Below are 97924 nucleotides of genomic sequence, written 5' to 3'. Positions count from 1 at the left end.
GAGTAACTTGTGATGCTGATAATCTTTCTGACTGTCAGTCTGACTCCACAAGCACCCACACGAATTGCTTGATTCAGTTGTTAAAGAGCGGTTGGTCAATCCTTTCGTCTCGACCGAGGCGCGCATTCTACAGCAGCCTCATTTGCTGTCAAGCGGTTATTTTCAGAAGTTTTCAAAATTTCTTTTTCAACTTCAACCACTTGCGCTTTCGATCTCTCGTCAGCGGGAGGCGAATTCTACAGCGTTGCACGCTGCTGTCAACACCTCTTTTTCTCCGCTTTCGACCGGGAGGATCGAAACGCCGAAAGAGCCAAACATCACCACCCTCTTCGACTCCCTCCGGGCTTCGCTGAACTGAAGCGACCCGCTGCCGAAAACTTCATAACTCGTTGAATTTCAAGGAGTTTTCCGTTTCGACTGCGCCGGAAGTGGGGCGAATTATAGAGAACTGAAATCTACCGTCAACCGTTAATTTCACTTTTCTTGCAGAATCCGCTTTTTCCCCATCAACCGCGGGATCCGACGCGTCACAGGAGGGATCCGCAGCACCAATAGAGAGGCACCTATAAAGGCATAGACTGCCCACTCCTTGAGGTCCGCCCGTACGATCCAAAGCATATGCAGCAACCCAAGCCCGAGGATCGGATAAACCAACCGATGCAGCTTCTTCCAACGGACACCCAGCCGACGCTGACTGTAACGGTTGGAGGTGACGGCTAGCGCCAGCAATCCCAGGAATGCCAGCGCTCCGACGATGACGTACGGACGCTTGCGCAACTCAACCCCCAGCTGCGACCAGTCGAACCCCAGGATGAACGCCATATAGCTGAACAAATGCACAACCACATAGGCGAAGCACCAAAGGCCCAGCTGCCTGCGGACGGCAATCCATCCCGCCCACCCGGTCAGCTTCTGTGCCGGCGTCATGCTCAAGGTGACCAGCAGCAGCACCAGCGCGCCTAGCCCTAACCGATCGACCAGCACTTTGCCTGGATCCGGCCCGAGCAGATCCGAAAAGGCCTGGTAGAACCACAGCAGCGGCCAGATCGCCGCGGCGACAAAAACACCCATACGCCAAAAGGTATGCCGCATCAGTAGTTCTTCCGCAGATCGAGCCCGGCATAAAGAGAAGCAACCTCTTCCGCGTAGCCGTTGAACATCTGCGTATCACGCACGTTGGGCTTGAACAGGCTGTTCGGCAGACGCCGCTCCCGCGCCTGCGTCCACCTCGGGTGGTCGACCGTCGGGTTCACGTTCGCGTAAAAGCCGTATTCATTCGCTGCGATGCTTTGCCAGGTGGTCTTCGGCTGCTCACTCACCAGACTGATCCGCACGATCGACTTCACGCTCTTGAAGCCGTACTTCCAAGGCACCACCAGACGCAGGGGCGCACCATTCTGATTCGGCAGTTCTCGGCCATACATGCCGACCGCCAGAATCGCCAACGGATGCATTGCCTCATCCAGACGCAAACCCTCTACATAGGGCCAATCGATCAGGGCGAACCCGGATCGCTGCCCCGGCATGCTCTTGGGATCCTGCAGGGTTTCGAAACGGATGAATTTGGCGTTGGAGGTCGGCTCGACCTGCTTGAGCAACGCCGACAGAGGAAAGCCGATCCAGGGAATGACCATCGACCACGCCTCGACGCAGCGCAAACGATAGATCCGCTCCTCCAATCGGTAGGGCTTCATGAAGTCTTCCAGCGCATAACGCCCCGGCTTACCCACCTCGCCGTCCACCACCACGCTCCAGGGTTCGGTCTTCAGGGAGCCGGCGTTGGCTGCCGGGTCACCCTTGTCGGTGCCGAACTCATAGAAGTTGTTGTAATGGGTCGCGTCCTTGAACGGCGTGATGGCCTCGTCCTTGGCGCTGACCGCTCCCCATTGGGTGGAGGGCAGTTTTTCGGCAAACCAAGTAGGTGCCTTTCCGGGATCGACATCGGCGTAACGCGCAGTCTCTTCGGCACCGGCCCAGCGCGGCAGGCCGGTCATGGCCAGGCCGGCGGCCGTTGCGCCAAGCAGTTGCCGACGGGACAGGTAGATGGATTCGGGCGTGACGTCCGACTCAGTGCAACCGGACGCCTTGGGGACTTTGATCAGCATGACAACTCCGCAGTTTTGGAGGACAGATGCACCCGTAGACTGCGGAGTATGAGGGAAATTACATCACTCGGCGTTTTTGTGGCGACGAAGATGCAACAGGTACTGCACCGGGCCGGACGCCGCATAGGCAAGGAAAACCAGCAGCAGGATGCGCGGCGGATCGCTGAACACCACGGCAAAGACCAGCACCACCGCGAGGATCGCCACGAAAGGCACGCGGCCTTTGAGGTCCAGTTCCTTGAAGCTGTTGTACTTGATGTTGCTGACCATCAGCATGCCCGCAGCGGCGACCATCAGGGCAACCAGGAACGACATCTTCGAACCCTGGATCCCGTAATCGCTGAACGCCCAGACGATGCCCGCCACCACGCCGGCGGCAGCAGGGCTGGCCAAGCCGATGAAGTAACGCTTGTCCGCCGTGCCGACCTGAGTGTTGAAGCGCGCCAGACGCAGCGCCGCACCGGCCACATAAATGAAGGCGACCATCCAGCCGACCTTGCCCATGTCGCCCAGCGCCCAACCGAACGCCAGCAACGCCGGGGCCACGCCGAAGGCAACCATATCGGACAGCGAGTCGTACTCGGCGCCGAACGCGCTCTGGGTGTTGGTCATCCGCGCGACGCGGCCGTCGAGGCCGTCGAGCACCATGGCGACGAAGATCGCGATGGCGGCGAAGGCGAAGTACTTGCTCGCATTGGCCGCATCCCCCGCGCTCAATGCGGCCTGGGCGCTCATGGAGTTGATGATGGAATAGAACCCTGCGAACAGGTTCGCGGTGGTGAACAGGTTCGGCAGAAGATAGATACCACGATGCCGGACTTTACGGCCTTCGGCGTCATGGCCCTCTTCGACGTGCTCGTCGACGGGCAGCAGGCTTTCGGCGTCGGAAGCCTGGTTCGGCTCTTCAGGACGTTCGCTCATGGACATTACCTTGCAACGGATTGGACAGTTTCGACAGGTGTCTGGGACGACGGTTCGGCCGCAAACGATGCAGCTTTATACCAGAAGCGTCGGGCTCAAACGAAAAAACGCGGCCGAGGCCGCGTTTTTCGCACACGGGTCGAGGACTTAGTTCTTGGCTTTGTCGACGATCTTGTTGGCACCGATCCACGGCATCATCGAGCGCAGTTGCTCGCCGATGATTTCGATGCCGTGAGCGGCGTTGTTGCGACGCTTGGCGGTCATCGAAGGGTAGCCGGTCGCGCCTTCGCTGATGAACATTTTGGCGTACTCGCCGTCCTGAATGCGTTTCAGGGCATTGCGCATGGCCTGACGGGATTCGGCGTTGATCACTTCCGGGCCGGTCACGTACTCGCCGTACTCGGCGTTGTTGGAGATCGAGTAGTTCATGTTGGCGATGCCGCCTTCGTACATGAGGTCAACGATCAGCTTCAGTTCGTGCAGGCACTCGAAGTAGGCCATTTCAGGCGCGTAGCCTGCTTCGACCAGGGTTTCGAAACCGGCTTTCACCAGCTCGACGGTACCGCCGCACAGAACGGCTTGTTCGCCGAACAGGTCGGTTTCGGTCTCGTCCTTGAAGGTGGTTTCGATGATGCCGGTACGGCCGCCGCCGACGCCTGCCGCGTAGGACAGCGCAACGTTCTTGGCGTTGCCCGAAGCGTCCTGGTAGACGGCGATCAGGTCAGGGATGCCGCCGCCTTTGACGAACTCGGAACGCACGGTGTGGCCCGGCGCTTTCGGCGCGATCATGATCACGTCGAGGTCGGCACGCGGAACGACCTGGTTGTAGTGGATCGCGAAGCCGTGGGAGAAGGCCAGGGTGGCGCCCTTCTTGATGTTCGGCTCGATTTCGTTCTTGTACAGCTGGGACTGGAACTCGTCCGGGGTCAGGATCATGACCAGGTCGGCGCCGGCGACAGCGGTGGCCACGTCGGTGACTTTCAGGCCATGGGCCTCGGCCTTGGCGACGGTGGAGGAACCTTTGCGCAGGCCGACGGTGACGTCGACGCCCGAGTCCTTCAGGTTGCACGCCTGGGCGTGACCTTGGGAACCGTAACCGATGATGGCAACTTTCTTGCCCTGGATGATCGACAGGTCACAGTCTTTATCGTAGAAAACTTTCATGAAATTCCCCTATATATCCAGGCCGTTCAGGCCGTTCGCCAAATTGTTTTAGATGCTGAGCACTTTGTCGCCGCGGGCAATCCCGGTGACGCCGCTGCGTACGGTTTCCAGAATCGAGGCAGTGCCGATCGACTGGATGAAGCTGTCGAGCTTGTCGCTGGTACCGGTCAGTTGAACGGTATAGACGCTGGCGCTGACATCGACGATCTGCCCACGATAGATATCGGTGGTGCGTTTGATCTCGGCGCGCTGGGCGCCGGTGGCCTTGACCTTGACCAGCATCAGTTCGCGCTCGATGTGAGCGCTCTCCGACAGATCCACCAGCTTGACCACCTCGACCAGCTTGTTCAGGTTCTTGGTGATCTGCTCGATGATTTCATCGTGGCCGACGGTGGTCAGCGTCAGACGCGACAGGGTCGGGTCCTCGGTCGGCGCCACGGTCAGGCTTTCGATGTTGTAGTTGCGCTGCGAGAACAGGCCGACCACACGCGACAAGGCGCCGGGTTCGTTTTCCAGAAGCAAGGAAATGATGTGCCGCATGATTAGGTACGCTCCGTCTTGCTCAGCCACATATCGCGCATGGAGCCGTCTTTGATCTGCATCGGGTAGACGTGTTCGCTGGTGTCGACCTGGATATCGAGGAACACCAGGCGATCCTTCATGGCGAACGCCTCTTCCATCTTCGGCTTCAGGTCCTTCAGGTCGGTGATGCGGATGCCCACGTGACCATAGGCCTCGGCCAGCTTGACGAAGTCAGGCAGCGATTCCATGTAGGAGTGCGAGTGGCGGCTGCCGTAGCTCATGTCCTGCCACTGGCGAACCATACCCAGCACGCCGTTGTTCAGGTTGACGATCTTCACCGGCAGACCGTACTGCATGCAGGTCGACAGTTCCTGGATGTTCATCTGGATGCTGCCCTCGCCCGTCACGCACGCGACGTCCGAATCAGGGAAGCTCAGCTTCACGCCCATGGCCGCCGGGAAACCGAAGCCCATGGTGCCCAGGCCACCGGAGTTGATCCAACGGTTGGGCTTGTTGAACTTGTAGTACTGCGCAGCGAACATCTGGTGCTGGCCCACGTCGGAGGTCACAAAGGCATCGCCCTTGGTCACTTCGCACAGGGTCTCGATCACGGTCTGCGGCTTGATCTTGCTGCCGTCGCCCTTGTCGTAAGGGAACAGGCCGCGGTCACCGCGCCATTCGTCGATCTGCTTCCACCAGCTGGTCACGGCGTCCTTGTTCGGGGTCTCGCCGATTTCCTTGAGGATCGCGACCATTTCGGTCATGACGCTCTCGACGGGACCTACGATCGGTACGTCGGCCTTGATGGTCTTGGAGATCGACGCCGGGTCGATGTCGACGTGAATGATCTTGGCGTTCGGGCAGAACTTCGGCGCGCCGTTGATCACCCGGTCGTCGAAGCGAGCGCCGACGGCCAGGATCACATCGGCATGGTGCATCGCAAGGTTGGCGGTGTAGCTGCCGTGCATGCCGAGCATGCCGATGAACTGACGGTCGGTGCCGGGGAAACCGCCCAGGCCCATCAGGGTGTTGGTCACCGGCAGGTTGAGCATCTTGGCCAGTTCGGTCAGCGGCGCGGAGCCGTTGCCGAGGATCACGCCGCCGCCCGAATAGAGGACGGGACGCTTGGCCGCCAGGAGCATTTCCGCTGCCTTGCGGATCTGCCCGGAATGGCCGCGGACGGCCGGGCTGTAGGAACGCAGCTTGGCTTTTTTCGGGAAGACGTATTCGAACTTCTCGGCCGGGTTGGTCATGTCTTTCGGGACATCGACAACGACCGGGCCCGGACGACCGGATTGCGCCAGGTAGAAGGCCTTCTTCATGACTTCCGGGATTTCCGAAGCGTGCTTGATCATGAAGCTGTGCTTCACGATCGGCCGGGAGATGCCGATCATGTCGGTTTCCTGGAACGCATCGGTGCCGACCATGGTGCTCGGCACCTGACCGGAAATGATCACCATCGGAATGGAGTCCATATAGGCGGTCGCGATACCGGTGATGGCGTTTGTGGCGCCAGGACCGGACGTCACCAGCACCACGCCGGCCTTGCCGGTGGCACGGGCATAGCCGTCAGCCATATGGGTAGCCGCTTGTTCGTGACGAACCAGGATGTGAGTCACTTCCGGTTCTTTGAACAGGGCATCGTAGACATGAAGGAGAGCACCACCCGGGTACCCGTAGATATATTTGACGCCTTCGTCACGCAAGAAGCGGACGAGCATCTCACCGCCAGATAAAAGCTCCACGTTGTTCACCTCTAAAACGCCAGAATACCGTCCACGAAATAGCGGAACGGGTCTTAATAGGTTTACTTCTCGGCAGAGCATGAGCGACGGTGGTCGCCGACTACGTCAGCACTGACTGAGCAAGTATTGGGATCGTCCCAAGTGTTGCGGGCCTTTCCCACCCAGCGCGAGGTAACGCGTTGCGGGTGTAACAGGTCGACGCGGATAGGCGCCTCATGATCTGCCGAGCGGGTCTGCTTCTGGCAGTCCCTCTACAGCGGACTTTGGATTCTTCTGTTTCGCCCTCTGCAAGTCAAGCCGTCTATGGGCTTAATTGTGGGTAAATACATGAGAACGCAAGAAAAAACCTGTAAAGAGCTACTCTGTTAGCTCCGATTGCGCAGTTTTACCAAGGAATCAGCATGCGAACGCTTATCGCCAGTCTGCTGATCGGCCTCAGCCCGTGGTGCATGGCCGGTCAGATCTACACTTGGGTGGACGCCCAAGGGGTCACGCATTTCGACGCGCAACCGCCGCCGGGACAGCCCGCCATCACCGTGCAGCCCTCTGCCCCGCCCCTCCCCTCTGCGTCCAAGCCATCGGCAATGCCGGGCAGCGGCGCACTCGGCGACCAGAAAGCCATCGACGAAAAGGTCAAGCGGCAAGTCGCCGAACAGCAAGCGCAGCTGACGGCGTTTTGCGACCAGGCGCGCACCAATCTTGCGCAGCTGCAGAACAATCCGCGCCTGAGGGAAGAAGTGGAGGGAAAGGTGCGACGGCTCAACGAAGAGCAGCGTCAGGAGCGAATCGCCGAAACGCACAAGCAGATAAACGAAAACTGCCAGTAGCCACCGGCAGTTTCCGGCTCAACGCGATGCGGTGATCAGCAGGTCGAACTCTTTGAGCAGCACCTGCAGTTGACGGTCCTTGCCCTGCACGTTGCGCTGGGCGAAGACCATCTCGGCCATTTCCTGGATGCCCGACGCGTTGGGCAGCGGCAGATCCTGCTCAAGGATGGTCTTCATCTTCGGCAGGAAGATCCATTGCAGCCACTGCTCGAACTCGAGGGTATCGACGGCGAAGGGCTCGACGCTGTTCAGGGCCTCGGCGGACGGCGGCACGTCGTCCCACCAGCCCTGGGCGCGCAGTTCACGCTCGATCAGCAGCAACTGATCGGCGACTTTCGGAAAACGCACGTCCATCACAGCGAGACCCGGGCTTTCTGACGGGCCAGCGCGGCGCCGGAGGCATCGCCCTGCTTCTCGCGGGCCTGGGCGATCAGCTCCCACAGGCTGGCCTGCAGGTCCGGACGACCGTTGGCCATCGTCAGGGCACGGCGGGCGAACTGCTCGGCCTGCGGCGCATCGCCTTGGGCCATGCGCACCTGGGCCAGGCGGTACAGCACTTGCGGCTCACGCGGGGCCACACGCTGGGCACGCTCCAGGCTGGACGAGGCGCCGTTGAGGTCGCCGCCGGCCTGTTGCTGCTGGGCGGTGGTCAACAGCGCGAGCACCGGGCCGTCCAGTTGCTCGTCGGCGGACAGACCGCCGCCGCTGCCGCTGGCCGACGGGATGCCGCTCGGTGCCGAAGGCATGCTGTAGCTGCCGGAGCCGATCGGTGCGGATTCCACCGGCGCAGCGTTGTACGGCCCCGGGGTGATGCCGCCGGACGCCGGGCCCGGAACGATCGGCGAGGTGCTGATCGGCGTCGAGGTCGCCGCGCCGCCCGGCACCATTACCACCACGCCGGTGTCGCCTTGGGGAATGGCTTGGGCCTGGCTCTGCGCCGGCCGCTTCACGGTCGTCTGCCGGAACCCGCCATTGGCCGAAATGCGCTCGCTGTTGGACACGGCGGTGCCGGAATCCACAACCGGAATCGAACCACGCTGCACGGTAGAGCAGCCGCTGAGCAGCGCCACGGCGGTCACCGCCGGAATCAACCACTTGTTCACTTGAATCCCTCTTTGCTTAATTCATCCAGCCCTTGACCCAATCCATCACCGACTCGGCAGGTGTGGGGTTTTCGCCCGCACACGCAGCGCCGGGCGGAGGCTCGCTGCCGCGAATATACGGCATCTGCACCGCACCCGGGCAATTGGCGTCGGAACCCTGGCCGGTGCGCGCATCGACCCAGGCCTGCACCACGTTGTCCGGTTGCGGCATGTCCAGCGGCAGCGGATCGGCCTTGCGCATGAAACTGGTCCAGACCTGCAGCGCGCCGGTGGCGCCGGTGAACGGCGTCTTGCCGTTGTCGTCGCGGCCCAGCCACACCACCGCCAGCAGGTCCTGGCTGAACCCGGCGAACCAGCTGTCGCGCGAGTCGTTGCTGGTGCCGGTCTTGCCGGCCAGCGTCAGGGTCTTGGGCAACACGTTATAGACCGAACTGCCGGTGCCTTCACGCATGACTCGCTGCATGGCGTTCTGGATCAGGTAGATCGAGGCCGGATCGAAGCGCTGTTCGATCTGGAACGGATAGCGCTTGAGCGGTTCGCCCTCGGCGGTCAGCACGCTGCGGATCCCGCGCATCGGCGTGTTGAAGCCGCCGTTGGCCAGGGTCTGGTACATGGTCGCCACTTCCATCGGGGTCATGCCGCCTGCCCCCAGCAGCATCGATGGGAAGGCCGGGAAGTCGCGGGTAACGCCCAGGCGTCCCAAGGTCTTGAGCACGTTGGGCACACCGATGGCGAGCCCCAGACGGGCTGTGGACAAGTTGTAGGAATGCGCCAGTCCCTGATAAAGGAACACGGTGCCGTGGGAGCGGCGGTCATAGTTCTGCGGTTTCCAGACCTGCCCGTCCGCGCCCTTCACCGAGAAGGATTCGTCCGACAGCCAACTGGTCAGCGTGTACTGGCTCGGCTTCTCCAGCGCGGTCAGGTACACCGCCGGCTTGATCAGCGAGCCGATCGGCCGTACCGCATCCAGTGCCCGGTTGAAGCCGGCGAAGCTGGCCTGACGGCTGCCGATCATGGCCTGGACCTCGCCCGTTTCCGGGTTGGTCACGACCATTGCCGCTTCCACGTCGTCGGCGCCTTTGCGGCCGGACAGGCGCTTGAAGGTGTCGTTGACCGACGCTTCGGCCTTCATCTGCAGGATCGGATCGAAGCTGGTGAAAATCCGCAGGCCCTCTTCGGTCAAGTCTTCGTCGCGGTAGTCTTCACGCAACTGGCGCTTGACCAGATCGATGAAGCCGGGGAACGAGCTGTCGGCCAGCTTGCCGCGGGTGGTCACGCCCAGCGGCATCTTCTTCGCCGCCTCCACCTGTTCGGCGGTCGCGACGCCCTGCTGCTCAAGCACGTCGAGCACCAGGTTGCGTCGCTCCAGCGCCCGCTCCGGGTTGCGGCGCGGGTTGTAGTAGGACGGCCCCTTGACCATGCCCACCAGCAGCGCGACCTGATGCAGCTTCAGCTCGGACAGCGGCTGGCCGAAGAAGAACTGGCTGGCCAGACCGAAACCGTGCACCGCACGCTGACCGTCCTGGCCCACGAACACTTCGTTGAGGTACGCCTCAAGGATTTCCTTCTTGTCGTAATGCAGCTCCAGCAGCATCGCCATCATGGCTTCGGTGAGCTTGCGGGTCAGGCTGCGTTCGTTGGTCAGGTAGAAGTTCTTCACCAACTGCTGGGTCAGCGTACTGCCGCCCTGGGTCATCTTGCCGCCGGAGGTGTTCACCCACACCGCCCGGGCGATCGACTTCGGCGACACGCCCCAGTGGCTGTAGAAATCCCGGTCTTCCACGGCCACCAGGGTTTCCAGCAGGTACGGCGGCACCTGGTCGAGTTTGATCAGGATCCGGTCTTCGAGGTTTTTCGGGTAGATCCCGCCGATCAGCAGCGGCTCCAGGCGCACCACGGACAGTTTCGAGCCGTTGGTCGCCGAGAGCTCGGCCACGTAGTCGCCGGAGAACCGCACGCGCACCGGCTGCGGTTTTTCCAGCCCTTCATAGAACTGGAAGCCACGGGTGTTCAGGTCGACGGTGTTGCCGTTGACCGATGCCGCGCCGGGGCCGTTGCTGACGCTTTCGCGGCGGTAGCCGAGGGCATCGAGTTCGGTGAGGAAATCGTCCTTGCTCAGCTTTTGTCCGACGAACAGCTCAAGCGGCCGCGCGTACACCTTGGCCGGGATCGTCCAGCGCTTGCCGGAGAATTTCTCCTGCACCACGGCATCGAGGTACACGGCGAAGCCGGCCAGCACCACAAGGCCGACCAGGCTGAGTTTAAGGGCCCAGCCCAGCCATGGGCGCAGGCCCCGGGAGGGTGGTTTTTTCGGTGTGCGGGGGGATCGGGTACGTGTCATGGCGGCGGATTATACGCACTTTATTCATACTCAACAGGAGCGCTCCGAGGTTTGCGTCGGGCGGGCGAGCGGCCATAATGAGCGCCTCGAATCCCCCAGACACTGAAGGATCACCTGTGAGCCAGTCCCTGATCGCTGCCCTGCAAAACCCGGCCCTCTACCCGCACCCCGTCGAAGGGTTCCAGGTCATCGAAACCCACATCTCGTGGGTGCTGCTCACCGGTCAGTTCGCCTATAAAGTGAAGAAGCCGGTGAACTTCGGCTTCCTCGACTTCACCGGCCTCGAGTCCCGCGCGCATTTCTGCGGCGAAGAGCTGCGGCTGAACCAGCGCCTGACCGACGACCTTTACCTGGAGGTCCTGCCGGTCACCGGCACCGCCGAGAACCCGCAACTGGGCGGCGACGGCCCGGCCATCGAATACGTGCTGAAGATGCGCCAGTTCCCGCAGACCGGGCTGCTCAGCACCCTGCAGGCCAACGGCGAGCTGACCACTGCCCACATCGACGAGATGGCCGAGCAGATCGCCCGTTTCCACCTCAATGCGCCGAAGGTGCCGGCCGAACACGACGCCGGCACGCCGGACAGCGTGATGGCGCCGGTTCGCCAGAACTTCGAGCAGATCCGTCCGTTCCTCAGCGACAAGAACGACCTGCTGCAACTCGAAGCCCTCGAGGCCTGGGCCGAAGCCAGCTTCGATCGCCTCAAGCCGCTGTTCGCCCAACGCAAGGCCGAGGGCTTCACCCGCGAATGCCACGGTGACATCCACCTGGGCAACGCCACCGTGATCGACGGCAAGGTCGTGATCTTCGACTGCATCGAGTTCAACGAACCGTTCCGTTTCACCGACGTCTACGCCGACATCGGTTTCCTGGCGATGGACCTGGAAGACCGTGGCCTGAAATCCCTGGCCCGCCGCTTCATCAGCCAGTACCTGGAACTGACCGGCGACTACCAGGGCCTGGAAGTCCTGAACTTCTACAAGGCCTATCGCGCCCTGGTGCGCGCCAAGGTGTCGCTGTTCAGCATGCCGGCCGACGCCACGCCGGTGCAGCGCGCCACCACCCTGCGCCAGTACCGCAACTACGCCAACCTGGCGGAAAGCTACAGCACCATCCCTTCGCGCTTCATGGCGATCACCCACGGCGTATCGGCGGTGGGCAAGAGCCACGTGGCCATGCGCCTCGTGGAAGCGTTGGGCGCCGTCCGCCTGCGTTCCGACGTGGAGCGCAAGCGCCTGTTCGGCGAGCAGACCGTCGCCAATGACGTCCAGGCCGGCATCTACAGCCCTGAAGCCAGCGTCGCCACCTACGACCGTCTGCATGAAGTGGCGGCGGTGATCCTGCGTGCAGGCTTCCCGGTGGTGATCGATGCGACCTACCTCAAGCGCGGCCAGCGCGACAGCGCGGCGGCCGTCGCCGAGGCCACCGGCACGCCGTTCCTGATCCTGGACTGCAACGCGCCGCAAGCCGTGATCGAAAGCTGGTTGGCGATTCGTCAGGCGGACAAAAAAGATCCGTCCGACGCGACCCTGGCCGTCATCGAGGCGCAACAGGCCAACCGCGAAGCCCTGACCCCGGAAGAGATCCTGCGCAGCAAGCGCGTGCAGACCAATGAATCCGGCACGCTGGACACCGTCGTGGCACAGATCCGTCAGCGTCTGCCAGGCCTGTAAGGGACTATTTCGGCCGTGAAGCCCCCGCTTGCTTCACGGCCGTCAAATAGTGGCATTATACTGGCGTCATAAAACCAACAGGTGAATTGACATGAGCCAGCCGAAACTACTCGACACCCCGCTGTACGCCTTGCTGCACAAGGATGACATCGCAGGCTTCAACAAGGAGCGACCCAAGGACGGGCCGATCGATATGGTGGGCGGCGATTTCCGCGGCCTCGACCTGCGTGAACTGAACGCTGACGGCGTTGATTTCACCGACGCCTATTTCCGCTCCGCCGACCTTCGCGGCATCGACTTTCGCCAAGCCTCGCTGGAAGGCGCCAGCCTGGCCCACGCGCAGATCTCCGGCGCGTACTTTCCGCCTGAGCTGAGCGCCGACGAGATTCTGATGTCGATGAATTTCGGCACCCGGCTGCGCTACCGCACCCGCTGAAGCCGCCCGAGCCGTCCAGCGCCCCTGCGCTGGACGGCATGCCGCCCGTTCCTTCCCACGCCCCACCACTGCTGCTGAGCAATCGGCCGCCCCTTAGAAGCGTTTGCGTCCAATCCGACCAACGAACCACGCTTTTCCTGCTGATGGCTACACTCCTGAGAAGATCGCCCACGCACCATTCGGCCGTCGCAAGGAGGCTTGATGAATGATGAACTGCAACACCTGAAGAATCTCGGCAAGACGTCGGCGCAATGGCTGCATGCCGTGGGCATCCACAGCGCTTCGGATCTGCGCCGCCTGGGCGCGGTGGACGCTTACCGTGCCGTGCGGACCCGAGGGTTCCGGGCGTCGAAGGTGTTGCTGTACGCGATTGAAGGGGCGTTGATGGACGTGCACTGGAACGACATCCCCGCCGAGCGCAAGGACGCTCTGAACAAGCAGCTCGAAGCCATTTCCTCCCGCCACAAGAATTGAACGGGCACTCGCCGCCATGTACTTGCTCGGGGATCAGTCGGCCTATGCCGATGCGTTGACCAGTCGCCTGCAGGACCTGCCGATGCAATGCCTGGCGGGGCTTGCGCCTTGCGGGCCGCCGCTGGAGCTGGAGTCGGCGGACGACCTGATGGCGCAGTTGCCCGGCGACCGGCTGTTTGTGCTCAGCCAAGGCGTGGTCAACGGCAGCCTCGCCGCCCGGACCTTGTTCTATTGGCACGAGGGCGACCTGATCGGCCTGCAGCAAGGGCCGGAGTGGACGGATCTGCGGCTGTGCGCAGACGGCCCACTGAGCCTGTTGCCGTATCGGCGAAACGATGTGTTCCAGCATGTGTACTCGACGCCCGCGAACGGCGACCTGTTCCTGCGCTACCTGCTCGGCCAGACCGCCCTGCTCGCCCATGCCGTCGCCGAGCTTAAGCCCCGCGAGTTCCGCAGCACCAACGGGTTCAAACGGGTTCCTACAGGTGAAGTGCTGATTCAGCAGGGCGACACCTCCGACCATGTGTTCGTGATCATCGAAGGGCATGCCGAAGCGTTTGTCGACGGACACAAGGTGGGCGATGTGCCCAAGGACGAGATCTTCGGAGCCATGGCGGCGTTCACCGGCGAACCGCGCAACGCTACGGTGATCGCCAGCGAGCCGAGCACCGTGATGCTGATTCCCGGCGATCAGTTTCTCAGCATGACGCGCACCAACCCTAAAATCGCCCACAGCCTGATCGAAAGCATGGCGCGGCGCATCGACCAGCTCAACCGCCAGCTTGCCGCGTTTCACGCCCAGCATTGACGTCCCTTGTTTCCGGGGCTTTTTGGCCTTTTTCCAGACAAGGGAAAAGAAATCGGAAAGGGTTGTTGACTTGGTAATGAGAATCGCTATTATTATCACAACTGGTCGCGAGACCGGTCGATATTCTGAAAGGCCCTTGGTTCGGACTCTCAGATTATCTCCTCATCAGGCTAATCACGGTTATTTGACCCGGTTTTTACCGGGTCTTTTTTTGCCTGTGGAAAAGTCATTTGCCGAACTGCTTTCGCATCTCGGCACAGTAATCCTGCGGCGGTCGGGCAGGCGTGAACCAGACATAGTCGGCCATGCTCGCCGACACTTCACTGCCCTGTTCCGCCAGCAGCAGCACCGTCGGCGCTTCCTCTGCGCCAAGATCCAGCGCATGCAGCGGCACGCCGACATCCTTGCGCGCATGAAAGGCTCCGGCGAACAGCATCGCGGGCGCAGGCGCCGCCAACAAGCGCGAGGCCATGCGCCGATCCCGCTGTTGCTGAACCGCCAGCATCGCCGGCATTTGCGAGGCCGGCAGCAAGCCGCAGTGAGAATCGGCAATCTGCTCCAGCAATTGCTTCTTGACCGGTGCAGCGTTGCTGCGGGTTCCGCTCAACGCCGGAGACTCGCGGTAGAACGCCCGAACGTCGGCGCCATCGAGATTGGCCGCCAGCAGCGGATAAGGCTGAGCGAGGGCAAACCGGACGATCGGCCCGTACAGGCTCCAGTCCCATCCATCCTGCCAGGCCAAGGCTTGGGCAAGGTCTGCGGGAGGCGCAGCGGACCTGCGCACATCATCGACCCGCGCCTGTTGCTCGGGCACCAGCATTTCCAACAGCAGGCTGCCTTGGGGGCGTTCCTTTTCCAGGTTCTGCAGCAGCCACAGCTGCAGGCCATGGTGGTCGGCATTGTCGTGCTGCTCGCCGACGATCACCCGCTGCGGCTCGCCCAGGCGTGCCAGCAGTTGCCGGGGCGTCAGCGCCTCACCGCTACGCAGGTCCCGGATTTCGCCCGTGACCGGAGGCGGTGCCACAGCCTGACAGCCGCCGAGCAACAAGATCGCCAACAACAGGATTGCGCGCATGCCTGCACCTCGTAGAACCGTTCAGCGGGCGATGATCAGCGGGTGTCCGCGCTCCGGATGCGGTTGCACCAGCACCTCCAGGCCGAACACCGCCTTGAGCGAGTCCGGCCGCAACACCTGCTGCGGCGTGTCCAGCGCCACGGGCCGTCCGCTTTCGAGCAGCAGGATGCGATCACAATAGCGCGCCGCCAGATTCAGATCATGCAGGATCACCATCACCGCCGCGCCGCGGTCGGCAAACGCCCGCACGGCCTGCAGCGTGGTGTGCTGATGCAGCGGATCGAGCATCGACGTCGGCTCGTCCAGCAGCAGGGTCTGCCCGGCCTGCCCCGGCCACAACTGCGCCAGCACCCGCGCCAGGTGCACACGCTGGCGTTCGCCGCCGGACAGCGCCAGATAGCTGCGTCCGCTCAAGTGCGCTGCATCCGCCGCCTGTAACGCCTCGATGATGATTTCATCGTCGCGCACCCGTCCGGCCTGATGCGGCAAGCGCCCCATCCCGACCACTTCCTCGACGCGGAAAGCGAACTCCAGGGTGGACACCTGCGGCAGCACCGCCAGCCGCTGGGCGCGTCGGCTGCCGCGCCACTGCGCCAATGCCACGCCCTCAAGCAGGACGTCACCGTCGTCCGGCGCCAGCTCGCCGCACAAGGCGCCGAGCAACGTGCTCTTGCCCGCGCCGTTCGGGCCCAGCACCCCCAGCACCTCGCCCGGCGCAAGCTGCAGGCTGACCCCGGCCAGCACCGTCTTGCGGCCGCGGCGGATGTGCAGATTGTCTGCGCGCAACATCAGGCCCGCCCCCGCAGCAGCAGATAAAGGAAGAACGGCGCCCCGATGAACGCCGTCACGATGCCGATCGGCAGTTCCGCCGGCGCCAGCGCCAGCCGCGCCACCAGATCCGCCAGCAACAGCAGGCTCGCCCCGGCCAGCACCGACGCCGGCAACAGCACCCGGTGATCGGGCCCGGCCAGCAGCCGCACCAGATGCGGCACCACCAGGCCGACGAAACCGATCATTCCCGCCGCCGCCACGGCCGCGCCGACGCCGAGGGCCGTGCAGAACACCAGTTCGCGCTTGAGCCGTTCGACATCGATGCCAAGATGCCCGGCCTCGGACTCCCCCAGCAACAGCGCATTCAGCGCCCGTGCCCGGCGCGGCAGCCACAAGGCCACCCCGGCGCTGATGATCAGCAGCGGCCACAAGCGTGCGTAACTGGCGCCGTTGAGGCTGCCCAGGTTCCAGAACGTCAGGGTGCGCAGGGTCGCGTCATCCGCCAGGTAAGTGAACAGGCCGACGGCCGAGCTGGCCAGCGCGGTCAGGGCGATCCCCGCCAACAGCATGGTGGCGACATTGGTCTGCCCGTTGCGCCGGCCCAGCCGGTACACCAGCGCCGTCACCCCGAGGCCGCCGAGAAACGCGCACGCCGACAACAAATAGGGGCCGAACCACTCCGGCAGCCCACCGAACAGCGAACCGCCGACAATCGCCACCGCCGCCCCCAACGCCGCGCCGCTGGACACACCGACCAGCCCCGGGTCGGCCAACGGATTGCGGAACAACCCCTGCATCGCCACGCCGGACAGCGCCAGCACCCCGCCGACCGCCAGCCCGAGCAGCGTGCGCGGCAGACGGATCTGCCAAAGGATCAGTTCGGCCTGCTCCAGCCCGTCCGCCGCCAGCGGCACGCCGAGCATGCGCAAGGCCGTGCGCAGCGTATCCAGCAACGGCAGGCTGACCGGCCCCAGCGCCAACGACAGCCAGGTCGCCGACAGGCACAACAGGATCAGGCCGATGAACAGGCCCCGGGGTTTGACCACTGGATTCATTGCCCGCCCTTGGCCGGGTAGAAACCGTCGGACAGCGCCTTCAGCGCCGCCGGCAGACGCGGCCCGAGGCCGCCGACCAGCAGCGTCGGATCCAGCTCCAGCACCCGCCCGGCCTTGGCCGCACGGCTGGCGTTGAGGATCGGGTTTTCCTTGAACAGGGCCGCCTTCGCCGCCTCGCCGTTCATCGCCCGGTCGGCGAAGACCAGTACTTCAGGATCCAGGCCCGCCAGCGACTCCACGGAAAAAGGCTTGTAGCCGGATTGCGTCGCCAGGTTGCGCCCACCGGCCTGGCGGATCATCCAGTCCGCGGCGGTGTCGGTGCCGGCGATCAGCGGTTTGCCGCCGGCATGCCCCAGGATCAGCAGCACGCCCGGAGCCTTCTGCTTCGCCTGCGCTTGAGCCACGCGCTGCTTTTGCGTATCCAGCTGCTGTTGATAATTGTGCAGCTGCTGCGCGGCCTGCTCATCGGCCCCCAGCAGCGCCCCCAGACGGTTGACGTTCTTTTCCAGGGTCGGCAGGTCAGGCTGGGCCGAGAACAGCTCCACCTGCACGCCAGAGCTGCGCACCTGGGAAATCACCGGCGGCGGGCCCATTTCCTCGGTGCCGATCAAAATCTGCGGGCGCAGGCTCAGGATCCCCTCGGCCGAAAGGCTGCGCTGATAGCCGATGCTCGGCAGCGCCTTGAGCGATTCCGGATGCTGGCTGGTGGTGTCGACGCCCACCAATTTGGCCTCGCCGCCCAACGCGCTCACCCATTCCGACAAGGCCCCGCCGGCGCTGACCCAGCGTTGCGGCAAGTCCGCCGCCCCTGCCAGGTGGCTGACGAACAGTCCGGTGCACAGCACGGCGATGCGGGTACTCAGGCGCATGAACAGCTTCCTTGAACAGGTTTTTCCGGGCATCGCGACGCGAGGACAAGTATCCTCGGCATCGGGTCGCCAGGCGGCGGACGAAGGCGGCCATTTGATAATTGTTTGCATTTGAACGTCAAGCTCGGACACATCCGGACACGAGCCGACATTTGAGGATAGCCATGAAGTTTCTGTGCGCGGGCGCCGAGCTGGCCGAGGCCGGCAGCCGCGGTTTCGATATCGAAGGGAAAAGGCTGTTCGCGGTGCGCCGCAGCGGCCGGGCCTATGTCTACCTGAACCGCTGCCCGCACCGGGGCGTGGGGCTGGAATGGCACCCGGACCGTTTTCTCGACCCGAGCAACAGCCTGATCCAGTGCGCTACCCACGGCGCGCTGTTTCTGATCGAGGACGGCGAATGCGTCTCCGGCCCCTGCGCCGGACAGGCGCTGACCGCCATCCCCTGCCGCGAAGACGCCCAAGGGCTGTGGGTCGACCTCTAGCCGTCGAGCAAGACGTCCAACCGGCGGTCGATCACCATCTGCTGATGATCCAGCCGCACGCCATAGGCCAGCACCTCGACCCCGCAGGCCACCGCCTCGCGCAGGGCATCGGCGTAGCCCGGATCGATTTCACGGGCCGGGCGCACCGCGTCGATGCCGCTGAGATTGACGCAATACAGCTGCACCGCCCGGATGCCGTCCCGGGCCAGGTGCGCGAGCTCGCGCAGGTGCTTGGCGCCGCGCTCGGTCACCGCATCGGGAAACGCCGCCACCGCCGTGCCGTCGAAGCCCAGGGTGACGCTCTTCACTTCCACGTAGGCCGGCCCTTGCGGGTAGTCGAGACGAAAATCGATCCGGCTCTTTTCCTGACCGTAAGCGACTTCGCGCTTCAGCGCGGTAAACCCGTTCAGCTCGCGGATCACTCCGGCCTGCAACGCCTCCTCGACCAAGGCATTGGCCCGCCCGGTGTTCACGCAGAACCGCCGGCCCTGCGGGGTTTCGCCGATCTCCCAGGTGCCGGGCAGCTTGCGCTTGGGATCGTTGGAGCGACTGAACCAGACCTGCCCGCCCTCCACCAGGCAATTGAGCATCGAGCCGGTGTTCGGACAGTGGAGCGTCAACGACTCACCGCCGACCGTCTCGACATCGGCGAGAAACCGCTTGTAGCGCCGGATCAGCCGCGCCTCTTCGAGGGGAGGATGAAAGCGCATCAGCCTTGCCAGCTCTTCAGGCCGCGGGCGATCCGATCCACCGCTTCTTGCAGGCGCGCAAGGTTTTGCGTGTAGGCGAACCGCACGTGATGGCCGGCCTGATGACGGCCGAAGTCCAGCCCCGGCGTGAATGCCACATGCTCGGTCTCAAGGAAATGCCGGCAGAACGCGAAGGCATCGCCGCCGAACCGGCTGATGTCGGCGTACAGGTAGAACGCCCCTTCCGGCTCCACGGCGATGTTGAAGCCCAATTCGCGCAGTGCCGGCAGGAGGAAATCCCGACGGCGGCCGAACTCGGCGCGGCGTTCCTCGAGGATGGCGATGGTATTGGGCTCGAAGCACGCCAGCGCGGCTTGCTGGGCGATGCTCGGGGCACTGATGTAGAGGTTCTGCGCAAGCTTCTCCAGCTCGCCGACCGCCGCCTGCGGCGCCACCAGCCAGCCGAGGCGCCACCCGGTCATGCCGAAATACTTGGAAAAACTGTTCAGGACAAAAGCACTGTCATCCACTTCAAGGACGCTGGCAGCGTCGGTGCCGTAGGTCAGGCCATGATAGATCTCGTCCACCACCAGATGGCCGTGGCGCGCCTTGACCGCCGCGGACAGCGCCGCCAGCTCGTCGCGGCTCAGCACCGTGCCGGTGGGGTTGGCCGGCGAGGCGACCAGCGCGCCGACGCTGTCGTGGTCCCAATGACGGTCGACCAGGTCCGGCGTCAGCTGATAGCGCACCTCGGGGCCGACCGGCACCAATTGCGCCGCGCCTTCGACCAGCCGCAGGAAATGCCGGTTGCACGGGTAGCCGGGGTCGGCCAGCAGCCAATGCTTGCCCGGATCCACCAGCAAGGCGCTGGCCAGCAGCAGTGCGCCGGAACCGCCGGGCGTGATCAGAATGCGCTGCGGATCGATGTCCAGGCCATGGCGCTGGCGGTAGAAGCCGGCGATCGCCTCGCGCAGCTCGGGAATGCCCCTGGCGGCGGTGTAGCGGGTTTTCCCTGCCTCCAGCGCCGCCTGCCCGGCGCGGATGATCGGCTCGGCGGTGGTGAAGTCCGGCTCGCCGATCTCAAGGTGGATCACGTCGTGGCCGGCGGCCTGGAGCTCGTTGGCCCGCGCCAGCAGCGCCATGACATGAAACGGTTCGATCGCACGACTGCGCGCACTGTAGGACTGAGCCATCGGCCTTGCTTCCCAGGGAAAAGAAGCGATTCTACCCACGTCGCGGAACGGTCGAGAACCCGCAGCGGTCAGAACCTCTGAGACTCTGGACTGTAACGAGCCATACGTATGCTCCAGGATTGACTAAAATCAGTGATTGATCAGGTCTCCAGCACCACCGGACACGGCCTGGCAAACATTTGCAGGCGCCACCGGCCGCGGGCTCGACATCCGGGAGTGGCGCGGGCCGAATTGATCTGGTAAGTTCGCCCGCTTGCAGCCGCAGGGCCGGCAGGTGTCGGTGATGGAGCAATCCTGCGCAATGGATTACAAGAGTAGAGGCGGTCCATTCATGCCCACCCAAGCAAAGCAACAACCGACGATCAGCGGTTTCGAACCTTACGTTCCGGCCGAAGGCGAGGAGTACATGGGCGCCCCCATGCGCGCTCACTTCACCAAGCTTTTGATGAGCTGGAAAAAAGAGCTGATGGAAGGGGTCGACAAGACGGTAGACCACATGAAGGATGAGGCTGCCAACTTCCCGGACCCGGCCGACCGTGCCAGCCAGGAAGAAGAGTTCGCCCTCGAGCTGCGCGCCCGCGACCGCGAGCGCAAGTTGATCAAGAAGATCGACAAGACCCTCGAACTGATCCAGGACGAAGAGTACGGCTGGTGCGAGTCCTGCGGCATCGAGATCGGCGTCAAGCGCCTCGAGGCCCGTCCTACCGCCGACCTGTGCATCGACTGCAAGACCCTGGCGGAAATCAAGGAAAAGCAGGTCGGCAAGTAATCCCGGCCCGAGCAGAGAACGGAGCGTGCGAACGCTCCGTTTTCGTTTCCGCTCCTGAACCTGCGACAACGCAGCGTCAGCCCCGTCCTATGCTGAACGAAACATCGCATCCGCGGACAAGCCCGCTCCCGCAGCGAGTCGGCGCAAGCCTGGAACCCGTATCGCCATCCCCATGACCGCCATGACCTCCCCTGCCTACATCGGCCGCTTCGCCCCCACCCCCAGCGGACACCTGCACTTCGGCTCGCTGGTGGCCGCCCTCGCGTCCTATCTGGATGCGCGCTCGGTCGGCGGCCGCTGGCTGGTGCGCATGGAGGATCTCGATCCGCCCCGGGAAGAACCCGGCGCCCAGGCCGCGATCCTCGAGGCTTTGGAGCGCTACGGCTTCGAATGGGACGGCGAGATGGTGCGCCAGAGCGACCGCCACGACGCCTACGCCGAAGTGCTCAACCGCCTGTTCAATCAAGGCCTGGCCTACGCCTGCACCTGCTCGCGCAAGCAACTGGAGCCCTACGGCGGCATCTACCCGGGGCTGTGCCGCAATGCCGGCCATGGCCAGGAGGACGCGGCGATCCGCGTGCGCGTGCCGGAGCTGGAGTACCGCTTCACCGACCGCGTGCAGGGCGAGTTCCGCCAGCACCTGGGCCGCGACGTCGGCGACTTCGTGATCCGCCGCCGCGACGGTCTCTACGCCTACCAACTGGCCGTGGTGCTGGACGACGCCTGGCAGGGCATCACCGACATCGTGCGCGGCGCCGACCTGCTCGACTCCACACCGCGCCAGCTCTACCTGCAGGAACTGCTGGGCCTGCGCCAGCCGCGCTACCTGCACCTGCCGCTGATCACCCAGCCGGACGGCAACAAGCTCGGCAAGTCCTACCGCTCCCCGCCGCTGACCGCCGACCAGGCAACGCCCCTGCTGCTCAGGGCCCTGCGGGCGCTGGGCCAGGAACCCGGCCCGGAACTGGCCGACGCCACCCCGCAGGAACTGCTGGCCTGGGGCTGCGCCCACTGGGACGCCGCGAAAATCCCGCGCACACTGACATTGCCCGAAGCACAACTGCTGTGACGGCACTTGCAGTGGCGCGCCCATCCGTTACCATCGCCGCACGTTTTCGGGTACGCGCATAAAAAAGAGAGGCCGGGATGTACATCTATCGCTTGGTCCTGCTTCTGGTCGTGGGGATCTACCTGTTTTCGCCGGCCATCATGGATTGGTGGATCGACGCCACGGGCGCCTGGTATCGCCCTTATCTGCTGTGGCTGATCCTGATCGTCGTGACCTTCATCCTGCAGAGCCAAAAAGATGCCGATGAGCTTTAGCCTGACCCAGATGCTGCTGATCAGCGCCGCCTACCTGGCCGCCCTGTTCGGCGTGGCCTGGATCAGCGAACGGGGCATGATCCCGCGGGCGATCATTCGCCATCCGCTGACCTACACCCTGTCGCTGGGGGTCTATGCCAGCGCCTGGGCGTTCTACGGCACGGTCGGCCTGGCCTATCAGTACGGCTACGGGTTCCTGTCCAGTTACCTGGGGGTCTCCGGCGCGTTCCTGCTGGCGCCGGTGCTGCTGTACCCGATCCTCAAGATCACCCGCACCTATCAGCTGTCGTCGCTGGCGGACCTGTTCGCCTTCCGTTTCCGCAGCACCTGGGCCGGCGCGCTGACCACGATCTTCATGCTGATCGGCGTGCTGCCGCTGCTGGCGCTGCAGATCCAGGCCGTGGCCGACTCCATCGGCACCCTCACCGGCGAGCCGGTGCAGAACCGCGTGGCCCTGGCGTTCTGTGCGCTGATCATCCTGTTCACGATCTTCTTCGGTTCCCGGCACATCGCCACCCGCGAGAAGCACGAAGGCCTGGTGTTCGCGATCGCCTTCGAGTCGGTGATCAAGCTGGTGGCCCTGGGCGGCGTCGGCCTCTACGCGCTGTACGGCGTGTTCGACGGCCCGCAGCAGCTGGAACTGTGGCTGCTGCAGAACCAGACCGCCCTCGCCGCCCTGCACACGCCGCTGCAGGAAGGCCCGTGGCGCACCCTGCTGCTGGTGTTCTTCGCCTCGGCCATCGTGATGCCGCACATGTATCACATGACCTTCACCGAGAACCTCAACCCGCGCTCGCTGGTGAGCGCGAGCTGGGGCCTGCCGCTGTTCCTGCTGCTGATGAGCCTGGCGGTGCCGCTGATCCTCTGGGCCGGGCTCAAGCTGGGCGCCACCACCAACCCCGAATACTTCACCCTCGGCATCGGCATCGCCGCCGACAGCAAGGCGCTGGCGCTGCTGGCTTACGTCGGCGGCCTGTCGGCGGCCAGCGGGCTGATCATCGTCACCACCCTGGCCCTGTCCGGGATGGCGCTCAACCACCTGGTGCTGCCGCTCTACCAGCCGCCGGCCGAAGGCAACATCTACCGCTGGCTGAAATGGACGCGGCGGGCGCTGATCGTCGCGATCATCATGGCCGGCTTCTGCTTCTACCTGATGCTCGGCCCGGGCCAGGATCTAGCCAACCTCGGCATCGTGGCCTTCGTCGCCACCCTGCAGTTCCTGCCCGGCGTGCTGTCGGTGCTGTACTGGCCGACCGCCAACCGGCGCGGCTTCATCGCCGGCCTGCTGGCGGGGATCATGGTGTGGGTGGTGACCATGCTGCTGCCGCTGGTCGGCAACCTGCAAGGCTTCTACATCCCGCTGCTGAACATGATCTACGTGCTGGACGACACCAGTTGGCACATGGCGGCCATCGCCTCGCTGGCCGCCAACGTCCTGATGTTCACCCTGATTTCGCTGTTCACCAACGCCAGCCCCGAAGAGGCCAGCGCCGCCGAAGCCTGCGCGGTGGACAACGTGCGCCGTCCGCAGCGCCGGGAACTGCACGCCGCCTCGCCGCAGGAATTCGCCACGCAGCTGGCCAAGCCGCTGGGCGCCAAAGCCGCGCAGAAGGAAGTCGAACAGGCCCTGCGCGACCTCTACCTGCCGTTCGACGAGCGCCGCCCCTACGCCCTGCGCCGCCTGCGCGACCGCATCGAAGCGAACCTGTCCGGCCTGATGGGGCCGAGCGTGGCCCAGGACATGGTGGAAACCTTCCTGCCCTACAAGGCCGGCGGCGAAAACTACGTCACCGAAGACATCCACTTCATCGAAAGCCGCCTCGAGGACTACCACTCCCGCCTCACGGGGCTGGCCGCCGAACTCGACGCCCTGCGCCGCTACCACCGCCAGACCCTGCAGGAGCTGCCGATGGGCGTCTGCTCGCTGGCCAAGGATCAGGAGATCCTGATGTGGAACAAGGCGATGGAGGAACTGACCGGCATCGCGGCGCAACGGGTGGTCGGCTCGCGCCTGGGCACCATCGCCAACCCGTGGAAAGAACTGCTGCAAGGCTTCATCAACGTGCCGGACGAGCACCTGCACAAGCAGCACCTGGCCCTCGACGGCCAGACCCGCTGGCTGAACCTGCACAAGGCGGCGATCGACGAACCGCTGGCGCCGGGCAACAGCGGCCTGGTGCTGCTGGTCGAGGACCTGACCGAAACCCAGATGCTCGAAGACAAGCTGGTGCACTCCGAACGCCTGGCCAGCATCGGTCGGCTGGCGGCCGGCGTGGCCCACGAAATCGGCAACCCGATCACCGGCATCGCTTGCCTGGCGCAGAACCTGCGCGAGGAGCGCGAAGAGGACGGCGAACTGACGGAAATCAGCGGCCAGATCCTCGAACAGACCAAACGCGTGTCGCGCATCGTCCAGTCCCTGATGAGCTTCGCCCACGCCGGCAGCCATCAGCACAGCGACGAACCCGTCTGTCTGGCGGAAGTGGCGCAGGACGCCATCGGTCTTCTAGCCTTGAACCGGCGCAACTTCGAGGTTCAGTTCTTCAACCTGTGCGACCCGGACCATTGGGTCGAAGGCGACCCGCAGCGGCTCGCCCAGGTATTGATCAACCTGCTGTCCAACGCCCGTGACGCCTCGCCCGCCGGCAGTGCGGTGCGGGTGAGGAGCGAAGCCTACGAACACACGGTCGACCTGATCGTGGAAGACGAAGGCAGCGGCATCCCGTCGAGCATCATGGACCGATTGTTCGAACCTTTCTTCACCACCAAGGACCCTGGCGAAGGCACCGGCCTGGGCCTTGCACTGGTCTATTCCATCGTTGAAGAGCATTATGGACAAATCACCATCGACAGCCCGGCTGATGTACAGAGCCAGCGCGGCACCCGTATCCGGGTGACTTTGCCGCGTCATGTCGAAGCGACGTCCGCTGTGAACTGAGACCGTCGAGAGTATCGAATCAATGCCGCACATTTTGATCGTCGAAGACGAAACCATCATCCGCTCCGCCTTGCGCCGCCTGCTGGAACGCAACCAGTACCAGGTCAGCGAAGCCGGTTCAGTGCAGGAAGCACAAGAACGCTTCAGCATTCCCACTTTCGACCTGATTGTCAGCGACCTGCGACTTCCGGGCGCGCCGGGCACCGAGCTGATCAAGCTCGGCCAGGGCACCCCGGTGCTGATCATGACCAGCTACGCCAGCCTGCGCTCGGCCGTGGACTCGATGAAGATGGGCGCGGTCGACTACATCGCCAAGCCCTTCGACCACGACGAGATGCTCCAGGCCGTGGCCAGGATCCTGCGTGACCGCCAGGCCGCCCCCGCCGCCGGCGAAGCCGTCGCGGGCAAGTCCGCCAACGGCAGCGGCAAGGCCGCCGTCGATGCGGGCAACGGCGAGATCGGCATCATCGGTTCCTGTCCGCCGATGCAGGATCTGTACGGCAAGATCCGCAAGGTCGCGCCGACGGACTCCAATGTGCTGATCCAGGGCGAGTCCGGCACCGGCAAGGAACTGGTGGCCCGGGCCCTGCACAACCTGTCCAGGCGCGCCAAGGCACCGATGATCTCGGTGAACTGCGCCGCCATCCCGGAAAGCCTGATCGAGTCCGAACTGTTCGGCCACGAGAAAGGCGCGTTCACCGGCGCCAGCGCCGGCCGCGCCGGCCTGGTGGAAGCGGCGGACGGCGGCACGCTGTTCCTCGACGAGATCGGCGAACTGCCGCTGGAGGCCCAGGCCCGCCTGCTGCGCGTGCTGCAGGAAGGCGAAATCCGCCGGGTCGGTTCGGTGCAGTCGCAAAAGGTCGATGTGCGCCTGATCGCCGCGACCCACCGGGACCTCAAGAACCTGGCGAAGATCGGCCAGTTCCGTGAAGACCTGTACTACCGCCTGCACGTGATCGCCCTGAAGCTGCCGGCCCTGCGCGAGCGCGGCGCCGACGTCAACGAAATCGCCAACGCATTCCTCGCCCGCCAGAGCGCCCGGATCAACCGCACCGACCTGAAATTCGCCGCGGACGCCGAACAGGCGATCCGTCACTACTCCTGGCCGGGCAACGTGCGGGAGCTGGAGAACGCGGTGGAACGCGCGGTGATCCTGAGCGAGAGCCCGGAAATCTCCGCCGACCTTTTGGGCATCGACATCGAGCTGGGGGACCTGGAGGAGGACGAATTCATCGGCCTGCCGGCGCAAGCGGCCGCCAGCGCACCCACCAACAGCCACGAGCCGACCGAAGACCTGTCGCTGGAGGACTACTTCCAGCACTTCGTCCTCGAGCATCAGGACCACATGACCGAGACCGAACTGGCGCGCAAGCTGGGCGTCAGCCGCAAGTGCCTGTGGGAACGCCGTCAGCGCCTGGGCATTCCGCGGCGCAAGACCGGGGCCACCAGCGAGAGCTGAACGTTACCTGTCGAGCGTGCGGGTAACCGTTGAAAGGCTGAGAAAACTGTTACCTCAGCCATTTCACGTAACAGAAGCCGGGGTTATCGGTAACGAAACCCCGGCTTTTTTTCGCCCTCAAAAACCTGCCAGACCGTCCCAACCCCTTGTTTTACTGGGGTTTGCAAAAGTTGGCACGGCACCTGCTATATGTTTGGTACAAGAACAATAACAAGCAATGCATAAGACAATAAAAATAAGACGAATCGACTCACGCACAATAAAAACAAGACGGCGAGAGGCGCAGCTAACTGATTCTTTTGGAGAGGCGTTGTATTTGGGATTCGTCCCACGACCAGGCCGAGAACAACAAAAACTGTCTTGAGACAGAGCCTGTACTGGTTGGATCGCAAGATCACTGCAACTCAGCGACCAAAGCAATCCGTTTGCTCTTGGCTCCCGAATGGGAGGGTCATGAAGGGAAAACCTCATGACGAGGGCGCTCAACAAAAACAAGAAGCCCGAATCAAAAATAAAAAGAGCACGCAACTACTTCTTGGGGAGCTTCGGCTCCCCTTGTAGTTTCTGTCACCTTGACGTCCGCCCTGGCGATCCCCCTCCAGAAATTGCGGCTCCGAACGCCCTAGACGGCGGCCTGCAGCTCAAATCCGCTGCGTCCTACACCATTCGCCGACTAAATGCTAGAATCCCCGCCCATCATGCGGCCATTCCCCGGTAAGGCCGAACATTCCTTCAAACAGTGCATCCCATGCTGAAGAAGCTGTTCCAGTCATTTCGAACGCCCCTGCGTCGTACGCAACAACACATCCGCAGCACGCCTGAAGTCCTCAACAGCGGCCAGCACTCGCTGCAGAAGGCGCAATTCAGCCGTTATGCGGTCAACATCGTCGAACGTCTGCAGAGCGCCGGCTACCAGGCCTACCTGGTCGGCGGCTGCGTGCGCGACATGCTGCTGGGCATCACGCCCAAGGACTTCGACGTGGCCACCAGCGCCACCCCTGAGCAGGTCCGGGCCGAATTCCGCAATGCGCGGATCATCGGCCGCCGCTTCAAGCTGGTGCATATCCATTTCGGCCGCGAGATCATCGAGGTCGCGACCTTCCGCGCCAACCACCCGCAAAACGAAGACGACGAAGACAGCAACCAGTCCTCGCGCAACGAAAGCGGGCGCATCCTGCGCGACAACGTCTACGGCACCCTGGAGGAGGACGCGCAACGCCGCGACTTCACCATCAACGCCCTGTACTACGATCCGGTCAGCGAGCGCATCCTCGACTACGCCAACGGCGTGCACGATATCCGCAACCACCTGATCCGCCTGATCGGCGACCCGGTGCAGCGCTACCAGGAAGACCCGGTGCGGATGCTGCGGGCCGTGCGCTTCGCCGCCAAGCTCAATTTCGGCATCGAGAAGCACACCGTCCAGCCGATCCGCGACCTGGCGCCGATGCTGCGCGAGATCCCGTCGGCCCGCCTGTTCGAGGAAGTGCTCAAGCTGTTCCTCTCCGGCCACGGTGCGATCACCTATGAAATGCTGGTCGACCTGCAATTGTTCGAACCGCTGTTCCCGGCCAGCGCCGACGCGCTGGAGCACAACCCGGAATACACCCACACGCTGATCAGCGAAGCCCTGACCAACACCGACCTGCGGATCAAGCAGAACAAACCGGTGACCCCGGCATTCCTGTTCGCCGCCCTGTTGTGGCCCGCCCTGCCGGCCCGCGTGCTGCGTCTTCAGGAACGGGGCATGCCGCCGATTCCGGCGATGCAGGAAGCGGCCCACGAACTGATCGCCGAACAGTGCCAGCGCATAGCCATTCCGAAGCGTTTCACGATGCCGATACGCGAGATCTGGGACATGCAGGAACGCCTGCCGCGGCGCAGCGGCAAACGCGCCGACCTGCTGCTGGACAACCCGCGTTTTCGCGCCGGCTACGACTTCCTGCTGCTGCGCGAAAGCGCCGGCGAGCAGACCGACGGCCTGGGCGAGTGGTGGACCGATTACCAGGACGCCAACGACAGCGGGCGCCGGGACATGATCCGCGAACTCAGCGGCAAGGACGACGGCACCGGCGGCGCACCGCGCAAGCGCCGGCGCAGCAACGCCAAGCGCAAGAGCGCAGCGGGCGAATAAGGCATGGAACGCATCTACATCGGCATGGGCAGCAACCTGGCTGCCCCGGCCGAGCAATTGCGCAGCGCGGTCGACGCGCTGGCGCACCTGCCCGCCACCGACCTGGCCGGCGTTTCGGCGTTCTACCAGAGCGATTCGCTGCTGCCGGGCCAACCGCGCTACACCAACGCGGTCGCGGCGCTGGACAGCTCGCTCTCCCCGCTGGAACTGCTCGACGCCCTGCAAGCCATCGAAAACGATCAGGGCCGCGAACGCCTGGAACGTTGGGGCCCGCGCACGCTGGACCTGGACATCCTGCTGTTCGGCGACCGACTGATCGACGAGCCCCGCCTCAAGGTGCCGCACTACCACATGCAGGAACGCGCGTTCGTCCTGTACCCCCTGGCGGAGCTGGCGCCGCAGGACTTGCGCCTGGCCGACGGCCGCACCCTGGCCGCGCTGCTGGCGGCCTGCCCGTTCATCGGCCTCGAACGCCTCTGACGGATTCCCCTGCCTCAGCCCGGGGCTGCCTGGGCTGACGTCACCGCCAGCAGGTTGGCTCCCACAGGGATCACTGCCGACGCCCCCGCCGCTCCCCGCAACTGCCTTTTTTGTAGGACAAAAATTCGGCAACCCAGACCCGCCGCAGCGCTGAATCGCATCAGTAACGCCGGTAACACTCCCGTCGTAACAATGCGGTAACACACGTAATTGACTTCCTGGGTTCTCATCACGACTATAGGCGTCCCGCTGCCGCCAACCCGGCGCACAAGGGCGCAATCCAGGCCTTATAAGCACGACAAAAGAGCGTGCGCCTGAATAGATGACGAATCACGCGCGTTACCCGCAGCAGTTTCCAATGCGCCTGAACGAGGATTTCTTACATGCCAGCCATCACCCTGACCACGCTCCAGAGCCTCAAGCAGAAAGGTGAAAAGATCACCATGCTGACCTGCTATGACGCGACCTTCGCCCACGCCTGCAACGAGGCCGGTGTCGAAGTGCTGCTGGTGGGCGATTCCCTCGGCATGGTCTTGCAGGGCCACGACAGCACCCTGCCGGTGACCACTGCGGAAATGGCCTACCACGTCGCCAGCGTCAAGCGCGGCAACACCGATGCCCTGATCCTCGCGGACCTGCCGTTCATGGCCAACGCCACCCTGGAACAGACCATGACCAACAGCGCGATGCTGATGCAGGCCGGCGCGCACATGGTCAAGGTCGAGGGCGCCCTGTGGCTCGCGGAGTCGATCCGCCTGCTGGCCGAGCGCGGCGTTCCGGTGTGCGCGCACATGGGCCTGACCCCGCAGGCCGTGAACATCCTCGGCGGCTACAAGGTGCAGGGCCGCAACGAGAACCAGGCGCGGCAGATGCGCGCCGACGCCATCTCGCTGGAGCAGGCCGGCGCGGCCATGCTGCTGCTCGAATGCGTGCCGAGCGAACTGGCCGCCGAAATCAGCCAGGCGGTGAAGATCCCGGTGATCGGCATCGGCGCCGGCAGCGCCACCGACGGCCAGGTGCTGGTGCTGCACGACATGCTTGGCCTGTCGATCAGCGGCCGCGTGCCGAAGTTCGTGAAGAACTTCATGCACGGCCAGGACAGCATCCAGAACGCCCTGAAGGCCTACGTCACTGAAGTCAAAGCCGCCACGTTCCCTGGCGTCGAACACGGATTCTCCGCATGAACACCGTCAAAACCGTACGTGAACTGCGCGCCGCCGTGGCCCGCGCCCGCAGCGAAGGCAAGCGCATCGGCTTCGTGCCGACCATGGGCAACCTGCACAGCGGCCACATCGCGCTGATCACCAAGGCCACCCAGCGCGTGGACTTCGTGGTCGCGAGCATTTTCGTCAACCCGCTGCAGTTCGGCGCCGGCGAAGACCTCGACAAGTACCCGCGCACCCTGGCGGCAGACCAGGAAAAACTGCTGGAAGCCGGCTGCGACCTGCTGTTCGCCCCGACCGTCGAGGAAATGTACCCCGACGGCATGGCCGGACAGACCCGAGTCAGCGTCCCGCAATTGTCCGAAGGACTGTGCGGCGCCAGCCGTCCGGGGCATTTCGAAGGCGTGGCGACGGTGGTCAGCAAGCTGTTCAACATGGTGCAGCCGGACCTGGCGATCTTCGGCCAGAAGGACTTCCAGCAACTGGCGGTGATCCGCGCGCTGGTGCATGACCTGAACATGCCGATCCAGATCATCGGCGAGCCGACCGTGCGGGCCGCCGACGGCCTGGCGCTGTCCTCGCGCAATGGCTTCCTCAGCGAAGAGCAGCGCGCCGTGGCGCCGGTGGTCTACCGCACCCTGAGCGCCATCGCCGAGTCGATCAAGCAAGGCGAGCGCGATTTCCCGGCCCTGATCCAGGCACAGCTCAAGCAACTGGAAGCGGCGGGCCTGCGTCCGGACTACCTGGAGATCCGCCACGCCCTGACCCTGCGCCCGGCCACGGCAGACGACCGCGACCTGGTGATCCTGGTGGCCGCGTTCCTCGGCACCACCCGCTTGATCGACAACCTGCACCTGAACCTCGACACCCCGGCCTGAGCGCCGTCATCCTTTGTGGGAGCGGGCTTGCCCGCGATGGCCATCCGTCCGCCATCGCGAGCAGGCCCGCTCCCACATTGTTTTGCGGCGACCGAAAATCCTGCATCCGCCCACGCCCCCTGTGGGAACCCGCCTGCTGGCGATGGCATCGGCGAAGACGCACCGAGAGCCAGCCGCTTGCGCATCGCCCATGCCCTGTGCGCAGCCATATTGCCGCCCTCCCCCCCTTCGGGCACACTGCCTGCCGTTCGATTCCGACCAGGGGAACCCCTCATGCACGCCATCATGCTCAAGGCCAAGCTGCACCGCGCCGAAGTCACCCACGCGGTACTCGATTACGAAGGTTCCTGCGCCATCGACGGCGAATGGCTGGACCTGTCCGGCATCCGTGAGTACGAGCAGATCCAGATCTACAACGTCGACAACGGCGAACGCTTCACCACCTACGCGATCCGAGGCGAAGAAGGTTCGCGGATGATCTCGGTCAACGGCGCAGCGGCGCACAAGGCCAAGGTCGGCGACCGCGTGATCATTTGCGCCTACGCCCACTACAGCGAAGCCGAACTTGCGAATTTCAAGCCGCGCATGCTCTACATGGCGCCGGGCAACGAATTGAGCCACACCAGCAACGCCATCCCGGTGCAGGTCGCCTGAGCAGGCCGCGCCCGCCCTTCCGTTCGTCGGCCGTTTCCTGGACAGATGTTAAAAAAGTACAGGAAACGGGTCAGACAAAGTCAAGACAGATCGCAGCGCGGGGTTTACTGTATTGGCCCTGCGCCCTGAAACCGTGTCAACGCAGCTGACCCCATGCCCTGACCGGGCCTGGCGGTTCGATCCGTGTAACAAAGGCCGTTCAAGTAAAAAGGAAAACCGCAGCGATGGCGTACTACCGCACTCCTCATGACGTTACCGCTCTGCCTGCCTGGCAAGCGTTGAAAGACCACCGCCAAGCCATGCAGGATTTCAGCATGCGCGAAGCCTTCAACGCCGACCCGCAGCGCTTCAACCAATTCACCCTGAGCAGCTGCGGACTGTTTCTCGACTATTCGAAGAACCTGATCAACGCCCAGACCCGCGACCTGCTGGTGGGACTGGCCAACGAGGTCGACCTCAAGGGCGCGATCAAATCGCTGTTCGACGGCGAAATCGTCAATGCTTCCGAAGGCCGCCCTGCCCTGCACACCGCCCTGCGCCGCCCGGTGGGCGACAAGCTGTCGGTCAACGGCGTCAATGTGATGCCGGACGTGCACAAGGTGCTGAACCAGATGACCGATCTGGTGGGCCGCATCCACGACGGCCTGTGGCGCGGCTACACCGAGAAGCCGATCACCGACGTCGTGAACATCGGCATCGGCGGCTCGTTCCTCGGCCCTGAGCTGGTGTCCGAGGCCCTGCTGTCCTACGCCCAGAAAGGCGTGCGTTGCCACTACCTGGCGAACATCGACGGCAGCGAGTTCCACGGCCTGACCCAGAAGCTGCGGGCCGAAACCACGCTGTTCATCGTGTCGTCGAAATCCTTCAACACCCTCGAAACCCTGAAGAACGCCCAGGCCGCCCGCGCCTGGTACCTGGCCCAGGGCGGTTCGGAAGCCGAACTGCACCGCCACTTCATCGCCGTTTCGAGCAACAACGCGGCGGCCGTGGCGTTCGGCATCCGCGAAGAGAACATCTTCCCGATGTGGGACTGGGTCGGCGGCCGCTACTCGCTGTGGTCGGCCATCGGCCTGCCGATCGCCCTGGCCATCGGCATGTCCAACTTCAAGGAACTGCTGTCCGGCGCCTACACCATGGACCAGCATTTCCAGAGCGCGCCGTTCGAACAGAACATGCCGGTGCTGCTGGCCCTGCTCGGCGTGTGGTACGGCAACTTCTGGGGTGCGCAGAGCCACGCGATCCTGCCGTACGACCACTACCTGCGCAACATCACCAAGCACCTGCAGCAACTGGACATGGAGTCCAACGGCAAGCGCGTGCGCCAGGACGGCACAGCGGTGTCCACCGACACCGGCCCCGTGATCTGGGGCGGCGTCGGCTGCAACGGCCAGCATGCCTATCACCAGCTGCTGCACCAGGGCACCCAACTGATCCCGGCCGACTTCATCGTGCCGGTCGTCAGCTTCAACCCGGTGTCCGACCATCACCAGTGGCTGTACGCCAACTGCCTGTCCCAGAGCCAGGCCCTGATGCTCGGCAAGACCCTGGCCGAAGCCGAGGCCGAACTGCGCGACAAAGGCATGAGCGAAGAGCAGGTGCACAAGCTCGCCGCCCACAAGGTGATCCCGGGCAACCGCCCGAGCAACACCCTGGTGGTCGAACGCATCAGCCCGCGCCGCCTCGGCGCCCTGGTGGCGATGTACGAACACAAGGTGTTCGTGCAGAGCGTGGTTTGGGGCATCAACGCCTTCGACCAGTGGGGCGTGGAACTGGGCAAGGAACTGGGCAAGGGCGTCTACAACCGCCTGGTCGGCAGCGAAGAGAGCGCCGCCGAGGATCCGTCCACCCAAGGCCTGATCAGCTACTTCCGCGGCCGTCACCGCGGCTGATCCGGCGCATCGCCCGCAGAGCCTGTCCATCACGGACTCTGCGGGCAACGACAATCCCCTGTGGGAGCGAGCCTGCTCGCGATGACAACGGAACATTCAACTTTGATGTTGGCTGATCCGATCCCATCGCGAGCAGGCTCGCTCCCACAGTCGTTTTGGTCATGGCTTGAACCTCTCGGGCACTCGGCGCATCTTTATTCTTGTCGCACAACAAGAATAAGGAACCGTCATGTTCGATATCAGCACGTTCCCCAAAGCCGATGCCGTCCGCCGGGCCGCACAGTTGAGTCAGGACGACTACCAGCGCCTGTACCGCGAATCCATTGAACACCCCAGCACCTTCTGGGCCGAACAGGCCAAGCACTTCCTGGACTGGAGCACCCCGTGGCAGACCGTCCAGCGCTATGACCTGAAGACCGGCGAAGCCACCTGGTTCGCCGGGGCGAAGCTGAACGTCAGCCACAACTGCATCGACCGCCACCTGGAACGGCGCGGCGAGCAGACCGCCCTGCTCTGGGAAGGCGACGACCCCGCCGAATCGGCGCAGATCACCTACCGCAAGCTCCATCACCACGTCTGCCGGCTGGCCAACGTGCTGAAAAGCCGCGGCGTGAAGAAAGGCGACCGGGTGTGCATCTACATGCCGATGATCCCCGAAGCGACCTACGCCATGTTGGCCTGCGCGCGGATCGGCGCGATCCATTCGGTGGTGTTCGGCGGCTTCTCCCCGGACTCCCTGCGTGACCGCATCCTCGACGCCGACTGCCGCACGGTGATCACCGCCGACGAAGGCGTGCGCGGCGGCAAGTTCGTGCCGCTCAAGCACAACGTCGACAAGGCCCTGCAAAGCTGCCCGGACGTCAGCACCGTGGTGGTGGTCGAGCGCACCCAGGGCAAGGTGGACTGGACCTTAGGCCGCGACCTGTGGTATCACCAGGCGGTGCGCGAGGTCAGCGACGACTGCCCGCCGGAACCGATGGACGCCGAAGACCCGCTGTTCATCCTCTATACCTCCGGCAGCACCGGCAAACCCAAAGGTGTGCTGCACACCACCGGCGGCTATCTGCTGCAGGCGGCGATGACCTTCAAGTACGTGCTCGACTACCGCGACGGCGAAGTGTTCTGGTGCACCGCCGACGTCGGCTGGGTCACCGGCCACAGCTACATCGTCTACGGCCCGTTGGCCAACGGCGCCACCACCCTGATCTTCGAAGGCGTGCCGAGCTACCCGACCACCTCGCGGTTCTGGCAGGTGATCGACAAGCACCACGTCAACATCTTCTACACCGCGCCGACCGCCCTGCGCGCCCTGATGCGCGAAGGGGCCGGCCCGCTGCAGGAAACTTCGCGGCAAAGCCTCAGACTGCTCGGCAGCGTCGGTGAGCCGATCAACCCGGAAGCGTGGGAATGGTATTTCAACGTGGTCGGCGAGCAGCGCTGCCCCATCGTCGACACCTGGTGGCAGACCGAGACCGGCGGCATCATGCTCAGCCCCTTGGTCAGCGCCCAGCTGATCAAGCCAGGCTGCGCCACCCGGCCGATGTTCGGCGTGCAGCCCGTGCTGCTCGATGAGCACGGCAAGGAAATCAAGGGCGCCGGCAGCGGCGTGCTGGCGATCAAGTCGAGCTGGCCGGCGCAGATCCGCAGCGTCTACGGCGACCCGCAGCGGATGGTCGACACCTATTTCAAACCCTACCCCGGCTACTACTTCACCGGCGACGGCGCCCGCCGCGACGAGGACGGCGACTACTGGATCACCGGCCGCATCGACGACGTGATCAACGTATCCGGCCACCGCATCGGCACCGCCGAAGTGGAGAGCGCCCTGGTGCTGCACGACAGCATCGCCGAGGCGGCGGTGGTCGGTTATCCCCACGACGTCAAAGGCCAAGGCATCTACGCCTTCGTCACGCCCATGAACGGCACCGAGGCCGGCGACGAACTGAAGAAAGAACTGCTGGCCCACGTCAGCAAGGAAATCGGCAGCTTCGCCAAGCCGGACCTGATCCAGTGGGCGCCGGCCTTGCCGAAAACCCGCTCAGGCAAGATCATGCGCAGGATCCTGCGCAAGATCGCCTGCAACGAGCTCGACAGCCTCGGGGACACCTCCACCCTGGCCGACCCGAGCGTGGTGCAGGGCCTGATCGACAAGCGCCTCAACCGGTAGCGGCGCCGGCGCGGTCGTCCGGCCGCGCCGTCCCTGCCCTGAAGCCATCCGTCGAGACCCCATGGAATTCATCCGCCACCGCATCGAAAGCCAGCTCATGAGCCTGACCGGGCTGTCCCTCGGCCAGCTCGACCTGGAAAACCCCAAGGGCGATCCCGGCCTGTTCGGCCCCGACTCGGTCAGCTGGCAAGTGCACGGCGACTTCAGCAGCATGCTGATCGGCGGCATCGCCGCGCTGCTGCTGCAGGCCTTGCACCCGCTGGCGCTGGCCGGGGTGTGGGATCACTCGAACTTTCGCCAGGACATGCTCGGACGGCTGCGCCGCACCAGCCAGTTCGTCTCGGGCACCACGTTCGGCTCGCGCAAGGACGCCGACTGGCTGATCGAAAAGGTGCGCACCATTCACCTGCAAGTGGTCGGCACCGCTCCGGACGGCCGCCCCTATGCGGCCAGCGACCCGGATCTGCTGACCTGGGTGCATGTGGCGGAGGTCAGCCACTTCCTCGCCGCCCACCTGCGCTACCGCAATCCGCATTTGTCCCTGGCGGACCAGGATCGCTACTACGCTGAGATCGCCGTGATCGCCGAACGGCTCGGCGCCCAGGACGTGCCCCGTTCGCGCGCGGCGGTGGCCGATTACCTGCAGCGCATGCGCCCGCAGCTGCTGTGCGACGGGCGCAGCCGGGAAGTCCTGCGACTGTTGCTCGACGCACCGGCCCCCAGCCTGCTGGCCCGACCCTTCGGCGACCTGATGATGAAGGCCGGCATCGACCTGCTGCCGGACTGGGCCAGCGACATGTTCGGCGTGCGCCAGAACCCGCTGCGCCGCCAGCTGATCCGCGCCAGCGTCAACCGCAGCGCGCCGATGCTGCGCTGGGCCATGCGCAACGGCTCGGTGCAGCGCGCCCAGCGGCGGATGGGGCTGCTGCCCTGATCCCTCGCCACAGACGCCGACAATGCTAAACTCCCGCGCCCCCATACCCTCCAGCAAGGCGCCCGCATGTCTTCCTTGAACCAGGCGCTGCGCGCCGCCCTCGACCAACGCCAGGACCTGCTCGCCGAACTGCACGGCCAGGGCACCGACTGCTACCGCCTGTTCCACGGCAGCCAGGAAGGCGCAGGCGGCCTGACCGTCGACCGCTACGGCCCGCAACTGATGGTGCAAAGCTTCCACCAGACCCTGGAACGCGATGCCTTGCTGCACCTGCACGAGACCGTCAACGAGACCCTGGGCCTGGACACCCTGCTGGTCTACAACGACCGCTCCGGGGGCAACTCGCGGATCGACCGCACCGACCCCGTCTACCGGGCCGACGAGGCGGCGCTGGCGGATCTGGTCGGCCACGAGTGGGGCCTGAACTACCGCGTGCGCGGGCGCCACGCCGGGCAGGATCCGCTGCTGTTCCTCGACCTGCGCAACACCCGGGGCTGGGTCAAGGATCACGCCAAGGGCAAAAGCGTGCTCAACCTGTTCGCCTACACCTGCGGGGTCGGCCTCAGTGCCGCCGCCGGCGGTGCGCGCGAGGTGTGCAACCTGGACTTCGCCGAGGGCAACCTGGCGGTCGGCCGCGAGAACGGCCAGCTCAATCCGCAACTGCCGGCCATGCAATTCATCCAGTCCGACTACTTCCCGGCGATCCGCCAACTGGCCGGGCTGCCGATCACCCAGCGGCGCGGGCAAAAGCTGCCGAGCTATCCGCGCCTGGAACAGCGCCAGTACGATCTGGTGCTGCTCGATCCGCCGGCCTGGGCCAAGAGCGCGTTCGGCACCGTCGACCTGCTGCGCGACTATCAGAGCCTGCTCAAGCCGGCCCTGCTGGCCACCGCCGAAGACGGCGTGCTGATCTGCTGCAACAACCTGGCGAAAATCAGCATGGACGACTGGCGCGAACAGGTGCTGCGCTGCGCGGAAAAGGCCGGGCGGCCGGTGCGCGAATGGACGGTGATGACACCGGGCCGGGACTTCCCTTCCATGGACGGACAACCGCCGCTGAAGACCCTGATCCTCCAGCTGTGAAGTCTGCTTGGGAAATTTCCCACAGAAAAATCTGAACAATCCTGGCCATGGGCAATTACTTCGGAACCGCAATCGCGTGCCATACTCCAAGGCACTCCGATTCAGACAGATGAAGCCGCACATGCCCAAAGGATTGATTCGCGCGATTGGCGCCCTGTTGACCGCTCTGGCCCTCTACAGCCTGTTGGGGTTTCTGATTCTGCCGGGCATTGCGTTACGGGTCGCCAACCAGCAACTGGCCAACTACGCCACCGTGCCGGCGCATATCCAGCGCATCGAACTCAATCCGTTCAGCCTTGAGCTCACCCTGTGGGGGCTGGTCATCGGCGAACCGGGCAAGGAACAGGTCGGGTTCGAACGCCTCTACGCCAACCTGCAGCTCGACAGCCTGTGGACAAAGGCCCTGCACCTGGCCGACATCGAACTGGACAAGCCCAAGACCGAAATCCTGTTCGCCAAGGACGGCCAGCTCAACCTGCTCGGCCTGTTCAAGCTTCCGGCCAGCGAACCCGCGCCGGCCGACCCCGACGCCAAACCGTTTCCGCTGCGCATCGACCGCATCAAGCTGGCCGGCGGCGCCGTGCATTTCGAGGACGCGCGCCCGAGCGAGCCGATCGAATTCCTCTACGACACCCTCGACTTCGAACTGAAGAACCTCAGCACCCTGCCCGAAGACAGCGCCGACATGACCCTGGTCGCCGTCGGCCCCGCCGGCGGGCGCATCGACTGGAGCGGCAACTTCAGCCTGATCCCGATCACCTCCGAAGGCACGCTGAAAATCACCGACGGCAAGATGAAGGCCTTCTGGCCCTACGTGCGCGACGCCGTGCCGCTGGTGCTGGAAGACGGCGTGGTCAGCCTCAGCACCGACTACAAGCTCAATCTGTCCAAGCAAACCGAACTGCTGCTGAACAACGTCGCCGTCAGCGTCGCGCCGTTCGCCATCAAGGCCCCGGACGGCCGTCCGCTGGCGAAGCTCGAACGCCTCGACGTCAGCGAGACCACGGTGGACCTGGCCAAGCAGCAGGTGGTGGTGGGCAAGATCCGCAGCCAGAAACTGGAGACCTGGGCCGCCCGCGAAGCCGACGGGCAACTGGACTGGCAGAAGCTGTTCGCCAGCCAGCCGTCCAAACCGGCGGCCAAGGCCGCCGCCGAACCCAAGACCGCGCCGGCCGCCGCCGATTCGCCGAAGGAACCGGCAGCGCCGGCCAAGCCCTGGCAAGTGCTGCTCAAGGACGTGCAGCTGCGCAATTACCAGGTGCACCTGGCCGACCGCCAGCCGCAGCCGCCGGTGGCCCTGGAGGTCGGCCCGCTGAACCTCGACCTGCAGAACTTCGACAGCCTCAACGGTTCGCCCTTCAACCTCAAGCTCGACACCGGCCTGGGCAAGCAGGGCAAGATCAGCGCCGACGGCGTGGTCAACCTCGCGCCGGTCACCGCCCAGCTCAACGTGAAGACCCAGGACATCGACCTGCGGGTCGCCCAGTCCTACATCACCCCGTTCATCCGCCTGGAACTGCGCAGCGGCATGCTCGGCAGCGACCTGAAGGTCAACCTCAAGAGCACCGAACCCCTGGCGCTCAGCGTCACCGGGCGTGCCCAGGTCGATCAACTGCACACCCTCGACACCCTCAAGACCCGCGACTTCCTCAAGTGGCAGCAGGTGGTGGTGGAGGGCCTGAACTACCAGCACGGCGACAGCCTGTCCATCGACCGGATCAACCTGTTCCAGCCCTATGCGCGGTTCATGATCAACGATGACCGCACCACCAACATCGACGACCTGCTGGTGCCACAGCCCGCCGACTCGGCGGCGAAGCCAGCCGCCGCCAAGCAGCCGTCCGGAGGCGACAAGCCGCTGGGCATCCACATCGGCGCCATCGCGATCAACGACGGTTCGGCCAACTTCGCCGACTTCAGCCTGACCCCCAACTTCGCCACCGCGATCCAGCAGCTCAACGGCCAGATCGGCACCATCGACAGCCGCCAGGCTAAGCCGGCCAGCGTCGACGTCAAAGGCAAGGTCGACCGCTATGCGCCGGTGACCATCAAAGGTTCGGTGAACCCGTTCGACCCGATGGCCAGCCTCGACATCGCCACCAGCTTCAAGCGCGTCGAGCTGACCACCCTGACCCCCTACTCCGGCAAGTTCGCCGGCTACCGGATCCGCAAGGGCCGGCTCAACCTCGACCTGCACTACCTGATCACCAAGGGCCAGCTCAAGGCCGAGAACAAGGTGGTGGTGGAACAACTGCAGCTGGGCGAAAAGGTCGACAGCCCGGACGCCGTGAGCCTGCCGCTGAAACTGGCGATCGCCCTGCTCAAGGACGTGGACGGCAAGATCTCCATCGAGCTGCCGGTCAGCGGCGACCTGAACAACCCGCAGTTCAGCGTGATGCCGATCGTCTGGCAGACTTTGCGCAACCTGATCGTCAAGGCCGCCGCCGCGCCGTTCAAGCTGATCGGCGGCCTGGTCAGCGGCGGAGGTTCGGAGGACCTGGGCAGCGTGTCGTTCGCGCCCGGCTCCAGCGAGCTGAGCAAGGACGCTGAAGCGGCGCTGGTCAAGCTGTCCCAGGCGCTCAAGGAGCGTCCGGCCCTGCGCCTGGAAATCGAAGGCACCGCCGCCAAGAGCAGCGACGGCCCGCTCATCGCCGAGCAGCGCCTGGAGCGTGAATACCAGTACAACTACTACAAGATGCTCCAGCGCCGGGGCGACAAGGTGCCGGCCCAGGCTTCCTTGCTGCAGGTGCCGGACGGCGAGAAAGGCCCGTTGCTCGAAGGCATCTACCGCACCCGCCTGAAGACCCAGCCACCAGCCGAATGGAAGGACCTGGGCAAGGAAGAGCGCACCGCGAAGATGCGCGAGGACGTGATCAAGTTCTGGAGCTCCAGCGACGTCCTGCTGCGCCAGCTCGGTCAGGACCGCGCCAGCAGCATCAAGGATTACCTGGTGGACAAGGGCCAACTGGCCGACGACCGGGTGTACTTCATCGACGCCAACCTCGGCGAAGCGGAAAGCGATGGCCGGGTGGTGACGCAAATGCATCTGGATGCCGAATGATGAACCGCAAATGGCTGCCCGCAATCCTCTTGGCGTTGGCCGCCGGCCAAGCGTCTGCGTCCGACACCCTGCGTTGCGGCAGCCAGCTGGTCAGCCTCGGCGACCGCGCCAGCGAAGTGCTGCAGAAATGCGGCGAGCCGCTGAGCCGTGATGTGCTGGGGTACAAGCGCAGCGCCAATCGCCGTGAGGAGTTCCAGGTCGAGGAATGGACCTACGGCCCGAGCAACGGCATGTACCAGTACCTGCGCTTCGAGGGCAACCGCCTGAAGCAGATCAACAGCAAGCGCGGCAACTGAAATCCCCCCTGTGGGCGATGTTGGCTGTGACGGCCTCATCGCTTGCAGGCACGCTCCCACAGGTTTTTGTGGTGAGCACAGAACTGCGGCCGCTGCTGAACCCTGTGGGAGCCGGCTTGCCGGCGATGGCGGCGGGTCAGGCAACACAGATGCCGCAGTGCCGGCCTCATCGCTGGCAAGGAGCAATGAATCCGCCAGCATCGCAGATCCCTTGTGGGAGCCAGCCTGCGGGCGATGACGCCATCCCAGGCGATGCGGCATGCGTTGCCCCGAAACGAAACGGGCCCCGGCAATCAACCGGGGCCCGCAGTGGCCACATCCCTGTGGCCGTTCGCATGAACTACAAGTGCGGCAGACGTATTGCACGGATCGCCTGTCGCGCCTCCTCCCGTCCAGGCGAGAAGCCTTGCCTTACTCGGCTTTGAGGCCGTCGGCGGAAACCGCCTTGACGCCTTTGATTTTCTTGGCGATCGCGACCGCCATCTCTTTCTGCGAATCGGTCACGGCGACGGTGGACGACAGGGACACCACGCCTTTGTTGGTTTCGACCTTGATGTCGGTGCCGGGAATGCCTTTTTCGGTGACCAGGTCAGCTTTGACCTTGGTGGTGATCCAGGTATCGGAAGTGGCTTCCTTGGCTTTGGTAACTTCGCCGGCTGCCAGCGTCATGGGCGCCTGAGCCGTCTGGGTGGACTGGGCGAATGCGCCGGTGGCCATGGTCAGAGTCAGCGCGGTAGCAGCAGCGGCAGTGATAGCGAACTTCTTCATACGAGTAACTCCTGTTTTCTGGAAAGTCTGCTGCGCTTCTTGTCAGCAGGTTACTGGAGATATTGCGAACGCTGTGCCAACTCCGCGACAAAAATAAATCATTAAAAATCAACAACTTATGAAAACACTCAGTTGACGGAATCATGCAATTTGCATGACCGCGATCCGTTCTGCATGCAACTTGCGGATTTCTGAAAAGTTCCTAAGGCACTGAAACAATTCAGGCTTTTTCCGCCGCCCGGAAAACAGAATGCCCCGCTAGGCGGGGCATTCGGGAGACGCAGCGCGACCCTCAGGTCCCGGTGCAGCCCTTCGGCGCGTAGTCCTGGGCTGCCGTGGTCGCGCAGCTCCAGCCGGTGGCGGCGGTGCGGGTCAGGGTGATGGTTTTGCCCAGCACCGGACCTGGCGCATTGGCCAGGGTGCAGGTGATGGTGCCGGCCCCGGTGGAGGCTGTGCCCGACGCCGCCAGCGTGCCGCAGTTGGACGTGGTCGCCGTGGCGCTGCCGGCCACCAGCGTCAGTGTCGGGTCGGTGCCTTGATTGATGGTGTCCTCGAACGGCACCTTCATGGCGCTGATCTCCGCCAGCCCCGCCGTCACTTTCGAACGGGCCTGGTACTTGGAGTACTGCGGCAGCGCGATGGTCGCCAGGATACCGATGATCGCCACGACGATCAGCAGCTCGATCAGGGTGAAACCTTGTTGTTTCTTCATAGACACGCTCCTTGCATGAGTCGGAATCTCATGGTCTGAACACGACTCAGCACAGCCCGTGCCAATCCCTTGCAGGCCCTGAAGGCTGGGCGCGGCGGCATGCCCAAGGCACGTCCTACAGCCTTGAACCGCAGTATCTGACACTTTTTGTCACCTGCACCCCACAGGTTTGGCGCTGTCACTTGTCTAGGCTATAAGTCATGAACTGTCTGCGTCCGGGATCCCCATGAATGACATCGCTCTGAGCGGTCTGGCCAAGCAACTGGTGCAGGCCGAACTGCTGACGGAAAAAAGTGCCCAGCAAGCCTGGCAACAGGCCCAGCGCAACCGCTTGTCGCTGGTCAGCTATCTGGTGCAGAACAAACTGGTGAAAAGCTGGCAGGTCGCCGAAATCGCCTCGGAGCATTTCGGCGTGGCCTACCTGGATCTCAACTGCCTGGACAAGGAAACCCAGCCCAAAGGCCTGGTCAGCGAAAAACTGGTGCGCCAGCACCACGCGCTGCCCCTGTGGCGCCGCGGGAACAAGCTGTTCGTGGGGATCTCCGACCCGAGCAACCAGCAGGCGATCAACGACATCCAGTTCAGCACCGGCCTGAGCACCGAAGCCATCCTGGTGGAGGACGACAAGCTCACCGACGCCATCGAGAAATTCTTCGACACCCACGCCACCGGCCTTGAGGAAATGGCCGACGTCGACTTGGACGGCCTGGACGTCGAGTCCGTCGACGACAGCCGGCAGGATGCCATCGGCGGGTTCGACGCCGACGATGCGCCGGTGGTGCGCTTCGTCCACAAGATGCTGCTGGACGCGATCAAGAGCGGCTCGTCCGACCTGCATTTCGAGCCCTACGAGAAGAACTACCGGGTGCGGATGCGCACCGACGGCATCCTGCGCGAAGCGGCCCGGCCGCCGATTCAGCTGGCCGGCCGGATCGCCGCGCGCCTGAAGGTGATGGCCAGCCTCGACATCTCCGAGCGCCGCAAGCCCCAGGACGGGCGGATCAAGATGCGCCTGTCCAAGAGCAAGTCGATCGATTTCCGGGTCAACACCCTGCCCACCCTGTGGGGCGAAAAGGTGGTGATGCGGATCCTCGACCCCTCCAGCGCCCAAATCGGCATCGACGCCCTCGGCTACGAGCCGGAGCAGAAAGACCTGTACATGGCCGCCCTCAAGCAACCCCAGGGCATGATCCTGGTCACCGGCCCCACCGGCTCGGGCAAGACCGTGTCGCTGTACACGGGGCTGAACATCCTCAACACCGTCGACATCAACATCTCCACCGCCGAAGACCCGGTGGAGATCAACATGGAAGGCATCAACCAGGTCAACGTCAACCCGAAACAGGGGATGGACTTCGCCCAGGCCCTGCGCTCGTTCCTGCGCCAGGATCCGGACGTGATCATGGTCGGCGAGATCCGCGACCTCGAAACGGCGGAGATCGCCATCAAGGCCGCGCAGACCGGCCACCTGGTGCTCTCCACCCTGCACACCAACAGCGCCGCCGAGACGCTGACCCGCCTGCACAACATGGGCATCCCCGGCTTCAACATCGCCACCTCGGTCAGCCTGATCATCGCCCAGCGCCTGGCCCGCAAGCTGTGCAGCCACTGCCGGCGTCCCGCCGAGATCCCCCGGGAGACCTTGCTCAAGGAAGGCTTCCCCGAGGAACGCATCGGCCATTTCACGCTCTATGAGCCTGCCGGATGCGACCACTGCAACGGCGGCTACAAGGGACGCGTGGGCATTTATGAAGTGGTGAAGAACACCGCCGAACTGCAACGGCTGATCATGGCCGAAGGCAACTCGCTGGAGATCGACACCCAGATGCGCCGGGACGGCTTCAACGACCTGCGCACCTCCGGCCTGATCAAGGCCATGCAAGGCATCACCAGCCTTGAGGAAATCAACCGGGTCACCAAGGACTGAACATGGCGGTCAAGGCAGCGAAAACCAGCGTGTATGCCTGGGAAGGCACGGACAAGAAAGGCGGCAAGGTGACCGGCGAACTGAGCGGGCAGAACCCGGCGCTGATCAAGGCGCAGTTGCGCAAGCAAGGGATCAACCCCGGCAAGGTGCGCAAGAAGTCCGCCTCGCTGCTCCGCTTCGGCCAACGCATCAAGGCCCAGGACATCGCGCTGTTCACCCGCCAGATGGCGACCATGATGAAGGCCGGCGTGCCATTGCTGCAGTCGTTCGACATCATCGGCGAGGGCTTCGAGAACCCGGCCATGCGCAAGCTGGTGGACGAGGTGAAGCAGGAAGTCGCCGCCGGCAACAGCTTCGCCGCCGCCCTGCGCAAGAAGCCGCAGCATTTCGACGAGCTCTACTGCAACCTGGTGGATGCCGGCGAGCAGTCCGGGGCCCTCGACACCCTTCTGGAGCGGGTCGCCACCTACAAGGAAAAGAGCGAAAGCCTCAAGGCCAAGATCAAGAAGGCCATGACCTACCCCGCCGCCGTGGTGCTGGTGGCGGCGGTGGTCACCGGGATCCTGCTGGTCAAGGTGGTGCCGCAGTTCCAGTCGGTGTTCTCCGGGTTCGGCGCCGAGCTGCCGGCCTTCACCCTGATGGTGATCGCGCTCTCGGAATTCATGCAGCAATGGTGGTGGGCGATCCTCGCGGCCCTGGTCGCCGCCTTCTTCGGCACCCGCCATGCGCTCAAACGCTCCAAGGCCCTGCGCGACCGCCGGGACGCCTGGTTGCTGAAGCTGCCGCTGGTGGGCACGCTGATGTACAAGTCCGCCGTGGCGCGGTTCGCCCGCACCCTATCGACCACGTTCGCCGCCGGGGTGCCGCTGGTCGAGGCGCTGGACTCGGTGGCCGGCGCCACCGGCAACGTGGTGTTCAAGAACGCCGTGCTGCGCATCCGCCAGGACGTGGCCACCGGCATGCAACTGAATTTCTCGATGCGCACCACCGGGGTGTTCCCCACCATGGCGGTGCAGATGACCGCCATCGGCGAGGAGTCCGGCGCCCTCGACGACATGCTCGCCAAGGTCGCCGGGTTTTACGAGGACGAAGTGGATAACATGGTCGACAACCTCACCAGCCTGATGGAACCGTTCATCATGGTGGTGCTGGGGGTGATCGTCGGCGGGCTGGTCGTGGCCATGTACCTGCCGATCTTCCAACTCGGCTCTGCGATCTGACATGCCCCTCGACGAACTGTTTGCCCTGTATCCGCTGGCCTTCGTGTGCACCGCCCTGTTGCTGGGGCTGGTGGTCGGCAGCTTCCTCAACGTGCTGGTCTGGCGCCTGCCGAAGATGCTCGAACGCGAATGGCGCCAGCAGGCCCGCGACATCCTGGGGATGCCGGGCGAAACGCCGCTGCCCACCTACAACCTGATGCTGCCGGCTTCGCAGTGCCCGCATTGCGCCCACCGCATCCGGGCGTGGGAAAACATTCCGCTGCTCAGTTACCTGTGGCTGCGCGGACGCTGTTCGGCCTGCGCCGCGTCCATCGGCAGACGCTATCCGCTGACGGAACTGGCCTGCGGCCTGCTCTCGGCCTTCATCGCCTGGCACCTGGGGTTCGGCTGGCCCGCGTGCCTGCTGACGGTGCTGACCTGGGGCCTGCTGGCGATGAGCCTGATCGACACCGAGCACCAATTGCTGCCCGACGTGCTGGTGCTGCCGTTGCTGTGGCTGGGCCTGATCGCCAACAGCTTCGGCCTGTTCACGTCGCTGCACGACGCGTTGTGGGGAGCGGTGGCCGGCTACCTGTCGCTGTGGTCGGTGTTCTGGCTGTTCAAGCTGCTCACCGGCAAGGACGGCATCGGCCACGGCGACTTCAAGCTGCTGGCGATGCTCGGCGCCTGGGGCGGCTGGCAGATCCTGCCGTTGACCATCCTGCTGTCGTCGCTGGTGGGTGCGGTCATCGGCATCATTCTGCTGCGCCTGCGCGACCGCAACGCCTCGACGCCGATCCCCTTCGGCCCCTATCTGGCGATCGCCGGCTGGATTGCCATGCTCTGGGGTGGTCAAATGACGACCTACTATTGGCAGTTTGTCGGTTTGAAATGAATACCCCTGTGGAAAAACCCTGGATTCTCGGCCTGACCGGCGGCATCGGCAGCGGCAAGAGCGCGGCCGCCCAACACTTCATCGACCTCGGCATCCACGTGGTGGACGCCGACCATGCGGCACGTTGGGTGGTCGAGCCGGGGCGCCCGGCGCTGGCGAAGATCGCCGAACATTTCGGCCCCGCCGTGCTGCAGGCCGACGGTACGCTGAACCGCGCCGCCCTGCGCAAGCTGATCTTCGAAGTGCCCGATGAACGCCGTTGGCTCGAAGCCCTGCTGCATCCGTTGATCGCCGAGGAAATCGCCCATCACCTGGCGCTGGCAGAATCGCCTTATGCGATCCTGGTCTCGCCGCTGCTGATCGAGTCGGGGCAATACGCGATGACCCGGCGGATCCTGGTGATCGACGCCCCAGAACACCTGCAGATCGAACGCACCCTGCAACGCGACCAGACCAGCGAACAGCAGGTCCAGGCGATCCTCAAGGCCCAATCCAGCCGCGAGGACCGTGTGAGCCGTGCCGATGACGTGGTGGTCAACGACCGCGACCTCGCCTGGCTGCACAGCGAGGTCGAGCGCCTGCATCACTTTTACCTGACTTTATCCGGAGGCCAGCCATGAGCCAGACCCCAACCGTCAACTGCCCGACCTGCGGCGCCCCCGTGGAATGGGTGGCCGGCAACGTCAACCGGCCGTTCTGCTCGGACCGCTGCAAACTGATCGACCTCGGCGCCTGGGCCTCGGAGGAACACAAGATCCCGGTCGCCCCGGACGCCGAGGATGAACTGTTCTCCGGCGACTTCGATCCGCGCCACTGACCCGCCGTCAGGGCCGCATGAAGCCGTAGTCCTGATCGTCGTCGAGGTTTTCCGCCAGAAAGCGCAACTCGTCGGCCAGGTCTTCGGCGTTGCGCACGGTCTTGCTCTGCTGCACCACCGCGCTGAGCAAGGCCCGCAGGCTCAGCCCCGGATCGAACCCCACCTCCTGCGCCATGTCCAGACTCTGACGCAACTCCTGCCTCGCCCACTCGTAAACGCTCATGCCGCTCGCTCCTGAAGGAATTCGAAGGAGCATGAAGGCACGGCGGGCGGCGGATTTGATGTGGATCAAGACTTGGGGTCGTCGTCCTTCCAGGGCGCCGAAAGGTAGCGGGTGCGGTTGAAGGTCTCCAGCCATTCCGGGCAGAACACCACCAGCGCGCTGATCACCATGCCGTTGATGAACGCCTCGGGAAAGATCAGCAGCCACAGGTAGCCGATGAAATCCTCCAGCCATTCCGGCAGGGCGAACAGGCCGTCGTACCACAGCAGCGCCAGGCTCGACACCAGGCACAGCAGCGCCGCCAGCGCAGCGGCGAAGAAGCCGGAGCAGAAGATGTACACGAACGGGTTGCGCGGCTGGGCACGCTCGACCATCACCGCCACGCATTCGGTGACGAGCACCGGCAGCAGAATCAGCAATGTGCCGTTGACCCCCACCGCCACCAGATCCTGGCGCCCGAGCAACACCAGCCCGGCCTGCGCCACCAGCCCGCCGACGATCGCCAACGGCCAGTCCAGCAGCAGCGTCACCGCCGTCATCCCGATGAAGTGGTACGACACGCCGGTGTCGAAGTCTCTGCGCACCAGCCACAGCAGGAACAGCGCGAACACAGTGCCGAACAGCAAGTGCTGACGCCGGCTGTCGCTGAACAGCTCGACCCACGAGGCGCTCCAGACCGCCCACAGCAAGACCGGCAGATAGATCAGCCAGCCCAAGGTCAGGCTCGTGGAAGACAGCAGTTCGGCACCGATCATGATTCCCTCATCCCTTGCGACAAATTCCCTGGTGGCAGCTGTGGCAGTCTACACCCCCACAACGCTGCTCAATGCAGGGCCTGCGCCCGCCGCAAACCCTGCGGGAGCCAGCCTGCTGGCGATGAGGCCCCCGCCGATGCATTTGCCGAGCAGGCTCGCGTCTGCCGAGGGCGAACCGACGCAAATCTATCTGCCTGTCGCATTTGAACGCTAAGCTTGGGCCTATGGATGACTCAGACTACCTGCGCCTGCTGACCATCGCGGCCGAGCAAGCCAACGCCTTCCTGTCCAATGCCCGCAAATGGGAGCGTGAGCGTTGGGTCTGCCAGCGCCTGCTGCAAGGCCTGAACATCCCCTATCGGGCCGATGAGTTCGCCCCGGCCGGGGAGCCACCGGACGTATTGTTCCGCGACGCCAACTTCGAGGTGTTCTTCGTCCTCGACGAAGGCCGCCGGCTCAACGACGAATGGCGCGATGAACTGCAACGCCGGCGCAGCGCGTTTTCCCTGAGCCAACTGGTGCGCCGCGAAGCCAAGCCGCGGCGGATCCCGGCCAACGAGTTCCTCCTGCGCCTGGCCCCGACCCTGCGCAAGAAGGCCCACAACTACAAGGAACGCGGCATGGACCTGGGGGAACTGGACATCATCGCCTTCGCCAGCCTCAAGCGCGAAGTGCTGGACCTGAACAGCCACTTTCCGCCGCCGACCGAGTACCTGCGCCAGGGCTGGCGCTCGCTGTCGCTGGTCGGGCCGACCTTCGCCCGGGTGCTGTTCGCCCACCCGGACGCGCCGGACTTCCTGCGCGGCAACCTGGGGCGCAGCATCGTGTTCGACGTCGGCATCAGCCTTTAGCCCTTGGCAGGATGGCGCAAACACCGGTCGGATGTTAAAAAAGCGCAATCATTCGCCCGGATGCCCTGCGCCGTTCAACGCGCGCAGGCAAACCGCTGTAACGTCTGCGCATCCAGCAACGTCTATCCCTGACGAGGCCTCACATGACCAGCCGCCTGAACCCCGATGACCAGAAGCATGTCGAAGAGTACCTGCAACTGTCCCAGCACCGCGTCGAGCGCCGGCCCTTCAGGCCGTGGATGCTCCTGGTGCTGGTGGTGGCGGTGACCGTCGGCCTCGGCCTGTTGAGCCGACTCATCAGTTACCTGACGCTATGAGCTGCCTTGCGCTCGCCCGGGTAACCACGACAACGATTTCCTTTAGCCTTGCGAGTTGTTCCCATGTCCCATCGTATTGTCATTGTCGGCGGCGGCGCCGGCGGCCTGGAGTTGGCTACCCGTCTGGGTAAGACCCTGGGCAAGCGCGGCACCGCCAGCGTCATGCTGGTCGACGCCAACCTGACCCACATCTGGAAACCGCTGCTGCACGAAGTGGCCGCCGGGTCGCTGAATTCCTCCGAAGACGAACTCAACTATGTCGCCCAGGCGAAATGGAACCACTTCGAGTTCCAGCTGGGGCGCATGAGCGGGCTCGACCGTGCCGCGAAGAAAATCCAGCTGGCCGCCACCTACGACGAAAACGGCATCGAACTGGTGCCTGCCCGGGAAGTGCCCTACGACTCCCTGGTGATCGCCGTCGGCAGCACCACCAACGATTTCGGCACCCAGGGCGCGGCGCAGCATTGCCTGTTCCTCGACACCCGCAAACAGGCCGAGCGCTTCCACCAGCAGTTGCTCAACCACTACCTGCGCGCCCATGCCGGCCAGAACGAAAGTGACGAGCAGATCAGCGTGGCCATCGTCGGCGCCGGCGCCACCGGCGTCGAACTGGCGGCCGAGCTGCACAACGCCGCCCATGAGCTGGCGGCCTACGGCCTCGACCGGATCAAACCGGAAAACATGCACATCACCCTGATCGAAGCTGGCCCGCGGGTGTTGCCGGCCTTGCCGGAACGGATCAGCGGCCCGGTGCACAAGACCCTGGAAAAGCTCGGGGTCAACGTGATGACCAATGCGTCGGTCAGCGAAGTCACCGCCGACAGCCTGATCACCGCCGACGGCAGCCAGATCAAGGCCAGCCTCAAGGTCTGGGCCGCCGGGATCCGCGCACCGGGCTTCCTCAAGGACATCGACGGCCTGGAGACCAACCGCATCAACCAACTGCAGGTGCTGCCGACGCTGCAGACCACCCGCGACGAGAACATCTTCGCCTTCGGCGACTGCGCCGCCTGCCCGCAACCGGGCACGGACCGCAACGTGCCGCCCCGCGCCCAGGCTGCGCACCAGCAGGCGTCGTTGCTGGCCAAGTCGCTGAAGCTGCGGATCGAAGGCAAGGCCCTGCCGGAGTACAAGTACACCGACTACGGCTCGCTGATTTCCCTGTCGCGCTTCTCGGCGGTGGGCAACCTGATGGGCAACCTGACCGGCACCGTGATGCTGGAGGGCTGGCTGGCGCGGATGTTCTACGTTTCGCTGTACCGCATGCACCAGATGGCACTGTACGGGCCGTTCCGCACGGCGATGCTGATGCTGGGCAGCAAGATCGGCCGGGGCACCGAGCCGCGCCTGAAGCTGCATTGATGCAACACCTGTAGGCGCGAGCCGGCTCGCGATGCGGTGATCCAGACGAGTTGATCTCGCCTGGATCGACGCCATCGCGAGCAAGCTCGCTCCCACGCTGTGACCGCAGCCCCTGAATTCACCCACCCAACCCTGTGGGAGCCAGCCTGCTGGCGATGACGCCGGTGAAGCCGACGTTGGTCTGGATCAAACCCTCATTGTCCGACCCGCGCCCGAACCTCTGTTTCTCACTGTATCCCGCCCCCGCATTTCCCGCCTTCGCTTACAAACGCCCCGCCCCGCGACACAGTCGCGATACATCGGCGCCGCCTAATGGCCACACCCGAGCGCACCCGCGCCGGCAAATGCCCTTAACGCGTGGTTGCACTGAGCAACCGTAGGAGAATGCAATGTCCCGTACCTCGAAAATCGGCAAGAACTCCATTGGCCTGGTCGGCGCCGTGCTGGCCGGCGGCCTGATGCTGTCCGGCTCGGTGTTCGCCGCCCAGCCGCTGGCCCAGGGCTACATGGTCGCCTCCGCCGAGACTTCGGTGAAGACGCCGGAAGGCAAATGCGGCGAAGGTAAATGCGGTGATGCCTCGATGGCCAAAACCGACACCGATGGCGACGGCAAGGTGTCCCGCGCCGAGTTCCTGAAGGTCGCGCCGAAGTCCGACTTCGACAAGATCGACACCAACCATGACGGCTTCATCGACGAGCAGGAGGCGTACAACAACGTCAAAGCCAACTTCGAAGCCAACGGCAAGAAAATGCCCAAAGGCCTGTTCGAGCACCTGAAGGATCAAGACGGCGCCTGATTGCCCGCCTGACGTCTCACAACAGCCGCGCCTTCTCCGACGAGAAGCGCGGCTTTCTCGTGCCCGCAGAAGTCAGAGGCGGAAGCGTTGCACCATGCCCTGCAAGGCATTGGCCAGTTGCGACAGTTCATGGCTGGAGGCGCTGGTCTGGTCGGCCCCGGCCGCCGAGCGCACCGATAGGTCGCGGATGTTCACCAGGTTTCGGTCCACCTCCCGCGCCACTTGCGCCTGCTCTTCGGCGGCGCTGGCGATCACCAGGTTGCGCTCGTGGATTTCGTGCACCGACGCCGTGATGGTCTGCAGCGCCTCGCCCGCCCGCTCGGCCAGCACCAGCGTCGTGGCGGCCCGGGAGGCGCTGGCCTGCATCGATTCCAGCGCCAGGCCCGATCCGCTGCGCATGCCCTGCACCATCTGTTCGATCTCCTGGGTCGATTGCTGGGTGCGATAGGCCAGCGCCCGCACCTCATCGGCCACCACCGCAAAGCCCCGTCCGCTCTCGCCCGCCCGGGCCGCCTCGATGGCGGCGTTGAGGGCCAGCAGGTTGGTCTGCTCAGCGATCGCCCGGATAACGTCGAGCACTTTGCCGATGTCCTGGGACTGGTCGGCCAGGGACTGCACCAGCTCGCCGGTGTGCTGCACTTCGCTGACCAGCGCATTGATGGCCTCGGCGGTCTCGCCGACACGCTCCTGCCCCAAGTGCGCCGATTCGCTGGACTGGCGCGTGGCGTCGGAGGTGGACACGGCATTGCGCGCAACTTCCTCCACCGCCGTGGTCATCTCGTTGACCGCCGTCGCCGCCTGTTCGATTTCATTGTTTTGCTGCTGCAGCCCCTGGGTGCTGTCGAGGGTGACGGCGTTCAGTTCATCGGCCGCGGTGGCCAGTTGCGTGGCCGAGCCGCTGATGCCCTGCAGGGTCTCGCGCAGGTTCTGCTGCATGGTCGCCAACGCCTTGAGCAGGCGGCTGACCTCGTCGTTGCCGTGGGCTTCGATCGGGCGGGTGAGATCGCCGCCGGCCACGCTTTCGGCGGCGTCCACCGCGCTCGCCAGCGGACGCACGATGCTGCGGGTCAGCAGCATCGCCAGCGCCACGGTGGCCAGCGCCGCCAGCACGATGAACAGGCTGACGATGGTGCGCGAGGTCTCGTAGTGTGCGGCGGAGTTCTGGCTCTCGGCGGCGACCTGCCGGGTGAACAGATCCGCCAGGTCGCTGAGCTGCTTGCCGGAGCCGTCGACCACGGTCTTCATGTCGACCAGCAGCAGCTTGGTCAACTCATCGCGCTTGCCTTGTTCGGCGAGGACGAAGGATTGGGCGATGCCGGTGCGGTAGGCAGCGAAGGTTTTCTTGAACTGATCGTACAACTGCTGCCCCTCAGGGGTGACCACCAGCCTGTCGTAGGCGGCGATCTTCTCGCTCAGTTCCTTGTCGCGGGTGTCCATCTGGCTGCGGTAGGCGGCGACGTTCTTCGGATCCGGATCCAGTGCCATGCGCAAGGAGATGGTGCGGATGCGCAGCATGATCTCGCGGATCTCGTCACCGCCACGGATGCTCGGCAGCCATTGGGTTTCCACCGCGACCTCGCTGTCGCGGATGCTCGACATCTGCCCCAGCGAAAACACCCCGAGCAGCGCCACCAATACCGCGATCACAGCGAATCCCAGTGCGGCACGGGGAGCAATGTTCAACTGACGAAGCAACATGACGAACGCCCTTTTTTCTTGTATTGGCCAGGTTAGGGGGCGAACGGCACGGCGGCCTGCCCCTCTTTTGCTAGCGGGCTATCGGCAAGTTGTACGATGACTTGAATGAAATTGCATTTCTGACGGGCAAAAAAAATCCCCGCATCTTTCGATGCGGGGATTTCTTTGTATGGTCGGGGTAAGGGGATTCGAACTCCTGACATCCTGCTCCCAAAGCAGGCGCGCTACCGGACTGCGCTATACCCCGGTAAAAAAAAGGCACCTTCGAAAGGCGCCTTCTGCGAACAGAGCTTTTGGCGTCTGATCTTAAGATTCGATCCCAGCGAACTGGTTTCAAAAATGGTGGGTCGTGTAGGATTCGAACCTACGACCAATTGGTTAAAAGCCAACTGCTCTACCAACTGAGCTAACGACCCAAATATGGTCGGGGTAAGGGGATTCGAACTCCTGACATCCTGCTCCCAAAGCAGGCGCGCTACCGGACTGCGCTATACCCCGGTTTGAAATTGGCTCCGTGACCAGGACTCGAACCTGGGACCCAATGATTAACAGTCATTTGCTCTACCGACTGAGCTATCACGGAACTACATATTTCAAGTTACAACAGTGAGGTTTGCCTCACCTCTGCCACCCGTTCGCATCGCTGCGTTCGTGTGTCTGAGGCGCGCTATTCTACAACCTAGAACACCTCTGTCAACCCCCTAAATTGCTTTCAAGTTAATGATTTGCAACTTATTTCGGTTTTCAGCTCAGTGAGCTGAAGCCCTGCGGGTGACTGACTGCGGGGCGCACTTTACAAGCCTTTTCCTTTGAGTTCAACAGCCTGGCGAAAAAAAAGGCCTCGCGATGGGCGAGGCCTTCTCTTTTGGCGCCGAGCGTCAGTTGAACGTGATCTCGTCGTTCTCCACCACGCCGGTCGCCGTTTCCCCCGGCATGAAGCGTCCGGACAGGATCAACTGCGCCAACGGGTTCTCGATCCAGCGCTGGATCGCCCGCTTCAGCGGCCGTGCGCCATAGACCGGGTCGTAGCCGACGGCAATCAGCTTGTCCATCGCCTCCGGGCTCAGCTCCAGCTTCAGCTCGCGCTCGGCCAGACGGCTGCGCAGGCGGCCCAGCTGGATCTCGGTGATGCCGGCGATCTGATCCCGCGCCAACGGTTCGAAGATCACCACTTCGTCGACCCGGTTGATGAACTCCGGCCGGAAGTGGGTGGATATCGCATCCATCACTGCCGCACGCTGGGCCTCGCGGTCGCCCACCAGTTCCTGGATCTGCATCGAGCCGAGGTTGGAGGTCATCACGATCACTGTGTTGCGGAAGTCCACCGTGCGCCCGTGGCTGTCGGTCAGGCGTCCGTCCTCCAGCACTTGCAGCAGGATGTTGAACACGTCCGGGTGGGCCTTCTCGACTTCGTCCAGAAGGATCACCGAGTACGGCTTGCGCCGCACCGCTTCGGTCAGGTAACCGCCCTCTTCGTAGCCCACGTAGCCTGGCGGCGCACCGATCAGCCGGGCCACGGAGTGTTTCTCCATGAACTCGGACATGTCGATCCGCACCATCGCTTCTTCGGTGTCGAAAAGGAATTCGGCCAGCGCCTTGCACAGCTCGGTCTTGCCGACCCCGGTCGGGCCGAGGAACATGAACGAGCCGCTCGGCCGGTTCGGATCCGCCAATCCGGCGCGGGAACGCCGCACGGCGTTGGCCACCGCCACCACCGCCTCGTCCTGGCCGATCACACGCTGATGCAGCAGGCTTTCCATCTTCATCAGCTTGTCGCGCTCGCCTTCGAGCATTTTCGACACCGGAATGCCGGTCCATTTCGACACGACTTCGGCGATTTCCTCTTCGGTCACCTTGCTGCGCAGCAGCTGGTTCTCGCTCTTGCCGTGCTGGTCGACCATCTGCAGGCTGCGCTCCAGATCCGGGATCACCCCGTACTGCAGCTCGGCCATGCGGTTGAGGTCACCCTTGCGCCGCGCCGCTTCCAGCTCCTGGCGGGACTGTTCGATCTTCTGCTGGATCTGCGCAGAGCCCTGAACCTCGGCCTTTTCCGAGTTCCAGATCTCTTCCAGGTCCGAATACTCGCGCTCGTGGCGGTCGATTTCTTCCTGGAGCTTCTCCAGGCGTTTCTTCGCCGCGTCGTCGCTTTCCTTCTTCAGCGCCTGGGACTCGACCTTCAGCTGAATCAGGCGGCGTTCCAGACGGTCCAGCACTTCCGGCTTGGAGTCGATCTCCATGCGGATGCGGCTGGCGGCCTCGTCGATCAGGTCGATGGCCTTGTCCGGCAACTGCCGGTCGGTGATGTAGCGATGGCTGAGCTTCGCCGCCGCGATGATCGCGCCGTCGGTGATCGCCACCTTGTGGTGCACCTCGTAGCGCTCCTTGAGGCCGCGCAGGATCGCGATGGTGTCCTCCTCGCTCGGCTCGTCCACCAGCACCTTCTGGAAACGCCGCTCAAGGGCCGCGTCCTTCTCGATGTACTGGCGGTACTCGTTGAGCGTGGTGGCGCCCACGCAGTGCAGCTCGCCGCGGGCCAGGGCCGGCTTGAGCATGTTGCCGGCGTCCATCGAGCCTTCGCCCTTGCCGGCGCCGACCATGGTGTGCAGTTCGTCGATGAACAGAATGATCTGCCCTTCCTGCTTGGACAGTTCGTTGAGCAGCGCCTTGAGCCGCTCCTCGAACTCGCCGCGGTACTTGGCGCCAGCGATCAGCGCGCCCATGTCCAGCGACAGCAGGCGTTTGCCGCGCAGGCCGTCCGGCACTTCGCCGTTGATGATCCGCTGGGCCAGGCCTTCGGCGATGGCGGTCTTGCCCACACCAGGCTCGCCGATCAGCACCGGGTTGTTCTTGGTGCGGCGCTGCAGGACCTGGATGGTGCGGCGGATCTCGTCGTCACGGCCGATCACCGGATCGAGCTTGCCGTCTTCGGCGCGCTTGGTCAGGTCGATGGTGTACTTGTCCAGGGCCTGGCGCGATTCCTCGTGGTTGGCGTCGTTGACCGCCTCGCCGCCGCGCAGGTTGTTGATGGCGTTCTCCAGGGCCTTCTTGCTCACGCCCTGGCCGAGCAGCAGTTTGCCCAGCTTGCTGTTCTCGTCCATGGCGGCGAGCAGCACCAGTTCGCTGGAAATGAACTGGTCGCCCTTCTGCTGGGCCAGGCGGTCGGCCTGGTTGAGCAGGCGCGCCAGATCCTGCGACATGTTGACGTCGCCGGTCGGATTCTGGATTTTCGGCAGTTGGTCGAGCTCTTTGGTCAGCTCTTTGCGCAGGCTGTTGACGTCGAAGCCCACCTGCATCAGCAGGGGCTTGATCGAGCCGCCCTGCTGTTCGAGCATGGCCTGCATCAGGTGCGCAGGCTCGATGCCCGGATGGTCGAGGCCGACGGCCAGGGATTGGGCATCGGACAGCGCCAACTGAAGTTTGCTGGTTAAACGGTCTATACGCATGGGGTCACCTTCCTTTTGAGCAGGTCGGATCTAGGAAACCATCCTGAATGAAGAAACCTGCCAGATACCGCTATAGATGTGGCCGATTCTGGAAGATTCAAGCGTCAGGGGTTTGATGCAGGTCAGACAAGCTTAGCGTGCGCCCGGCCTGGCCGATGCGTTTCCGTTTGACGGTAAGTTGCCGGCATTGAAAGGCGCGGCATGGCGCAAACCGGCGCCGTCAGACGGCGCCGCCGGGGCCCTCAAGCCACACCAGCGAGGCGAAGCGACCGGTGCGCGATGCGCGGCGATAGGAAAAGAAGCGCGGGTCGCTGACGGTGCAGAAACCGCCGCCGTACACCGCCGTGACACCCCGCTCGGCCAGACGCAGGCGCGCCAGCAGGTAGATGTCGGCCATGAACTTGCCGGCGTTTTGGCTCGGGACAAACGCGGCCGCCGCAGCGGGTAACTGATCGACGAAGGTTTCCCGCACTTCCGGGCCCACTTCGAAGGCCTGCGGGCCGATGGCCGGACCGAGCCATACCAGCACGTCTTCAGGCGCGGTGCCCAGGGCGTCGAGGGTGGCCTCCAGCACCCCGGCAGCCAGGCCGCGCCAGCCGGCATGGGCGGCGGCGACGCGGGTGCCCGCGCGGTCACAGAACAGGGCCGGCAGGCAGTCGGCGGTCATCGCGGCGCAGGCGATGCCCGGCGTGGCGGTCCAACTGGCGTCGGCGGTGGCCACCACGGACGGGTCGGCGTGGGCCACGGTGGTGCCGTGGACCTGCTGCAGCCAGGCGGGCTTGATCGAAAAGTGATCGGTGAGGCGGCGACGGTTCTCGGCGACGTCCTGGGGGCGGTCATCGACGTGATCGCCCAGGTTGAGCGTGTCGAACGGCGCCTCGCTGACACCGCCCTCGCGGGTGGTGACACAGGCCTTGACGCTGGCCGGCGCGGGCCAGTCCGGCGTCAGCCAGTTCATCCGACGAACGCCTCGCGATCCTGCTTGAGCAGGGTCAGCAGCCAGACGAAGTCTTCCGGCAGCGGCGATTCCCAGCTCATGCGCTCGCCGGTGGTCGGGTGCTCCAGCTCAAGGAACCGCGCATGCAGGGCCTGCCGCGGGAAATGCTTGAGGGACTCGACCATGGTCTGGCTCGCGGCCGGCGGAATGCGGAAACGGCCGCCGTAGGCCGGGTCGCCGACCAGCGGGAAATTGATGTGCGCCATGTGCACGCGGATCTGGTGGGTGCGCCCGGTCTCCAGCTTCACCCGCACGTGGGTGTGGGAACGGAAGCGCTCCAGCACGCGGTAGTGGCTGACGGCCGGCTTGCCGCCCTCCATCACCGCCATGCGCTGACGCTGCTGGCCGTGGCGGCCGATCGGCGCGTTGATCTTGCCGCCGGCGGTCACCACGCCGATCACGATGCACTCATAGATGCGGCTGACGGTGCGGCTCTGCAACTGCGCGACCAGCTTGGTCTGCGCCTGGATGGTCTTGGCCACCACCATCAGGCCGGTGGTGTCCTTGTCCAGACGGTGCACGATGCCGGCACGCGGGACGTTGACGATGTCCGGCACGTGGTGCAGCAAGGCGTTGAGCAGCGTGCCGTCGGCGTGGCCGGCGGCCGGGTGCACCACCAGGCCCGCCGGCTTGTTGATCACCAGGATGTCGTCGTCTTCATAGACGATGTCCAGCTCGATGTCCTGGGCCACCCACTCGCCCTGGGCTTCCTGTTCGGCGGTCAGCTCCAGCACCGAGCCGCCGTGAACGATGTCGCGCGGACGGATGACCGCGCCGTCCACGGTCAGGCGACCGTCTTTGATCCAGGCGGAAAGGCGCGAGCGCGAGTGCTCGGCGAAGAGTTGGGCGGCGACTTGATCGAGGCGTTGGCCGCCCAGTTCGGACGGCACCTCTGCGCGAAGTTCAATTTTATCGGACATGCTCGGACTGGCGTCGGCACAGCCTTTGGTTTCGGCTGCGCGCTTGTGGTTAAATACGGCTTCTTTTGCCCCGAGGCTTTTCAACGGGGCGCTCATCATAACAGGACGGTCCCGCCCAAGACAGCGGCCGTCATAGGGACGCAAGCCGCCATGCAAGTGAAACACCTGCTGCTGATCGCCATCCTCGCATTGACCGCCGCTTGCTCATCGAAGGAAGTCGTAGACGAAAACCTGAGCGAAGCCGAGCTGTACCAGCAGGCTCAGAAGGACCTGGACAACAGCAGCTACACCAGCGCCACCGCCAAGCTGAAGGCCCTGGAGTCGCGCTATCCGTTCGGCCGCTACGCCGACCAGGCCCAGCTCGAACTGATCTACGCCAACTACAAGAACGCCGAGCCTGAGGCCGCCAAGTCCGCCGCCGAGCGCTTCATCCGCCTGCATCCGCAGCACCCGAACGTCGATTACGCCTACTACCTCAAGGGCCTGACCTCGTTCGACCAGGACGTCGGCCTGCTGGCGCGCTTCCTGCCGCTGGACATGACCAAGCGTGACCCGGGCGCCGCCCGCGACTCCTACAACGAGTTCGCCCAGCTGACCAGCCGCTACCCGAACAGCCGCTACGCGCCGGACGCCAAGCAGCGCATGATCTACCTGCGCAACCTGCTGGCGGCCTACGAAATCCACGTGGCCGACTACTACCTGACCCGTCAGGCCTACGTCGCCGCCGCCAACCGTGGCCGCTACGTGGTGGAGAACTTCCAGGAGACCCCATCGGTGGGCGACGGCCTGGCGGTGATGACCGAAGCCTACCAGCGCCTGCACCTGGACGAACTGGCGGCCTCCAGCCTCGAGACCCTGAAGCTCAACTACCCGAACCACCCGAGCCTGGTGGACGGTCAGTTCGTGCCGTCGGTGGCCGAAGCCGACAACCGTTCGTGGCTGAGCAAGGCCACCCTCGGCCTGATCGAGTCCCGTCCGCCGCTGCCGCCGGGAGAGACCCGCGCCAACCAGGACGTGCAGAAGCAATTCCAGGACGCGAAGGACGCGATCCCGAACGAACTCAAGCCAAAAGACGAAAACGGCAACGTGATCGAAGAGCCGGAATCCGAGTCCGGCAGCTCCGACCGCTCGATCTTCAGCTACATGACCTTCGGTCTGTTCGACTGATCCACAGCAGTTGTACAAGAAAGGGAGATCTTCGGATCTCCCTTTTTCGTTGCCGCGTTTGACGGGGCTGTGCGGCCGACGGACTCCTTGGCTAAACTGCCGGATCATTAGCCGAAAAGCCGCCCATCATGCTTCGTTTACTGTTCTGGATCGCCCTGATCGCCGCCGCCGTCTGGCTCTGGCGCAAGATCAAGGCCCCCGCCTCCCCCGCCCAGTCTCCCCGCGAACAGGACGCCGCGCCCATGGTGCGCTGCGCCCATTGCGGCGTGCACCTGCCCCGCGACCGTGCCCTGAGCCTTGAGCAGCACTGGTACTGCAGCCAGGCGCACCTGGAGCAAGGCCCCGGCTCCAGTGGTCGCTGAGACCGCCGACGCTTCCGGCAAGCAGGCCCAGCGCCTGCTGCGCCTCTATCATCTGTATCGCTTGAGCGTCGGCATCACCCTGGTGCTGCTGATTTCCAGCAACATGGACAACCGCCTGCTCACCTCGGCCGACGACGAGCTGCTGCGCAGCGGCAGTTGGCTGTACCTGGTGCTGAACATCCTCCTGGTGGTGTTCCTGGAGAACATCCGCCGCCCGGCGCAGCTGTTCGGCCTGGCGCTGACCGACATCCTGCTGCTCTGCGGCCTGTTCTACGCGGCCGGCGGCGTGGCGAGCTCCCTGGGCAACCTGTTGATCGTCTCGGTGGCCATCAGCAATACCCTGCTGCGCCGACGGATAGGCCTGCTGATCGCCGCCGTCGGCGCCCTCGGCATCGTCGCCCTGAGCTTCCTGCTCAGTTTCGACCATCCCCTGAGCCCCAACGACTACCTCCAGGCCGGCACCCTCGGCGCCTTGTGCTTCGCGGCGTCCCTGCTGGTGCAGGGCCTGATGCAGCGCCTGGAGTTCAGCGAGCACCTGGCCGAGCGCCGCGCCAGCGAGGTGGAAGGCCTCGAGGCCCTCAACGCCCTGATCCTGCAACGCATGCGCACCGGCATCCTGGTGTTCGACGAACAGCGCCGCATCCAGTTGGCCAACCACAGCGCCCAGGCCCTGCTGGGCCGACAGCACCTCGAAGGGCTGTTGATCGACGACTGCGCGCCGGGGCTGGTCGAACGCCTGCAACTGTGGCTGAGCAACCCCAGCCTGCGCCCCCAAAGCCTGAAGATGCCCGGGGAAGGCCCTGTGCTGCAACCGAGCTTCATCGCCCTGGAGCAGAGCCCGGGACGCCAGACCCTGGTGTTCCTCGAAGACCTCGCGCAGATCGCCCAACAGGCCCAGCAGTTGAAGCTGGCCGCGCTCGGGCGCCTGACCGCCGGCATCGCCCACGAGATCCGCAACCCGCTGGGCGCCATCAGCCATGCGGCGCAGCTGCTGGGCGAGTCCGAGGAACTCGACGGCGCAGACCGGCGTCTGACGCAGATCATCCAAGACCACTCCCAGCGCATGAACCGAGTCATCGAGAACGTCCTGCAACTGTCCCGCCGCCAGCAAAGCGAACCGCAGCGGCTGGATCTCAAGCCCTGGCTGGAGCGCTTCGTCGCCGAGACCCGCGAGCAGGCGACCGCCCGTCAGTCACTGCACGTGCACATCGGCGCCGGCGATTTGCGTACCCTGATGGATCCCGACCAGCTGACCCAGGTCCTCGACAACCTGGTGCGCAACGGCTGGCGCCACAGCGGCGCGCTGCACGAGCAGGCCGAAGTCTGGCTGGAACTGTCCCTCGACCCCGAATCCCGCCAGGCCGTGCTGCACGTGCAGGACAACGGCCCGGGCGTGGCGCCCGACCAGCAGGCGCACCTGTTCGAACCGTTCTTCACCACCAGCAGCCAGGGCACCGGCCTTGGGCTCTATCTGTCCCGTGAGCTGTGCGAAAGCAATCAAGCGCGCCTAGACTTCAAACCACGCCAAGGCGGCGGCTGCTTTCGCATCACCTTTGCTCACGGACGGAAACAAAGTTGACTACGAGCCCACGGCAAAAAGTCCTGATCGTCGACGACGAGCCGGATATCCGCGAACTCCTGGAAATCACCCTGGGACGGATGAAACTCGACACCTTCAGCGCACGCAACCTGGCCGAGGCCCGGGCGCTGCTGCACCGCGAGGCCTTCAACCTGTGCCTGACGGACATGCGCCTGCCCGACGGCACCGGGCTTGAGCTGGTGCAGCACCTCCAGCAACGTTATCCACAGCTGCCGGTGGCGATGATCACCGCCTACGGCAGCCTGGAAACCGCGATCAACGCCCTCAAGGCCGGGGCCTTCGACTTCCTCACCAAACCGGTGGACCTTGCGCGCCTGCGCGAACTGGTCGCCAGCGCCTTGCGCGTGCCGGCGGCGGGCGGCGTCACGTCGATCGAACGGCGGCTGCTGGGCGACTCCCCGCCCATGCGCAACCTGCGCAAGCAGATCGACAAGCTCGCCCGCAGCCAGGCGCCGGTATACATCAGCGGCGAGTCCGGCAGCGGCAAGGAGCTGGTGGCGCGCCTGATCCACGAACAAGGGCCGCGGGCCGGCCAACCGTTCGTGCCGGTCAATTGCGGGGCGATTCCGTCTGAACTGATGGAGAGCGAATTCTTCGGCCACCGCAAAGGCAGCTTCAGCGGCGCGGTGGAGGACAAGCCCGGCCTGTTCCAGGCGGCCCACGGCGGCACGCTGTTTCTCGACGAGGTGGCGGACCTGCCGCTGTCGATGCAGGTCAAGCTGCTGCGGGCGATCCAGGAAAAGGCCGTGCGCAGCGTCGGCGGCCAGCAGGAAACCGTGGTCGATGTGCGCATCCTCTGCGCCACGCACAAGGATCTGGACGCCGAGGTCGCCGCCGGACGCTTCCGCCAGGACCTGTATTACCGCCTGAACGTGATCGAACTGCGGGTGCCGTCCCTGCGCGAGCGGCGCGACGACATCGAAGCGCTGGCCGGCCAGATGCTCAAGCGCCTGGCCACCAGCACCGGCCAGCCCGTGGCGCGCCTGCACCCGCAAGCGCTCGAGGCCCTGAAGAACTACCGCTTCCCGGGCAACGTGCGGGAGCTGGAGAACGTCCTCGAACGGGCGCATACCCTGTGCGAGAACCGCATGATCGAAGCCGACGACCTGCGCCTGAGCGAGGGCAACTGCGCGGCCGAGGGCGGCATCGCCGACCTGACGCAGATCGACAACCTGGAGGACTACCTGGAAAACGTCGAGCGCAAGCTGATCCTGCAAGCGCTCGAGGAGACCCGCTGGAACCGCACGGCGGCGGCGCAACGCCTGAACCTGTCGTTCCGCTCGATGCGCTACCGCCTCAAGAAACTGGGGCTGGACTGAGGCCCCTTATGGGAGCAACTGTCGTGTCCTGCGGTGCCTTGAGTGACGCCTTCGTCGGATCGCCGACGCCGCGAATGCCGGCTAGATCCGCCCCGCAGGCGCATACGGCGCCGGATCGATGATCGGCGCCCGCCCCAGCATCACATCGGCGAACAGCTGACACGACGCCGGCGCCAGCACCAACCCGTTGCGGTAATGCCCGCAGTTGAGCCACAGCCCCTCGAAGCCCGGCACGGCGCCGATATAGGGAACGCCTTCCGGCGAGCCCGGCCGCAGGCCGGCCCAATGCCCCACCACCTCGGCGTCGGCCAGCGCCGGCAGCAACTCCACCGCCGAAGCCTTCAGGCTGGCCAAGGCCACGTCGGTCGGCGTCTTGTCGAACCCTTCGTGCTCCAGCGTGCTGCCGATCAGGATGTGCCCGTCGCGGCGCGGGATCGCATAGCGCCCCTTGGCCAGCACCATGCTCGGCAGGAAATCCGCCGCACACTTGTAGAGGATCATCTGCCCCTTGACCGGCTCCACCGGCAGCGTCAGATCCAGGGTCTTGAGCAGCTCGCCGCTCCAGGCGCCGGCGGTCAAAACCACCTGATCGCCCCGGATCACGCCCGCAGGGGTCTCTACGCCGACCACCCGCCCCCCTTCGCGCGCAAAGCCGCCGACCTCGCACTGCTCACGGATGCTGACGTTCGGCAGTGCCTGCAACGCCGCCTTCAGCGATTTGACCAGGCGCGGGTTGCGCACGTTGGCCACGTCGTACATGTAGACGGCCCGGGAGAACCCGCCGCCCAGGGCTGGCACCGCGTCATGGGCCGCCGAGATATCCACAGGCCGCAGCGGGCGCCCTTCCCGCTCGGCCCAGGCCAGCGCTTGCGCCTCGTCGTCCAGATCCAGCCAGTACAGGCCGGTGGTGTGCACTTCAGGGTCGACGCCGGTGGCGGCGAACAGGCGCTCGCCCAGCTGTGGATAAAAATCCTGCGACCAATGCGCCAGGGCGGTCACCGCCGGGCTGTAGCGCCACGGATAGAGCGGAGAAACGATGCCCCCGCCGGCCCAGGACGATTCCCGCCCCAGATCCGAACGGTCCAGCAGCACCACGCTGCCCACCTCGTTGGCGAGGTTGTACGCGGTGAGCAGGCCAATCACCCCGCCACCGACAATCACCACTTGCTGTTGCCTGGTCATCTCTGTTCCAACCGTTAAATAGACAGCGGGCGCAAAGGGCGCCCCGATAAAGCGGCTCAGCGGCCCCAGCAATCCTTGGTGGTCAGCCCGGTGGTCGCGTTGTTCATGCTTCTCACGCCGGTGTTGGTGAGGGTGAAGTCCCCGCACTTGTCGGTGGCCATCGCCGTGCCGGCCTTGCGCGTCGCCGTCAGCAGGAATGTCTGGTCGGTGATCGTCGGCGTGAGGGTGTAGAAATCGTTGCCGGCGCTCAGGCCGGTGACATTGGTGTAGACGTTGTTCTTCGAGTAGAAGCGCTCGAGGATCTGCGCCTGCTCCGACAGCAGCGACACCACTTCGCCACGGCGTCCCTTCTTCACGTACTCGGTGAGGCTCGGATAGCCGATGGTGATGACGATACCGATGATCGCGATCACGATCATGATTTCGATCAGGGTGAAGCCTCGGTGGGTTCTGCGCATGCCTCGGTTCTCGCTCACTGTAGTTGCCGCCACATGATGCGGCGGCTGCCGCCGCCGGATTTTTCCACCAGCGTGGTGATGGTGCCACTGGAATCGTTCACGACCTTGCGGCTCGCGCCGTTGACGATGGCGTTCAGGGTCGGAATGCCGCCGCTGAACACCACGCCGCTGGAGATCGTGTCGTTGGTGTCGACCACGCCGTCGGCGTTGGTGTCGAGCACCGCGTAGTTGAGCATCTTACCGCTGAACGCCTCGAGTTCGATGAGTTTGCCGGTGCCGAAGCTGGAACACGGGTCGGTGGTGTCCACGCTGGCGGTGGTGAACACGATCCGGCCCAGCACCAGGCTGGCCTGGTTGATCACCCGTTCGCCGGTCAGCACGTTGTTGTACACCAGCGGCAAGTACCAGCCTTTCTCCGCCGGATACGTCGTGTCGTTCTGGGAGGTGGTGACGAACTGACCTGAGCTGCCCGAGAAGGTGCCCGTGATGGATTGGGCCTGCAGGCTGCTCACCGTCAACTGTCCCGAACCGCCGTCGGCGTCCCACACCGAATAGAACGCCTGCAGGTCCTTGTTGGTCTTGTCGGTGGTTTCGTTGAACTTGCCGGTGCCGACGAAGACCTGCTTGCCGCCCAGGGAATTGTCCGCCAGCAACGGTTGCGCGGTGATCGGCTGGGTCGCCCCGCCCGCCGTGGTGAACAGCGGCTTGCCGGAAAACGCCACGCCCCAGCTGTCGCTGGAGGCGGCGCTCAGGTCGAACTTCCACAGGCGCCCCTTCAGGTCGCCGCCGTACGCGGCCTGCACCACGTTCTGCGAGTTGACCTTGAGCTTGACCGACGACAGGCCGTTGGTGGTCTCGGTGGCGTCGACCACGATCTTGCGGATCAACGAACCGTCGCGCACATCCAGCACATACAGCGCCGCCACCCCGGAGTTGCTGCCGTAACCGTTGGCGATGAACGCCGCCCAGCGCCCGTCGGCCAGACGCGCCACTTCCGCCCGGGCATAGGCGTAGCCCAGATCGTTGAACACGTTCGATGCGCTGGCGGTGGACGGCGCGCTGACTTCCCACAGCCCCTTGATCACGTTGCCCGCCGAGGCGTCGTACAGCTGCAGCCCGTAAAAGGTCTTGCCGCCGGCGCCGGTGCCGCCGATGGCCAGGGTTTTCCAGGCGGTGCCGAACTGCGCGTCGTACACGCCGACCTGGCCGTCCACCAGGAACTTGTGGCCGACGCCGTTGATGTAGGTCGGATCGGCGATCAGACGCAGCGACGGCAGCACGCTGGACGGCATGTAGGCATAGCGCCGGGTGCCGTTGGCCGAGTTGATGACGCTGACGAAACCGTCGTTGCCGTTCACCACCAGGCTGGCGTTCATGTTCGCCGCCTTGGCGGTCAGGTACGTGCTGTAGGAGGTGTCGCCCGACAGGTCGGACGCGGTTTTCTCCGAGGGCGACGCCAGCACCAGCGGCGAGTTGATGATGTCGCCCAGCAGTACGCTGCGCACCTTCAGGCCGGCTTTGTTGGTGCCCTTGCTCCATTCCACCAGATCGCTGCCACTGATGCCGGTGGGCAGGCCCTGGCCCAGGACGGTCTGCTGGGCGGCCGAGAAATTGCCGAAGGCCAGGGTGACGGCGGCGTTGGTCGTGGTGTTCCAGGACTGGTAGGTCGGTGCCGTGGCGCTGGGCACGATGGCCGTGTCGGTGCTCCACAGCACCGTCGACGTGTTCACCGCGCCGGTCGACGTGAACCCGAAGGACTTGATGGTGCCGCGCCAGTCCTTGGGGTCGTAGCTGGTCTGGAAGTAGCTGGTGCCGCTGGCCAGGGTGTTGCCGCTGGTGACCCCGCTGCCGCCGGAGCCGGCCTTGGAGGTGATGTCGCTCAGCGCGGCGGACAGCGCAGTGTTGAGGCCGGCGCTGTCGGTGGCCTGGTAGTACTTGCCCTGGCCGTAGCCGGCGGCGTCCGACAGCATGTCGTTGGCGGCGGTGAAGCCCACGGTGTAGGTGTTCATGTTCTGCTTGGGGAAGTCCGCCGCGTTCCAGCTCTTGCCCGCCGCGTCGGTGCCGGTGGAGCGCATGTCGATGTCGAAGGCGAACTTGGCGATGTCGTCCAGGTACAGCGTATCGCCCTCGCCGTCGCCGTTGAGGTTGTCGCCGTCGTTGTTGACCCCGTCCCAGTTGGGCAAGCGGTTGCCGCCCAGAGGATCGTTGTTCGGGAAGGTGCGGTCGTAGGTCGGCAAGCCGTCGGTGATCACCACCCCGTAGTTTTTCTGGCAGCGGTACTGGATCGGGCTGGTGTAGGTGTTCGGCGTGCTGTTGTAGTAAGGCGCCAGGCCGCGCATGTAACGGGTGATTTCGTAGTAGGTCTCCGCCAGCGGCGTGTTGGCCACGGCGCTCAAGCCGTTGATCGAAGAAATCAGGGCGTTGTAGTTGCTGTCGGCCTGGGCCTGGGTGACGCTGCCGGACACCGGCGACAGGTCGCTGACCGAACGGGCGATGTAGCCGCCGTTGCCGGGGTTGTTGTTGGTGGCCGGGTTGAACGTCGCCAGGCCGATGCGCAGGGAGCGGTTGCTGGTGACCAGCGCGGTGGACACGTTGCGCGCGACGTTGATCCGGTAGTCGTTGGGGATCGCGCCCGTGGTGAAGTCGCGGTTGCTGCCGTTGGCCAACCCGACCACGTAAGAGATGTAGTCGCCCGAATAGCGCGTGTTGCCGCTGCCCACCGGATCCGGCAGCTTCAGGCACAGGGGCGTCAGCGAGTTGTTGTAGAACGCGTAGGCCCCGCCGGAGCAACCCGAGGTGGGCAGGCTCGACAGGAACACCGAGTCGCCTGTGATCGCCGTCGAGCTCAGGCACAGGCCTGCGAAGGCATTGCACTGCTTGGCCGGCGTGCGATCCACCGTCGGATCGAACCCCGCCGCGTAGATGATGCTGTTCATGCTCCCCGAATCGTCGATCAGCAACATCACGTTCGGCGGCACCGCCGCAGCGCTCAGCAGCGGCGAGTCGGACGGCGTGAAGGCGTAGGCCGGCGCCGCCAGATACCCGCCGAGCAACAGCCCGGCCAACAGGGCCCGCCATGGCCGGCGCGGTTCAGTACTTGGCATAGACACTCTCCACCACGCTGCGCGAAGTGCCGGCGATGCCGACGGCCGTGACCCGGTACAGCGTCGCCGAGGTGTTGCTCGGCACATTGACGGCGGTCAGGGTGGTGCCGATGTTCTGCACGCCGTAGAACCCGCTGCCGGCGGCGATCCAGGTGACCCCGGACGAGGCGTTGAGCCCCGCCGCGCTGACCGTCGAGGACTCCGCCGGCGGCGCGCACTGGGCCGTGGTGGCGCACACCGCCAGCGAATAGCTGTCGAGCTGCACCGCGCTTTCGCCGATGCGCAGCGCCGCTTCGGCCACCTGGAACGACTGGTTGCGCAGGCTGACGCTGCCGGCCATCTTTTCCTGGAGGTTGGCGCTCTGCATCGACGACAGTCCGATCAGGGTCAACAGCAGCAGGAACACCAGGCTGACCAACAGCACCATGCCGCGCTGCGCCTGCGGGGGACGGAAAGGGATCGTCATCGGCCGGCCCTCATTGCAGGCGGTTGCGCAAGGCGGCAACCACGTTGAAGGTTTGGCTGCGCACCCGGTTGTTCGGGTCGGTGAGGGTCAGGCTCAGGCGCACGCTGCGGATGCGGGCCGGGTCGCTGGGGTTGCTGCTGTAGGTGGAGGCCGCGACATCCGTGGCGGACGCCGCCAGGCCGAACATGACGCTGAAGGCGCTGACGTTGTTGACCAGCGCCGACTGGGTCGGCGAGCCGCTGCCGGTGCCCATGAGTATCTGGTTGTTGCTGAAGCTGTAGACCAGGCGTCGGATCGGGAACGCGATCTGTCCGGACGCTGCGGCCCGCACGCCGGTGTAGGCCGTGGCGCTGTTGCGGCAATCGGAGAGCACCGTCCAGGTCGGCGTCCCGCCGCTGCCGCCGACATCGGCGGTGACCAGGGTCAGCTTGAGGTTGGCGTTGTCCCAGCTGATCGGCGCGATCTGGCTGGCGTTGAAATCGCCGGCGGAGCTGGAGTCGGTGATCGTGCCCAGGCAGCCGAACATCCCGACCATGCGGATCTCCTGGATCATCTTGCTCAGCACGAAGCGCGCGTCCTCCTGCATGGCGGCGGCGCTGTTCTGGCTGGCGTAGGTGTTTTTCGCGGCGATGAAGATCTGCACCACGCCCAGCACCACGATCAGCCCCAACGCCAGGGCGACCAGCAGTTCGATCAGGCCGAACCCGAGATTGCGGCGCTTCATGGCGTGGCCACCGGATCGACGGCGGCGCGGCTGGTGAGCACGAAGCTGCGCTGGGCGGTCGCGGCGTTGGCGGCCCGGGCATCGCTCCAGGTGATGGTGATGGTGTACACCCGCTGGTTCAGCGTGATGGTGCCGGTGGCGGTGGGCCCGCCGAAACCTGTGATATTGGTGGCGAAGTCGTAGAGGTCCTGGTCCCGGGCCACGCTCAGGTTGCCCGAGGCCGGCGGCGTGACGGTGTAGTCGGCCGCGGAATTGGCGCGGATCCGGTCCATCATGTCGTAGGCGATGAAACTGGCCTGGCTGGCCATCCGCGAGCTGTCGGTGTATTTCAGCGCATTGAGCTGAACCGCCGCCGCCCCCAGCAACCCGACCGTCAGAATCAGCAACGCGACCAGCACCTCGATCAGCGTCATGCCCTCCTGTGCACCCTTGCTCCCTGCCCTCATCCGCAGCTTCCACCCAATTGGATTCGTCCGTTCAGACACACGTTCAGCGTCCTGCTTTGCGTTCCCAGCGTGTAGCTGATGACCACCGCCGTCGACGGCGCCGCCAGCCCGCCCAGATTGTTGAAATCCAGCGCGCTCACTCCTGAGGTTAGCGTCAGAGTCGCCCCGCTGCTCATCGCTGGAACAACCCGCAATACATTGGCCGGTGTCCCCGTGCTGTCGTAGACCGACAACTCGCCGGTCCAAACGCTGCCGCCGGCGGTCGGCCGGATCCGTGTGGTCACGCCGCGGTCGATCGCTTCGAGTCGCGCATAGTTGAGGGCCCGCTGCAGGTCGCCGACTTCGGTGTCGGCCTTGCTGCCCTGCACCGACCGTGTAAACGCGGGCACCGCCATCGTGACCAGGACCACGAACACGGCGACCGCCACCAGCAGCTCGACCAGCGTGAAACCTTTTGTACAACGATCCATCGATGCCCTCCGTAGCCGTCGGCTATACCTGATACACGCTAGAACATCCGGCCGGCCGGCGTCGGCCGATTTGCCCTGCCCGACGCAGGGAGGCGCCGCGCACCTGCTCCACGGAGGGAGCCTTCATGCCGCAACCTGTCATGCCGCAACGGGGCCTGAGCCTGGTCGAACTGCTCATGGGACTGGCGATCGGCGCAATTGTTCTGTCAATGGTCGGCCCGGCGTTCGCCGCATTCACGGAGTCCAACCGCCAGGAACAGGCGGCGCGGTCTCTGCTCGAAGGCATCCGCAACGCCCGCACGCTGGCCATCACGCACAACCGGACCGTGGTGATGCACGGCATCGACGGCGACTGGGGCCGGGGCTGGCGGATCATTCTGGACAACAGCGGCAAGGGGCCGGAGGACAGCGGCAATCCGCTGCTGGTCGAGCATGCGAGCGACGGGAAGGTGCCGGTCGTCGGCAATTGGTGGGTCAGCCGCTATGTGCGGTTCAGCGGCCTGGGCCAGCCGCTGATGCCCGGAAGGTCATTTCAGGCGGGGAAGCTGCACATTTGCTCGGCCCGGGAGCCGGTCAGCCGATGGCAGATCGTGCTGGCGGCGAGCGGCCGCGTGCGCCTGGCCGGCGAAAAGGCCGAGCAGGCGCTGTGCGGCAAGGCGCAGGGCGTCAGATCGAACGGACGCGCAGCTCTTTCGGCATCGAGAACGTGATGTTCTCCTCACGCCCGGCCAACTCGTCGGCGCCGGTAGCACCCCAGGCCTGCAGCTGCTGGATCACGCCGCGCACCAGCACTTCCGGGGCGGAGGCGCCGGCGGTGATGCCGATGCGCTCGACGCCTTCGAACCAGGCCTCTTGCAGGTCTTCGGCGCCGTCGATCAGGTAGGCCGGGGTGGCCATCCGTTCGGCCAGTTCGCGCAGGCGGTTGGAGTTGGAGCTGTTCGGGCTGCCGACCACCAGCACCACATCGCACTCGTCGGCCAGTTGCTTGACCGCGTCCTGACGGTTTTGCGTGGCGTAGCAGATGTCGTCCTTGCGCGGGCCGCCGATGGCCGGGAACCGGGTGCGCAAGGCGTCGATGACGCGGCTGGTGTCATCCATGGACAGCGTGGTCTGGGTGACGAAGGCCAGCCGGTCCGGGTTGCGCACCTGCAGTTCGGCGACGTCCTGCTCGTCCTCGACGAGGTAGATCGCGCCGCCGTTGCTGGCGTCATACTGGCCCATGGTGCCTTCGACTTCCGGGTGGCCGGCATGGCCGATCAGGATGCATTCGCGCCCGTCGCGGCTGTACTTCGCCACTTCGATGTGCACCTTGGTCACCAGCGGGCACGTGGCGTCGAACACCTTGAGGCCGCGGCCGGCGGCTTCGCTGCGCACGGCCTGGGAGACGCCGTGGGCGCTGAAGATCACGATGACGTCGTCCGGCACCTGATCCAGCTCTTCGACGAAGACCGCGCCGCGGCTGCGCAGGTCTTCGACCACGAACTTGTTGTGCACCACTTCATGGCGCACGTAGATCGGCGGCCCGAACACTTCCAGGGCGCGGTTGACGATTTCGATCGCCCGGTCCACGCCAGCGCAGAAGCCACGGGGGTTGGCGAGTTTGATTTGCATGCTGTGCCTCGTGCCTTGCGCGCAAGAAATTGCGAATACAGTAAAAACCATTCAAAGGGGAAAGTCCCCTTCGAATGGGGAAGAACACGACGGGAGCGAGCCTGCCCGCCCCTGCACGGTTACTGCCCGATGACTCAGAGCGCCTTGACGGAAATGATTTCCACGTCGAAGGTCAGCGTCTTGCCGGCCAGCGGGTGGTTGAAATCGACGGTCACTTGCGCGTCGTCGAATTCCTTCACCACGCCCGGCAATTCAGTATTGGCCGCATCGTTGAAGATCACCAGCAGACCGGGCGACAGCTCCATGCCCGTGAACTGCGAACGGGGGATGACCTGCACGTTCTGCGGGTTCGGCTGGCCGAAGGCGTTCTCCGGCTCGATGGTCAGGGTGCGCTTGTCGCCGCCCTTGAAGCCGAACAGCGCCGCCTCGAAGCCCGGCAGCAGGTTGCCGTCGCCGACCTTGAAGGTCGCCGGGGCCTTGTCGAAGGTGCTGTCGACAGTGTCGCCGTTCTCCAGGCGCAATGCGAAGTGCAAGGTGACTTCGGTGTTCTGGCCGATGCGTTGCACGGCCGATACCTGTTCAGTCATGAACGGCCTCTTCGGTTTTCTTGGATTTGAACATGTCCAGTGCCAGCATCACCGCACCCACGGTGATGGCGCTGTCGGCGAAGTTGAACGCCGGGAAGTACCAGCGGTTCTGCCAGTGCACCAGGATGAAGTCGATCACATGGCCCAGGGCGATGCGGTCATACAGGTTGCCCAGCGCACCGCCCAGCACCAGCGCCAGGGCGACGGCCAGCCAGGTTTCGTTGCGGCCCAGGCGCTTGAGCCAGACCACCAGCACCGCACTGACCACGATGGCGATCAGCGCGAACAGCCAGCGCTGCCAGCCGGAGCTGTCCGCCAGGAAGCTGAACGCGGCGCCCGTGTTGTAGGCCAAGGTCCAGCTGAAGTAGTCGGGAATGACCACGATCTGCTGGAACATTTCGAGCTTGCCTTCGAAGTAGAACTTGCTGGCCTGGTCGATGACCAGCACCAGCACGCTCAACCAGAGCCAGCCCAGCCGTCCGAAACGGCCCACGGCATTAGGCATAGTGACGGACCTCGCCGGCGCCGCTGATGTTGTCCACGCAACGGCCGCAGATTTCCGGATGCTCCGGGTTCACGCCGACGTCTTCACGGCAGTGCCAGCAACGGGCGCACTTGGTGTGGTTCGACTTGACGATCTTCAGCTTCAGGCCGCTGACTTCGGTGGCCACCGCATCGGCCGGCGCCTGGGCGAACGGCGCGACGGCGGCGGTGGAGGTGATCAGCACGAAGCGCAGTTCGTTGCTCAGTTTGGCCAGGTCGGCGCTCAGGGCATCCTCGGCGAACAGGGTCACTTCGGCCTGCAGGTTGCCGCCGACGGCCTTGGCCGCGCGCTGGATCTCCATTTCCTTGTTGACCGCGACCTTCACTTCCATGATGCGGTCCCAGTAGGCACGGCCCAGCTCGAAGCCTTCCGGCAGTTCGGTCAGCCCTTCGTACCAGGTGTTGAGCATCACCGATTCGTTGCGCTCGCCCGGCAGGTACTGCCACAGCTCGTCGGCGGTGAACGCCAGGATCGGCGCGATCCAGCGCACCAGCGCCTCGCAGATGTGGAACAGCGCGGTCTGGCACGAACGGCGGGCCTTGCTGTCGGCGCCGGTGGTGTACTGGCGGTCCTTGATGATGTCGAGGTAGAAGCCGCCCAGCTCCTGCACGCAGAAGTTGTGGATCTTGGAGTAGACGTTCCAGAAACGGTATTCGCCGTAGCTTTCCTTCAGCTCGTTCTGCAGCAGCAGCGTGCGGTCCACCGCCCAGCGATCCAGCGCCAGCATGTCTTCGGCCGGCAGCAGGTCGGTGGCCGGATCGAAGCCGGTCAGGTTGGAGAGCAGGAAGCGCGCGGTGTTGCGGATGCGCCGGTAGGCGTCCGCGCTGCGCTGCAGGATCTGCTCGGACACCGCCATTTCGCCGGAGTAGTCGGTGGAAGCCACCCACAGGCGCATGATGTCGGCGCCCAGGGTGTCGTTGACCTTCTGCGGTGCGATCACGTTGCCCAGGGACTTGGACATCTTGCGGCCCGCCTCGTCCACGGTGAAGCCGTGGGTCAGCAGCTCGCGGTACGGCGCATGGTTGTCGATGGCGCAGCCGGTCAGCAGCGAGGAGTGGAACCAGCCGCGGTGCTGGTCGGAACCTTCCAGGTACAGGTCGGCGCGCGGGCCGGTCTCGTGGCCCATCGGGTGCGAGCCGCGCAGCACGTGCCAGTGGGTGGTGCCCGAGTCGAACCAGACGTCGAGGGTGTCGCTGATCTTGTCGTACTGCGGCGCTTCATCGCCCAGCAGTTCGGCCGCGTCCAGCTTGAACCAGGCGTCGATGCCTTCGGCTTCGACGCGCTTGGCGACCTCTTCCATCAGCTCGACGGTGCGCGGGTGCAGTTCGCCGCTTTCCTTGTTCAGGAAGAACGGGATCGGCACGCCCCAGTTGCGCTGACGGGAGATGCACCAGTCCGGACGGTTGGCGATCATCGAGTGCAGACGCGCCTGGCCCCAGGCCGGCACGAACTTGGTCTCTTCGATAGCCTTGAGCGAGCGCTGGCGCAGGGTGTCGCCGGCGGTCGGCTGCTTGTCCATGCCGATGAACCACTGCGCGGTGGCGCGGTAGATCAGCGGGGTCTTGTGGCGCCAGCAGTGCATGTAGCTGTGGTCGATGACGGTGGTGTGCAGCAGCGCACCGACTTCGCTCAGCTTGTCGACGATGGCCGGGTTGGCCTTCCAGATGAACTGGCCGCCGAAGAATTCCAGCGACGGTGCGTAGACGCCGTTGCTCTGCACCGGGTTGAGGATGTCGTCGTTGACCATGCCGTATTTCTTGCAGGTCACGAAGTCGTCCACGCCGTAGGCCGGAGCGGAGTGAACCACGCCGGTGCCGGCGCCCAGCTCCACGTAGTCGGCCAGGTACACCGGCGACAGGCGGTCATAGAACGGGTGGCGGAAGTTGATCAGCTCCAGCGCCGAACCCGGCGCGGTGGCCAGCACGGTGCCTTCTACACCGTAACGGGACAGGCACGACTCCACCAGCTCTTCGGCCAGCACCAGCAGCTTGTCGCCGACATCGACCAAGGCGTAGTTGAATTCCGGGTGGACGTTCAGCGCCTGGTTGGCCGGGATGGTCCACGGGGTGGTGGTCCAGATCACGATGGCGGCCGGTTTGGCCAGCGACGCCAGGCCGAACGCGGCGGCCAGCTTGGCCTCGTCGGCGATCGGGAACGCCACGTCGATGGTCGAGGATTTCTTGTTCTCGTACTCGACTTCCGCCTCGGCCAGGGCCGAACCGCAGTCGAAGCACCAGTTCACGGGCTTGAGGCCCTTGAACACGAAACCGCCCTTGACGATTTCGGCGAGGGCGCGGATCTCACCGGCCTCGTTCTTGAAATCCATGGTCTTGTACGGGTTGGCGAAGTCGCCCAGCACGCCGAGGCGGATGAACTCGCTCTTCTGGCCTTCGATCTGCTCGGACGCGTAGGCGCGGCACAGTTCGCGGGTCTTTTCCGCGCCCAGGTTCTTGCCGTGGGTCACTTCGACCTTGTGCTCGATCGGCAGGCCGTGGCAGTCCCAGCCCGGCACGTACGGCGCGTCGAAGCCCGACAGGGTCTTCGAGCGGATGATCATGTCCTTGAGAATCTTGTTCAGTGCGTGACCGATGTGGATCGTGCCGTTGGCGTACGGAGGGCCGTCGTGCAGGACGAACTTCGGACGGTCCTTGCCAATCTCGCGCAACTTTCCGTACAGGCCAATACTGTCCCAGCGCTGCAGGATCTGCGGTTCGCGCTGTGGCAGGCCGGCCTTCATTGGGAAGGCGGTGTCCGGAAGGTTTAGCGTGGCTTTATAGTCGGTCATTTAAGGCTCTTCATTAGCGATGGGCGCTAGGTGCGGCGAGTGCACGGGCGGCGGCGACATCCGCGTTGATCGCCGTTTTCAGTGCCTCCAGGGAGGCGAAACGCTGCTCTTCGCGCAGCTTTTGGTGGAAAACCACCGTCAGGCGCCGGTCGTACAGATCGCCGGCGAAATCGAGTAGATGGACTTCAAGGTGGGCCTTGCCGTCACCTTGCACCGTGGGCCGCACGCCGATGTTGGCGACGCCGGGCCAGGTCTTGCCGTCGATGGCGACGTCGACCAGGTAGACCCCGGTGAACGGCACGCGACGGCGCTTGAGCTGAATGTTGGCTGTGGGCGTACCCAGTTGCCGGGCCAGTTTCTGGCCGTGCAGCACGCGGCCGGCGATCCGGTACGGACGGCCGAGCAAACGTTCGGCCAGAGCGAAATCGGCGGCGGCCAGCGCGTTGCGCACCTGGGTGCTGCTGACCCGCAGGCCATCCAGCTCGACGGTCTGCGCGGCCTCCACGGTGAAACCGTGCACCTGGCCGGCCTGCAGCAGGAAATCGAAATCGCCGAGACGGTCGCAGCCGAAACGGAAATCGTCGCCGACCTCCAGGTGCTGCACGCCGAGGCCGTCCACGAGGATGGTGTCGACGAACTCGCTGGCGCTGAGCTTGCTCAGGCGCTGGTTGAACGCCAGGCACAGCACTCGGTCGACGCCTTCGGCGGCCAGCAGCTGCAGTTTGTCCCGCAGCCGGGCCAGGCGTGCCGGCGCCGTGTCCGGGGCGAAGAATTCCCGGGGCTGCGGCTCGAAAATCACTACGCAGCTGGGCACGCCCAACTCGAGCGCACGCTCGCGCAGCCGGCCCAGGATAGCCTGGTGACCCCGGTGCACACCGTCAAAGTTGCCAATAGTGGCGACGCAGCCCCGATGCTGGGGGCGCAAGTTGTGAAGGCCTCGAACCAGCTGCATAACGCGCTTCTTGCTCATAAAGTGGCCGATTATAACCACACCCGACGGCCGACGACAGGCAACACCGTCACCCAAAGTGATCGAGCCGACAAAACCGCCGGCCCGAACCGCAGCGCAGGGGCCGAAACCTCAGCCCAACGCCTTGCGGTTGAAGTCGCGCAGGCGGAAGCCCAACAGCAGCAGCATGCCGAAATATGCCACCACGCCCGCCACCACCAGCACGCCCAGGCGCAGGAAACGCTCCAGCATGTGCCCCTGATCCCAGGCCGGCATGAAACGCATGCCGACCAGCAGCACCAGCGACATCACCGCGACCGCCACCAGCAGCTTGAAGCCGAACGCGGCCCAGCCCGGCTGCGGCTGGTACATCTGCTGCTTGCGCAGCTGATAGAACAAAAGCCCGGCGTTCAGGCACGCGCCGGCGCTGATCGCCAGCGCCAGGCCGGCATGGGCCAGCGGGCCGATCAGCAGCAGGTTGAACAACTGGGTGACGATCAGGGTGAAGATCGCGATCTTCACCGGCGTGCGGATGTTCTGCTGCGCATAGAAACCCGGCGCCAGCACCTTGATCAGAATGATCCCGAGCAGGCCGACGGAATAGGCGATCAGCGCCCGCTGGGTCATCGCCGCATCGAAACCGGTGAACTGACCGTACTGGAACAGCGACACCGTCAAAGGCTCGGCGAGGATGCCCAGCGCCAGCGCGCACGGCAGCACCAGCACGAAGCACAGGCGCAGGCCCCAGTCGAGGATGCGCGAATATTCGTGGCGGTCTTTGTTGGCGTAGGTCTTGGCCAGGGTCGGCAGCAGGATCGTGCCCAGCGCCACGCCCAGCACGCCGGACGGCAATTCCATCAAGCGGTCGGCGTAGTACATCCAGGACACCGAGCCGGCCACCAGGAACGAGGCGAAAATGGTGTTGATGATCAGGGAGATCTGGCTGACCGACACCCCGACGATCGCCGGCAGCATCTGCTTCATCACCCGCCAGACACCGGTGTCGCGCAGGTTCAGGCGCGGCAGCACCAGCATGCCGATCTTCTTCAGGTGCGGCAGCTGGTAGAGCAGCTGCGCCAGGCCTCCGACCAGCACCGCCCAGCCCAGGGCCATGACCGGCGGATCGAAGTACGGGGTCAGGAACAGCGAAAACACGATCATGCTGACGTTCAGCAGCGTCGGCACGAAGGCCGGCACCGAAAAGCGGTTCCAGGTGTTGAGGATCGCTCCGGCCAGCGAAGACAGCGAGATCAGCAATATATAAGGAAAAGTCACCCGCAGCAGGTCGGAGGTGAGGCGGAACTTCTCCGGCGTATCGGCGAAGCCCGGCGCGGTGGCCCAGATCACCCACGGCGCGGCGAGCATGCCCAGCGCCGTGACGAGGGCCAGCACCAGGGTCAGCAGGCCCGAGACATAGGCGATGAACGTGCGGGTGGCCTCCTCGCCCTTCTGGCTCTTGTATTCGGCCAGGATCGGCACGAACGCCTGGGAGAACGCGCCTTCGGCGAAGATCCGCCGCAGCAGGTTGGGCAGCTTGAAGGCGATGAAGAAGGCGTCGGTCGCCATTCCGGCGCCGAACGTGCGCGCGATGAGCGTGTCGCGGACAAACCCGAGAACCCGGGAAAGCATCGTGATAGAGCTGACGGCGGCCAACGATTTGAGCAGATTCATTGAAGGAATGTGTGCCTGTCGATAAACAGCAGGCGAACTGTGCGCCCACTTGTGCGATACTCCGCGCCGCAACAGCACAGAGCCAAAGCTCGCGAGTTTACAGGTCATGCGCCGGAAAGAAATATCCCGTCGCGTTATGCCTACCACTTAGCGGAACGTCTCAAGCGCCCTTGACAAGACTTCAACTCATCGGCATGATTCGCGGCCTATTTTGTTTGCTATTCCCTAAAAAGTCTTTCGAGGAGCTCGACGGTGGCCAACTCACCTTCCGCCAAAAAACGTGCAAAACAGGCTGAGAAGCGTCGCAGCCACAACGCCAGCCTGCGTTCCATGGTTCGTACCTACATCAAGAATGTAGTTAAAGCCATCGACGCAAAAGACGCTGAAAAAGCTCAAGCTGCCTACACCCTGGCTGTGCCTGTCATCGACCGTATGGCCGACAAAGGCATCATCCACAAGAACAAGGCCGCTCGCCACAAGAGCCGCCTGAATGGCCACGTCAAGGCACTGAAAGCAGCTGCCTAAGCGACGTAGTCACTGAAAAACCGACCCAAGGGTCGGTTTTTTATTGCCTGCGATTTGGCGCATGCGGATGCGGATGCGGATGCGGATGCGGATGCGGATGCGGAAAATGCTCGATCCTACCCTGCCGCCATCGCCAGCAGACCAGCCCCCACAGGTTCCGTGCCGCGCACAGCCCCTGCGGGAACCTCCGGATGACTACTGGGCAGGCGCCCACGGCAGGATCGGGATCGCCGTCACCGCATTCTGCGGACTGCCTTCGATCAGGCGGTCGCTGTAGACCAGATACACCAGGGTATTGCGCTTCTTGTCGAGGAACCGCACCACCTGCATGGTCTTGAACACCAGCGAGGTGCGCTCCTTGAACACCTCCTCGCCATCCTTCAGCTCACCCTTGAACCGGATCGGCCCGACCTGACGACAAGCGATGGACGCCTCGGCGCGATCCTCCGCCAACCCCAGGCCGCCCTTCACCCCACCGGTCTTGGCACGGGACAGGTAGCAGGTCACACCGTCGACCTTGGGATCGTCGAACGCCTCGACCACGATCCGGTCGTTGGGGCCGACGAACTTGAACACGGTCGACACCTGGCCGATCTCCTCGGCCGAGACCGCCAACGGCAACGCCATCAGCAGCCCCAACAGTCCTTTTGCAATCCGCATCGCACGCATCCTCACACCAGAATCAGGTTGTCACGGTGAACCAGCTCGGGCTCGGCCATGTAGCCCAGCAGGCCGACAATGGCATCCGACGACTGACCGATGATCTTCTGTGCCTCCAGGGCGCTGTAGTTGGCCAGGCCACGGGCGATCTCACGACCGTCCGGCGCCACGCAGACCACCATCTCGCCGCGGCGGAAACTGCCCTGCACCAACTTGACGCCGACCGGCAGCAGGCTCTTGTTGCCCTGAGACAAAGCCGACACCGCCCCGTCGTCCAGCACCAGCGTGCCGCGGGTCTGCAGATGCCCGGCCAGCCACTGCTTGCGCGCCGCCAGCATGCCGCGCTCCGGCGACAGCAGCGTGCCGATACGCTCGCCCGCCTTGAGGCGATCCAGCACCCGCTCCAGGCGCCCGCCGACGATGATGGTGTGCGCACCGGAACGCGCCGCCAGACGCGCCGCCCGCAGCTTGGTCTGCATGCCGCCGCGCCCCAGCGCACCGCCGGTGCCGCCCGCCACCGCATCCAGCGCCGGATCGTCGGCACGGGCTTCGTAGATCAGCTGCGCATCCGGATTGCTGCGCGGGTCGGCATCGAACATGCCGTCGCGGTCCGTCAGGATCACCAGCAGGTCCGCCTCCACCAGGTTGGCCACCAGCGCCGCCAGGGTGTCGTTGTCGCCGAAACGGATCTCGTCAGTGACCACGGTGTCGTTCTCGTTGATCACCGGGATCACCTTCAGCTCGACCAGCGCGCGCAAGGTGCTGCGGGCGTTCAGGTAGCGCTTGCGGTCGGACAGGTCGTCGTGGGTCAGGAGGATCTGCGCGGTATGCCGGCCATGCTCGGCAAAGCTCGACTCCCAGGCCTGCACCAGCCCCATCTGGCCGATGGCGGCGGCCGCCTGGAGCTCGTGCATCGCACTGGGTCGTGCGCTCCAGCCCAGACGGCTCATGCCGGCCGCCACCGCCCCGGAGGACACCAGCACCAGCTCCACGCCCGCTTCGTGCAGGGCCACCATCTGCTCGACCCAGACACCCATTGCCGCACGATCCAGCCCCTTGCCGTCAGCCGTCAGCAAAGCGCTGCCGATCTTCACGACCCAACGCTGCGCACCTGTCACCTTGCTCCGCATCATCTTCAACCTTAGCTTGAGGGCAGCGCGACCCAGCGCCGCCCGTGACGTTATTTGTGGCTACCGTTTTCCAGATACCAAAACGCCGCTCGATTGAGCGGCGCTTAAGTTTACTGCAACGGATCAGTCGCGCACGTAAATGATTTCCGGACCGTCGTCGTCATCCACGTCTTCCTCGTCCCAATCATCGTCGCCGATGTCATGGACCGACTTCACGCCGCTGCGGCGCAGGGCGCGCTGGTCATCCAGGGCCTGCAACTGGGCACGAGCTTCGTCTTCGATGCGCTGATCGAGGTCGGCCAGCTCTTCCTGGTAGGCCGGATCATTGGCCAGACGGTCGGCGCGGTCTTCCAGGTAACGCATGATGTCGCGGGTAAGGCGCTCGGTGCCCTCTTTGGCGATGGCCGAGATCACGTAGACCGGACCTTCCCACTGCAGGCGCTCGACCACTTCCTTGACCCGAGCCTCATGCTCTTCCTCGAGGATCTGGTCGCACTTGTTCAGGATCAGCCAACGGTCGCGCTCAGCCAGCGAAGGGCTGAACTTGGTCAGCTCGTTGACGATCACTTCCGCCGCATCCGCCGCGCTGCTTTCGTCCAGCGGCGCCATGTCCACGAGGTGCAGCAGCAGACGGGTGCGCGCCAGATGCTTGAGGAAACGGATGCCCAGGCCGGCGCCGTCGGATGCACCTTCGATCAACCCCGGAATGTCGGCGATGACGAAGCTCTTCCAGCGGTCGACGCTGACCACGCCCAGGTTCGGCACCAGCGTGGTGAACGGGTAGTCGGCGACTTTCGGCTTGGCGGCCGACACCGAACGGATGAAGGTGCTCTTGCCGGCGTTCGGCAAGCCCAGCAGGCCGACGTCGGCCAGCACTTTCATTTCCAGCTTCAGGTCGCGCTGCTCGCCCGGCTTGCCCGGCGTGGTCTGGCGCGGCGCGCGGTTGGTGCTGGACTTGAAGCGGGTGTTGCCCAGCCCGTGCCAGCCGCCATGGGCCACCAGCAGCTTCTGACCGGACTTGGTCAGGTCGCCGATCACTTCCTGGGTGGACGAGTCGATCACCGTGGTGCCGACCGGCACGCGCAGGATCAGGTCTTCGCCCTTCTTGCCGGTGCAGTCGGTGCTGCCGCCGTTGGAGCCGCGCTCGGCATCGAAATGCCGGGTGTAACGGTAGTCCACCAGGGTGTTGAGGTTTTCGTCGGCCATCATGTAGATGGAACCGCCGTCACCGCCGTCACCGCCGTTCGGACCGCCGTTCTCAATGAACTTCTCGCGACGGAAGCTCATGCACCCGTTGCCGCCGTCACCCGCCTTCACGCGGATCGATACTTCATCAACAAACTTCATAACCAACGCCTCTCGCCGTACGGACGAGCCGAAAAACAATCAAGACATAAGACTCTTGCAAAGATGAGCGCAGCGACCCCAATACACGACCCGCATCGCACGCCGACAGCCCATACAAACAGCTTTGCAAGAGACTCATCCCACAAACGAAAAAGCCCCGTCGCAAGACAGGGCTTCTCCAGCATTCTCGCAATCAGGCTGCGACAACGCTCACGTAACGGCGGTTGAAAGCGCCCTTTACTTCGAACTTGATCACGCCTTCGATTTTCGCGAACAGGGTGTGATCCTTGCCCATGCCAACGCCGTAGCCAGCGTGGAATTGGGTGCCGCGCTGACGCACGATGATGTTGCCGGCCTTGATGGCCTGGCCGCCGTACATCTTCACGCCAAGTCGTTTGGCTTCTGAGTCGCGACCGTTGCGGGTACTACCACCAGCTTTTTTGTGTGCCATGAGTTCAATTCTCCTAGTGAGGAATTAGGCTGAAATTAAGCCTGAATACCGGTGATTTTGATCTCGGTGAACCACTGGCGGTGGCCCATACGCTTCATGTGGTGCTTACGGCGACGGAACTTGATGATGCGGACTTTATCGTGACGACCTTGGGAGATCACTTCAGCCTTGACGGTTGCGCCAGCAACAACAGGTGCGCCGATGTTCACGTCGTCGCCGTTGGCGACCAGCAGAACGCGGTCAAAGGTCACGGATTCGCCGGTGGCGACTTCCAGTTTTTCGATCTTCAGGTATTCACCTTCAGCGACTTTGTATTGCTTACCGCCGGTAACGATTACTGCGTACATGGTATTTCTCCGATAATCCTGCTCACCCAGCTCTTTATAGGAAGAGGTATTGGCTGGCATGGCTGCATGGGGCTGGAACGGCCCAAGTGCAATTGCGTAAGGCAGGTGCTGCCCAGGAAGTTCAGGGTGCGCGATTGTACGCAAGCCGCCGACGCCGCGCAAGGGGCCATCCATCGCGCCTTGACACCTGCGGACGTGGGTCCTAGCATGCCGCGCAACCCTTCTGGAGCACCTGTCTCTGATGCAACCCCAAGCTTTCTACCGCGCGGTGGCGGACGATTTTAGCGCCGTCGACGGCATCATCAAGAAACAGCTGACTTCCCGCGTGCCGCTGGTGTCGAAAATCGGCGATTACATCACGTCAGCCGGCGGCAAACGCCTGCGCCCGCTGCTGGTGCTGCTGTGCGGCAAGGCCCTGGGCCGCGAGGGCGACGACCTGCGCCTGCTGGCCGCCACCATCGAATTCCTGCATACGGCGACCCTGCTGCATGACGACGTGGTCGACATGTCCGGCATGCGCCGCGGCCGCTCCACCGCCAACGCCATGTGGGGCAACGCCCCGAGCGTGCTGGTCGGCGACTTCCTGTACTCGCGCTCGTTCGAGATGATGGTCGAACTGGGCTCGATGCCGGTGATGAAGATCCTGTCCCAGGCCACGCGCATCATCGCCGAAGGCGAAGTGCTGCAGCTGTCCAAGGTGCGCGACGCCAGCACCACCGAAGAGACCTACATGGAAGTCATCCGCGGCAAGACCGCGATGCTGTTCGAAGCCTCGACCCACAGCGCCGCCGCGCTGGCCGGCGCCACCGCCGAACAGGCCGAGGCCCTGCGCACCTTCGGCGACCACCTGGGCGTGGCGTTCCAACTGGTCGACGACCTGCTCGACTACAAGGGCGACGCCGACACGCTGGGCAAGAACGTCGGCGACGACCTGGCCGAAGGCAAGCCGACCCTGCCGCTGATCTACACCATGCGCGAAGGCACGCCGGAACAGGCGGCCCTGGTGCGCCAGGCGATCCAGAAAGGCGGCATCGAAGACCTCGAAAGCATCCGTGCGGCGGTCGAAGCCTCCGGCTCGCTGGACTACACCGCGCAGTTGGCCCGCGACTACGTGGCCCGTGCCATCAAGTGCCTCGAAGCGCTGCCTGCCAGCAAATACCGCGATGCGCTGGTCGAACTGAGCGAGTTCGCGGTCGCCCGCACGCACTGATCTTGCTGCCCCTGCGGGAGCGGGCTTGCTTGCGATAGCGTCATGTCAGACGCCATCGCGAGCAGCTCCGCTCCCGCAGTGCTTTGCATGCAATGCCCTGCTTCGCTTAAAACCCTATACAATGTGCGCCCTTTAACGATCCTCATACCAAGGAGCCTTAGTGAGCACGTTGCCACCCTGCCCGAAATGCAATTCCGAATACACCTACGAAGACGGTGCCCAACTGGTGTGCCCGGAGTGCGCCCACGAATGGTCCGCCAACGGTGAAGCCGACGCGGCATCCGAAGACACCGTGAAGAAAGACGCGGTGGGCAATGTCCTGCAGGACGGCGACACCATCACCGTGATCAAGGACCTGAAGGTCAAGGGCACCTCGCTGGTGGTCAAGGTCGGCACCAAGGTCAAGAACATCCGTCTGTGCGACGGCGACCACGACATCGACTGCAAGATCGACGGCATCGGCCCGATGAAGCTCAAGTCCGAGTTCGTCAGAAAGGTCTGAGCCCGCTGCCTGCCATCCCGCGCCCGACGCGGGATGGCGACCCCTCCCTCGCTTTCCCCTCGCCGCAACGCAATGGCCAAACGCCAGCCGTTTTGACCTTACGCAATCTTTACCCGCAAAAAAACGCAAACCGCCAATAGGCGCTTGCTATTTGACGAATAAGAATTATTCTCATTGAACCCTTTCAATGGAGATGAGAACCATGACTTATCTGATCGACGCCTGGCTGGACCGTCCGCACCCTTACCTGCGGATCCTGCATCGGGAAACCGGGGAAGTCTGCGCGGTGCTGGAAGAAGAAGCCCTGCATGAACTGCAGGATCAGGGCGACCTGGACGTCAGCGGCCTGAGTTCCAGCGAACCGCTGGTGCTCAAGGAGCTGGTGCGCAATCTGTTCCTGTTCTGCTACGCCCGGGCCTTGCGCCCGACCGGTGAATTGCACAACAAGATCGAAGTATGAAAACCACCGCAGGAACGGTGGGATCCAGCCAACTGACGATGGCATCCGCGCGGCCCCCAAAGAACCGGTCGATCCTATCGCCAGCAGGCTGGCTCCCACATTAGCCTGCCATCAAGGCAGGCCAGTCCTTACAGAACGTCGAGCAGCTCGACGTCGAACACCAGAACGCTGTGCGGCGGGATGCTGCCCACGCCTTGCGCGCCGTAAGCCAGCTCGCTCGGCACGTACAGACGCCATTTGCTGCCGGCATTCATCAGTTGCAGGGCTTCGGTCCAGCCGGCGATCACGCCGCCCACCGGGAATTCGGCAGGCTGGCCGCGCTCGTAGGAGCTGTCGAACACAGTGCCGTCGATCAGCGTGCCGTGGTAGTGGGTGCGCACGTTGTCTTCACGGGTCGGCTTGGCGCCTTCGCCCTGGGTCAGCACTTCGAACTGCAGGCCGGAAGCCAGAGTGGTGATGCCTTCGCGCTTGGCGTTTTCGGCCAGGAACGCACGGCCTTCGCCGGCGGCGGCTTCAGCCTTGGCAGCGGCTTCGGCTTGCATGATCTCGCGGATCACCTTGAAGCTGGCGGACATCTCTTCCTGGCCCACACGGCTTGGCTGGCCGGCGAACGCGTCGGTCAAGCCGGCCAGGATCGCGTCCAGGCTGACGCCCGGTGGCGGGTTGTCGCGCAGCTGGTCGCCCAGCTGACGGCCGATGCCGTAGCTGACGCGGGTTTCGTCGGTGGACAGATTTACTTCGGACATGACACTGCTCCGCTGTGCGGACGGCCCGGGACTGGCCGTGCATGCACAGCGCGTCCCGGCTCGCCCGGAACCAAAAGGGCGAGCAGACTAGCACAGATGCCCAGGCTTTGATCGGATCGCGGGCGCTACAGCGCCGAGCGCCACGCCAACGGCACTTTCAGGCTTTCCTCGCCGCTGGCGCCGAGACCGCACATCTCGTCGTGCACCGAGGTGTGCACCAGGTTGAACGGCAGCACCGGGAAGTTGTGCAGCAGATCCCGGGCGTGCTCCACCGAACGCAGCGTCAGCATCTGCCCATCGGTGCCGCTGAGCGGGTATGCCGCGCCGTGCATCCGCGCCTCGAGCAGATAGATTCCGCCCTCCATGGAGATCAGGTTCAGTTCATCGACCTTCCTGGCGACGGCAAACGCATTCAGCTCTTGCAGGTTCATGGGCGCACCTCACGCGACGGCGGGTCTGGACGCCTACAGGGATAGGCTTCGGCACGACAAAGCACAAGCCATGAACGAGACCGCCCGTCTGTTTTGCAACGGACGGGCGGTGTTTTTCCTGCTTGAAGAGGGAAGCCGTCGGGCGAGCTTCCCCATCGCGACTCAGTGCTTGGTCACTTTGTCCAGATAACCCATGGCGAACGCCGAGACCACGAAGGTCATGTGGATGATCACGTACCACATCAGGTGTTCGGGGTCGACGTTCTTGGCGTCCATGAAGATGCGCAGCAGGTGGATCGAGGAGATCGCCACGATCGAGGCCGCCACTTTCATCTTCAGCGACGAGGAGTCCATGGTGCCCAGCCAGTTGAGCTTTTCCTTGCTGTCGTCGATGTCCAGCTGAGAGACGAAGTTCTCGTAGCCGGAAATCATCACCATCACCAGCAGGCCGCCCACCAGCGCCATGTCGATCAGCGACAGCAGCACCAGGATCAGTTCCGACTCGGCCATCTCGAACACGTTGGGGATGACGTGGAAGACTTCCTGGAAGAATTTCAGCGCCAGCGCCAGCAGCCCGAGGGACAGACCGAAGTAGATCGGCGCCAGCAGCCAGCGCGAGGCGTACATTGCGTTTTCGACAAAGCGTTCCATTGAATCTCACACAAGGGGTTGTAATCGGCGGCGAGTATACCAGCCCCCCGCGAGCGCCAGAAACCGCCCGGAAATCCGCCACCTGCGTGTGTGTGTCAAAGTTTTTCTGCTAGTGTCCAGATCATTGACAGCCCCGCGACAGTGGACAGGACGACTGGAAATGGATGTGCGCTTGCCGATGACGACTGCCGGAATGTGCCTCGCTCTGCTGCTGGGCGGCTGCTCGCCGGACGACGAAAAGCACGGCCCGAGCCTTGAGGAAAAGACCGCGCAGTTCGAACAGTCGCTGGACGCCATCACCGACCCCAAGCTCAAGGACGCCGTGACCGAACTCGGCGGTTCGCTGCTGCTGCTCGAACGCGCCCGGCGGCGGCTCGACGGCCAACCGGCCAAGACCGAGTACGGCGAAGACGCCCTCGGCGCGCTCAGGCACTACCCCACGCCCCAGGCGCTGGTCGATACGTTCATCGATGGCCTGTTCGTGCTGCGCAAGGACGTCGGCTCCGACTACCTCACCGATCTGCAGCCGGTGTTCCCCTTCAACCTCAACATCCCCGGCGGCTTCCTGTTCCCCCACGGCGTGCAATGGCAGTCGGTGACCTTGAGCGACAAACGGGTGATCGCCTGGCAAACGGAATGGTCGGAGACCGACCCGGGCATCCAGCTCAGCCCGTCCAGCTCCACCCCCGACGACCTGACCCTGTCCTACCCCTTCATCGAAGGCCTGGACATCGACCGCAAGAGCCAGCCGCAGCCGGTCAGCCTGCTGGGCGAGATCGAGGTCATCGCCCCCGGGCGCCTGCACGGCTTTGACCTCGGCAAACAGGACATCGGCCAGACCCGCACCGACGGCAATCTCAGCGTCACGCTGCTCAAGCTTGAGAAGAACTACGCCGAAGTCGAATTCAGCAACAGCCTGCCCCTGGCCCCTGAGGTCGGCGGCACACCGCTCAACCCGATGATCGTCCAGGCCCGCGACGCCACCGGCCAATACCTCAAGCGCGCCGGGTCGATCAACGAGAGCCCGGAGCAGGTCGCGTTCTACCAGGAACAGCTGGCGCACCTGCAGCAGCAAAAGGCCTGGAGCGACGCTCTGGAGAAACAGCTCAACGACGGCCAGAGCGCCTTCGAGCGCCAGCACCCGCGCCGCTACAACAAGGTGTACTTCCATGGCCCGGTCGAGACCCTCGAAGTGAGCGTGCTGGACTTCTCGAACGTGAGCGTGACCCGCAAGCCGCTGGATCTGCCGGTGCGCCACCTGGATCCGCACACCACCGCGAAGGCGGTGCAGCCACTGGACCTGCCGGTGACGGTGTATGACGACCAGGCCGCGGACTGGCTCAAGGGCGCGGCCCTGACCGAGCAGCAGCTGAAGGACAGCATCCGCATCCGCCAGTCGGTGGAGGAGCCCAGTGCCGCCCGGATCGAGTTCGATCACCGCAAGACCTTCAACGACGAACTGCTCGGCGAGGACTTCAGCCCCGGCGACAGCCCGGTGACTTTCTTCACGCAAAAGCGCAACGGCGAACGGGACGAGCCGATCGAACTGCCGCCGGAGGCGTACCAGGTCGATCCGCTGTCGGGCACGATCACCTACGATCTGAACCTGTTCCCGGAAACCCCGGCGTTTGCGGTCGGCTCCATGCCGCTGTTCCTGGCCACGGTGGAAAAGCAGACGTTCGACGCCAAGTCCTTGCCCAAGGGCCTGGACATCCGCAACAACATGCTGGTGGTGGATCTGAAGCGGTTCGCGGCCGACCAGTGGCGCTTCTTCGTCAAGGACGGCAGCGGCCAGTACCTCAAGCAGATTCTTTCGGTCAGCCACGACGCGGGCGCAGAGGGCCCGGCGATCTTCGGCGTGCACTACTTCTACGGTCGTCCCACGCAGGTGGAAACCTACCGGCGAACCGACCTCGCCACCGTGCAGTACGGCTTTGAGGTCAAACTCGACAAGGCTCAGGCACCGGGCACGGCCCCCTGAGCCCCGGACCCGGAAGGCTCAGTTGAGGCTGCGGCTGCGGCCGCCGTTGATCTGCCGCAGTTGGGCTTGCAGGTGCAGGCTCCAGATCTGCGGATCGTCGGCCAGCTCATAACCGTGCATCGTGAGGCTTTCGACGATGGTGTCGAGGATCGACTCGGCGGCGACCGGCCCGTGGAAAGGGCCCTGGGCCTTGATGGCGGAAGGTTGTTCGCCGGCCATGCCGGCGGCGAAGAGCAGCGTCCACATGCCGGTGTCGCCGGCCAGGGGCTTGATGGCGCATTCGATACGGGTCACAAGACCCAGGCACTGACGGGTGAGGCAGAGGTTGCGCGACATGGCGGCGACCCTCGGTGAAGCCGGTGTTCAACCCTCAAGGGAAGGCTGTTTCGATCCAGTGATGCTCTCGATGTCCTTGAGCTGAGAATAGAAGAAAAGTCGTCTGCGCCAACCGGATACGACCAGAAGGCGCCGAATGGTCATTGTGTGAATTTTGGCGCCAGAGTGATGGCACTTTCCCGCACGTTCCCGCCTAAATGCGACGGTGGGAGCCCGCCTGCCGGCGATGGCGGAACGTCAGACAGACAGATGTCGAATGACACGCCGCAATCGCCCGCAGGCGAGCTCCCACCGGTTTACCGCATCGGCCTTCAGGCCGGCTTGGCTTCGGCCAATGCCTCTTGGGCCGCTTCCTTCTCGGCCTCCTTCAGGTCCTCTTCGCTGATCATCTCGGCGATCACCCGCAGACGCTCCACGACGCGAGCGTTGACGCTGCCTTCCGGGAACTGGCCGTCGGCGTCCGGCTCACCGGCCGGCTCGCCCACCAGCAGGCTCAGCGCCTCGTCGGCCTGGCTCACCGCATAAACGTGGAACTGCCCGGCGCGCACCGCCGCCAGCACCTTCTCATCGAGCATCAGCGTGGCGACGTTGGCCTTGGGAATGATCGCGCCCTGCTCGCCGGTCAACCCGCGGGCTTCGCAGAGGCGGAAGAAGCCTTCGATCTTCTCGTTGACCCCGCCGACCGCCTGCACCTCGCCGAACTGGTTGATGGAGCCGGTGATGGCGAAGCACTGCTTGAGCGGGGTCTTGGACAGCGCCGAGATCAGCGTGCACGCCTCGCCCAGCGAAGCGCTGTCACCGTCGACGTAGCCGTAGGACTGCTCCAGCGCGATGCTCGCGGAGATCGCCAGCGGGAATTCCTGCGCATAGCGGCTGCCCAGGTAGCCGGTGAGGATCATCACGCCCTTGGAGTGGATCGGCTGGCCGAGGTTGACCTCGCGCTCGATGTCGACGATGCCGCTGCCGCCCGGGTACACCGTGGCGGAGATCCGCGCCGGCACGCCGAACGCCGAGTCGCCGACCTCCAGTACCGTCAGCCCGTTGCACTTGCCCACCGCCGCGCCGTCGGTGTCGATCAGGATGATCCCGGCGAGCATGTCGTCGAGGATCCGCGCCGACACGCGCCCGGTGCGGGTGGCCTTGGCCTTCAGCGCCCGCTCGATGTGGCCGGCGTCGGTCATTTCGTCGCCGGCCAGGTGACGGATGAAGTCCGCTTCGCTGACCAGCTGGAACAGGTCGCCGATCCGCGCCGACAACCGCCCCTGGTGTTCGGCCAGGCGAGCGCTGTAGGTGGCCAGGCGCGCCACCGCGTCAGCGGTCAACGGCGCCATGCCCTCCTCCGAGGTGCGGGTCTTGAGCAGTTGGGCGAACTGCTCCAGGCTTTCGTCGACCATCGGGATGTCTTCATCGAAGTCCACCAGGACGCGGAACATCTCCTGGAAGTCCGGATCGTGGTCCTGCAGCGCGTAGTACAGCTGCCGGGCGCCGATGATGATCACCTTGACCTGCAGCGGGATGTGCTGCGGGGTCAGGGTCACGGTGGCGAAGCGGCCCATTTCGCCGAGCGGCGACTCCATCTTCAGCTTGCGCGACTGCAGGGCGCGCTTGAGCGCATCCCACACGAACGGCTCGCCGAGCATCTTTTCCGCCTCAAGGATCAGGAAACCGCCGTTGGCCCGGTGCAGCGCACCCGGGCGCAGCTGCCGGTACGTGGTGTAGAGCGCACCCTGATCGGTGGTGTACTCGATGCGGCCGAACAGATTTTCGTAGGTCGGGTGCGGCTCGAACACCACCGGCGCGCCGCCGCTGACCGGGTGGCCGACCACCAGGCTGGGGGCGTATTGCTCCTCCAGCAGCTTGCGGGCGACGGCGTCGGTCTTGCTGTCGTCCACCAGTTGCTCGACCACGGTCTTGAGCAGGTACACCTGCATCGCTTGCAGGTAGCCGCAGACGCCGGCGTTCTCGGCGTACTTTTCCGACAGCGGCGCCAGCAACGGCTGCAGGGCCAGGGTGATGGTCTCTTCGTTGAGCTGGCGCAGCTGGTTGCTCGACTCGCGCTTCCACTGCGGCAGGCTCGCCAACTCCTCGTTGAGGCGCTCCTCCAGTGCGGAGATGTCCTCGTGGAAGCGCTCGCGGTCGGCTTCCGGCAACTGGGCGAACTCCGCCTCGTCCAGCGCCTTGCCCTCGAACATCGGGGTGAAGGCGATGTTGCTGCTGTCGCGGTACAGGGCGACGTCCTTTTCCAGGGCCAGGCGCTCGATCACATCCAGCGCACGGTCGTAGCGCTGGTTGAAGGCGCGGTCGATGCCGCTCTTCTTCTGCTGGTAGGACGGATGCTCGAAGACGGCCGGAAAGGTCGCCAGCAGGTTGTCGATCAGGCCGTTGATGTCATTGATGAAGGCGCCGGCGGTGCCCGACGGCAGCTCCAGGGCGCGGGGCTCGCGCGGTTCGTCGAAATGGTTGACGTAGACCCAGTCCGCCGGGGTCTGCAGGCGCTTGCCTTCGGCCTTCAGGTAGCGTTTGACGAACGAGAAGCGGCCGGTGCCGGGCTCGCCCATGACAAAGACGTTATAACCGGGGCGCGGCATGGCCACGCCGAACTGCAGGGCTTCGACCGCGCGTTCCTGGCCGAGCACACCGCGAAAGGGCTCCAGATCGTTGGTGGTGGTGAAGCTGAACTGTTCAGCGGAAAACGGACGGGTCAGCGCTTCGGGCGCCAGACGCAAACTGGCGGCAACAGGATCAGGCATCGGGCTTCCTTAACAATCAGGCGGGGCAGATAAGAGGCATTCTGGCGCTGCCCGTACCCACTGGCAAGGCGCCTTGCGGCGATGCGCCGGCCTGCGCCCTCACGAAAAGCCGGCCCGTGCGCAAATCTGAAGGAAAATGTGACGGAACCCGGCGAACGTGCCTAAACTCCAAGCTGCGCGGCTGGAACGAATACCGGCCCACTGGCGCCGTTCGGGTCTGTACGCACAGAGCTTGGGGGGGCCAGAACCCTGTCCATTGGTACGCACATAAAGAGAACAAAGCTATGAAACGGATTCTTCTCGGTACTCTCTTCACCGCTGTATCCATCAATGCCATGGCCCAGGCGCCGGGCGGCCCTGATTGCGGCTGGGGCAACATGCTGTTCGAAGGCCAGCGCGGCACGCCGGCCCACTTCCTCGCCTCCACCACCAACGGCACCTCCGGCAACGCGACGTTCGGCATGACCTCCGGCACCAACGGCTGCTCCACCAACGCGGCGCTGACCTACGGCGGCAAGTCCTGGTTCGCCATGAACGGCATGATGAACGAGCTGTCCGAAGACATGGCCAAGGGCCAGGGCGAAGCGCTGACCACCTACGCCGTGGTGCTGGGCGTGGCGCCGGAAGACCGCGCGCACTTCGCCGCCGTGACCCACGAACACTTCCAGCAGATCTTCAGCAAGGCTGACGTGACCGCCGAGGACGTGCACACCAACACCCTGGCCGTCCTCAAGGCCGACCCTCGCCTGGCCAAGTACGCGACCCAGGCCTAAGCCAGGCCCCGCCCGCTTCCTTCGGGGAGCGGGTTTTGTTCTTTCGCAGCGGCCCTCTGTCGGGAAATGCCGGCCAGTCATCAGCAATGACGGTGGAATCGAGCCTGCTCGCTCCCGCATGGGTTGACCGGCCGTTACCCGTCGAACCCTTTTTGACGATTTCAAGTTGCCACCTATGCTCAAACGCCTTGCCTGGCTGGCGCTGTGTGCCTGCGCCCCGCTGTCCGCCGCGCCCCACCTCGATCCCCAACGTTTGCAGCAACTAGCCAACGACCGCTTCTGGATTTCCCTGGGCCACTACGAGACCGCCAAGCTCGGCGGCTGGCGCAGCTATGTCAGCGACAGCCGGTTCTTCCTCGCCGCCGACGGCAACGAACACCCCGACCGTGAACTGGCCGCCACCGTGCAGGCGCTGTACGCACCGGCCAGCCTCGGCGAGCGGCACGCCCAATGCGTGTACCCGGCCCGTACGCGCTGGCTGAAGGCGCAACTGAACCTCAAGGACCTGCCGGCCCCGGACTGCGCCGAATTCCGGCAATGGTTCAAGGACGTCTCGCCCCACAGCGCGGTGATGATCTTCCCGGCGGCCTACCTCAACAGCCCGTCGTCGATGTTCGGCCACACGCTGCTGCGCATCGACCAGGCCGACGTGCAAAGCGACAAGACGTCGCTGCTCAGCTACGCGATCAACTTCGGCGCCTACATCGAAGGCTCGGACAACAGCATCCTCTACGCCTGGAAAGGCCTGATGGGCGGCTATCCGGGGCTGTTCGCCCTGGTGCCCTACCAGGAAAAGCTCTCCGAGTACCGCAGCCTGGAAAACCGTGACCTGTGGGAATACCGGCTGAACCTGACGCCGCAGGAAACCGCGCGCATGGTCGAGCACGTGTGGGAGCTCAAGCAGATCAAGTTCGACTACTTCTTCTTCGACGAGAACTGCTCCTACCGCCTGCTCGAACTGCTGCAGGTGGCCCGCCCGGGCCTGCGCCTGACCGAACAGTTCCCGCTCACGGCCATCCCCACCGACACCGTCAAAGCGGTGAAGGACGCGGGCCTGGTGGAGCACATCGAATACCGTCCGTCCCGTGAGCGCGAACTGCTCAGCCGCGCCGAGCCGTTGAGCGACGAGGAACAGGACTGGGTGCTGAAGGTCAGCGCCGACCAGCAACAGTTGCAGGCGCCCGCCTTCAAGGCCCTGCCCCGCGACCGTCAGGCGCTGGTCATCGATGCCGCGTACCGCCTGGAGCGCTACCGCGCCAACGGCCAGGAGCGCGATCCGCAACGGGCCCAGCGCAGCTTCGAACTGCTGCGGGCGATCAACAAGAACCCGGCGCCGGAGCTGGAGATCCCTCGCCCCGGCCTGCCCGAGGACGGACACGAATCGCGCACTTGGCAGGCCGGCCTGGGCACCCGCGGCGACCGGGCGTTCGGCGAGTACGGTCTGCGCATGGCCTACCACGACCTCAACGACAACGGCGAAAGCTTCCCGCTGGGCGCGCAGATCGAAATCCTGCAGATGAAGCTGCGCCAATACGAGGGCAACGATTGGCAGTTCCAGCGGCTGGACCTGGCCACCATCCGCTCCCTGACCCCGCGCAACGCGCTGCTGCAGCCGTTGTCGTGGCAGGTCACCGGGGGGCTTGAGCGGGTGCCGGGCAAGCACGACGACGAAACCCTGGTCAGCCACGTCAACGGCGGAGGCGGCGGCACCTGGCAATTGGGCGAGGACATGCTCGGCTTCGCCCTCGGCACGGTGCGGATTGAACACAACAACGACTTCGCCGGGTTCATCGCCCCCGCCGCCGGCTTCAACAGCGGCGTGCTGTGGAAAAACCCGCTGGGCAACCTCAGCCTGGAGGCCAAGGGCGATTACTTCACCAACGGCGAAGTGCGCCGCAGCCTGAGCCTCAACCAGCAGTGGGAACTGTCGCGCAACCTCGGCCTGCGGCTGAGCGCCGAACGCGAATTCAGCCATCTGGCCACCCCGCAGACCGAAGTGATGCTTGAGGTGAAGTGGTATCACTACTGATCCCCCACCACCCCTGTAGGAGCGAGCCTGCTCGCGATTCGGTTCTTCAGCCGACGAATGCGTGGGCTGGCACACCGCTATCGCGAGCAGGCTCGCTCCTACAGGGGATTTGCGCACGCTCAACAAATTGCTCACATGCCTTTCACGCACACCGGACGAATCCGCTTCTAGACTTTCCCGTATCAGCCGTGAAACGGCCCGGGAGAACGAGATGTGGCGGTGTGCGGGATTGCTGGGCGTGTTGTTGCTGGTCGGCGGTTGCCAGAGCACCCATGAAGAGTTGATCGCCAGAGGTTATCCACCGGCCTTCGCCGACGGTTTCGATGACGGCTGCGTCAGCGGCCGACAGGCGGCCGGCTCGATCAGCGGAGAGTTCCGCAAGGACGTGCCGCGCTACCTCAAGGACGCGCAGTACGCCGAAGGCTGGAGCGACGGTTTCCGCCAGTGCCAGGCCATGCTGGAAAACAAGGATCGCGACGACTACCGCAACGAGCACTGGGACGAGCGCGAACGCGCCTGGCAGCAGCAGAAGGATCGGGACGCGGCGCGGGCGTATCGCTCGCCTTAGGTCGTTTCCAGACAACCGCGTCCGAACGATGCCTGCGACCATGGGTCGACTCCCTAAGAAGGCCCGTCAAAGGAGGCGACCATGAGCCGCGCTTTCGTCAATGAGGACAACGCCGCCGCGCAGGCCGACCAACCGGTCGAGCGGCAGGTCAGCACGCAACCCAACTACGTCACGCCCCAGGGCTTTGCGCTGCTGCAGGCCAAAGTGGCGGAACTGCAGGCCCTGCTGGCCGAGCAATCGGAAAAGGGCGATCAGGCCGACAAGCAGCGCCTGGCCGATCTCGACCGGGACTTGCGCTATTTCATGCAGCGCGTCGGCAGCGCCCAGGTGGTGCCCGCCGCCACCTCGACCGACAAGGTGCAGATCGGCAGCTGGGTGACCTACGCCGACGAGCACAACACCGAACGCCGGGTACAACTGGTGGGCGAAGACCAGGCCGACGTCGCCCGCGGCCTGATCAACTGGAGCTCGCCCCTGGGCCGGGCGCTGCTGGGCGCCCGGCTCAACGACGAAGTGCTGTGGCAGCGCCCGGCCGGCGATCGGGTGATCGAGGTGATCCGCATCGAACCGGCCTAGGCGGCAATCTTCACTGACGCCATCGCCAGCAGGCTGGCTCCCACAGTCGAGGGCGTCGGATCAGTCCCCGGTGATGTCGGATGCACCGGCCCAATCGCTGGCAAGCCAGCTCCCACAGGGTTCGCGCTGGCCGCAGATCATCGGCAGGTTGGCTTCCACAGGTTTGCGCTGGCCGCAGATCATCGGCAGGCTGGCTTCCACAATGTGGGTGGCGGACACGGAACCTGTGGGAGCCAGCCTGCTGGCGATGGCCATGATGCGGTTCCAGTGAAAGTGCGCAGGGCAAAAAAACGGAGCCCTAAGGCTCCGTTCTCTTTCATGCCACCAGCCGGATCAGGCCAGCTTCTTGTGGCGAACACGGTGCGGCTGGGCCGCGGCGTCGCCGAGGCGTTTCTTGCGGTCGGCCTCGTACTCGGTGTAGTTGCCTTCGAAGAACACCGCTTGCGAGTCGTCTTCGTACGCCAGGATGTGGGTCGCGACGCGGTCAAGGAACCACCGGTCGTGGGAGATCACAATGGCGGCGCCCGGGAAGTCCAGCAGGGCCTCTTCCAGGGAACGCAGGGTTTCGACGTCGAGGTCGTTGGACGGTTCGTCGAGCAGCAGGACGTTGCCGCCCTCCTTCAGGGTCAGCGCCAGGTGCAGACGGCCGCGCTCACCGCCGGACAGATCCTTGACGAACTTCTGCTGGTCGCCGCCCTTGAAGTTGAAGCGGCCGACGTAGGTGCGCGACGGAATCTCGTAGCTGCCGATGCGGATCTGGTCGGAACCGTCGGAGATCTGCTGGAACACGGTCTTGCTGCCGTCCAGGTCTTCGCGGCTCTGGTCCACGCAGGCCAGCTGCACGGTCTCGCCGATCTCGATGCTGCCGGAGTCCGGGGTTTCCTTGCCCATCAGCATGCGGAACAGGGTCGACTTACCGGCGCCGTTGCCGCCGATCACGCCGACGATGGCGCCTTTGGGCATGGAGAACGACAGGTTGTCGATCAGCACGCGGTCGCCGTAGCCCTTGGTGACGTTCTTGAATTCGATGACCTTGTCGCCCAGGCGCGGACCGGCCGGGATGTAGATCTCGTTGGTCTCGCTGCGCTTCTGGAATTCCTGCGACTGCATTTCCTCGAAGCGCGCCAGACGTGCCTTGGACTTGGACTGGCGGGCCTTGGCGCCTTTGCGCACCCACTCCAGCTCTTCCTTCATGGCCTTTTCGTGGGCCGACTGCTGCTTGGATTCCTGGGCCAGACGATCGGACTTGGCTTCCAGCCAACCCGAGTAGTTGCCCTCGTAAGGAATGCCCGCGCCGCGGTCGAGTTCCAGGATCCAGCCGGCGACGTTGTCCAGGAAGTAACGGTCGTGGGTGATCGCCACCACGGTGCCCGGGAAGTCGTGCAGGAAGTGTTCGAGCCAGGCGACGGAGTCGGCGTCCAGGTGGTTGGTCGGTTCGTCGAGCAGCAGCATGTCCGGGGCGGACAGCAGCAGGCGGCACAGGGCCACGCGGCGTTTCTCACCGCCGGACAGGTGTTCGACCTTCGCGTCCCACGCCGGCAGGCGCAGCGCGTCGGCGGCGACTTCCAGCTGACGCTCCAGGTTGTGGCCGTCGCTGGCCTGCAGGATCGCTTCGAGCTTGGCCTGTTCGGCGGCCAGCTTGTCGAAGTCGGCGTCCGGCTCGGCGTAGGCGGCGTAGACCTCGTCCAGGCGGGCCTGGGCGTCCTTGATCACGCTGACCGCTTCCTCGACCACTTCGCGCACGGTCTTGGCCGGATCCAGTTGCGGTTCCTGCGGCAGGTAGCCGATGTTCAGCTCCGGCATCGGGCGGGCTTCGCCCTCGAACTCGGTGTCGACGCCGGCCA

General features: G+C 64.5%; 94 protein-coding genes and 4 tRNA genes (1 of these 98 only partly in view). 46 read left to right on the top strand and 52 right to left on the bottom strand.

Translation table 11 applies throughout. The features are described from left to right. The first annotated feature begins 64 nt into the window (after positions 1–64). A complete protein-coding gene (locus CAG41_RS28585; RefSeq protein ID WP_256582576.1) occupies positions 65–358 on the top strand; it encodes a hypothetical protein in 294 nt (97 codons plus the stop codon). A 116-nt stretch (positions 359–474) separates the two neighbouring features. Here the strand turns inward: CAG41_RS28585 and msrQ are convergent, their stop codons facing one another. The 6 genes from msrQ to CAG41_RS14350 all read right to left on the bottom strand — a co-directional run bounded on the left by msrQ (position 475) and on the right by CAG41_RS14350 (position 6457). Further along, positions 475–1092: a protein-methionine-sulfoxide reductase heme-binding subunit MsrQ gene (gene msrQ / locus CAG41_RS14375; protein ID WP_085584309.1), complete on the bottom strand. Its 618-nt coding sequence runs from the start codon at positions 1090–1092 to the stop codon at positions 475–477. Continuing rightward, positions 1092–2105 carry a protein-methionine-sulfoxide reductase catalytic subunit MsrP gene (msrP, locus tag CAG41_RS14370; protein ID WP_085632242.1) on the bottom strand — a complete coding sequence of 338 codons (1014 nt, stop codon included), beginning with the start codon at positions 2103–2105 and terminating at the stop codon, positions 1092–1094. The genes msrQ and msrP overlap by 1 nt, the downstream gene beginning before the upstream one ends. 63 nt (positions 2106–2168) lie before the next feature. After that, on the bottom strand, positions 2169–3026 hold the full coding sequence (gene pssA, locus CAG41_RS14365; protein WP_085584305.1) for a CDP-diacylglycerol--serine O-phosphatidyltransferase: 858 nt from the start codon (positions 3024–3026) through the stop codon (positions 2169–2171). Between the two features lie 147 nt (positions 3027–3173). After that, positions 3174–4190 (bottom strand): ketol-acid reductoisomerase, encoded by a 1017-nt coding sequence (ilvC, locus tag CAG41_RS14360; RefSeq protein ID WP_085632244.1) that lies wholly within the window; start codon positions 4188–4190, stop codon positions 3174–3176. A gap of 48 nt (positions 4191–4238) precedes the next feature. Beyond that, positions 4239–4730, bottom strand: a complete 492-nt coding sequence (gene ilvN, locus CAG41_RS14355; protein ID WP_040064172.1) for an acetolactate synthase small subunit — start codon at positions 4728–4730, stop codon at positions 4239–4241. 2 nt (positions 4731–4732) lie between these two features. Continuing rightward, positions 4733–6457, bottom strand: a complete 1725-nt coding sequence (locus CAG41_RS14350) for an acetolactate synthase 3 large subunit (protein WP_085584316.1) — start codon at positions 6455–6457, stop codon at positions 4733–4735. Positions 6458–6858: 401 nt separating this feature from the next. Between CAG41_RS14350 and CAG41_RS14345 the strand changes: the two genes are divergently transcribed. After that, positions 6859–7284: a DUF4124 domain-containing protein gene (locus CAG41_RS14345; protein ID WP_085584301.1), complete on the top strand. Its 426-nt coding sequence runs from the start codon at positions 6859–6861 to the stop codon at positions 7282–7284. Positions 7285–7302: 18 nt separating this feature from the next. Here CAG41_RS14345 and CAG41_RS14340 read toward each other — a convergent pair whose 3' ends face one another. The 3 genes from CAG41_RS14340 to mrcB are packed head-to-tail and all read right to left on the bottom strand — an operon-like array spanning position 7303 to position 10728. Beyond that, on the bottom strand, positions 7303–7638 hold the full coding sequence (locus tag CAG41_RS14340) for a YqcC family protein (RefSeq protein ID WP_085707119.1): 336 nt from the start codon (positions 7636–7638) through the stop codon (positions 7303–7305). Continuing rightward, positions 7638–8387 (bottom strand): tetratricopeptide repeat protein, encoded by a 750-nt coding sequence (locus CAG41_RS14335; RefSeq protein WP_085584297.1) that lies wholly within the window; start codon positions 8385–8387, stop codon positions 7638–7640. The genes CAG41_RS14340 and CAG41_RS14335 overlap by 1 nt, the downstream gene beginning before the upstream one ends. Positions 8388–8403: 16 nt before the next feature. Then, positions 8404–10728 (bottom strand): penicillin-binding protein 1B, encoded by a 2325-nt coding sequence (mrcB, locus tag CAG41_RS14330; protein WP_085584295.1) that lies wholly within the window; start codon positions 10726–10728, stop codon positions 8404–8406. Between the two features lie 116 nt (positions 10729–10844). Between mrcB and CAG41_RS14325 the strand changes: the two genes are divergently transcribed. The 4 genes from CAG41_RS14325 (at position 10845) to CAG41_RS14310 (ending at position 14119) form a co-directional block, all read left to right on the top strand. Next, a complete protein-coding gene (locus tag CAG41_RS14325) occupies positions 10845–12401 on the top strand; it encodes a bifunctional aminoglycoside phosphotransferase/ATP-binding protein (protein ID WP_085584293.1) in 1557 nt (518 codons plus the stop codon). A gap of 91 nt (positions 12402–12492) precedes the next feature. Further along, a complete protein-coding gene (locus CAG41_RS14320) occupies positions 12493–12837 on the top strand; it encodes a pentapeptide repeat-containing protein (protein WP_085584291.1) in 345 nt (114 codons plus the stop codon). Positions 12838–13038: 201 nt separating this feature from the next. After that, positions 13039–13311, top strand: a complete 273-nt coding sequence (locus CAG41_RS14315) for a TfoX/Sxy family protein (RefSeq protein WP_003228231.1) — start codon at positions 13039–13041, stop codon at positions 13309–13311. 16 nt (positions 13312–13327) lie between these two features. After that, positions 13328–14119 (top strand): Crp/Fnr family transcriptional regulator, encoded by a 792-nt coding sequence (locus CAG41_RS14310; RefSeq protein WP_085707118.1) that lies wholly within the window; start codon positions 13328–13330, stop codon positions 14117–14119. 226 nt (positions 14120–14345) lie between these two features. Here CAG41_RS14310 and CAG41_RS14305 read toward each other — a convergent pair whose 3' ends face one another. From CAG41_RS14305 to CAG41_RS14290, 4 genes are read right to left on the bottom strand one after another with little or no spacing between them, the layout of a single operon-like run. Then, positions 14346–15194, bottom strand: a complete 849-nt coding sequence (locus CAG41_RS14305; RefSeq protein WP_085707117.1) for a ChaN family lipoprotein — start codon at positions 15192–15194, stop codon at positions 14346–14348. 21 nt (positions 15195–15215) lie between these two features. Beyond that, positions 15216–15983: a heme ABC transporter ATP-binding protein gene (locus CAG41_RS14300; protein WP_085707116.1), complete on the bottom strand. Its 768-nt coding sequence runs from the start codon at positions 15981–15983 to the stop codon at positions 15216–15218. After that, complete coding sequence (locus tag CAG41_RS14295; RefSeq protein WP_170930003.1) at positions 15983–16966, bottom strand: iron ABC transporter permease; 984 nt, start codon at positions 16964–16966, stop codon at positions 15983–15985. The genes CAG41_RS14300 and CAG41_RS14295 overlap by 1 nt, the downstream gene beginning before the upstream one ends. A gap of 50 nt (positions 16967–17016) precedes the next feature. After that, positions 17017–17889, bottom strand: a complete 873-nt coding sequence (locus CAG41_RS14290; RefSeq protein ID WP_085638830.1) for a hemin ABC transporter substrate-binding protein — start codon at positions 17887–17889, stop codon at positions 17017–17019. Positions 17890–18053: 164 nt separating this feature from the next. On the opposite strand from CAG41_RS14290, the gene CAG41_RS14285 reads away from it, so the two are divergent. Continuing rightward, positions 18054–18371, top strand: a complete 318-nt coding sequence (locus CAG41_RS14285; RefSeq protein ID WP_085584279.1) for a Rieske (2Fe-2S) protein — start codon at positions 18054–18056, stop codon at positions 18369–18371. Here CAG41_RS14285 and sfsA read toward each other — a convergent pair. Further along, positions 18368–19081 (bottom strand): DNA/RNA nuclease SfsA, encoded by a 714-nt coding sequence (sfsA, locus tag CAG41_RS14280; protein WP_085584277.1) that lies wholly within the window; start codon positions 19079–19081, stop codon positions 18368–18370. The two genes, CAG41_RS14285 and sfsA, sit on opposite strands and share 4 nt — an antisense overlap. Continuing rightward, positions 19081–20253, bottom strand: a complete 1173-nt coding sequence (locus CAG41_RS14275; protein WP_085584275.1) for a pyridoxal phosphate-dependent aminotransferase — start codon at positions 20251–20253, stop codon at positions 19081–19083. The genes sfsA and CAG41_RS14275 overlap by 1 nt, the downstream gene beginning before the upstream one ends. A gap of 331 nt (positions 20254–20584) precedes the next feature. Between CAG41_RS14275 and dksA the strand changes: the two genes are divergently transcribed. The 16 genes from dksA (at position 20585) to CAG41_RS14195 (ending at position 41481) form a co-directional block, all read left to right on the top strand. Beyond that, positions 20585–21022: an RNA polymerase-binding protein DksA gene (gene dksA / locus CAG41_RS14270; protein ID WP_085632256.1), complete on the top strand. Its 438-nt coding sequence runs from the start codon at positions 20585–20587 to the stop codon at positions 21020–21022. Positions 21023–21203: 181 nt separating this feature from the next. After that, entirely contained in the window at positions 21204–22091 is an 888-nt protein-coding gene (gluQRS, locus tag CAG41_RS14265; protein WP_170930284.1) for a tRNA glutamyl-Q(34) synthetase GluQRS, read from the top strand. A 77-nt stretch (positions 22092–22168) separates the two neighbouring features. After that, positions 22169–22345 (top strand): hypothetical protein, encoded by a 177-nt coding sequence (locus CAG41_RS28330; RefSeq protein WP_003176118.1) that lies wholly within the window; start codon positions 22169–22171, stop codon positions 22343–22345. Continuing rightward, a complete protein-coding gene (locus tag CAG41_RS14260; protein WP_170930283.1) occupies positions 22329–25283 on the top strand; it encodes a sensor histidine kinase in 2955 nt (984 codons plus the stop codon). The genes CAG41_RS28330 and CAG41_RS14260 overlap by 17 nt, the downstream gene beginning before the upstream one ends. Positions 25284–25305: 22 nt before the next feature. After that, positions 25306–26742, top strand: a complete 1437-nt coding sequence (locus CAG41_RS14255) for a sigma-54 dependent transcriptional regulator (RefSeq protein ID WP_085584267.1) — start codon at positions 25306–25308, stop codon at positions 26740–26742. A 748-nt stretch (positions 26743–27490) separates the two neighbouring features. Further along, the gene (locus tag CAG41_RS14245) at positions 27491–28876 is read left to right on the top strand and encodes a polynucleotide adenylyltransferase PcnB (protein ID WP_085584263.1); all 1386 of its coding nucleotides are present in this window, start codon (positions 27491–27493) and stop codon (positions 28874–28876) included. A 3-nt stretch (positions 28877–28879) separates the two neighbouring features. Next, a complete protein-coding gene (gene folK, locus CAG41_RS14240; RefSeq protein WP_085638833.1) occupies positions 28880–29356 on the top strand; it encodes a 2-amino-4-hydroxy-6-hydroxymethyldihydropteridine diphosphokinase in 477 nt (158 codons plus the stop codon). Positions 29357–29739: 383 nt separating this feature from the next. Further along, the gene (gene panB, locus CAG41_RS14235; protein WP_085584259.1) at positions 29740–30540 is read left to right on the top strand and encodes a 3-methyl-2-oxobutanoate hydroxymethyltransferase; all 801 of its coding nucleotides are present in this window, start codon (positions 29740–29742) and stop codon (positions 30538–30540) included. After that, positions 30537–31397, top strand: a complete 861-nt coding sequence (panC, locus tag CAG41_RS14230; protein ID WP_085638837.1) for a pantoate--beta-alanine ligase — start codon at positions 30537–30539, stop codon at positions 31395–31397. Before panB ends, panC begins: the two co-directional genes overlap by 4 nt. Before the next feature lie 273 nt (positions 31398–31670). Continuing rightward, entirely contained in the window at positions 31671–32051 is a 381-nt protein-coding gene (gene panD, locus CAG41_RS14225; protein ID WP_047229851.1) for an aspartate 1-decarboxylase, read from the top strand. A gap of 224 nt (positions 32052–32275) precedes the next feature. Then, positions 32276–33940 carry a glucose-6-phosphate isomerase gene (gene pgi / locus CAG41_RS14220; RefSeq protein WP_085584255.1) on the top strand — a complete coding sequence of 555 codons (1665 nt, stop codon included), beginning with the start codon at positions 32276–32278 and terminating at the stop codon, positions 33938–33940. A 229-nt stretch (positions 33941–34169) separates the two neighbouring features. After that, a complete protein-coding gene (gene acs, locus CAG41_RS14215; RefSeq protein WP_085707115.1) occupies positions 34170–36107 on the top strand; it encodes an acetate--CoA ligase in 1938 nt (645 codons plus the stop codon). Between the two features lie 61 nt (positions 36108–36168). Next, entirely contained in the window at positions 36169–37041 is an 873-nt protein-coding gene (locus CAG41_RS14210) for an oxygenase MpaB family protein (protein ID WP_085707114.1), read from the top strand. 66 nt (positions 37042–37107) lie between these two features. Further along, a complete protein-coding gene (locus tag CAG41_RS14205) occupies positions 37108–38124 on the top strand; it encodes a class I SAM-dependent rRNA methyltransferase (RefSeq protein WP_085707113.1) in 1017 nt (338 codons plus the stop codon). 109 nt (positions 38125–38233) lie between these two features. Continuing rightward, the gene (locus tag CAG41_RS14200; protein ID WP_085632269.1) at positions 38234–41185 is read left to right on the top strand and encodes a DUF748 domain-containing protein; all 2952 of its coding nucleotides are present in this window, start codon (positions 38234–38236) and stop codon (positions 41183–41185) included. After that, positions 41185–41481, top strand: coding sequence for a DUF2845 domain-containing protein (locus CAG41_RS14195; RefSeq protein WP_085584245.1), 297 nt, complete (start codon positions 41185–41187; stop codon positions 41479–41481). Before CAG41_RS14200 ends, CAG41_RS14195 begins: the two co-directional genes overlap by 1 nt. 411 nt (positions 41482–41892) lie before the next feature. Here CAG41_RS14195 and CAG41_RS14190 read toward each other — a convergent pair whose 3' ends face one another. After that, on the bottom strand, positions 41893–42249 hold the full coding sequence (locus tag CAG41_RS14190) for a BON domain-containing protein (RefSeq protein WP_085584243.1): 357 nt from the start codon (positions 42247–42249) through the stop codon (positions 41893–41895). A gap of 292 nt (positions 42250–42541) precedes the next feature. Further along, the gene (locus tag CAG41_RS14185) at positions 42542–42961 is read right to left on the bottom strand and encodes a pilin (protein ID WP_085584241.1); all 420 of its coding nucleotides are present in this window, start codon (positions 42959–42961) and stop codon (positions 42542–42544) included. 226 nt (positions 42962–43187) lie between these two features. Between CAG41_RS14185 and pilB the strand changes: the two genes are divergently transcribed. The 5 genes from pilB to yacG are packed head-to-tail and all read left to right on the top strand — an operon-like array spanning position 43188 to position 47799. Further along, a complete protein-coding gene (pilB, locus tag CAG41_RS14180) occupies positions 43188–44888 on the top strand; it encodes a type IV-A pilus assembly ATPase PilB (RefSeq protein ID WP_085584239.1) in 1701 nt (566 codons plus the stop codon). Positions 44889–44890: 2 nt separating this feature from the next. Beyond that, on the top strand, positions 44891–46108 hold the full coding sequence (locus tag CAG41_RS14175; protein WP_085584236.1) for a type II secretion system F family protein: 1218 nt from the start codon (positions 44891–44893) through the stop codon (positions 46106–46108). Between the two features lies 1 nt (position 46109). Beyond that, a complete protein-coding gene (locus tag CAG41_RS14170; protein WP_085707112.1) occupies positions 46110–46982 on the top strand; it encodes an A24 family peptidase in 873 nt (290 codons plus the stop codon). Further along, complete coding sequence (gene coaE / locus CAG41_RS14165; RefSeq protein WP_085707111.1) at positions 46979–47602, top strand: dephospho-CoA kinase; 624 nt, start codon at positions 46979–46981, stop codon at positions 47600–47602. Before CAG41_RS14170 ends, coaE begins: the two co-directional genes overlap by 4 nt. Continuing rightward, a complete protein-coding gene (gene yacG, locus CAG41_RS14160) occupies positions 47599–47799 on the top strand; it encodes a DNA gyrase inhibitor YacG (protein ID WP_085584230.1) in 201 nt (66 codons plus the stop codon). Before coaE ends, yacG begins: the two co-directional genes overlap by 4 nt. A gap of 7 nt (positions 47800–47806) precedes the next feature. Here yacG and CAG41_RS14155 read toward each other — a convergent pair whose 3' ends face one another. Continuing rightward, complete coding sequence (locus CAG41_RS14155) at positions 47807–48022, bottom strand: hypothetical protein (protein WP_085584228.1); 216 nt, start codon at positions 48020–48022, stop codon at positions 47807–47809. Between the two features lie 65 nt (positions 48023–48087). Next, complete coding sequence (locus CAG41_RS14150; protein WP_085584226.1) at positions 48088–48777, bottom strand: energy-coupling factor ABC transporter permease; 690 nt, start codon at positions 48775–48777, stop codon at positions 48088–48090. A gap of 224 nt (positions 48778–49001) precedes the next feature. Between CAG41_RS14150 and CAG41_RS14145 the strand changes: the two genes are divergently transcribed. The 4 genes from CAG41_RS14145 (at position 49002) to CAG41_RS14130 (ending at position 52104) form a co-directional block, all read left to right on the top strand. Further along, positions 49002–49628: a DUF1780 domain-containing protein gene (locus CAG41_RS14145; protein ID WP_007959580.1), complete on the top strand. Its 627-nt coding sequence runs from the start codon at positions 49002–49004 to the stop codon at positions 49626–49628. 143 nt (positions 49629–49771) lie between these two features. Beyond that, positions 49772–49945 carry a DUF3094 family protein gene (locus CAG41_RS14140; protein ID WP_085584224.1) on the top strand — a complete coding sequence of 58 codons (174 nt, stop codon included), beginning with the start codon at positions 49772–49774 and terminating at the stop codon, positions 49943–49945. A gap of 63 nt (positions 49946–50008) precedes the next feature. Continuing rightward, positions 50009–51307 carry an NAD(P)/FAD-dependent oxidoreductase gene (locus CAG41_RS14135; RefSeq protein ID WP_085584222.1) on the top strand — a complete coding sequence of 433 codons (1299 nt, stop codon included), beginning with the start codon at positions 50009–50011 and terminating at the stop codon, positions 51305–51307. A gap of 389 nt (positions 51308–51696) precedes the next feature. Then, complete coding sequence (locus CAG41_RS14130; RefSeq protein WP_085584220.1) at positions 51697–52104, top strand: hypothetical protein; 408 nt, start codon at positions 51697–51699, stop codon at positions 52102–52104. 72 nt (positions 52105–52176) lie between these two features. Here CAG41_RS14130 and CAG41_RS14125 read toward each other — a convergent pair whose 3' ends face one another. The 8 genes from CAG41_RS14125 to rluD all read right to left on the bottom strand — a co-directional run bounded on the left by CAG41_RS14125 (position 52177) and on the right by rluD (position 59162). Continuing rightward, complete coding sequence (locus CAG41_RS14125) at positions 52177–53802, bottom strand: methyl-accepting chemotaxis protein (protein ID WP_085584218.1); 1626 nt, start codon at positions 53800–53802, stop codon at positions 52177–52179. 170 nt (positions 53803–53972) lie between these two features. Continuing rightward, positions 53973–54049, bottom strand: a tRNA-Pro gene (locus tag CAG41_RS14120). 93 nt (positions 54050–54142) lie between these two features. Beyond that, positions 54143–54218: transfer RNA gene (locus tag CAG41_RS14115), tRNA-Lys, on the bottom strand. A 5-nt stretch (positions 54219–54223) separates the two neighbouring features. Further along, positions 54224–54300, bottom strand: a tRNA-Pro gene (locus CAG41_RS14110). Between the two features lie 9 nt (positions 54301–54309). After that, a tRNA-Asn gene (locus CAG41_RS14105) sits at positions 54310–54385 on the bottom strand. A 295-nt stretch (positions 54386–54680) separates the two neighbouring features. Next, on the bottom strand, positions 54681–57245 hold the full coding sequence (clpB, locus tag CAG41_RS14100; RefSeq protein ID WP_085584216.1) for an ATP-dependent chaperone ClpB: 2565 nt from the start codon (positions 57243–57245) through the stop codon (positions 54681–54683). A gap of 220 nt (positions 57246–57465) precedes the next feature. Next, positions 57466–58203: a peptidoglycan editing factor PgeF gene (gene pgeF, locus CAG41_RS14095; RefSeq protein WP_085638855.1), complete on the bottom strand. Its 738-nt coding sequence runs from the start codon at positions 58201–58203 to the stop codon at positions 57466–57468. Beyond that, positions 58200–59162: a 23S rRNA pseudouridine(1911/1915/1917) synthase RluD gene (gene rluD, locus CAG41_RS14090; protein WP_085584315.1), complete on the bottom strand. Its 963-nt coding sequence runs from the start codon at positions 59160–59162 to the stop codon at positions 58200–58202. The genes pgeF and rluD overlap by 4 nt, the downstream gene beginning before the upstream one ends. A 150-nt stretch (positions 59163–59312) precedes the next feature. Here rluD and CAG41_RS14085 point away from each other — a divergent pair, with 150 nt between their 5' ends. The 4 genes from CAG41_RS14085 (at position 59313) to CAG41_RS14070 (ending at position 63610) form a co-directional block, all read left to right on the top strand. Then, on the top strand, positions 59313–60329 hold the full coding sequence (locus CAG41_RS14085) for an outer membrane protein assembly factor BamD (protein WP_085584212.1): 1017 nt from the start codon (positions 59313–59315) through the stop codon (positions 60327–60329). A 128-nt stretch (positions 60330–60457) separates the two neighbouring features. Beyond that, entirely contained in the window at positions 60458–60691 is a 234-nt protein-coding gene (locus CAG41_RS14080) for a PP0621 family protein (RefSeq protein WP_085707110.1), read from the top strand. Then, positions 60681–62270: a PAS domain-containing sensor histidine kinase gene (locus tag CAG41_RS14075; protein WP_085638858.1), complete on the top strand. Its 1590-nt coding sequence runs from the start codon at positions 60681–60683 to the stop codon at positions 62268–62270. Before CAG41_RS14080 ends, CAG41_RS14075 begins: the two co-directional genes overlap by 11 nt. Further along, positions 62267–63610, top strand: coding sequence for a sigma-54 dependent transcriptional regulator (locus tag CAG41_RS14070; RefSeq protein ID WP_085707109.1), 1344 nt, complete (start codon positions 62267–62269; stop codon positions 63608–63610). The genes CAG41_RS14075 and CAG41_RS14070 overlap by 4 nt, the downstream gene beginning before the upstream one ends. An 81-nt stretch (positions 63611–63691) precedes the next feature. Here CAG41_RS14070 and thiO read toward each other — a convergent pair whose 3' ends face one another. From thiO to CAG41_RS14035, 7 genes are read right to left on the bottom strand one after another with little or no spacing between them, the layout of a single operon-like run. After that, positions 63692–64792: a glycine oxidase ThiO gene (thiO, locus tag CAG41_RS14065; RefSeq protein WP_085707108.1), complete on the bottom strand. Its 1101-nt coding sequence runs from the start codon at positions 64790–64792 to the stop codon at positions 63692–63694. Positions 64793–64848: 56 nt separating this feature from the next. Next, positions 64849–65250 (bottom strand): type IV pilin protein, encoded by a 402-nt coding sequence (locus tag CAG41_RS14060; RefSeq protein ID WP_085584202.1) that lies wholly within the window; start codon positions 65248–65250, stop codon positions 64849–64851. Between the two features lie 14 nt (positions 65251–65264). Then, positions 65265–68354 carry a pilus assembly protein gene (locus tag CAG41_RS14055; protein WP_085707107.1) on the bottom strand — a complete coding sequence of 1030 codons (3090 nt, stop codon included), beginning with the start codon at positions 68352–68354 and terminating at the stop codon, positions 65265–65267. Next, positions 68341–68820 (bottom strand): PilX N-terminal domain-containing pilus assembly protein, encoded by a 480-nt coding sequence (locus CAG41_RS14050; RefSeq protein WP_085584199.1) that lies wholly within the window; start codon positions 68818–68820, stop codon positions 68341–68343. The genes CAG41_RS14055 and CAG41_RS14050 overlap by 14 nt, the downstream gene beginning before the upstream one ends. 10 nt (positions 68821–68830) lie before the next feature. Then, positions 68831–69544 (bottom strand): PilW family protein, encoded by a 714-nt coding sequence (locus CAG41_RS14045; protein WP_085584197.1) that lies wholly within the window; start codon positions 69542–69544, stop codon positions 68831–68833. Next, on the bottom strand, positions 69541–69990 hold the full coding sequence (gene pilV, locus CAG41_RS14040; protein WP_085584195.1) for a type IV pilus modification protein PilV: 450 nt from the start codon (positions 69988–69990) through the stop codon (positions 69541–69543). The genes CAG41_RS14045 and pilV overlap by 4 nt, the downstream gene beginning before the upstream one ends. Next, entirely contained in the window at positions 69987–70460 is a 474-nt protein-coding gene (locus tag CAG41_RS14035) for a GspH/FimT family protein (protein ID WP_085584193.1), read from the bottom strand. Before CAG41_RS14035 ends, pilV begins: the two co-directional genes overlap by 4 nt. A gap of 140 nt (positions 70461–70600) precedes the next feature. Between CAG41_RS14035 and CAG41_RS14030 the strand changes: the two genes are divergently transcribed. Further along, entirely contained in the window at positions 70601–71170 is a 570-nt protein-coding gene (locus CAG41_RS14030; protein ID WP_085707120.1) for a GspH/FimT family pseudopilin, read from the top strand. On the opposite strand, the gene ispH is transcribed toward CAG41_RS14030, so the two are convergent. From ispH to murJ, 6 genes are all read right to left on the bottom strand, one after another. Further along, positions 71127–72071: a 4-hydroxy-3-methylbut-2-enyl diphosphate reductase gene (ispH, locus tag CAG41_RS14025; RefSeq protein ID WP_085584191.1), complete on the bottom strand. Its 945-nt coding sequence runs from the start codon at positions 72069–72071 to the stop codon at positions 71127–71129. The two genes, CAG41_RS14030 and ispH, sit on opposite strands and share 44 nt — an antisense overlap. 134 nt (positions 72072–72205) lie before the next feature. After that, positions 72206–72658 (bottom strand): FKBP-type peptidyl-prolyl cis-trans isomerase, encoded by a 453-nt coding sequence (gene fkpB / locus CAG41_RS14020; RefSeq protein WP_085584189.1) that lies wholly within the window; start codon positions 72656–72658, stop codon positions 72206–72208. Beyond that, complete coding sequence (gene lspA / locus CAG41_RS14015; protein WP_085584187.1) at positions 72651–73163, bottom strand: signal peptidase II; 513 nt, start codon at positions 73161–73163, stop codon at positions 72651–72653. The genes fkpB and lspA overlap by 8 nt, the downstream gene beginning before the upstream one ends. Then, positions 73156–75987, bottom strand: a complete 2832-nt coding sequence (gene ileS, locus CAG41_RS14010) for an isoleucine--tRNA ligase (RefSeq protein ID WP_085632288.1) — start codon at positions 75985–75987, stop codon at positions 73156–73158. Before ileS ends, lspA begins: the two co-directional genes overlap by 8 nt. Positions 75988–76000: 13 nt before the next feature. Beyond that, positions 76001–76939, bottom strand: coding sequence for a bifunctional riboflavin kinase/FAD synthetase (gene ribF / locus CAG41_RS14005; protein WP_085584183.1), 939 nt, complete (start codon positions 76937–76939; stop codon positions 76001–76003). A gap of 129 nt (positions 76940–77068) precedes the next feature. Further along, positions 77069–78607, bottom strand: a complete 1539-nt coding sequence (gene murJ / locus CAG41_RS14000; RefSeq protein ID WP_085584181.1) for a murein biosynthesis integral membrane protein MurJ — start codon at positions 78605–78607, stop codon at positions 77069–77071. Between the two features lie 252 nt (positions 78608–78859). On the opposite strand from murJ, the gene rpsT reads away from it, so the two are divergent. Further along, complete coding sequence (rpsT, locus tag CAG41_RS13990) at positions 78860–79132, top strand: 30S ribosomal protein S20 (protein WP_085584179.1); 273 nt, start codon at positions 78860–78862, stop codon at positions 79130–79132. A 195-nt stretch (positions 79133–79327) separates the two neighbouring features. Here the strand turns inward: rpsT and CAG41_RS13985 are convergent, their stop codons facing one another. The 5 genes from CAG41_RS13985 to rplU form a co-directional block, all read right to left on the bottom strand. Beyond that, positions 79328–79792 carry a CreA family protein gene (locus tag CAG41_RS13985; protein ID WP_085584176.1) on the bottom strand — a complete coding sequence of 155 codons (465 nt, stop codon included), beginning with the start codon at positions 79790–79792 and terminating at the stop codon, positions 79328–79330. An 11-nt stretch (positions 79793–79803) separates the two neighbouring features. Beyond that, positions 79804–80922, bottom strand: coding sequence for a glutamate 5-kinase (gene proB, locus CAG41_RS13980; protein WP_085584174.1), 1119 nt, complete (start codon positions 80920–80922; stop codon positions 79804–79806). A gap of 123 nt (positions 80923–81045) precedes the next feature. After that, entirely contained in the window at positions 81046–82269 is a 1224-nt protein-coding gene (gene cgtA / locus CAG41_RS13975) for an Obg family GTPase CgtA (protein WP_085584172.1), read from the bottom strand. Between the two features lie 193 nt (positions 82270–82462). Next, positions 82463–82720 carry a 50S ribosomal protein L27 gene (gene rpmA, locus CAG41_RS13970; protein WP_085584170.1) on the bottom strand — a complete coding sequence of 86 codons (258 nt, stop codon included), beginning with the start codon at positions 82718–82720 and terminating at the stop codon, positions 82463–82465. A gap of 35 nt (positions 82721–82755) precedes the next feature. After that, complete coding sequence (rplU, locus tag CAG41_RS13965; protein WP_003228361.1) at positions 82756–83067, bottom strand: 50S ribosomal protein L21; 312 nt, start codon at positions 83065–83067, stop codon at positions 82756–82758. A 241-nt stretch (positions 83068–83308) separates the two neighbouring features. Between rplU and CAG41_RS13960 the strand changes: the two genes are divergently transcribed. The 3 genes from CAG41_RS13960 (at position 83309) to CAG41_RS13950 (ending at position 85239) form a co-directional block, all read left to right on the top strand. Continuing rightward, positions 83309–84277, top strand: coding sequence for a polyprenyl synthetase family protein (locus tag CAG41_RS13960; RefSeq protein ID WP_085707106.1), 969 nt, complete (start codon positions 83309–83311; stop codon positions 84275–84277). Positions 84278–84437: 160 nt separating this feature from the next. Then, positions 84438–84779: a zinc ribbon domain-containing protein YjdM gene (locus CAG41_RS13955; RefSeq protein WP_085584164.1), complete on the top strand. Its 342-nt coding sequence runs from the start codon at positions 84438–84440 to the stop codon at positions 84777–84779. A 202-nt stretch (positions 84780–84981) separates the two neighbouring features. After that, positions 84982–85239: a hypothetical protein gene (locus CAG41_RS13950; protein ID WP_085584162.1), complete on the top strand. Its 258-nt coding sequence runs from the start codon at positions 84982–84984 to the stop codon at positions 85237–85239. 128 nt (positions 85240–85367) lie between these two features. On the opposite strand, the gene CAG41_RS13945 is transcribed toward CAG41_RS13950, so the two are convergent. The 3 genes from CAG41_RS13945 to CAG41_RS13935 all read right to left on the bottom strand — a co-directional run bounded on the left by CAG41_RS13945 (position 85368) and on the right by CAG41_RS13935 (position 87067). After that, positions 85368–85985 (bottom strand): FKBP-type peptidyl-prolyl cis-trans isomerase, encoded by a 618-nt coding sequence (locus CAG41_RS13945; protein WP_085632290.1) that lies wholly within the window; start codon positions 85983–85985, stop codon positions 85368–85370. Between the two features lie 125 nt (positions 85986–86110). Continuing rightward, positions 86111–86416 carry a DUF6482 family protein gene (locus CAG41_RS13940; protein ID WP_085584158.1) on the bottom strand — a complete coding sequence of 102 codons (306 nt, stop codon included), beginning with the start codon at positions 86414–86416 and terminating at the stop codon, positions 86111–86113. Between the two features lie 162 nt (positions 86417–86578). Further along, the gene (locus CAG41_RS13935; protein ID WP_085584156.1) at positions 86579–87067 is read right to left on the bottom strand and encodes a TIGR00645 family protein; all 489 of its coding nucleotides are present in this window, start codon (positions 87065–87067) and stop codon (positions 86579–86581) included. 160 nt (positions 87068–87227) lie between these two features. Here CAG41_RS13935 and CAG41_RS13930 point away from each other — a divergent pair, with 160 nt between their 5' ends. Continuing rightward, entirely contained in the window at positions 87228–89048 is a 1821-nt protein-coding gene (locus CAG41_RS13930; protein WP_085656236.1) for a hypothetical protein, read from the top strand. An 18-nt stretch (positions 89049–89066) separates the two neighbouring features. Here the strand turns inward: CAG41_RS13930 and CAG41_RS13925 are convergent, their stop codons facing one another. Continuing rightward, positions 89067–89384 carry a hypothetical protein gene (locus tag CAG41_RS13925; RefSeq protein ID WP_085584152.1) on the bottom strand — a complete coding sequence of 106 codons (318 nt, stop codon included), beginning with the start codon at positions 89382–89384 and terminating at the stop codon, positions 89067–89069. Between the two features lie 311 nt (positions 89385–89695). Continuing rightward, positions 89696–92134 carry a Lon protease family protein gene (locus tag CAG41_RS13920; protein WP_085638874.1) on the bottom strand — a complete coding sequence of 813 codons (2439 nt, stop codon included), beginning with the start codon at positions 92132–92134 and terminating at the stop codon, positions 89696–89698. Positions 92135–92418: 284 nt separating this feature from the next. On the opposite strand from CAG41_RS13920, the gene CAG41_RS13915 reads away from it, so the two are divergent. The 4 genes from CAG41_RS13915 (at position 92419) to CAG41_RS13900 (ending at position 96080) form a co-directional block, all read left to right on the top strand. Continuing rightward, the gene (locus tag CAG41_RS13915; RefSeq protein WP_085584148.1) at positions 92419–92907 is read left to right on the top strand and encodes a DUF3015 domain-containing protein; all 489 of its coding nucleotides are present in this window, start codon (positions 92419–92421) and stop codon (positions 92905–92907) included. 175 nt (positions 92908–93082) lie between these two features. Further along, complete coding sequence (locus tag CAG41_RS13910; RefSeq protein ID WP_085656238.1) at positions 93083–94936, top strand: DUF4105 domain-containing protein; 1854 nt, start codon at positions 93083–93085, stop codon at positions 94934–94936. Positions 94937–95147: 211 nt separating this feature from the next. After that, the gene (locus CAG41_RS13905; protein WP_085584144.1) at positions 95148–95504 is read left to right on the top strand and encodes a hypothetical protein; all 357 of its coding nucleotides are present in this window, start codon (positions 95148–95150) and stop codon (positions 95502–95504) included. 81 nt (positions 95505–95585) lie between these two features. Next, a complete protein-coding gene (locus CAG41_RS13900; protein WP_085584142.1) occupies positions 95586–96080 on the top strand; it encodes a GreA/GreB family elongation factor in 495 nt (164 codons plus the stop codon). Positions 96081–96140: 60 nt separating this feature from the next. On the opposite strand, the gene CAG41_RS13895 is transcribed toward CAG41_RS13900, so the two are convergent. Continuing rightward, positions 96141–96335, bottom strand: a complete 195-nt coding sequence (locus CAG41_RS13895; RefSeq protein WP_085707105.1) for a hypothetical protein — start codon at positions 96333–96335, stop codon at positions 96141–96143. A 78-nt stretch (positions 96336–96413) separates the two neighbouring features. Further along, positions 96414–97924, bottom strand: the 3' portion of a protein-coding gene (ettA, locus tag CAG41_RS13890; RefSeq protein ID WP_085584140.1) for an energy-dependent translational throttle protein EttA. Its footprint extends 154 nt past the window's final position; 1511 of the gene's 1665 nt are visible here — the last part of the coding sequence; its start codon lies beyond the right edge, outside the window; its stop codon occupies positions 96414–96416.

This window comes from Pseudomonas sp. B35(2017), from assembly GCF_002113645.1.
GTDB lineage: Bacteria > Pseudomonadota > Gammaproteobacteria > Pseudomonadales > Pseudomonadaceae > Aquipseudomonas > Aquipseudomonas ekonensis.
Note: the sequence above shows the minus strand (reverse complement) of the source record. Positions and strands in the feature narration are given on the sequence as shown.

Bases quoted from the DNA above. Each gene is read 5' to 3' on its own strand.
- msrQ (WP_085584309.1), bottom strand. From the start codon at position 1,092: ATGCGGCATACCTTTTGGCGTATGGGTGTTTTTGTCGCCGCGGCGATC.
- msrP (WP_085632242.1), bottom strand. From the start codon at position 2,105: ATGCTGATCAAAGTCCCCAAGGCGTCCGGTTGCACTGAGTCGGACGTC.
- pssA (WP_085584305.1), bottom strand. From the start codon at position 3,026: ATGAGCGAACGTCCTGAAGAGCCGAACCAGGCTTCCGACGCCGAAAGC.
- ilvC (WP_085632244.1), bottom strand. From the start codon at position 4,190: ATGAAAGTTTTCTACGATAAAGACTGTGACCTGTCGATCATCCAGGGC.
- ilvN (WP_040064172.1), bottom strand. From the start codon at position 4,730: ATGCGGCACATCATTTCCTTGCTTCTGGAAAACGAACCCGGCGCCTTG.
- CAG41_RS14345 (WP_085584301.1), top strand. From the start codon at position 6,859: ATGCGAACGCTTATCGCCAGTCTGCTGATCGGCCTCAGCCCGTGGTGC.
- CAG41_RS14340 (WP_085707119.1), bottom strand. From the start codon at position 7,638: ATGGACGTGCGTTTTCCGAAAGTCGCCGATCAGTTGCTGCTGATCGAG.
- mrcB (WP_085584295.1), bottom strand. From the start codon at position 10,728: ATGACACGTACCCGATCCCCCCGCACACCGAAAAAACCACCCTCCCGG.
- CAG41_RS14320 (WP_085584291.1), top strand. From the start codon at position 12,493: ATGAGCCAGCCGAAACTACTCGACACCCCGCTGTACGCCTTGCTGCAC.
- CAG41_RS14315 (WP_003228231.1), top strand. From the start codon at position 13,039: ATGAATGATGAACTGCAACACCTGAAGAATCTCGGCAAGACGTCGGCG.
- CAG41_RS14310 (WP_085707118.1), top strand. From the start codon at position 13,328: ATGTACTTGCTCGGGGATCAGTCGGCCTATGCCGATGCGTTGACCAGT.
- CAG41_RS14305 (WP_085707117.1), bottom strand. From the start codon at position 15,194: ATGCGCGCAATCCTGTTGTTGGCGATCTTGTTGCTCGGCGGCTGTCAG.
- CAG41_RS14300 (WP_085707116.1), bottom strand. From the start codon at position 15,983: ATGTTGCGCGCAGACAATCTGCACATCCGCCGCGGCCGCAAGACGGTG.
- CAG41_RS14290 (WP_085638830.1), bottom strand. From the start codon at position 17,889: ATGCGCCTGAGTACCCGCATCGCCGTGCTGTGCACCGGACTGTTCGTC.
- CAG41_RS14285 (WP_085584279.1), top strand. From the start codon at position 18,054: ATGAAGTTTCTGTGCGCGGGCGCCGAGCTGGCCGAGGCCGGCAGCCGC.
- sfsA (WP_085584277.1), bottom strand. From the start codon at position 19,081: ATGCGCTTTCATCCTCCCCTCGAAGAGGCGCGGCTGATCCGGCGCTAC.
- CAG41_RS14275 (WP_085584275.1), bottom strand. From the start codon at position 20,253: ATGGCTCAGTCCTACAGTGCGCGCAGTCGTGCGATCGAACCGTTTCAT.
- dksA (WP_085632256.1), top strand. From the start codon at position 20,585: ATGCCCACCCAAGCAAAGCAACAACCGACGATCAGCGGTTTCGAACCT.
- gluQRS (WP_170930284.1), top strand. From the start codon at position 21,204: ATGACCTCCCCTGCCTACATCGGCCGCTTCGCCCCCACCCCCAGCGGA.
- CAG41_RS28330 (WP_003176118.1), top strand. From the start codon at position 22,169: ATGTACATCTATCGCTTGGTCCTGCTTCTGGTCGTGGGGATCTACCTG.
- CAG41_RS14260 (WP_170930283.1), top strand. From the start codon at position 22,329: ATGCCGATGAGCTTTAGCCTGACCCAGATGCTGCTGATCAGCGCCGCC.
- CAG41_RS14255 (WP_085584267.1), top strand. From the start codon at position 25,306: ATGCCGCACATTTTGATCGTCGAAGACGAAACCATCATCCGCTCCGCC.
- CAG41_RS14245 (WP_085584263.1), top strand. From the start codon at position 27,491: ATGCTGAAGAAGCTGTTCCAGTCATTTCGAACGCCCCTGCGTCGTACG.
- folK (WP_085638833.1), top strand. From the start codon at position 28,880: ATGGAACGCATCTACATCGGCATGGGCAGCAACCTGGCTGCCCCGGCC.
- panB (WP_085584259.1), top strand. From the start codon at position 29,740: ATGCCAGCCATCACCCTGACCACGCTCCAGAGCCTCAAGCAGAAAGGT.
- panC (WP_085638837.1), top strand. From the start codon at position 30,537: ATGAACACCGTCAAAACCGTACGTGAACTGCGCGCCGCCGTGGCCCGC.
- panD (WP_047229851.1), top strand. From the start codon at position 31,671: ATGCACGCCATCATGCTCAAGGCCAAGCTGCACCGCGCCGAAGTCACC.
- pgi (WP_085584255.1), top strand. From the start codon at position 32,276: ATGGCGTACTACCGCACTCCTCATGACGTTACCGCTCTGCCTGCCTGG.
- acs (WP_085707115.1), top strand. From the start codon at position 34,170: ATGTTCGATATCAGCACGTTCCCCAAAGCCGATGCCGTCCGCCGGGCC.
- CAG41_RS14210 (WP_085707114.1), top strand. From the start codon at position 36,169: ATGGAATTCATCCGCCACCGCATCGAAAGCCAGCTCATGAGCCTGACC.
- CAG41_RS14205 (WP_085707113.1), top strand. From the start codon at position 37,108: ATGTCTTCCTTGAACCAGGCGCTGCGCGCCGCCCTCGACCAACGCCAG.
- CAG41_RS14200 (WP_085632269.1), top strand. From the start codon at position 38,234: ATGAAGCCGCACATGCCCAAAGGATTGATTCGCGCGATTGGCGCCCTG.
- CAG41_RS14195 (WP_085584245.1), top strand. From the start codon at position 41,185: ATGAACCGCAAATGGCTGCCCGCAATCCTCTTGGCGTTGGCCGCCGGC.
- CAG41_RS14190 (WP_085584243.1), bottom strand. From the start codon at position 42,249: ATGAAGAAGTTCGCTATCACTGCCGCTGCTGCTACCGCGCTGACTCTG.
- CAG41_RS14185 (WP_085584241.1), bottom strand. From the start codon at position 42,961: ATGAAGAAACAACAAGGTTTCACCCTGATCGAGCTGCTGATCGTCGTG.
- pilB (WP_085584239.1), top strand. From the start codon at position 43,188: ATGAATGACATCGCTCTGAGCGGTCTGGCCAAGCAACTGGTGCAGGCC.
- CAG41_RS14175 (WP_085584236.1), top strand. From the start codon at position 44,891: ATGGCGGTCAAGGCAGCGAAAACCAGCGTGTATGCCTGGGAAGGCACG.
- CAG41_RS14170 (WP_085707112.1), top strand. From the start codon at position 46,110: ATGCCCCTCGACGAACTGTTTGCCCTGTATCCGCTGGCCTTCGTGTGC.
- coaE (WP_085707111.1), top strand. From the start codon at position 46,979: ATGAATACCCCTGTGGAAAAACCCTGGATTCTCGGCCTGACCGGCGGC.
- yacG (WP_085584230.1), top strand. From the start codon at position 47,599: ATGAGCCAGACCCCAACCGTCAACTGCCCGACCTGCGGCGCCCCCGTG.
- CAG41_RS14155 (WP_085584228.1), bottom strand. From the start codon at position 48,022: ATGAGCGTTTACGAGTGGGCGAGGCAGGAGTTGCGTCAGAGTCTGGAC.
- CAG41_RS14150 (WP_085584226.1), bottom strand. From the start codon at position 48,777: ATGATCGGTGCCGAACTGCTGTCTTCCACGAGCCTGACCTTGGGCTGG.
- CAG41_RS14145 (WP_007959580.1), top strand. From the start codon at position 49,002: ATGGATGACTCAGACTACCTGCGCCTGCTGACCATCGCGGCCGAGCAA.
- CAG41_RS14140 (WP_085584224.1), top strand. From the start codon at position 49,772: ATGACCAGCCGCCTGAACCCCGATGACCAGAAGCATGTCGAAGAGTAC.
- CAG41_RS14135 (WP_085584222.1), top strand. From the start codon at position 50,009: ATGTCCCATCGTATTGTCATTGTCGGCGGCGGCGCCGGCGGCCTGGAG.
- CAG41_RS14130 (WP_085584220.1), top strand. From the start codon at position 51,697: ATGTCCCGTACCTCGAAAATCGGCAAGAACTCCATTGGCCTGGTCGGC.
- CAG41_RS14125 (WP_085584218.1), bottom strand. From the start codon at position 53,802: ATGTTGCTTCGTCAGTTGAACATTGCTCCCCGTGCCGCACTGGGATTC.
- clpB (WP_085584216.1), bottom strand. From the start codon at position 57,245: ATGCGTATAGACCGTTTAACCAGCAAACTTCAGTTGGCGCTGTCCGAT.
- pgeF (WP_085638855.1), bottom strand. From the start codon at position 58,203: ATGAACTGGCTGACGCCGGACTGGCCCGCGCCGGCCAGCGTCAAGGCC.
- rluD (WP_085584315.1), bottom strand. From the start codon at position 59,162: ATGTCCGATAAAATTGAACTTCGCGCAGAGGTGCCGTCCGAACTGGGC.
- CAG41_RS14085 (WP_085584212.1), top strand. From the start codon at position 59,313: ATGCAAGTGAAACACCTGCTGCTGATCGCCATCCTCGCATTGACCGCC.
- CAG41_RS14080 (WP_085707110.1), top strand. From the start codon at position 60,458: ATGCTTCGTTTACTGTTCTGGATCGCCCTGATCGCCGCCGCCGTCTGG.
- thiO (WP_085707108.1), bottom strand. From the start codon at position 64,792: ATGACCAGGCAACAGCAAGTGGTGATTGTCGGTGGCGGGGTGATTGGC.
- CAG41_RS14060 (WP_085584202.1), bottom strand. From the start codon at position 65,250: ATGCGCAGAACCCACCGAGGCTTCACCCTGATCGAAATCATGATCGTG.
- CAG41_RS14055 (WP_085707107.1), bottom strand. From the start codon at position 68,354: ATGCCAAGTACTGAACCGCGCCGGCCATGGCGGGCCCTGTTGGCCGGG.
- CAG41_RS14050 (WP_085584199.1), bottom strand. From the start codon at position 68,820: ATGACGATCCCTTTCCGTCCCCCGCAGGCGCAGCGCGGCATGGTGCTG.
- CAG41_RS14045 (WP_085584197.1), bottom strand. From the start codon at position 69,544: ATGAAGCGCCGCAATCTCGGGTTCGGCCTGATCGAACTGCTGGTCGCC.
- pilV (WP_085584195.1), bottom strand. From the start codon at position 69,990: ATGAGGGCAGGGAGCAAGGGTGCACAGGAGGGCATGACGCTGATCGAG.
- CAG41_RS14035 (WP_085584193.1), bottom strand. From the start codon at position 70,460: ATGGATCGTTGTACAAAAGGTTTCACGCTGGTCGAGCTGCTGGTGGCG.
- CAG41_RS14030 (WP_085707120.1), top strand. From the start codon at position 70,601: ATGCCGCAACGGGGCCTGAGCCTGGTCGAACTGCTCATGGGACTGGCG.
- ispH (WP_085584191.1), bottom strand. From the start codon at position 72,071: ATGCAAATCAAACTCGCCAACCCCCGTGGCTTCTGCGCTGGCGTGGAC.
- fkpB (WP_085584189.1), bottom strand. From the start codon at position 72,658: ATGACTGAACAGGTATCGGCCGTGCAACGCATCGGCCAGAACACCGAA.
- lspA (WP_085584187.1), bottom strand. From the start codon at position 73,163: ATGCCTAATGCCGTGGGCCGTTTCGGACGGCTGGGCTGGCTCTGGTTG.
- ileS (WP_085632288.1), bottom strand. From the start codon at position 75,987: ATGACCGACTATAAAGCCACGCTAAACCTTCCGGACACCGCCTTCCCA.
- ribF (WP_085584183.1), bottom strand. From the start codon at position 76,939: ATGCAGCTGGTTCGAGGCCTTCACAACTTGCGCCCCCAGCATCGGGGC.
- murJ (WP_085584181.1), bottom strand. From the start codon at position 78,607: ATGAATCTGCTCAAATCGTTGGCCGCCGTCAGCTCTATCACGATGCTT.
- CAG41_RS13985 (WP_085584176.1), bottom strand. From the start codon at position 79,792: ATGCGGATTGCAAAAGGACTGTTGGGGCTGCTGATGGCGTTGCCGTTG.
- proB (WP_085584174.1), bottom strand. From the start codon at position 80,922: ATGCGGAGCAAGGTGACAGGTGCGCAGCGTTGGGTCGTGAAGATCGGC.
- cgtA (WP_085584172.1), bottom strand. From the start codon at position 82,269: ATGAAGTTTGTTGATGAAGTATCGATCCGCGTGAAGGCGGGTGACGGC.
- rpmA (WP_085584170.1), bottom strand. From the start codon at position 82,720: ATGGCACACAAAAAAGCTGGTGGTAGTACCCGCAACGGTCGCGACTCA.
- rplU (WP_003228361.1), bottom strand. From the start codon at position 83,067: ATGTACGCAGTAATCGTTACCGGCGGTAAGCAATACAAAGTCGCTGAA.
- CAG41_RS13960 (WP_085707106.1), top strand. From the start codon at position 83,309: ATGCAACCCCAAGCTTTCTACCGCGCGGTGGCGGACGATTTTAGCGCC.
- CAG41_RS13950 (WP_085584162.1), top strand. From the start codon at position 84,982: ATGACTTATCTGATCGACGCCTGGCTGGACCGTCCGCACCCTTACCTG.
- CAG41_RS13945 (WP_085632290.1), bottom strand. From the start codon at position 85,985: ATGTCCGAAGTAAATCTGTCCACCGACGAAACCCGCGTCAGCTACGGC.
- CAG41_RS13940 (WP_085584158.1), bottom strand. From the start codon at position 86,416: ATGAACCTGCAAGAGCTGAATGCGTTTGCCGTCGCCAGGAAGGTCGAT.
- CAG41_RS13935 (WP_085584156.1), bottom strand. From the start codon at position 87,067: ATGGAACGCTTTGTCGAAAACGCAATGTACGCCTCGCGCTGGCTGCTG.
- CAG41_RS13930 (WP_085656236.1), top strand. From the start codon at position 87,228: ATGGATGTGCGCTTGCCGATGACGACTGCCGGAATGTGCCTCGCTCTG.
- CAG41_RS13925 (WP_085584152.1), bottom strand. From the start codon at position 89,384: ATGTCGCGCAACCTCTGCCTCACCCGTCAGTGCCTGGGTCTTGTGACC.
- CAG41_RS13920 (WP_085638874.1), bottom strand. From the start codon at position 92,134: ATGCCTGATCCTGTTGCCGCCAGTTTGCGTCTGGCGCCCGAAGCGCTG.
- CAG41_RS13915 (WP_085584148.1), top strand. From the start codon at position 92,419: ATGAAACGGATTCTTCTCGGTACTCTCTTCACCGCTGTATCCATCAAT.
- CAG41_RS13910 (WP_085656238.1), top strand. From the start codon at position 93,083: ATGCTCAAACGCCTTGCCTGGCTGGCGCTGTGTGCCTGCGCCCCGCTG.
- CAG41_RS13905 (WP_085584144.1), top strand. From the start codon at position 95,148: ATGTGGCGGTGTGCGGGATTGCTGGGCGTGTTGTTGCTGGTCGGCGGT.
- CAG41_RS13900 (WP_085584142.1), top strand. From the start codon at position 95,586: ATGAGCCGCGCTTTCGTCAATGAGGACAACGCCGCCGCGCAGGCCGAC.
- CAG41_RS13895 (WP_085707105.1), bottom strand. From the start codon at position 96,335: ATGGCCATCGCCAGCAGGCTGGCTCCCACAGGTTCCGTGTCCGCCACC.